The 83,392-nt window shown below is 65.3% G+C and carries 71 protein-coding genes (1 of these 71 running past the window's edge); 42 read left to right on the plus strand and 29 right to left on the minus strand.

The annotated features are described in order from the left end of the window. The 5 genes from ATF69_RS15550 to ATF69_RS15575 form a co-directional block, all read right to left on the minus strand. Positions 1-973, minus strand: the 5' portion of a protein-coding gene (locus ATF69_RS15550; protein ID WP_146871519.1) for an ABC transporter permease. The gene continues 233 nt to the left of window position 1, outside the view; 973 of the gene's 1,206 nt are visible here — the first part of the coding sequence; it begins with the start codon at positions 971-973; the stop codon falls past the left edge of the window. Further along, a complete protein-coding gene (locus tag ATF69_RS15555) occupies positions 973-1,749 on the minus strand; it encodes an ABC transporter ATP-binding protein (protein ID WP_056744015.1) in 777 nt (258 codons plus the stop codon). The genes ATF69_RS15550 and ATF69_RS15555 overlap by 1 nt, the downstream gene beginning before the upstream one ends. Beyond that, positions 1,746-3,110 (minus strand): efflux RND transporter periplasmic adaptor subunit, encoded by a 1,365-nt coding sequence (locus ATF69_RS15560; protein WP_146871520.1) that lies wholly within the window; start codon positions 3,108-3,110, stop codon positions 1,746-1,748. Before ATF69_RS15560 ends, ATF69_RS15555 begins: the two co-directional genes overlap by 4 nt. 156 nt (positions 3,111-3,266) lie before the next feature. Continuing rightward, positions 3,267-4,718 carry an efflux transporter outer membrane subunit gene (locus tag ATF69_RS15570; RefSeq protein ID WP_244303738.1) on the minus strand — a complete coding sequence of 484 codons (1,452 nt, stop codon included), beginning with the start codon at positions 4,716-4,718 and terminating at the stop codon, positions 3,267-3,269. 197 nt (positions 4,719-4,915) lie between these two features. Then, on the minus strand, positions 4,916-5,911 hold the full coding sequence (locus tag ATF69_RS15575; protein ID WP_146871521.1) for an AraC-like ligand-binding domain-containing protein: 996 nt from the start codon (positions 5,909-5,911) through the stop codon (positions 4,916-4,918). A 219-nt stretch (positions 5,912-6,130) separates the two neighbouring features. Between ATF69_RS15575 and ATF69_RS15580 the strand changes: the two genes are divergently transcribed. From ATF69_RS15580 to ATF69_RS15605, 6 genes are all read left to right on the plus strand, one after another. Then, on the plus strand, positions 6,131-7,339 hold the full coding sequence (locus ATF69_RS15580; protein ID WP_056744007.1) for an amino acid ABC transporter substrate-binding protein: 1,209 nt from the start codon (positions 6,131-6,133) through the stop codon (positions 7,337-7,339). Positions 7,340-7,343: 4 nt separating this feature from the next. Continuing rightward, positions 7,344-8,222 (plus strand): branched-chain amino acid ABC transporter permease, encoded by an 879-nt coding sequence (locus ATF69_RS15585; RefSeq protein WP_099730813.1) that lies wholly within the window; start codon positions 7,344-7,346, stop codon positions 8,220-8,222. After that, positions 8,219-9,151, plus strand: coding sequence for a branched-chain amino acid ABC transporter permease (locus ATF69_RS15590; protein WP_146871522.1), 933 nt, complete (start codon positions 8,219-8,221; stop codon positions 9,149-9,151). The genes ATF69_RS15585 and ATF69_RS15590 overlap by 4 nt, the downstream gene beginning before the upstream one ends. Beyond that, entirely contained in the window at positions 9,144-9,905 is a 762-nt protein-coding gene (locus ATF69_RS15595) for an ABC transporter ATP-binding protein (protein WP_146871523.1), read from the plus strand. The genes ATF69_RS15590 and ATF69_RS15595 overlap by 8 nt, the downstream gene beginning before the upstream one ends. Then, on the plus strand, positions 9,902-10,612 hold the full coding sequence (locus ATF69_RS15600; protein ID WP_146871524.1) for an ABC transporter ATP-binding protein: 711 nt from the start codon (positions 9,902-9,904) through the stop codon (positions 10,610-10,612). The genes ATF69_RS15595 and ATF69_RS15600 overlap by 4 nt, the downstream gene beginning before the upstream one ends. A 217-nt stretch (positions 10,613-10,829) precedes the next feature. After that, complete coding sequence (locus ATF69_RS15605) at positions 10,830-12,281, plus strand: aldehyde dehydrogenase (protein ID WP_146871525.1); 1,452 nt, start codon at positions 10,830-10,832, stop codon at positions 12,279-12,281. Positions 12,282-12,344: 63 nt separating this feature from the next. On the opposite strand, the gene tsaD is transcribed toward ATF69_RS15605, so the two are convergent. Together tsaD and ATF69_RS15615 are read right to left on the minus strand one after the other, a co-directional pair. Beyond that, a complete protein-coding gene (gene tsaD, locus ATF69_RS15610) occupies positions 12,345-13,385 on the minus strand; it encodes a tRNA (adenosine(37)-N6)-threonylcarbamoyltransferase complex transferase subunit TsaD (protein ID WP_146871526.1) in 1,041 nt (346 codons plus the stop codon). Positions 13,386-13,429: 44 nt separating this feature from the next. Further along, positions 13,430-14,590, minus strand: coding sequence for a branched-chain amino acid ABC transporter substrate-binding protein (locus ATF69_RS15615; RefSeq protein WP_146871527.1), 1,161 nt, complete (start codon positions 14,588-14,590; stop codon positions 13,430-13,432). Between the two features lie 257 nt (positions 14,591-14,847). On the opposite strand from ATF69_RS15615, the gene ATF69_RS15620 reads away from it, so the two are divergent. The 5 genes from ATF69_RS15620 to ATF69_RS15640 all read left to right on the plus strand — a co-directional run bounded on the left by ATF69_RS15620 (position 14,848) and on the right by ATF69_RS15640 (position 21,649). Continuing rightward, positions 14,848-15,474, plus strand: coding sequence for an ANTAR domain-containing response regulator (locus ATF69_RS15620; RefSeq protein ID WP_056058325.1), 627 nt, complete (start codon positions 14,848-14,850; stop codon positions 15,472-15,474). A gap of 520 nt (positions 15,475-15,994) precedes the next feature. Then, a complete protein-coding gene (locus tag ATF69_RS15625) occupies positions 15,995-17,239 on the plus strand; it encodes a CmpA/NrtA family ABC transporter substrate-binding protein (protein ID WP_056743994.1) in 1,245 nt (414 codons plus the stop codon). Positions 17,240-17,302: 63 nt separating this feature from the next. Beyond that, positions 17,303-18,265, plus strand: coding sequence for a nitrate ABC transporter permease (gene ntrB, locus ATF69_RS15630; protein ID WP_146871528.1), 963 nt, complete (start codon positions 17,303-17,305; stop codon positions 18,263-18,265). Next, a complete protein-coding gene (locus tag ATF69_RS15635; RefSeq protein ID WP_146871529.1) occupies positions 18,262-19,095 on the plus strand; it encodes an ABC transporter ATP-binding protein in 834 nt (277 codons plus the stop codon). The genes ntrB and ATF69_RS15635 overlap by 4 nt, the downstream gene beginning before the upstream one ends. Before the next feature lie 127 nt (positions 19,096-19,222). Next, the gene (locus ATF69_RS15640) at positions 19,223-21,649 is read left to right on the plus strand and encodes a tetratricopeptide repeat protein (RefSeq protein ID WP_146871530.1); all 2,427 of its coding nucleotides are present in this window, start codon (positions 19,223-19,225) and stop codon (positions 21,647-21,649) included. Positions 21,650-21,704: 55 nt separating this feature from the next. Here ATF69_RS15640 and ATF69_RS15645 read toward each other — a convergent pair whose 3' ends face one another. Both ATF69_RS15645 and ATF69_RS15650 read right to left on the minus strand, forming a co-directional pair. Continuing rightward, positions 21,705-22,142, minus strand: coding sequence for a CBS domain-containing protein (locus tag ATF69_RS15645; protein WP_146871531.1), 438 nt, complete (start codon positions 22,140-22,142; stop codon positions 21,705-21,707). A 42-nt stretch (positions 22,143-22,184) separates the two neighbouring features. Beyond that, positions 22,185-22,565, minus strand: a complete 381-nt coding sequence (locus ATF69_RS15650) for a hypothetical protein (RefSeq protein WP_146871532.1) — start codon at positions 22,563-22,565, stop codon at positions 22,185-22,187. Positions 22,566-22,678: 113 nt separating this feature from the next. On the opposite strand from ATF69_RS15650, the gene ATF69_RS15655 reads away from it, so the two are divergent. Beyond that, complete coding sequence (locus ATF69_RS15655) at positions 22,679-22,969, plus strand: DUF4148 domain-containing protein (protein WP_056058312.1); 291 nt, start codon at positions 22,679-22,681, stop codon at positions 22,967-22,969. A gap of 84 nt (positions 22,970-23,053) precedes the next feature. Then, positions 23,054-23,347 (plus strand): hypothetical protein, encoded by a 294-nt coding sequence (locus ATF69_RS15660; protein ID WP_056743987.1) that lies wholly within the window; start codon positions 23,054-23,056, stop codon positions 23,345-23,347. A gap of 159 nt (positions 23,348-23,506) precedes the next feature. Here the strand turns inward: ATF69_RS15660 and ATF69_RS15665 are convergent, their stop codons facing one another. The 4 genes from ATF69_RS15665 to ATF69_RS15680 are packed head-to-tail and all read right to left on the minus strand — an operon-like array spanning position 23,507 to position 26,900. Next, positions 23,507-24,526 (minus strand): TRAP transporter substrate-binding protein, encoded by a 1,020-nt coding sequence (locus ATF69_RS15665; protein ID WP_015015151.1) that lies wholly within the window; start codon positions 24,524-24,526, stop codon positions 23,507-23,509. 48 nt (positions 24,527-24,574) lie between these two features. After that, positions 24,575-25,867: a TRAP transporter large permease gene (locus ATF69_RS15670; RefSeq protein ID WP_146871533.1), complete on the minus strand. Its 1,293-nt coding sequence runs from the start codon at positions 25,865-25,867 to the stop codon at positions 24,575-24,577. Positions 25,868-25,869: 2 nt separating this feature from the next. Then, positions 25,870-26,382: a TRAP transporter small permease gene (locus ATF69_RS15675; protein WP_056743984.1), complete on the minus strand. Its 513-nt coding sequence runs from the start codon at positions 26,380-26,382 to the stop codon at positions 25,870-25,872. Beyond that, the gene (locus tag ATF69_RS15680) at positions 26,379-26,900 is read right to left on the minus strand and encodes a gluconokinase (protein ID WP_235511549.1); all 522 of its coding nucleotides are present in this window, start codon (positions 26,898-26,900) and stop codon (positions 26,379-26,381) included. The genes ATF69_RS15675 and ATF69_RS15680 overlap by 4 nt, the downstream gene beginning before the upstream one ends. A 168-nt stretch (positions 26,901-27,068) precedes the next feature. Here ATF69_RS15680 and gntR point away from each other — a divergent pair, with 168 nt between their 5' ends. The 7 genes from gntR (at position 27,069) to ATF69_RS15715 (ending at position 34,978) form a co-directional block, all read left to right on the plus strand. Then, entirely contained in the window at positions 27,069-28,106 is a 1,038-nt protein-coding gene (gntR, locus tag ATF69_RS15685; RefSeq protein ID WP_056743981.1) for an HTH-type transcriptional regulator GntR, read from the plus strand. A 539-nt stretch (positions 28,107-28,645) separates the two neighbouring features. After that, complete coding sequence (gene badH / locus ATF69_RS15690) at positions 28,646-29,413, plus strand: 2-hydroxycyclohexanecarboxyl-CoA dehydrogenase (protein ID WP_056743979.1); 768 nt, start codon at positions 28,646-28,648, stop codon at positions 29,411-29,413. A 37-nt stretch (positions 29,414-29,450) separates the two neighbouring features. Beyond that, a complete protein-coding gene (gene badI / locus ATF69_RS15695; RefSeq protein WP_056058289.1) occupies positions 29,451-30,233 on the plus strand; it encodes a 2-ketocyclohexanecarboxyl-CoA hydrolase in 783 nt (260 codons plus the stop codon). 20 nt (positions 30,234-30,253) lie between these two features. Continuing rightward, positions 30,254-31,411, plus strand: coding sequence for a cyclohexanecarboxyl-CoA dehydrogenase (aliB, locus tag ATF69_RS15700; RefSeq protein WP_056058286.1), 1,158 nt, complete (start codon positions 30,254-30,256; stop codon positions 31,409-31,411). A 70-nt stretch (positions 31,412-31,481) separates the two neighbouring features. Continuing rightward, entirely contained in the window at positions 31,482-33,125 is a 1,644-nt protein-coding gene (gene aliA / locus ATF69_RS15705) for a cyclohexanecarboxylate-CoA ligase (RefSeq protein WP_146871534.1), read from the plus strand. Between the two features lie 60 nt (positions 33,126-33,185). Beyond that, the gene (locus ATF69_RS15710) at positions 33,186-34,178 is read left to right on the plus strand and encodes a Bug family tripartite tricarboxylate transporter substrate binding protein (protein WP_146871535.1); all 993 of its coding nucleotides are present in this window, start codon (positions 33,186-33,188) and stop codon (positions 34,176-34,178) included. Between the two features lie 23 nt (positions 34,179-34,201). Then, a complete protein-coding gene (locus tag ATF69_RS15715; protein ID WP_146871536.1) occupies positions 34,202-34,978 on the plus strand; it encodes an enoyl-CoA hydratase-related protein in 777 nt (258 codons plus the stop codon). Between the two features lie 50 nt (positions 34,979-35,028). Here ATF69_RS15715 and ATF69_RS15720 read toward each other — a convergent pair whose 3' ends face one another. Next, positions 35,029-35,526, minus strand: coding sequence for a MarR family winged helix-turn-helix transcriptional regulator (locus ATF69_RS15720; RefSeq protein WP_056743974.1), 498 nt, complete (start codon positions 35,524-35,526; stop codon positions 35,029-35,031). Positions 35,527-35,842: 316 nt separating this feature from the next. After that, positions 35,843-37,492, minus strand: a complete 1,650-nt coding sequence (locus ATF69_RS15725; RefSeq protein ID WP_146871537.1) for a methyl-accepting chemotaxis protein — start codon at positions 37,490-37,492, stop codon at positions 35,843-35,845. Between the two features lie 488 nt (positions 37,493-37,980). Here ATF69_RS15725 and ATF69_RS15730 point away from each other — a divergent pair, with 488 nt between their 5' ends. Further along, positions 37,981-39,195 (plus strand): MFS transporter, encoded by a 1,215-nt coding sequence (locus ATF69_RS15730; RefSeq protein ID WP_056058267.1) that lies wholly within the window; start codon positions 37,981-37,983, stop codon positions 39,193-39,195. Between the two features lie 185 nt (positions 39,196-39,380). Here the strand turns inward: ATF69_RS15730 and ATF69_RS15735 are convergent, their stop codons facing one another. Continuing rightward, a complete protein-coding gene (locus tag ATF69_RS15735) occupies positions 39,381-41,162 on the minus strand; it encodes a bifunctional protein-serine/threonine kinase/phosphatase (protein WP_146871538.1) in 1,782 nt (593 codons plus the stop codon). Positions 41,163-41,494: 332 nt separating this feature from the next. On the opposite strand from ATF69_RS15735, the gene nirB reads away from it, so the two are divergent. From nirB to ATF69_RS15770, 7 genes are all read left to right on the plus strand, one after another. Continuing rightward, positions 41,495-43,942 carry a nitrite reductase large subunit NirB gene (nirB, locus tag ATF69_RS15740; protein WP_099730836.1) on the plus strand — a complete coding sequence of 816 codons (2,448 nt, stop codon included), beginning with the start codon at positions 41,495-41,497 and terminating at the stop codon, positions 43,940-43,942. Positions 43,943-43,962: 20 nt separating this feature from the next. Beyond that, a complete protein-coding gene (locus ATF69_RS15745) occupies positions 43,963-44,775 on the plus strand; it encodes a type IV pili methyl-accepting chemotaxis transducer N-terminal domain-containing protein (RefSeq protein ID WP_056743962.1) in 813 nt (270 codons plus the stop codon). 67 nt (positions 44,776-44,842) lie between these two features. Then, positions 44,843-45,244 (plus strand): nitrite reductase small subunit NirD, encoded by a 402-nt coding sequence (gene nirD, locus ATF69_RS15750; protein ID WP_146871539.1) that lies wholly within the window; start codon positions 44,843-44,845, stop codon positions 45,242-45,244. Positions 45,245-45,371: 127 nt separating this feature from the next. Next, complete coding sequence (locus ATF69_RS15755; RefSeq protein ID WP_146871540.1) at positions 45,372-48,218, plus strand: nitrate reductase; 2,847 nt, start codon at positions 45,372-45,374, stop codon at positions 48,216-48,218. A gap of 168 nt (positions 48,219-48,386) precedes the next feature. Continuing rightward, a complete protein-coding gene (ybiB, locus tag ATF69_RS15760; RefSeq protein ID WP_121942341.1) occupies positions 48,387-49,310 on the plus strand; it encodes a DNA-binding protein YbiB in 924 nt (307 codons plus the stop codon). Next, a complete protein-coding gene (gene cobA / locus ATF69_RS15765) occupies positions 49,307-50,140 on the plus strand; it encodes a uroporphyrinogen-III C-methyltransferase (protein WP_146871541.1) in 834 nt (277 codons plus the stop codon). The genes ybiB and cobA overlap by 4 nt, the downstream gene beginning before the upstream one ends. Before the next feature lie 241 nt (positions 50,141-50,381). Beyond that, entirely contained in the window at positions 50,382-51,086 is a 705-nt protein-coding gene (locus ATF69_RS15770; protein WP_146871542.1) for a methyl-accepting chemotaxis domain-containing protein, read from the plus strand. 88 nt (positions 51,087-51,174) lie between these two features. On the opposite strand, the gene ATF69_RS15775 is transcribed toward ATF69_RS15770, so the two are convergent. Continuing rightward, positions 51,175-51,663, minus strand: coding sequence for an acyl-CoA thioesterase (locus ATF69_RS15775; RefSeq protein WP_056058237.1), 489 nt, complete (start codon positions 51,661-51,663; stop codon positions 51,175-51,177). A 118-nt stretch (positions 51,664-51,781) separates the two neighbouring features. On the opposite strand from ATF69_RS15775, the gene ATF69_RS15780 reads away from it, so the two are divergent. Then, complete coding sequence (locus tag ATF69_RS15780) at positions 51,782-52,915, plus strand: sterol desaturase family protein (RefSeq protein WP_146871543.1); 1,134 nt, start codon at positions 51,782-51,784, stop codon at positions 52,913-52,915. Between the two features lie 19 nt (positions 52,916-52,934). On the opposite strand, the gene ATF69_RS15785 is transcribed toward ATF69_RS15780, so the two are convergent. Next, on the minus strand, positions 52,935-53,417 hold the full coding sequence (locus ATF69_RS15785; protein WP_146871544.1) for a DUF4124 domain-containing protein: 483 nt from the start codon (positions 53,415-53,417) through the stop codon (positions 52,935-52,937). 233 nt (positions 53,418-53,650) lie between these two features. Between ATF69_RS15785 and ATF69_RS15790 the strand changes: the two genes are divergently transcribed. From ATF69_RS15790 to ATF69_RS15800, 3 genes are all read left to right on the plus strand, one after another. Further along, on the plus strand, positions 53,651-54,835 hold the full coding sequence (locus tag ATF69_RS15790; protein WP_146871545.1) for an ABC transporter substrate-binding protein: 1,185 nt from the start codon (positions 53,651-53,653) through the stop codon (positions 54,833-54,835). A 319-nt stretch (positions 54,836-55,154) separates the two neighbouring features. Next, positions 55,155-57,377: a TonB-dependent siderophore receptor gene (locus ATF69_RS15795; RefSeq protein WP_146871546.1), complete on the plus strand. Its 2,223-nt coding sequence runs from the start codon at positions 55,155-55,157 to the stop codon at positions 57,375-57,377. A 132-nt stretch (positions 57,378-57,509) separates the two neighbouring features. Beyond that, positions 57,510-58,757, plus strand: a complete 1,248-nt coding sequence (locus ATF69_RS15800) for a BaiN/RdsA family NAD(P)/FAD-dependent oxidoreductase (protein WP_146871547.1) — start codon at positions 57,510-57,512, stop codon at positions 58,755-58,757. Between the two features lie 120 nt (positions 58,758-58,877). Here the strand turns inward: ATF69_RS15800 and ATF69_RS15810 are convergent, their stop codons facing one another. Beyond that, complete coding sequence (locus ATF69_RS15810; RefSeq protein ID WP_121942335.1) at positions 58,878-62,129, minus strand: EAL domain-containing protein; 3,252 nt, start codon at positions 62,127-62,129, stop codon at positions 58,878-58,880. A gap of 309 nt (positions 62,130-62,438) precedes the next feature. Here ATF69_RS15810 and rpsU point away from each other — a divergent pair, with 309 nt between their 5' ends. Both rpsU and ATF69_RS15820 read left to right on the plus strand, forming a co-directional pair. Beyond that, the gene (gene rpsU / locus ATF69_RS15815; RefSeq protein WP_007833691.1) at positions 62,439-62,651 is read left to right on the plus strand and encodes a 30S ribosomal protein S21; all 213 of its coding nucleotides are present in this window, start codon (positions 62,439-62,441) and stop codon (positions 62,649-62,651) included. 213 nt (positions 62,652-62,864) lie between these two features. After that, positions 62,865-63,311, plus strand: coding sequence for a GatB/YqeY domain-containing protein (locus ATF69_RS15820; RefSeq protein WP_055400197.1), 447 nt, complete (start codon positions 62,865-62,867; stop codon positions 63,309-63,311). A gap of 89 nt (positions 63,312-63,400) precedes the next feature. Here the strand turns inward: ATF69_RS15820 and ATF69_RS15825 are convergent, their stop codons facing one another. Next, on the minus strand, positions 63,401-64,345 hold the full coding sequence (locus ATF69_RS15825; RefSeq protein WP_146871548.1) for a LysR substrate-binding domain-containing protein: 945 nt from the start codon (positions 64,343-64,345) through the stop codon (positions 63,401-63,403). A 124-nt stretch (positions 64,346-64,469) separates the two neighbouring features. Between ATF69_RS15825 and ATF69_RS15830 the strand changes: the two genes are divergently transcribed. The 3 genes from ATF69_RS15830 to ATF69_RS15840 all read left to right on the plus strand — a co-directional run bounded on the left by ATF69_RS15830 (position 64,470) and on the right by ATF69_RS15840 (position 67,494). Beyond that, entirely contained in the window at positions 64,470-65,573 is a 1,104-nt protein-coding gene (locus ATF69_RS15830) for a tartrate dehydrogenase (RefSeq protein WP_146871549.1), read from the plus strand. A 137-nt stretch (positions 65,574-65,710) separates the two neighbouring features. Then, complete coding sequence (locus ATF69_RS15835) at positions 65,711-66,127, plus strand: hypothetical protein (RefSeq protein ID WP_146871550.1); 417 nt, start codon at positions 65,711-65,713, stop codon at positions 66,125-66,127. A 470-nt stretch (positions 66,128-66,597) separates the two neighbouring features. Then, complete coding sequence (locus ATF69_RS15840; protein ID WP_099730850.1) at positions 66,598-67,494, plus strand: LysR family transcriptional regulator; 897 nt, start codon at positions 66,598-66,600, stop codon at positions 67,492-67,494. Positions 67,495-67,516: 22 nt separating this feature from the next. Here ATF69_RS15840 and ATF69_RS15845 read toward each other — a convergent pair whose 3' ends face one another. Genes ATF69_RS15845 through ATF69_RS15855 form a run of 3 tightly spaced genes read right to left on the minus strand, consistent with a single transcriptional unit; the run spans position 67,517 to position 68,726 of the window. Further along, on the minus strand, positions 67,517-67,774 hold the full coding sequence (locus ATF69_RS15845) for a hypothetical protein (RefSeq protein WP_146871551.1): 258 nt from the start codon (positions 67,772-67,774) through the stop codon (positions 67,517-67,519). Then, positions 67,771-68,196: a VOC family protein gene (locus ATF69_RS15850; protein ID WP_146871552.1), complete on the minus strand. Its 426-nt coding sequence runs from the start codon at positions 68,194-68,196 to the stop codon at positions 67,771-67,773. Before ATF69_RS15850 ends, ATF69_RS15845 begins: the two co-directional genes overlap by 4 nt. Continuing rightward, the gene (locus tag ATF69_RS15855; protein WP_146871553.1) at positions 68,196-68,726 is read right to left on the minus strand and encodes a helix-turn-helix domain-containing protein; all 531 of its coding nucleotides are present in this window, start codon (positions 68,724-68,726) and stop codon (positions 68,196-68,198) included. The genes ATF69_RS15850 and ATF69_RS15855 overlap by 1 nt, the downstream gene beginning before the upstream one ends. Positions 68,727-68,963: 237 nt before the next feature. On the opposite strand from ATF69_RS15855, the gene ATF69_RS15860 reads away from it, so the two are divergent. Then, a complete protein-coding gene (locus ATF69_RS15860; protein WP_056058204.1) occupies positions 68,964-69,725 on the plus strand; it encodes an NAD(P)-dependent oxidoreductase in 762 nt (253 codons plus the stop codon). Positions 69,726-69,840: 115 nt separating this feature from the next. On the opposite strand, the gene pmbA is transcribed toward ATF69_RS15860, so the two are convergent. Further along, positions 69,841-71,283: a metalloprotease PmbA gene (pmbA, locus tag ATF69_RS15865; protein ID WP_146871554.1), complete on the minus strand. Its 1,443-nt coding sequence runs from the start codon at positions 71,281-71,283 to the stop codon at positions 69,841-69,843. A gap of 64 nt (positions 71,284-71,347) precedes the next feature. Here pmbA and yjgA point away from each other — a divergent pair, with 64 nt between their 5' ends. From yjgA to ATF69_RS15880, 3 genes are all read left to right on the plus strand, one after another. Then, on the plus strand, positions 71,348-72,019 hold the full coding sequence (gene yjgA / locus ATF69_RS15870) for a ribosome biogenesis factor YjgA (protein ID WP_146871555.1): 672 nt from the start codon (positions 71,348-71,350) through the stop codon (positions 72,017-72,019). After that, positions 72,012-72,611, plus strand: a complete 600-nt coding sequence (gene mog / locus ATF69_RS15875; protein ID WP_146871556.1) for a molybdopterin adenylyltransferase — start codon at positions 72,012-72,014, stop codon at positions 72,609-72,611. The genes yjgA and mog overlap by 8 nt, the downstream gene beginning before the upstream one ends. Positions 72,612-72,674: 63 nt before the next feature. Further along, positions 72,675-73,730: a hypothetical protein gene (locus ATF69_RS15880; protein ID WP_146871557.1), complete on the plus strand. Its 1,056-nt coding sequence runs from the start codon at positions 72,675-72,677 to the stop codon at positions 73,728-73,730. Positions 73,731-73,762: 32 nt separating this feature from the next. On the opposite strand, the gene cysE is transcribed toward ATF69_RS15880, so the two are convergent. Then, complete coding sequence (gene cysE / locus ATF69_RS15885; RefSeq protein ID WP_146871558.1) at positions 73,763-74,545, minus strand: serine O-acetyltransferase; 783 nt, start codon at positions 74,543-74,545, stop codon at positions 73,763-73,765. Positions 74,546-74,581: 36 nt separating this feature from the next. Further along, on the minus strand, positions 74,582-75,394 hold the full coding sequence (locus ATF69_RS15890) for an RNA methyltransferase (RefSeq protein WP_108499436.1): 813 nt from the start codon (positions 75,392-75,394) through the stop codon (positions 74,582-74,584). Between the two features lie 175 nt (positions 75,395-75,569). On the opposite strand from ATF69_RS15890, the gene ATF69_RS15895 reads away from it, so the two are divergent. Beyond that, positions 75,570-76,523: an inositol monophosphatase family protein gene (locus tag ATF69_RS15895; protein WP_146871559.1), complete on the plus strand. Its 954-nt coding sequence runs from the start codon at positions 75,570-75,572 to the stop codon at positions 76,521-76,523. 200 nt (positions 76,524-76,723) lie between these two features. On the opposite strand, the gene ATF69_RS15905 is transcribed toward ATF69_RS15895, so the two are convergent. The 3 genes from ATF69_RS15905 to ATF69_RS15915 form a co-directional block, all read right to left on the minus strand. After that, the gene (locus ATF69_RS15905) at positions 76,724-77,854 is read right to left on the minus strand and encodes a response regulator (RefSeq protein WP_146871561.1); all 1,131 of its coding nucleotides are present in this window, start codon (positions 77,852-77,854) and stop codon (positions 76,724-76,726) included. A 24-nt stretch (positions 77,855-77,878) separates the two neighbouring features. Next, positions 77,879-82,747, minus strand: a complete 4,869-nt coding sequence (locus ATF69_RS15910) for a PAS domain S-box protein (RefSeq protein ID WP_146871562.1) — start codon at positions 82,745-82,747, stop codon at positions 77,879-77,881. 45 nt (positions 82,748-82,792) lie between these two features. Next, positions 82,793-83,392 (minus strand): EAL domain-containing protein (locus tag ATF69_RS15915; protein ID WP_146871563.1); only part of this gene is annotated, 600 nt, incomplete at its 5' end.

Raw genomic sequence — 83,392 nt, forward strand, 5'->3', positions numbered from 1 at the left:
GCAGCAGCACCTCGCGCTCCAACGCGCCGATGGCCAGACGCAGACCGATCTCACGCGTGCGCTCGGTCACGCTCACTAGCATGATGTTCATGATGCCGATGCCGCCCACCAGCAGGCTCACGGCCGCCACCGCGCCCAGCAGCGTGGTCAGCACCTTGGTGGTGCCCGAGAGCGTATCGGCCAGCTGCTTGGTGTCCAGCACGTTGAAGTTGTCTTCGTCCGAATCCGACAGCTTGCGCAGTTCGCGCAGCAATTGCGTGAGGCTGGCCTTCACCCGCTCGGGGTCGCTGCCGTCTTTCATCGACACCAGCAGCGTGTTCACCCGCGTATTGCCGGTGACGCGGCGCTGCAGCGTGCGCAGCGGCACCAGCACGGTGTCGTCCTGGTCGTTGCCAAACGCGCCCTGCCCTTTGGACGCGAGAACGCCCACCACCTCGCACGAAAACGCCTTCACGCGCAGCTGGCCGCCCACGGCATCGGCGGTGCCAAAGAGCTCGCGCCGCACGGTCTCGCCGATCAGGCAGACGGCGGCACCCGCGCGCAATTCAGCGTCGGTAAAGACGCGGCCCGTGCGCACCGTCCAATTGCCGGTCTCCAGCCAGGCGTTGGTGCTGCCGATCACGCTGGTCGTCCAGTTGCGCCCGCCCACCACCGCCGTGGCGGCGGCACGCGCCTCGGGCGCCACGGCCAGGATGCCGCCGATCTGCTGCGCGATCACGTCGGCATCGGTGTCCTTGAAGGCCGGGGCGCCCGTGCCGCCGCCGGGCCCCATGCGTTGGCCGGGGCGCACCTGCAGCAGGTTGGTGCCCAGGCCCGAGATCTGGTTCTGAATGGCCAGCGTGGCGCCGTTGCCCAGCGTGACCATGGTGATCACCGCGCTCACGCCGATCACGATGCCCAGGATGGTGAGGAAGGAGCGCATGAGATTGCGCCGGATGGAGCGCAGCGCCAGCAGCAGGGTGTTGAGCAACATCAGTGGCCTCCCGCATCCGAACCGGCCACCGCCGGCTGGGCCGATGCCGCATCAGCGTCCAGACCCTTGGGGTGTGGATTGGCTGCATCGCTGTCCACCACGCCATCGACAAACCGCACGATGCGCCGCGCGTACTGCGCCATGTCGGGCTCGTGCGTGACCATCAGCACGGTGATGCCGTGGTCGGCGTTCAGGCGCCAGAGCAGTTCCATGATCTCGACACTGCGCTGGGTGTCGAGGTTGCCGGTGGGCTCGTCGGCCAGCAGCACATCGGGCTCGGTGACGATCGCGCGCGCAATGGCCACGCGCTGCTGCTGCCCGCCCGACAGCTCGGCGGGCGTGTGGTGTTCCCAGCCTTTGAGGCCCACCGCTTCCAGCGCACGCGCGGCCGCCGCATGGCGCGCGGTGGCCGACTCACCCCGGTACAGCAGAGGCAGCTCCACATTCTCTTGCGCCGAGGTGCGCGCCAGCAGGTTGAAGCCCTGGAACACAAAGCCAAAGTAGCGCCGCCGCAGCCGTGCCCGCTCGTCGCGCGAGAGCGACTCCACATGCACGCCCTTAAACAGGTATTCACCCGTGGTGGGCCGGTCCAGGCAGCCCAGCGTGTTCATGGCCGTGGACTTGCCCGAGCCGCTGGGGCCCATGATGGCCACAAAGTCGCCCTGTGCAATGTCCAGGTCCACGCCCTTGAGCGCCTGAAAGGCCAGCGCCCCTTCGCCATAGACCTTGGTCACGCCACGCAGGCGGATGATGGGGGTGTCGCCCGCCACGCTCATGGCTTGGCCCCTGCCGCGCGCTGGTCGGTGATCACGGCCATGCCGGGCGTGAGGCCCTCGCCCGTGACCTCGGTATGGCGGCCATCGCTGATGCCCACCTGCACATCGATGGGCTTGGCGGCACCGTCCTGCAGCACCCACACCTGCCGCGTCTTGCCCGCGCCATCGCCCGCCTCGCCCCCCGCACCCGGCTTGCGTGGGCCCGAGCCAGACCGTGGCATGCGCGGCATGAGCTGCGACATGATGCCGCCACCACTGCCGCTGCCAGACGCGCCGGGCTTGGCGCCACCCGCCCCGGGTTTCGCATCGGCCCCTGCGGCCTGCGCAGGCGTGAAGCGCAGCGCCGTGTTGGGTACCAGCAGCACGTCCTTGCGTTCAGTGGAAGTGATGGTGGCAGCGGCCGTCATGCCGGGGCGCAGGCTCATGTCGCTGTTGTTCACCTCCAGCCAGGTGATGTAGGTGACCACGTTGTCCGTCTTGGTGGAGCCAAACGACACCCGCGTGACCTGGGCCGGGTAGCGGCGCGAGGGATAGGCACTGACCGTGAAGCTCGCGTCCTGTCCCACCTTGACCGATCCCACGTCGGCCTCGTCCACGCTCACATCCAGCCGCAGCCGCGTGAGGTCTTCGGCCACGGTGAACAGCGTCACAGCCTGCAGCGATGCGGCCACCGCGTTGCCGGGCTCCACCGTGCGGGTCAGCACCACGCCGTCGATGGGCGAGCGGATGGAGGCCTTGGACAGGTTGGTCTCGTCGGTGGACAGCGCGGCGCGTGCGTCTTCCACCGTGGCGCGGGCGCTGGTTTCGTCGGCGCGGGCGCGGTCCAGCGTGGCGCGACCTGCGTCCAGCTCGGAGGCCGAGGGCACCTTGCCGCCGGACAGGCGGGCCACTTCTTCGAGCCGGCCAAAGTTGGCAATGGCCTCCTTGGTGGTGGCCACGGCCTGGGCCAGGCGGGCCTGCGCCGACGCCAGCGAGGCGCGCGAGCGCAGCACTTGCGATTCAAGCTTGGCAGTGTCCAGCTCCACCAGCAGCTGCCCCTTCTTGACCTTGTCGTTCACATCCACCAGCACCTTGCGCACGGTGCCCGACAGCTCGCTGCCAATGGTGACCGAGCGCGTGGGCTGCAGCGTGCCGTTGGCCGACACGGTGAGTGTGAGATTGCCCCGGCGCAGCTCTTCGGTGACATAGGTGGGTGCAGTGCTGGCGCTCTGGCGCGATTGCCAGGCATACAAGCCACCGCCCACCACCGCGAGCGCGGCCACCCCTAGCCACACGGTAGTGCGCTGCCACCAGCGGCGGGGACGGTCGGCACCCAGGAGTGCTTCGAGGCTGGAGGGGGGAGAGGAAGGTTTATCAGTCATAAGATCAAATCAGTTACTCATAGCGCATGAAACTGGCGCGGCCAAAGTGCAGGCAGCAAGCCAAGGTCCGCCCCGCAGTGAGGGCTGCGTCCCCCAGCCCGCATTGCGCAGCAATGCGAGAGCGGGGGGAAGGCGCGCAGCGACTCAGGGGGTGCTTCATGTCTTCCAGCCGCCGCCCAGCGCCTTGTAGAGGCGCACATGGTCTGCCGCGACCGCAGCGGTGGTGGTGGCCACGCTCTCTTGCGTGGACAGCAGCGTGCGCTGCGTCTCCAGCACCGCCTGAAAGTCGATGAGACCACTGCTATAGCGCTGCTGCGCCAGCAGCGCGGCATTGCGGGCGGCGTCTGCAGCGGCCGTCAGTCGCTCCAGTTTTTCCCGGTCGCCACGCAAGGCCACCAGCGCGTTCTCCACATCCTGCAGCGCCGTGAGCACGGTGGCTTCGTAGGCCACACGGGCCTGCTCCAGCGCGGCAGACTGCACGCGCACCTGGGCGCGGGCGGCGCCACCATCCAGCAGCGGGATAGACACGCTGCCCAGCAAGGCACTGGTTACCGCACTGCCCCCCGACAACGCGCCCAGCGTGAGGGCACGCAGGCCCAACGAGCCACCGAGGGAGAAGCTGGGGTAGCGCGCCGCATCGGCCTGCGACACGCGCGCCAGGGCGGCTGCAATGCGCTGCTCGGCCGCACGCACATCGGGGCGTTGGCGCAGCGTCTCGGCCGGGATTGCCAGGGCAAGCTCCGCAGTCGGCTGCGGCACGGGCGCACTAGCGGCCAGGGTAGCGTCGAGCGCGCCGGGCACCTGGCCTGTCAGCACGGCCAAGCTGTAGCGCGACTGAGCCAGGCTGGCTTCCAGGCTGGGAATCTGCGCGGCGGTCTGCTCGGCCGCTGCACGGGCCTGCTCGGTGACGAGCGAGGTGGTGAGACCGGCCTGCAGGCGCCACTGGGTGATCTGCAAGGTCTCCTGCTGGCTGGCCAGGTTGCTGCGCGCAATGGCCAAGCGCTGCTGCAGCCCGCGCAGCTCGATGTAGTTGACGGCCACCTCGGCGGCCAGCGATACCTGCACGTCGGCCAGGCTGGCCTCTGCCGCGCGGGCATCGGCCTCGCTGGCGCTCACGCCGCTGCGCAGGCGGCCAAACACATCGGGCTCCCAGCTCGCATCAAAACCGGCCTGGAAGGTGTTGCCCGTGCTGTTGCTGGCCCGGCTGCGCTGCGCCGAAGCCGATGCGCCCACGCTGGGCAGCAGGCCGGCCGATTGCACATCCACCTGCGCACGCGCCTGCTGCAGCGCGGCCTGGGCGGTGCGCACGCTGGTGTTGGCGCGCAAGGCTTGCTCGACCAGCGAGGTGAGCACAGCATCGTCAAACCGCTGCCACCACTGGGCCAGGGACGTAGCCGTAGCCACTTGCGCTGTGCCGTTGCCCCCCGCAGACCATGCCGGGGGAACGGCCACTGCGGGCAATGCGCGATCCGTGGGTGCCAGGCTGGCACACCCGGCGGTGGCTAGCGCGCACAACAACAAGGCCGTTTGCCTCCACGGCACAGCACGCAAAGGTTGCGCTGCGCGGGCAGCGGGTGTGCCGGGAGAGGCCAGTGGGAGAAAACGCATGGGCAATGGCTACGCAGGGGAAAACCCCATTGTGAGCAGCGATTGCGCCAACAACGTACCCACTGGGTCAAGCCCGCGTAAAGAATTGATGCAAGGCAAAGGTCACGCCGCTGCATGCCGATGCATACGCATGCGTAGAACGGGTGAGCGTGCTTTACCGCGCAGACGGCCCCACACGCAAGGGGCAGGGGTGCCGCTCAGTGCGCGAGCCGCGATTGGTCCCGCAACAGCCCCACCGGCGCCAACGGCCGGGCCCGGTATTCGCTGGGGCTGCAGCCCATATGCGAGCGGAACGCGCGGCTGAAATGCGCGCTGTTGCTGAAGCCCCAGGACAGCGCAATGTCAGTGACCGAGCGCTGCGCATGCGCCGGGTGGCGCAGGTCGCGCAGACAGGCCTCCAGGCGGCGGCGCTGGATCATGGCGGCCAGGGTTTCCTCGTCATCAGCCACCGCGTTGTACAGGTGCCGCTTGCTGCAGTTGAGCGCCTGGGCCATGCGGTCGATGGTGAGGTCGGGGTCGCCCAGGTGCCGGTCGATGTATTGGCTGATGCGGTCACGCAGGGCCTCGCGCTGCGACAGCAGGCTTTGCTGCCCGTTTCGCTCCAGCAGCGACAGCTGCACCAGGTGCGTGATCACGTCGGCCACGCCATCGGCGGCGGCGTCGGACATGGTGGGCAGCTCGGCAAACGCGGCGCGCATGGTGTCCCATGCCAGCCGCGACACGCCGCTGGTGCCCGAGAACCGCTGCACCATCAGATCATCGAGCTTGAGCTTGCGCTCGGGCAGTTGTTCCTTCGGGATCATCAGCACCATCTGGCGCACGGCCTCGGGGTTGCTAACGGCATAGGCGCGCGTGGTGTCGTACACGCTCCACTCACCCGGCGACAACCATACCTGGCGACCGTTCTGCTCGAAGCACGCGCGCCCTTCGAGCTGGGCCACCACCTTGATGTAGGCCCGGTCGCTGCCCCGGATGAGGCTGGGGGTGCGCACCACGCGGTGGCGGCTCACGTCCAGCTGGCACAGGTTCACATAGCCCGCCTGGCCCGAGGTGATGTGGCCTGCAAAGGCATCGTCACCAAACGCGTCGGACTCCAGCCCGCCAATCAGGCGCCACACCGCATCGCCCCACAGGTGCAGGCGGTCGCGCGCAGGCACGGCGTCGGTGGATACCTCGGTCAGGGGATGGGCCATGGTGTCTCCAGTGCGGGTTGCGCAAGCCTGATGGTTATGCGGCTGAATTATCGGACGCCCCGTTACCCCGTGCCACCGAGGGAAATCCGGGTAAACCCGCTGCCGCCTGCACGCTGAGGCAAGCGTTTTGTGCACGCTGAGCGCAGCGCGCATGAACGCGTCTGCCTACGATTCCCGGCACGGCGTGCACCACGCAGGCCCCATCCGAGGAGACACACAATGACAGCACACCAACCCTCCAAGCGCCAGTGGATCAAGGGCGCCGCCGCAACGGTCGGCACCCTGGCCGTGGCACCCCAGCTGTGGGCCCAGGGCAGCAGCGCGGCACCCGTGCGCATCGGCTACGCCATCGCCCGCACCGGCCCCTGGGCGGCCGGTGCCCAGGTGAGCCAGGAGCCCAACTACCTGCTGTGGGCCGAGCAGGTGAACGCAGCGGGTGGCCTGAGCGTGAAGGGCACCAAGCGCCCCATCGAACTCATTGGCTACGACGACCGCAGCGAGACCGAAACCTGCGTGCGCACCTACGAAAAGCTCATGGGCAGCGACAAGGTGGACCTGATCCTGCCGCCCTGGGGCTCGGGCGCCAACTTCGCCATCGCGCCGCTGGCCAACCGCTTCGGCTACCCGCTGCTGGCGCCCACGGCGCTGTCGCGCAAGCTGATCGACATGAACCTGCCCTACTTCTTCTCGCTGCTGCAGCAGCCCGACAAGATGATGGGTGCGCTGGTGGACATGCTGGTGGCCAACAACGTCAAGACCATTGCCATCGTCTACATGGACGACCTGTTTGGCCTGGAGAACTTCGCCGCACTGAACAACGCGCTCAAGAAGACCAGCATCCAGGTGCTGGAGCGCAAGAGCTACCCGCTGGGTGTGAAGGACCTGGCGCCCGTGCTGCGCGGCATCAAGGACCAGAACCCCGACGCCTTCATCGGCATCACCTACCCGCCCGACACCATTCTGGCCAGCCGCCAGGCGCGCGAGGTGGGCCTGAACCCCAAGTTCTTCTACGCCTCGGTGGGCACGGCCTTCCAGCTTTACAAGAACGTGATGCAGGCCAACACCGAAGGCGTGATCGGTATGGGCTCGTGGAGCGTGAAGACCAGCCCCGAGGCCAAGGCGTACTTCGACGCGCACGTGAAGAAGTTCAACAAGGAGCCCGACCGCTGGGCCAGCGGCCATGCCTGGGCAGGCCTGCAGATCCTGCAGCAGGCCGTGGAGAAGGCGGGCCTGGACCGCAAGGCCCTGCGCGAGCACATCGCCAAGAACGAGTTCCAGACCATCCTGGGCGGCATCCGCTTCCAGGGCAGCGAGAACGCCTCCATCCCCGGCACCGTGAGCCAGTGGCAGGGAAACGACTTCGAAGTCGTGTGGCCCAAGGACCGAGCCACCGCGCAGTTGAACACCGCGAAACCAGCCTGGAAATAACAAAGTGTCTCTGACTTCCTGGGCCGAACTGGTCGCCAGTGGCCTCATTACCGGCGGCATCTATGCGCTGGTGGCCATGGGCCTGAACCTGCAGTACGGGCTGATGCGCATCATGAACATCTCGCATGGCGAGTTCCTGATGCTGGGCGCCTTCCTCACCTGGTCCGCGCACACCCTGTGGGGCATCTCGCCGCTGCTGCTGATGCCGCTGGCTTTTATCGCATTGTTTGTGTTGGGCGTGGTGGTGCATGCGCTGTGCTTCAAGCGCCTGGCCGCCCGCGCACCCAATGTGGACGTGTTCGAGGCGCGCAGCCTGATGGTGGGATTTGGCCTCATGTTCCTGGTGCAGAACACCGCGCTCCTGATCTGGGGTGGTGACCTGCGAGGGTACGAATACCTGGCCGACCCGGTGCAGATTGCGGGCATGCGTTTCACTGAAAACAAGCTGGTGCTGTTTGGCGTGGCACTGGCGCTGTCGGCCGCGCTGATCGCGCTGCTCAAGCTCACGCTGCTGGGCAAGGCGGTGAGGGCGCTGATGCAGTCGCCCACGGGCGCGCAGCTAGTAGGTATCAACACGCGGCGCCTGCACCCGATGATGTTTGGCATTGGCCTGGGCCTGTCGGGCGTGGCGGGTGCGCTGCTGTCCATGACGTATGAGATTTCTCCGTCGATGGGTGAGCCCTATACCGTGACGGCGCTGATCGTGATCACGCTGGGCGGCTTTGGCAGCCTGGCGGGCAGTCTGGCCGGTGGCTTGCTGCTCGGCGTGGTCGAGGCGCTGGGCATGCACTTCAGCAGCCCGTCTCTCAAGATGCTGCTGAGCTATGCAGTGTTCATCGGCGTGCTGATCTGGCGCCCCAACGGACTGTTCTCCAAAAAATGACTTCCCTTCATTCCAACAAGCCTTGGCTGGCCTTGGCAGCGGGGGTGGCGGTGGTCGCCACCCTGCCCTGGCTGGTGTCCGAGTTCGCCACCTCGGTGCTGCTCAGCTGCCTGATGTACATCGCGCTGGCCACCAGCTGGTCGCTGTTCTGCGGCGCCACCCGCTACCTGTCGCTGGCCACATCGGCCTTCTTCGGCATTGGTGCGTACACCAGTGCCACGCTGCTGACAGTACTGCCCTGGCCGCTGGTGATCGTGTCCGGTGCGTTGATTGCCTCCATCGTGGCGGTCGTGATGGGCGCTGCCGTGCTGCACCTGCGCGGCACCTACTTTGCAGTGCTCACCTTCGGTATGACAGAGCTGATCCGCCACGCGGTGACCTTTGTCGAAAAACAGGTGTCGGGCACCGTGGGCCGCGTGCTCACGGTGGTGCCCAGTAACGAGACGGTGTACCTCACGGTACTGCTGATCGCGGCGGCGGCCATTGCCACCGCCATTGCCATCCAGCGCAGCCAGTTTGGCCTCGCACTGGCAGGCATCGGCGCCGACGAGCAGCGCGCCCAGACGCTGGGCGTGGACACGCGCCTGGCCAAGATCGCGGGCTTTGGCATCACCGCCGCCTTTGCAGGCGCCGTGGGCGCGGCCATGGCCGTGCGCTGGACCTACATCGAGCCCGCAGCCGTGTTCAGCCCCTTCATCGGCTTCCAGACGGTGCTGATCGCGCTGATTGGCGGTGCCACCAGCATCGGCGGCCCCATCCTGGCGGCCATCGTGTTCAGCCTGCTGGCCGAGACGCTGCGCCTGCAGCTGCCTTACGGCTACATGATGGTGCTGGGCCTGCTGCTGATTCTGTGCGTGATGTACTTGCCCAATGGCCTGGCCACGCTGTGGCAACGGCGCAAGCCTGCTGCGGAGGCGCACCATGGCTGAAGCACTTTTGACCATTGACAGCGTGACCGTGCGCTTTGGCGGCCTGACTGCCGTGGATGGCGTGAGCGCCACACTGCACACGGGCGAGCTGATCGGCATCATCGGCCCCAACGGTGCGGGCAAGACCACATTCTTCAACGCCATCTCGGGCGTGCAACCGCCTACCTCAGGCACGCTGCACTGCGGTGCCGACAACCTGACCGGCAAGGGCCCGCACCACTATGCCGCCCAAGGCATTGCTCGCACCTTCCAGACGCCGCGCGTGTTCCCCGACATGACGGTACGCGACAACGTGCGCTTTGGCATGCAGTTCGCAGGCCGCCACCGCCAGGGGCCCGAGGGCCTGCGCAGCGAGGGCGAGATCCTGACCATGCTGGGCCTGGCGCACCTGGCCGACCGCCCCGCTGCCGACGTGACGCCGTCGCAGCAGCGTCTGCTGGAGATCGGCATGGCGCTGGGCACACGCCCGCGCCTGTTGTTGCTCGACGAGGTGGCCGCGGGCCTGACAGAAGCGGAGGTCGATGCCATGGCCCAGCGCATCCGCCGCCTGCGCGACGACTGGGGCCTGACCGTGGTGTGGATCGAGCATGCGGTGACCACGCTGCTCCAATACGTGGAGCGCGTGCTGGTGCTACACCAGGGCCGCAAGATTGCCGACGGCACACCCGCCGAGGTGGTGCGCGACCCACAGGTGATTGAAGCCTATCTGGGTGACGAGATGACCCACAACGCAGAGCAAGGAGCCACGGCATGAGCGGCGCACACCTCACCGTGCAGAACCTGACCACGGGCTACCACGGCTTTCAGGTGCTGCAAGACCTGGCACTGGAAGCGGCGCCCGGCATCACCGTCATCGTGGGCCCCAACGGCGCGGGCAAGACCACGCTGCTCAAGGCCCTGGCGGGCCTGCTGCCGCGCCAAGGCTCGGTGACGCTCGACGGCCAGGCCGTGCCTGCGATGAACGCCACGGCCTGCGTGCAACGCGGCCTGGCGCTGGTCGCCGAAGGTCGCCAGCTGTTCCCGCAGATGACGGTGACAGAAAACCTGGAGCTGGGCGGCTGGCTGGTGCCGTCACGCGTGCGCGCCGAGCGGTTGCACCAGGCGTTTGAAGACTTTCCCCGTCTCAAGGAACGCGCTACACAGCTCGCCGGCACCATGAGCGGCGGCGAGCAGCAGATGGTGGCCGTGGCCCGCGCCATGATGAGCGGCCCGCACCTCTTGATGCTGGACGAGCCCTCGCTGGGCCTGGCGCCGCGCATGGTCGATGAGCTGCTGGCCATCGTGCAGCGCATCGCCGCGCAAGGCGTCACCGTGCTCATGGTGGAGCAGAACGTGCGCAAGGCGCTGCAGATCGCGCAGCGCGGCTATGTGCTGGAGCGCGGACGCATTGTGGCGTCTGGCGAAGCCTCTGACTTGCTGAAGTCCGACGTGGTGCGCCAAGCCTACCTGGGCGTGGCCTGAAATCTATGAAGCACCCCCTGAGTCGCTTCGCGCCTTCCCCCTCTCCTTCGGGAGGGGAACGCCCCCAGCGCGGCGGGGCTGCCCTTGCGCGGGGGCACTGGCCTCGGCACCGCCGGTTTCGGGAGCCGTAGGTCATCGCGAAAACCGTGCGGCGTTATCGCCTCCCATCATTTCGATTGCTTCTATTTTCTTTTTTGCCATCCAGGAGATTTATTCCATGACTGCCATTGCCATGTTGATCAACGGCGAGCGCGTGCAAGCCACCGGCGGCGCCACGTTTGAGCGTCGCAACCCGCTCGATGGTTCGGTCGCCACCACGGCACCCGCTGCCAGCGTGGCCGACGCCAAGGCCGCTGCCGACGCGGCTGCCAAGGCCTTCCCGGCCTGGTCGGCCCTGGGCCCCAACGCGCGCCGCGCGCTGCTGCTCAAGGCGGCACATGCGCTGGAGGCCCGCACGGCCGACTTCGCCGTGGCCATGGCGGCCGAGACCGGCGCCTCGGGCATGTGGGCGGGCTTTAACGTGCACCTGGCTGCAGGACTGCTGCAAGAAGCCGCCGCGCTGACCACGCAGATTGCGGGCGAGGTGATCCCTTCCGACGTGCCCGGCAGCCTGGCCATGGGCGTGCGCCAGGCAGCGGGTGTGGTGCTGGGCATTGCACCGTGGAACGCACCCGTCATCCTGGGCGTGCGCGCCATTGCCACGCCGCTGGCGTGCGGCAACACGGTGATCCTGAAGGGGTCGGAGTTGTGCCCCGCCACACACGGCCTCATCATCGAGGCGCTGCAGGAGGCCGGCTTGCCCCCCGGCGTGGTGAACTTTGTGACCAACGCACCCGCCGACGCAGGCGCCGTCGTCGAGGCCATCGTGGCCCACCCGGCAGTGCGCCGCATCAACTTCACCGGCTCCACCAAGGTGGGCCGCATCATTGCGCAGACCTGCGCCAAGTACCTCAAGCCCGTGGTGCTGGAACTGGGTGGCAAGGCCCCCCTGCTGGTGCTGGATGACGCGGACATCGACGCCGCTGTCGCAGGCACCGTGTTCGGCGCATTCGCCAACTCGGGCCAGATCTGCATGTCCACCGAACGCATCATCGTGGACAACGCCGTGGCCGACGAGTTCGTGGCCAAGCTGGGCGCGCGTGCCAAGGCCCTGCCCCTGGGCGACCCGCGCAAGGGCCCGGTGGTGCTGGGATCGGTGGTGGACATGGCCACGGTGCAGCGCTGCAACGCCCTCATCGACGACGCGCTGGCCAAGGGCGCCAAGCTGGTCTGCGGCGGCAAGAGCGACAGCACGCTGATGCAGGCCACGGTGCTCGACCATGTGACGGCCGCGATGGACATCTACCGCGAAGAATCCTTCGGCCCCGTCAAACCCGTGGTGCGCGTGAATGGTGTGGAGGAAGCCATTGCCTGCGCCAACGACAACGAGTTCGGCCTGTCATCCGCCGTGTTCAGCCGCGATGTAGCCAAGGCCTGGAACGTGGCGGCACGCATCGAGTCGGGCATCTGCCACGTCAACGGCCCCACGGTGCATGACGAAGGCCAGATGCCTTTTGGCGGCGTGAAAAGTTCGGGCTATGGCCGCTTTGGCGGCATGGCCGGCGTACGTGAATTCACCGAACTGCGCTGGATCACGGTGCAGACCACGCCGCGCCACTATCCGTTCTGAATATCAAAAAAGATAGCACCTAGCGCATGATTTACCTGCGCCAGGTGCCACTTTTCTTCAAAATCACACGGTGATGGCATCCAGCGGCCAGCGCGGCTTCACGTCAAAGGCGTAGTCGGTGTTGGCCTGCTGCTGCCCTGCCTGCAGCCGCATGGCCGCTGCCATGGCAATCATGGCGCCGTTGTCGGTGCACAGGTGCAGCTCAGGGTAGTGCACGCGCACCTTGGCCGCAGCGCAGGCCGCATTGAGTTGCGCACGCAGGTGCCGGTTGGCCCCTACGCCACCGGCGACCACCACACGTTTCAGGCCGGTCTGCTTGAGCGCGGCCAGCGTCTTCTTCACCAGCACTTCGACAATCGCAGCCTCGGTGCTCGCCGCCAGGTCGGCCTTGCGTGCCTCCAGCTCATCGCCCAGCTTCTTGGCCTGCGTGAGCACCGCTGTCTTGAGCCCGGCAAAAGAGAAGTCGAGATTGCCGCTGTGCAGCAGCGGGCGTGGCAGCTTGAAGGCCGTGGCATCGCCCTGCTCAGCCAGGCGCGACAGCGCAGGGCCCCCGGGGTAGCCCAGGCCCATGAGTTTGGCGGACTTGTCGAACGCCTCGCCAGCCGCATCGTCAATGGTCTCGCCCAGAATCTCGTAACGGCCCACGCCATCCACCCGCATCAGCTGCGTGTGGCCGCCCGAGACGAGCAGGGCCACAAAAGGGAACTCTGGCGGGTCGGCGCTGAGGAAGGGCGACAGCAGGTGCCCCTCCAGGTGGTGCACGCCCAGCACCGGCTTGTTCAGCGCCGCACCCAGCGCGCAGGCCACGCCAGCGCCTACCAGCAGCGCACCCGCCAGGCCCGGGCCGCGCGTGTAGGCCACCACGTCCACATCGGCCAGCGACTGGCCAGACTCGGTAAGCACCTGCGTTGCCAGCGGCAGCACGCGGCGGATGTGATCACGGCTGGCCAGTTCGGGGACCACGCCGCCATAGGCCTGGTGCATCTCGATCTGGCTGTGCAGCGCGTGCGCCAGCAGCGTAGGCACGGCATTGCCCGTGGAACGGACCAATGCCACGCCCGTCTCGTCGCACGAAGATTCAATACCCAGGATCAGCAAGCTCATGCCCCGAGTGTAAAACCCGGGGCCGATCCGTCCCGGAGGGCTGTTTACCAGCGGTCCGACCGCATGCGCAGTTCCCAGTTGCCGCTGCGCAGCTCGTACACACCCACGGCACCGTAGCGTTGCTCGCCCTTCTCATCCCAGGTCATGGTGCCAATCACCGGGGCATAGCCGTTGATGCTGTGCAGGGCCTTGGTGATTTCCTTGGGGTCGGCGGACTTGGCTTTCTGGATGGCTGCTGAGAGCACATACGTGCTGTCGTAGCTGTAGTGGCCGCCATAGGCAGGAGGCTTCTTGAAGGCGGCGATGTACTTTTCCAGGAAGGGCTTGCCGGTGGTGAACTCCTTGGCTTCCAGCACTGGCGAGGTGGCGTACAGCCCCTGCACGATGCCTGCGCCCTTGGTCATGTCGGTGGTCTTGATGGTGTCGCCACCCAGCAGGCTGACCTTGGTGTGGTCTACCTTCTTGAGCGCTTCGAGCAGCGCCAGGGCCTGGAAGTCGTTGAGGGTAGAAACAATCACCTCCACGTTGGCGGCCTTGAGTTCACCGGCCAGCTCGTCGAAGGCCACGGTCTTGTCGTCGAACGACTTGCGCACCACCACTTCCTTTTTCTCGGTCTTGAGCTGTTCGGCAGCGCCATCGGCCAGGCCCTTGCCGTAAGGGGTGCCGTCGTCCAGCGCGGCGTAGCGGTTGGCGCCCAGCTGCGTGGCCGCAAAGGAGCCGATGGCGCGCGCCTGCAAGGTGTCGTTGGCCACCATGCGGAACGTGGTGGGAAACCCGAGCTGCGTGAACTTGGGATTGGTGGAGATGGCGATCTGTGGAATGTCCTTGGCGGCGTAGATGGGGGCGGTCTCAATGCTCACGCCCGAGTTGAGGTGGCCCACCACGGCTACCACGCCCGCATCCACCAGCTGCTGGGCGACCGCCTTGCCGGTGGTGGCGTCGGCCTTGTCATCCACGGACACGACCTCCAAGGTCACGCGCTTGCCGTCCACGGTGTAGCCGGACTTGTTGAGTTCCTCCACCGCCAGCTTCACGCCATTGAGCAGATCCTGCCCCAGGGCGCCCAGCGGGCCGCTCAAAGGCTGTGCAACACCAATTTTGATGGTGTCCGGCACCTTGCCGCATCCGGTCAGGAGTGCAGCAGTCGCCACTGCGGTCAAGGCCAGGCTGGCCGAGAAGCGGCGCCGGTTCATGTGCTTGTTCATGCAAAAAACTCCATTTCAGTGTGTCTGTGTGACCAGATGTATATGCGACGCCCTGCTGGGTGAGCTACCGGGTATGCCCTCCCACGGTGTCAGTATTAGCAACTTTCAGGCCCCACAACGGGGGCCAGGGCACCCAGGCGTGGCGGGCCTGGGGCGGGTATGGGCCCTGCGTGAAAGCCCATCGCAGCGGCGCTCTGGGGCCGTGCACCACCCCGGCGCACCAATTTGTGGCGTAAAAATTGCTTATGCTTACGGGTATGAATGAGGCTTTGCGCATCGTGGTGGTTGCCCCGGATCTGGCAGTCGCCGACCCTGACGACGAACACGCCGTGGAGCAGGCGGAACGGTCGCGGGCGCTGCGCATCGGGCTGCTGGAGAACAACTTCAACCTGGTGGCCACGCTGCCCGCCGACGTGTTTCTGAGCGAGCGCATTGCCCAGCTGCAGCCTGACCTGATCATCGTGGACGCCGAGAGCGAGGCCCGCGACGCGCTGGAGCATGTGGTGATGGCCACACGCGACGAACGCCGCCCCATCGTGATGTTCACCAACGATGAAGACACCTCGCACGTGAAGGACGCGGTGGCGGCCGGTGTGTCTGCCTATATCGTGGCAGGCTTGGCACCGCAGCGCATCCGCCCCATTCTGGACGTGGCCATGGCCCGCTTCCAGCACGAACAGGCCTTGCGCGCCGAGCTGGCCGACGCCAAGACCGAGCTCAAAGACCGCAAGACCATCGACCGCGCCAAGGGCCTGTTGATGCAGCGCCAGGGCCTGACCGAACAGGCCGCCTACGAGAAACTGCGCAAGACCGCCATGGACAAGGGCCTGAAGCTCGTGGACGTGGCTCAGCGCATGCTGGACGTGATGGATCTGCTGGGGTAAAACCAGAGAACAACCCCCTGAGCGGCTGCGCCGCTTCCCCCTTCTCTCGAATGACTGCGTCATTCGAGAGAAGGGGGACGATGCCCTCGCTGCGGGGCGGCCCTTGCTTGGCATCCCTCGCCTGGGCCGCGCCCAATTCCAAGGCCCCTCCCAAATGGTGCGCCGCACAAAGGCAGTGCGACCACACTGATCACAACAAGAACATCCCTGCTACAAGCCCCGCAGGCGTTTAGCGCTTATCAATCAACCGCAGACAGCTATCTATTCCACAGCAACCAACGCTCCAACATGGCGCAGCGCACGCTGGCACGCGCTTTGCATTGCACAGTGCAAGACCAATGCAGGTCTGACCACTGACAGCACTGACCCAACGGCGGGCCGGTGCTGGCAAGGAGCCCCGGACCCGTTCCAGGCTCCAACCAGGACAAAGGCGTCCCCACCCGCTCCCGGCGTTGCTTTGATGCAGCCGGGCGCGGTGTGAGGACGCCTTTTTTGTTTTTCACGCCACCAGGGATGCCCCATGACCGATCTGTTGAAAACCAGCCTCAACCGCCGCACCGTGCTGCAGGCCGCCACCGTGGGCGCTGTGGGTGTAAGCCCCGCGCTGCGCGCGCTCGTCCACGCAGCGGGCTCCGACGCCCCCGAGAAGAAGGAAGTCAAGATCGGCTTCATCCCGCTGACCGACTGCGCCAGCGTGGTCATGGCTTCGGTGCTGGGCTTCGACAAGAAATACGGCGTGACCATCGTCCCCAACAAGGAAGCCAGCTGGGCCGGCGTGCGTGACAAGCTGGTGAACGGCGAACTGGACTTTGCCCATGTGCTCTACGGCCTGGTCTATGGCGTGCATCTTGGCACCGCCGGTCCCAAGAAGGACATGGCCGTGCTGATGAACCTGAACAACAACGGTCAGGCCATCACCCTCTCCAAGGCCCTGGCCGACAAGGGTGCGGTGGATGGCCCGTCCCTGGCCAAGCTCATGGCCAGCGAGAAGCGTGAATACACATTTGCGGGCACCTTCCCCACCGGCACCCATGCAATGTGGATGCACTACTGGCTGGCAGCGGCGGGCATCAACCCGCTGTCGGGTGCCAAGCTCATCACCGTGCCCCCGCCGCAGATGGTGGCCAACATGCGCGTGGGCAACATGGACGGCTTTTGTGTGGGCGAGCCCTGGAACCACCGCGCCATCATGGATGGCATCGGCATCACGGCCAACACCACGCAGGACATCTGGAAGGACCATCCCGAGAAGGTACTGGGCACCACGGCCGAGTTCGTCAAGAAGTACCCCAACACTACGCGTGCCGTGATGATGGCCGTGCTCGAAGCCAGCCAGTGGATCGACGCCAGCCTGTCCAACAAGATGAAGATGGCCGAGACCGTGGCCGGCAAGGCGTATGTGAACACGGGCGTGGATGCCATCAACCAGCGCATCCTGGGCCGCTACCAGAACGGTCTGGGCAAGACCTGGGACGACCCCAACCACATGAAGTTCTTCAACGACGGCGCGGTGAACTTCCCCTACCTGTCGGACGGCATGTGGTTCCTGACCCAGCACAAGCGCTGGGGCTTGCTGAAGAGCCACCCCGACTACCTGGCCGTGGCCAAGGAAGTGAACCAGGTGGACCTGTACAAGTCGGTCGCCAGCGCCATGAAGATCAGCGTGCCCAAGGATGTGCTGCGCACCAGCAAATTCATCGACGGCGTGGTGTGGGACGGCAAGGACCCCGCCAAGTACGCCGACGGCTTCAAGATCAAGGCCTGACGGCAACCCTGCCCCAGCGCCCGCCCGGCCACCCCGCAAGCAAGCCCTGCACAGGAGAAAACCATGGTCAGTGCCGTCTTTCACTCCCCGTTGGATGCAGCCCCCGTGGCCGCACAGAATGCTATGAATACTGTAGCTGCAAGCGCATCATCCACTAGCGCAAGAAGCCAAAAGGCTGCGATATCTGCCCCCAAGGCACCTGCAACGCCCTCCAGCGTGGCCACTGGCCGCGACTGGTCCGCCCTCTCGCGCAGCTTCTGGCTGGCCGTGCTGCCGCCGCTGTGTGGCCTGGGCCTGCTCATCGGCCTGTGGGCGGTGGTCTCCACCACCACGGGCGGCAGCATCCCCAGCCCCAAGGACACCTGGCTACAGGCGCTGGAAGTGTTCAGCAACCCCTTCTACCGCAACGGCCCCAACGACCAAGGCGTGGGCTGGAATGTGCTGATGAGCCTGCAGCGCGTGGCCATCGGCTTCGGCATGGCGGCGCTGGTGGGCATTCCGGCGGGGTTTGTGATCGGACGCTTCAACTTCCTGTCGCGCATGTTCAATCCGCTCATCAGCCTGCTGCGCCCAGTGTCGCCGCTGGCGTGGCTGCCGATCGGTCTGCTGGTCTTCAAGGGCGCCAACCCGGCGGCCATCTGGACCATCTTCATCTGCTCCATCTGGCCCATGATCATCAACACCGCCGTGGGTGTGCAGCGCGTACCGCAGGACTACATGAACGTAGCGCGCGTGCTCAACCTGAGCGAATGGAAGATCGCCACCAAGATCCTGTTCCCCTCCGTGCTGCCCTACATGCTGACCGGTGTGCGCCTGGCCGTGGGCACCGCGTGGCTGGTGATCGTGGCGGCCGAGATGCTGACCGGCGGCGTGGGCATCGGCTTCTGGGTGTGGGACGAGTGGAACAACCTCAACGTCAAGAACATCATCATCGCAATCTTCGTGATCGGCATCGTCGGGCTGCTGCTGGAGTTTGCACTCATCAAGCTGGCCACCGCATTTACGTTTGAAGAGGTGAAAGCATGAACACGACAGCTCCATCCACCCACCCTTCCATGAGCACCAAGTTCATCGAGATCCACAGGGTCGAGCAGACCTTCAAGACGGCCAAGGGCCTGTTCCCGGCGCTGCGCGACATTCACCTGACGATTGCCAAGGGCGAGTTCGTGGCGCTCATCGGCCACTCGGGCTGCGGCAAGTCCACCTTGCTCAACCTGATTGCCGGCCTGACCACGCCCACCAACGGCGCGCTGCTGTGCGCCAACAAGGAGATCAAGGGCCCGGGGCCGGAGCGCGCGGTGGTGTTCCAGAACCACTCGCTGCTGCCCTGGCTCACCTGCTTTGACAACATCTACCTGGCCGTGGAGCGCGTGTTTGGCGCCAAGGAAACCAAAGCCCAACTCAAGGCCCGCACCGACGCCGCACTGGCGCTGGTGGGCCTGACCCACGCGGGGCAAAAACGCCCCGGTGAAATCTCGGGCGGCATGAAGCAGCGCGTGGGCATCGCCCGGGCCCTGAGCATGGAGCCCCAGGTGCTGCTGATGGACGAGCCCTTCGGCGCGCTCGACGCCCTGACCCGCGCCAAGCTGCAGGACGAGTTGCTGGAGATCGTGGCGCGCACCCAAAGCACCGTGGTGATGGTGACCCACGACGTGGACGAAGCCGTGCTGCTGTCCGACAAGATCGTGATGATGACCAACGGCCCGGCCGCCACGATTGGCGAGGTGCTGACCGTGGACTTGCCCCGCCCCCGCAAGCGCGTGGAGCTGGCCGAGGACCCGCAGTATGTGCACTACCGCAAGGCGGTGATCGACTTTTTGTACACCCGGCAGGGGCATGTCGAGAAGGCGGCCTGACCCCGACCCAAGGCTTGGCTCACTCGCGAATCGGCGTGACCGCCGGTGGTACTGCACAATTCAGCCTCCCGCGCCGCCTGCTTGCGGCGTCCGGTAGCAACTTTTTTGTGAACCACCGCGTCACACCATGGCATCGCAGTTCCCATTTTTCCCGCGCTCGCCCGCATCAGGCAACAGTTTCAATATCGATCAGGCGTACCAACAGGCGCTGGCCTTGCATCGGGGAGGGCAAATTCAGAATGCCGCGAACCTGTATCAGCAGATCCTGCGAAAAAAACCTGAGCATGCGGGCAGCCTGCACATGCTGGGAGTGGTCGCACTCTCCAGCAGTGCTTTTGGGAAAGCCAAAGAGCTGCTGACCGAAGCCCGAAGGCTGCTACCCCAGGATGCTGGCGTCCACGTGAATCTGGCGCTGGCTCTGGCGGAATGTGGCCTCACCGAAGAAGCACTTCAGTGCATCGACCAGGCTTTGGCCTTGAACCCGGCCATGCCGGCAGCACGCGTCAACCGGTTGGCGTTGCTGGTCATGGCGAGCCGCTATGACATGGCGCTGCAGGATGCGGAGGCCCTGGCTTCGGCAGGCATTGATCATCCGGAAATTCAGATCAACCGGGGCATAGCCCTGCTGGAGCTCCAGCGCCCTGAAGAGGCGGCCCGTTGCTTCGAAAAAGTATTGCAGGGCACCCCTCAGCATGCCAAGGCCCACAACAATCTCGCCAAAACCCTGATCGCCCTGGACCAGTTCGACGCGGCCATTGGCCACGCCAATCAGGCGCTGTCGATTCAGCCCCACTACCCCGATGCGGTGAGTACCAAAGCCCGCGCATTGGTCAAGCAACGCCTGCTCCCCGAAGCAGAGCTGCTACTGAAAAACGCCTCGGAGACCTTCCCGCCAACGCCGGCATTGCTTCTGGACCATGCCAACTGCCTGATCGACCTTCGACGGTTCAAGGACGCCATCGCTCAGGTGGAACGCGCACTGGCCGGCGCCCCGGAAAACGCTGTGGCCTACACGGTGGGCGGCCGCGCTCTCGCCGCCCTGGGCAGGCACGAGGATGCCATTGGAAATTTCGACAAAGCCTTGTCCATCGACCCCGGGCTGCATGCTGCGCGTTTTGCAAAAGCAGCATCGGAAATTGATTTGAAGCGGTTTCCCCAGGCCATCGCCAATTTGAAGGCCTGCGACACCGATCCATCCACACTGCTTCCCATCCAGATGCAGATTTGTGACTGGCAAGATTTTCAGAAGCGCAGGGAGGAACTGGGTGGGATCGCCATCGAAAACCAACGCAATCCTTTCCCGTTTCTGGCCATGCTGGACAGTCCAGAGACGCATCTGCGGATTGCGCAGGCACACCTCGAACATCTGAATGCACGGCAAGCGCAACTGGTCGATTTTCTCCGGCGCGCGCCGGGGAAAATCCGTGTCGGCTACTTTTCCGCCGACTATTTTCATCATGCCACCACGCACCTGATGATGGAACTGCTGGACAGCCACGATCGAGAACGATTCGAGATACATGCTTTCTCCCTGGGACCTCAACGTTATGACGCTGCCAGAGAAAAAGTGGTCCAAAGTGTGGATGGATTTCACGACATCAGCGGCTTGACGGACAAGGAAGCCGCAGCGCTGAGCAGGTCGCTGAACATTGACATCGCCGTAGATCTCAAGGGATTCACCATGGACGGGCGATTGGGCCTTTTTGCCGAACGCTGCGCTCCCATCCAGGTCAGCTACCTCGGCTATCCGGGCACCACCGGCGCGGATTACATGGACTACGTCATCGCGGATGAAATCGTCATTCCATCAGACAAGCAGCGATTCTTCACGGAAAAGCCGGTCTACATGCCGCACAGCTACCAAGTGAACAACAGCCAGCGGGTGATCTCCTCACGCCAGTTCACGCGCACCGAATTGGGCCTGCCAGAGGACGCATTCGTGTTCTGTTGCTTCAACAACAACTACAAGATCCTGCCAGATACCTTCGACAGCTGGATGCGCATCCTGCAAGCAGTACCGGGAAGTGTTTTGTGGCTTTTCAAGGACAACGATGCGGCAGCTGAAAATCTGCGTAAGGAAGCAGAGCGCCGAGGCATCAGATCAGACCGCCTGGTGTTCGCGTCACGCCTACCGGCAGACGAGCATCTGGCCCGCCACGGAGCTGCGGACCTCTTCCTGGACACCCTGCCCTATAACGCTCACACCACTGCCAGCGATGCGTTGTGGGCTGGTTTACCTGTACTGACGCTGGCGGGCCAATCGTTCGCTGCCCGCGTGGCCGCCAGCCTGCTCACCGCCGTGAACCTGGACAGCTTGATTACGCAGACGCAGCAAGAATATGAAGCCACAGCCATTCATCTTGCAAACCACCGAGAAGCACTCACGGCGTACCGCACGGTGCTCCACGCGCAGCGCTCACTGTCACCCCTCTTCGACGGACGGCGATTCACCCATGACCTGGAGACCGCGTATCGCATGATGGTGGAACGCCACGAGTCAGGTTTACCGGGGGAAACCATTGTGGTACCACCTTGGTCACACACGGGTGGTTGAGTGCCGTGACGGAAGTGGCGTTCTTGGCCCTTTGCGGGAGCTGAGCTGAATTCAGTCAGTGCCCCCCGGTGATGTAGTTCTCCAACTGCTCAATGATGAATTTCTGCTCGGAGATGATGTCCTTGACCAGGTCGCCAATGGAAATCATGCCCACCAGCTTGCCGTTGTCCACCACGGGCAGGTGGCGCAGGCGGTTGTTGCTCATGAGCTGCATGCACTGCTCGCTGGTCTGGTCCGGGCGCACAAACATCACGGCCGAGGTCATCACATCCTTGACCTGGGTGACGGCTGAAGTGCGCCCCATGAGGGCGATTTTTCGGGCGTAGTCCCGCTCGGTGAAGATGCCGACGATGGACGCGCCCTCGGTCACGATGAGCGCGCCAATGCCCTTGTCAGCCATGAGTTGGAGGGCGTCCAGCACGGAAGCAGCAGGGCTGATGGTATGGACGGTGGCATCGGGTTTGGACTGAAGAATCTTGGCGACTGCGGTCATGGAAACCTCCCTCGTGAAAACGGAAACGGGCACAGGGAGATTTCAGCCCATAAGCCCCGTGGGCGCAACCCGCGCAAGCCCCATGTGCGGCGCTTTTTGATCATCTGTTGCACGGCGAATGCAACGGATGTTTCTGCGCAGTTGCATACCGCCTCGCGCGAAACAAACTGAAAAGAAGCGAAACCGCGGCGAGACGACGCCCCCGGCCTGCCCCGGCACGATGGAGCCCATGTTCAACGCACCGACCACGTTCACCTCTGCGGCATCTGTTGCCTGCCAGCGCCCGGCGGATTCCATGGCAAACCGCCAGGGTTCCGAGGGCAGGCAGACACGGCAGACGGCCCGGAAGATTGTTTCCAATACTGGAACAGTTAGTTCGCGACTCAGTGGTTTTTCTCTGAACAGCACCGGCGTACAGTTCATCCCATCGATGAGCCGAACCCGCAAGGCGACTCACCGAACCCGGTGCGAAGCGAGTCGTTTCTGATCTTCACCCGGTTTTTTGAGACGCTTTTTTAACTTCAAGGATTTCCATCATGAACAACACCGCACGTTTCCTGTCTATCGCCGCTGTTGCTGCTTTCGCTTCTTTCGGTGCCCAGGCCGACGAAGCCGACGCTTCGCAGTTCGCCACCCAATTCGAAACCAGCCGCACCCGCGCCGAAGTGATCGCCGAAGCCGCTACGGCTGTGCAAATGCGCAGCCAAGAGCCCGCAGGCTCCCGCGTGGTGACCTACAAGTCCACGGCTGACCGCGCTGCCGTGCGTGCCGAAGCTGCCGCACAAGCCATGCGCACTGGCCGCGTGGGCCCTGCTGAAGGCGGTTGATTCAATTTTTTGAATCCACAGCTTCACCCACCGCGTATTCCAGACACCTCGTTCCCATTTTTCGAATTTCATAGGAGTTTCATCATGAACAAGACTGCCCGTTTCCTCTCCATCGCTGCTGTTGCTGCTTTCGCCTCTTTTGGTGCCCAGGCTGACGAAGCCGATGCTTCGCAATTCGCCACCAAGTTCGAAACCAACCGCACCCGCGCTGAAGTGCAAGCCGAAGCCGCTACCGTGGCTCAAACACGCAGCATTGAACCCGCTGGTTCGCGTGTGGTGACCTACAAGTCCACCGCTGACCGTGCTGCTGTGCGTGCCCAGGCTGCTGAAGCTGTGCGCACTGGCCAGATCTCTTCCGGCGAAATCGGCTCCCTGTAATTGGACCGGCCTGCACTTCGGTGCAGATGAAAGATTGCAAATGCCAAAAGGCCGAGGCCCCAACAGGGGCCTCGGCCTTTTTCATGGCGCTTCGCGACACGGAGAGGTTCGAAGCCTGCCATCGACAGCTCAAAGGCTGCCAATGGCGTCCACCCCGATTTACTTGCCAGCGCGCGCCTGGGCCACGGCCCCTTGCACTTCCTTCCACAAGCCCTCGCCCACGTTGGCGGCAATGCTGGCGTTCACGGCGCTGAGCTTTTCGCGCATGCGGTTGGCTTCGGCGGCGGGCAGTTCGTTGACCTGCATGCCCTTGCCCTTGAGGTCGGCCAGCGCCTTGTCGGCCTCGGCACGCGTGTCCTGGCGCTCGAAGTCGCGGCTCTTCTTGGCGGCGTCGAGCAGCACCTTCTGCTCAGCCTTCGACAGGCCATCCCAGTACTTCTTGCTGACCAGCACGATCCAGGGGCTGTAGACGTGGTTGGTCACCGTGAGGTACTTCTGCACCTCATAGAACTTGCTCGACAGGATGGTGTTGTAGGGGTTCTCCTGGCCGTCCACCGTCTTGGTTTCCAGCGCGGTAAAGAGTTCGGAGAACGGCAGCGGCACAGCGTTGGCACCCAGGGTCTTGAAGCTGTCGAGGAACACGTTGTTCTGCATCACGCGCAGCTTGATGCCGTCCATGTCTTCGAGCTTGTTGACCGGGCGCTTGCTGTTGGTGAGGTTGCGGAAACCGTTCTCCCAGTACACCAGGCCCACCAGGCCCTTTTCCTGCAGCTTGTCCATCACCTTCTGGCCCACGGGGCCATCGAGCACCACGTCGGCTTCCTTGGCGTTGTTGAACAGGAACGGCGTGTCCCAGATCGCCATTTCCTTGGTGATGCCCACCAGCGTGGCCGTGGAGCCCACCATCATCTCCTGCGCGCCGCCGATCAGGGCCTGCTGCATCTGCACGTCAGAGCCCAGCGCAGCAGCACCTATGGCGCGAATCTTCATCTTGCCGCCCGAGGCCTTTTCCACTTCCTGGGCAAACAGTTTGGTGGCCCGGCCCTGGTTGGAGTCCTCGTTGAGGCCGTAGCCAAAACGGATGATGCGCGGCTTGAAGTCTTGGGCTGCGGCCTGGAACGAGCAGGTGATGGCAGCGACCGACAGGGCGGCCAGCAGGGTGCGACGGAAAGTTTTCATGGTTGTCTCCATTGGCAAGAAAAACGGGGAAGAGGAGCAGGCAAACGGCTAGCGCAGCCAGACGACGGGCGCAGTCACGATCTGCGGGAAGACCACCAGCAGCGCCAGGATCAGCACGTAGGTGATAAGAAACGGGTTCACGCCCTTGATGACGCTGTGCATCGAGATGCGCCCCACCCCGGCCACCACGTTGAGCACCGTGCCCACCGGCGGGGTGATGAGGCCGATGGCGCCGTTGAGCACGAACATCAGGCCGAAATACACCGGGTCAATCCCCGCCTTGACGGCGATGGGCAGCATCACGGGCGCAAAGATCAGGATGGTGGGCGTGAGGTCCAGCGCCGTGCCGATGAGCACCAGCACGATCATCATCACAGCCATCAAGAGGCGCGGGTTCTCCACCAGCGGGCCCAGCCAGTTCGTCAGCACATTGGGCAGGTCGGCCAGCGTGATCATGTAGCTGGCCACTTGGGCACCAGCACACAAAAACATCACGATGGAGGTCGTCTTGGCCGCCCGCACCAGCACGCCGTAGATGTCGGCAAGCTTCATCTCGCGGTGGATGAACAAGGCCACCACCAGCGCATAGAACGCAGCCACCACGGCGGCCTCGGTGGGCGTGAACACGCCGGTCTTCATACCGCCGATGATGATGAGCGGCATCAGCATCGCCCAGAAGGCGCGCACGGTGGCCCGCAAGCGGTCCTGGATGGGCAGGGGCTCGCCCTTTGGCAGGTCCATGTCGCGCAACACCCAGCGCCAGGCAAAGATGAGACCCACGCCCATCATCAGCCCCGGCACGATGCCCGACACGAACAGCGCCGAGATCGAGGTGTTGGTCGTCACACCGTAGATCACAAAGGGCATGGACGGCGGAATGATCGGCGCGATGATGCCGCCCGAGGCAATCAGCCCGGCAGACGTGTTCATGGGGTAGCCCTGCTGGCGCATCATGGGCAGCAGGATGGTGGCCAGCGCGGCGGTGTCGGCCAGGGCCGACCCGCTCATGCTCGCCATCAGCACCGCAGCACCAATGGCCACATAGCCCAGCCCGCCCCGGATGTGCCCCACCCAGGCCTGCGCCATGTCGATGATGCGGCGGCTGATGCCGCCTGAGTTCATCAACTCACCCGCCAGGATGAAGAAGGGCACGGCCAGGAGCGGAAAGCTGTCCACCCCGGCCACCAGGTTCTGTGCGAGCAACTGCGCATCCCAGAAGTCGAGCACCCAGGCCATGCCTGCGCCCGTGAGCACCAGGGCGAGGCCCATGTTCATGCCGGTGCCCATCAGCACCAGCATGCCCAGCGAAAAAACAAGAAAAGCCTGCGCTTCGGGTCCCATGGTCACTCCACCTCAGCGCCATGACCGAGGTCCAGCGGCTTGCGTTGAATCAATTCGACGGTTGCCATCACACCAATGGCCACCGCGCACAAAAAGGCCGGCAGCGGCAGCAGCGCAGCGGGGTAGGCCATGACGACCGAGCGGCTGCCCATGCCCACCACCACCTGCTGCCAGGCACCCCAGGCCAGCATCGCGCTGGCGGTGATCACCAGCAGCCGGATCACGGCGGTCAGCAGGCCAAAGGCCACCGGGCGCTTAGCCAGCAGGCCTGCCAGGCTGGTGAAGGCCATGTGTTCGCCTGCCGGATAGGCCGCTGCGGCACCGATGAACACCATCCAGACGAACAACAGGCGCGACAGTTCTTCACTGGCTGCCACGCCGCTGCCAAAGCCGTAGCGCAGCACCACGTTGATGAACACGGCCACGGCCATCACACCCAGGCAGCTGGCCATGAGCACCTGGGAGATCCGCGCAAAGCGGCTCTGCGGCACGGCTTGTTGTGCGGGGGAACTCATGCGGTCTCCTTCGTGGCCAGCCAGGCCGAGGCTTGCTGTTGCAGCGTGGGCAGGTCCAGCAATGCATCCAGGCGCAGCACGCCCGCCTCGCCCACGGGGGATTCCAGCGTGGCGAACTGGCTGTCCACCAAGGCGCTGGAGAAAAAGTGGGTGCCCGCACGGGCGGCCACGCGTTGGCCTGCGCTCGCGCGGTCGATCTCCAGAAAGACGAAACGCAGCCCGGGGCACGCGTTGCGCAAGCGGTCCCGGTAGACCTTCTTGAGCGCCGAGCAGGTCAACACCGCGCCCTGGGGCTGGGCTTGCAGCAGTTGCCCCAAGGTGGTCAGCCAGCCTTCCCGGTCTGCATCGGTCAGTGCAATGCCTTGGCGCATCTTTTCGCGGCTCGTGGGGCTGTGGTGGTCGTCCCCTTCGATCAGGGGCAGGCTCTCGGCCTGTGCCAGGGCAGAACCCAGGCTCGACTTGCCGCAGCCCGCCACGCCCATGACGACCACAAAAGCGGGTGACGCTTGAAAACTCATATTGGTAGCGCTATCCAAACAATCCATAAAAAAGGCACCCGGTCTGGATGCCGCACAAACTGTGGCAAGCTGAGCAACTTGATCCCAAATGGCTGGCGTTGCCTTGCCCAAGAGTTTGGACAGCGCTATCCTAACCAGATCCATCCCCAGCCCCGTGAGGGTTAACCCTTGAACAAACCCGAGACAAAACCCGACGCCAAACGCCGCTCCAGCGGCCGCATCACGCTGAGCGACGTGGCCAAGGCCGCCGAGGTCAGCCCCATCACTGCCTCCCGCGCCCTGCGGGGAGAACGCGGCGTGGCGCAAGAACTGGTGCAGCGCGTAAAAGTCGCCGCTGAGCAATTGGGCTATGTGCCCGACCCCGCAGCGCGCGCACTCGCTTCACAGCGCAGCGTGCAGGTGCCTGTGCTGGTGCCGCTGCTGTCCAACGCGCTGTTTGTGGACGTGCTGGAGGCCGTGCATCGCACGCTGTTCCCGCAGGGCTACCAGGCGCTGATCGGCGTCACGCACTACGACCCGCAAGAGGAGGAGCAGCTGCTGCGCACCTACCTCGCGCACCGTCCGGCCGGGCTGCTGGTCACCGGCTTTGACCGCACCGAGGCCGCGCGCCACCTGATTGCCGCCAGCGGCGTGCCCTGCGTGCACCTGATGGAGATGACCTCGGCCCCCGGCGTGTTCTGCGTGGGGTTTTCGCAGCAGGATGCAGGCCACAGCATGACGGACCACCTGCTGGCGCGTGGCTACCAAAAGATCGCTTTTGTAGCCGCCCAGCTGGACCCCCGCACCATGCAGCGCGCAGAGGGCTACCGCCGCTGTCTGCGCGAAGCCGGCCTGTACGACCCCAAGCTGGAGCTGCTGAGCCCGCAGCCCTCATCGATGCGGCTGGGTGGCGAACTGCTGGAAGAGCTGCTGCGCACCCGCCCCGGTGTCGATGCCGTGTTCTTCTGCAATGACGACTTGGCCCAGGGCGGCCTGCTGGCCGCGCAGCGCCTGGGTCTGTCGGTGCCCGGCCAAGTGGCCATTGCGGGCTTCAACGACCTGGCAGGCAGCGACCAGATGCTGCCGCCGCTGACCACGGTCCACACGCCACGCTCCGCCGTGGGCGAGGCCAGCGCACGCATGCTGCTGACGCTGATGCGCGGCGAGGTGCCAGAGTACAACTCGGTGAATCTGGGGTTTGAGCTGACGGTGCGCGAGAGCACCTGACCCCTCTCTCCGCGGCGCCCACCGGAAGCCACAGCGCCGCCCAGACCTACGCCAAGACCCGGCGGCAACACGGTCGCTCGTCTCGCGCAGACAACCCACTCCCTCACTATCGCTCAGGCCAGGGTGAGCGCCGTCGCACGCCACAACCGTCGCGTGCGCACCCCCCACTTTGCCCACCTTTGAGCTCACGCCTCCTACCGGCCCTGCAGACGGGACGAGACCCTGACAGTCACGCAGCGCACGCCGTCGCGGCGGTACCTCCTACCCAGCATGCGACTCGGAGTCAGCGCACAGAGCTCTCACTCCAATTTAAGACAATATATTTTCACAAAGGCAACAAAAATTTTTTATCAAAGGTGCTCTTATCTACCGATAAATCTATCGATTTCTGGGAAAAATTCGGGTTAACACTTACCTCGCCACAAACGACAACTGTTTGACACATTCAATTTGCATCATTACGATAAGCAAATATGTTGTCTTAATTGCCTTCTGCTGTTGTAGCAGGGGGTGTGCCCCGAACTACTCAGGAGAGAACCATGCGCAATCTGAATGGAAAGACCGTGATCGTGACCGGCGGCGGCGGCGGCATTGGTGGGGCCACCAGCCGCCGCTTTGCCGAAGAAGGTGCCAAGGTGGCTGTGTTCGACATGAACCTGGAGGCTGCGCAGAAAGTGGCCGAAGGCATCCAGGCTGCAGGGGGCGTGGCCCAGGCCTTCCAGTGCAATATCACCCAGCGCACCCAGGTAGATACCGCCGTGGCAGCGGCCGAAGCTGCCCTGGGACCCATCGATGTACTGGTCAACAACGCCGGCTGGGATGTGTTCAAGCCTTTCACCAAGACCGTGCCTGCCGAGTGGGACAAGCTCATTGCCATCAACCTGACGGGCGCCCTGCACATGCTGCACGCCGTGCTGCCCGGCATGGCAGAGCGCAAGAAGGGCCGCATCGTCAACATCGCGTCCGATGCGGCGCGCGGTGGTTCGTCCGGCGAGGCGGTGTACTCCGCGTGCAAGGGAGGGCTGGTGGCCTTGTCCAAGACGCTGGCCCGGGAGCACGCCCGCCAGAACATCACCGTCAACGTGGTCTGCCCCGGCCCCACCGACACCGCACTGCTGGCCGGTGTGGCTGAAGGCGCCCGCGACCCCGCCAAGCTGCTGGAAGCGTTTCGCAGCGCCATCCCCCTGGGCCGCCTGGGCCAGCCCGATGACCTGGCCAGCGCCATTGCCTTCTTTGGCAGCGATGACGCGGGCTTCATCACCGGCCAGGTCATCAGCGTGTCGGGCGGCCTGACCATGCACGGTTGATCCCCGGATACCTCCTTACCTTTACCGAGAGAACACCATGAATTTCGAAGACATCCTGTACGAAGTGCGCAACGGCGTGGCCTGGATCACCATCAACCGGCCCGACAAGATGAACGCCTTTCGCGGTCAGACCTGCGACGAAATCATCAAGGCGCTGAACAAGGCCGGCTATGACCGTGATGTGGGTGCCATCGTGCTGGCCGGCGCTGGCGATCGCGCCTTCTGCACTGGCGGCGACCAATCGGCCCACAGCGGCAACTACGACGGCCGCGGCACCATTGGGCTGCCTATGGAAGAGCTGCACACCGCCATCCGCGACGTGCCCAAGCCCGTGATCGCCCGCGTGCAAGGTTTTGCGATCGGCGGCGGCAACGTGCTGGCCACCATCTGTGACCTGACCATCTGCTCCGACAAGGCGCAGTTCGGTCAAGTCGGTCCCAAGATGGGCTCAGTGGACCCCGGCTACGGCACGGCTTTCCTGGCCCGGGTCGTCGGAGAAAAGAAAGCGCGCGAGATCTGGTACCTCAACCGCCGCTACAGCGGCGCCGAGGCCGTGGCCATGGGCCTTGCCAACTTCTGCTTCCCGCACGAAGAGCTGGATGCAGAAGTGCAAAAAATTGGTGAAGAGCTGTGCGAGCGCAGCCCCACCGCGCTGGCCATTGCAAAGCGCAGCTTCAACGCAGACACCGCCCACCAGGCCGGCATTGCGGGCCTGGGCATGTATGCGCTCAAGCTGTACTACGACACCGAAGAGTCGCGAGAAGGCGTGAACGCTTTGAAAGAGAAGCGCAAGCCCGAATTCCGCAAGTACGTGAAGTAAGCAACCGCCGGAGAAGAACGATGAACCCGAACCCGTACATCAACGAAGACCTGCAGGCCCTGGCTGAAACGGTGCGCCGCTTTGCGCAGGAGAAGGTCGCACCTGGCTTTTTGGAGCGCGACAAGACCCGGGTGCTGGACCGCGCCCTGCTGCGTGAAATGGGCTCGCTCGGGTTCATCGTGCCGGAGTTGCCCGAGCAGTTCGGCGGACTGGGCATGGGGTGTCTGGCTGCGGGCGTGATCCACGAAGAGATTGCCCGCGCCGACCTGAGCTTCTCGTACCTGAATCTGCTGGCATCGCTCAACGCGCAGATCCTGTCCAAGTATGGCAACCCTGACGTGGTCGGCCCCTGGCTGCAGAAACTTATTCAAGGCGAAGCGATCTGCGCCATCGCCCTGACCGAGCCGCGTGGCGGCTCCGACGCCGCCAACCTGCGCCTGAAGATCGACCGCGATGGCGACCATTACGTCATCAACGGTGAAAAGACCTCCATCTCCGCCGCCGACCAGGCTGACATCACCGTGGTGTTTGGTCGCACCGGCACACCCGAGCAGGCCGCGCATGGGGTGACCGCCGTGCTGGTGCCCATGGATACACCTGGCATCACCACCAACCGCTTTGACTGCCATGGCCAACGCGCCATTGGCCGCGGCTCGATCTTTTTCGAGAACGTGCGCGTGCCCATCAGCCACCGCCTGGGCGACGAGAACAAGGGCTTCGTGCAGGTAATGCACGGCTTTGACTTCTCGCGCTCGCTCATCGGTCTGCAATGCCTGGCCGTGGCGCGCGTGGCACTGGAGGAAACCTGGGAATACATCACCCAGCGCCAGGCCTTCGGCCAGCCGCTGTCGGCGTTCCAGGGCGTGACGCATCCTCTGGCGCAGTACGACACCGAGGTCGAAGGCGCTCGCCTGCTGTGCCTGCAGGGCCTGTGGCTCAAGGACAAGGGCCTGCCGCACACCGCAGAAGCCGGCATGGCCAAGTGGTGGGGCCCCAAGCTGGCCTACGACGTGATCCACCAATGCCTGCTGTGCTTTGGCCACGGCGGCTACGACCGCGGACTGATGGAGCAGCGCCTGCGCGACGTGCTGGGCTTCCAGATCGGAGACGGCACGGCGCAGATCATGAAAACCATCATCGCCCGCGCCCGAGCCGGCCGCAAGTTTGTGCCTGCCTGAGCGCCCCCCCAAGTCACCACAGCTCACCGCAGGCCACGGATCACCCACAACAACACCAGGAGACAAGACCATGGAATTTGACGCTGTACTGCTCCCCCCGCGCCGCACGCAGCGGGTGGCCGAAGGCCACTGGCGTGACCGCACCATCAACGATGCGCTGGACGCCTGCGTGGCCACCTGCCCCGACAAGCTGGCGCTGACCGCGCTGCAAGTGGAAACGGGAGCCACCACCCGCTTTACCTACCGCGAGTTGGCACGCATGGCTGATCGCATTGCCGTGGGCCTATCGCGCCTGGGCGTGGGCCGGGGCGACGTCGTGGCGTGCCAGTTGCCCAATTGGTGGCAGTTCACGCTGACCTACCTGGCCTGCTCGCGCATCGGTGCCGTAATGAACCCGCTGATGCACATCTTTCGCGAGCGCGAACTCTCGTTCATGCTGCAACATGGCGAGGCCAAGGTGGTGATTGCGCCCCAAACCTTTCGGGGCTTTGATTTTGAGCAAATGATCACCGCCCTTCAGCCCGCCATGCCGCACCTCAAGCATGTGGTGGTGGTCGGTGGCAGTGGTGCCAACAGCTTTGACGCCCTGCTCAGCGCTCCCGAATGGGAACAGCAGCCCGATGCGCAAGCCATCCTGACCGCCCACCGCCCCGGCCCCGACGAAGTCACCCAGCTCATCTACACGTCGGGCACCACGGGCGAGCCCAAGGGCGTTATGCACTCGGCCAACACCGTGATGGCCAACATCATCCCGTACGCCGAGCGCTTGCACCTGGGTGCCGACGACGTGGTGTTGATGGCCTCGCCCATGGCACACCAGACGGGCTTCATGTACGGCCTGATCATGCCCATCCTCCTACAGGCCAGTGCAGTGCTACAGGACGTGTGGGAGCCCACCAAGGCCATTGCACTGATCAATGCAGAGAAGGCCAGCTTCACCATGGCCTCCACGCCGTTCCTCACCGATCTGGCGCGTACGGTGGCCGACAGCGGCGTAGCCGTACCCAGCCTGCGCACCTTTTTGTGCGCTGGCGCGCCCATCCCTGGTCCGCTGGTGGAACAGGCGCGCAAGGCGCTGGGCGCCAAGATCGTCTCGGCTTGGGGCATGACCGAGAACGGCGCTGTCACGCTCACCCGTCTGGAGGACGACGATGAACGCTCTTTCAACACCGATGGCTGCCCACTGCCTGGCGTGGAGATCAAGGTGGTGGATGTGGACGGCAACGCCCTGCCGCCGGGCGAGCCCGGCAAGCTGCTGCTGCGCTCATGCTCCAACTTTGGCGGCTACCTGCACCGCGCGCATCTGAACGCCACCGACGCCGACGACTGGTTCGACACCGGCGACCTAGCCCGCATCGACGAGCGCGGCTACCTGCGCATCACGGGCCGCAGCAAGGACGTGATCATCCGCGGCGGCGAGAACATTCCAGTGGTTGAAGTCGAGTCGCTGCTCTACCGCCACCCCGCCATCGCCATGGCGGCCATCGTGGCCTACCCCGACGAGCGCCTGGGCGAGCGGGCCTGCGCCGTGGTGGTGCCCAAGCCCGGGCAGACCATCGACCTGCCAAGCCTGGTGCAGTTCCTCAAGGACCAGAAGATTGCCGTGCAGTACATCCCCGAGCGCCTGATCGTGCGAGACGTGATGCCAGCCACACCGTCCGGAAAGATCCAGAAGTTCAAGCTGCGCGAAATGCTGCGCGAACAGGTTGCCTGAAGGTTGCCACCGTTTTCCCGTCAATCACTATTACACAACAAACCAGCAGGAGACAACGACATGCTTACACGCCAACCTTCCCCCATCCGCAGACGCCTCATCCAGTCTGCCGCCCTGGCACTCTGTGTCCTGGGCGCCATCGGCACGGCGCATGCGCAGGCCTGGCCCACCAAGCCAGTCAAGATCGTGGTCGGCTTTGCCCCAGGCGGCACCACCGATGTGATGGCACGCGTCATGGCCCAGTCGCTCACCGAAGCACTGGGCCAGCCCGTTGTGGTGGACAACAAACCTGGCGCCAGCGGCAACGTGGCAGCGGCCGAAGTGATTCGCGCACCTGCAGACGGCCACACCTTCCTGATTGCGCCTACTTCGTTCGAAACGGCCAACCCTTTCCTCTTCAAGCAGAGCATTGCCCCGGCCAAGGACCTCACGCCCATCGCGGGCGTGGGCCGCAGCCAGATGTACTTGGTGGTCAAGCCCCAGTCCACCTTCAAGGACGCCAGGGAGTTTGTGGCCTATGCCCGCGCCAACCCGGGCAAACTGTCGTACTCCTCCGCAGGCCCCGGCACGCCACCGCACCTGGCGGGCGAGTTGTTCAAGAAGGTCACCGGCGTGTTTGCAACGCACATCCCTTACCGGGGCGCAGCGCCTGCATTGCAGGATGTGATGGCCAACCAGGCGGACTATGTCTTTGACCCAGGCATTGCGTTCCCGCACGTGCGCGCAGGCAAGGTACGCATGCTGGCAGTGGCGGGGGCCAAGCGGTCGTCGTTCTTCCCGGATGTACCCACGCTGGCAGAGCTCGGCTTCAAGGGTGCGGAGCTGGACATCTGGTTTGGCATGTGGGCCCCCAATGGCACGCCTGCAGACGTCACGGCCCGCATGGCCCGGGAGATCGCCAAGGTGCTGGCCCTGCCCAGCACCAAGAACCGCTATGAATCGCTGGGCGCCGAGCCCGTGGGCCTGGACAACGCCGAGTTCCGCACCCTTCTGACCGAAGAGACCAAGCTGCTGTCTGGCCTGATCCAGGAAGCCAAGATCAACATCGACTGACCCGGCCACCCGCCACACCCACCATGAATGATGCTTTGGTACTGACGGAAACCCGGGGCCGGGTGGGCGTGATCACGCTCCACAGGCCCCAGCAGCTCAACGCACTCAACGACACCCTGATGGACCAGCTGGGCGCCGCCCTGCTGGCCTTCGATGCGGAAGACGATGTCGGCGCCATCGTCCTCACCGGCAGCACCAAGGCATTTGCGGCCGGTGCCGACATTGCAGCCATGGCCGACTGGTCGTTCATGGATGTGTACCGGGGCGCCTTCATCACCCGCAACTGGGAGACCATTCGCCAAGTACGCAAACCGGTGCTGGCGGCCGTGGCAGGCTTTGCCATGGGCGGCGGCTGTGAGCTGGCCCTGGCCTGCGACATCATCGTTGCCGCTGAATCAGCCCGGTTCGCGCTGCCTGAAATCAAGCTCGCCATGCTGCCGGGCGCGGGGGGCACGCAGCGCCTGCCGCGCGCCATCGGCAAGGCCAAAGCGATGGACATGTGTCTGTCGGGCCGCATGCTCGATGCGCAAGAGGCCGACCGCTATGGTCTGGTCTCGCGCGTCGTACCCGACGCCGAGTTACTGGACCGCACGCTCACCCTCGCGGCGCAGATTGCCGGCTTCTCGCTGCCCGCACTCATGGCCATCAAGGCATCGATCAACCGCGCCTGGGAAAGCCCGCTGACCGAAGGCATTCTGTTTGAGCGCCATGCGCTGTACGAGCGCTTTGCCAGTGCCGACGCCCACGAAGGCATGCACGCGTTCCTCGACAAACGCGCCCCCGCATTCGAACATCGCTGAGCTGAAGGCCCCGGTTGCCCCCAACCGGCAGCGGGAAGTCCTTGGCAGGCTCAGCCCTCGGACTCAGCGCCAGTATCCAGGCGCTGCATGTTGTCCAGCAGCTTGAGCAGGTAGTGCAGCGTGTGGGTGATGTCTCCCACCGAGAATTCGTCCAGCGCCTGCTCGTAATAGGCATCGATCTTGGGCCGGGCCTTGACCAGCCACGTCATGCGTCCGGACTCGGTCATCTTGATCAGGCGGGAGCGGCGGTCCTTCTCATCGGTCTCCATACAGATGTGGCCATCGCGCTCCAGGCGTCCAATCACCCCCGCGAGGTTCTGGCGGCTGACCAACAGGTAACGCGCCAGCTCGTTCACCCCCATACCCTGCTGCGCTTCTTCGCGCGAAAGGGCACCCAGCACCGCCCATTGCTGCGTGGTCAGCCCCTCGCTCTCCACCGCTCGCGAACCGGTTTTATGCAACAAGTTCGCACATTGATACAGCCGAAAAAACAACCGGTTAGCCAGCTCCATGCGGGCGATCTGTGCTTTGGAATCAGGGTGGTGCATGCGTGAGTTTTTAGTGGGTTATGCAGACTGCAACCGCGCGGCAATCAAGTCAACATATTGTCTCACTTCAACATCCACCCCGCACCACTCCATCACGATCAACCCAACCACCGGTTTTGTCTCTTGCCCTTTGAACTGAATGAGTCCATGCACGCGGTGCGCAACACAGTCATTGGCGATCTGCCGCTGATCGAAATCCACAACCCACCGAAAGCGGTCGCGCAACGGGCCAACGCCCTCGGCACTGGGAGCGGGCGGACCATAGGGGAGACAACACCGTCATCGCGCGCTGTAGCGCGTGTGGTTGATTGGGCCCTCAGGCCGCCGCCAGGGCCCTGCTGCTGGATGAGGCCTTCATCTCCTTGCGCAGCGCCACAGCATCGCGCGACTGGGTGGGTGCCGACGCGTCGATGCGGAACACCTGCACCGTCTCGGTCATGGTCTGCGCCTGGCCATTGAGCTGCATGGCCGAGGCGGCGTTCTCTTCCACCAGCGCGGCGTTCTGCTGCGTGATGGTATCGAGCTGCGCCACGGCCGAGTTGACCTGCGAGATGCCGCTGAGCTGCTCGTTGGAGGCGCTGTGGATCTCGCCAATCAGTGTGTTGACCCGGCGCACCAGCTCCAGCGACTCGGTCATGGTTTTCTGCGCAGCGTCGGTTTTTTCATGGCCCTCGGTCACCTTGGTGGCCGAGTCGTCGATGAGCTGCCGGATCTCCTTGGCGGCCGAGAGCGTGCGGTGCGACAGGCTGCGCACCTCGGAGGCCACCACCGCAAAGCCCCGCCCCTGGTCCCCGGCGCGCGCAGCCTCCACTGCGGCGTTGAGGGCAAGGATGTTGGTCTGGAAGGCAATGGAGTCGATCAGCTGCGTGATCTCGCTGATGCGGCCGGACGCGGCCTGGATCTGCTTCATGGTGCTGGCCACACCGTCCACAGCGGCACTGCTGCGCTCGGTGACCTGGGTGGCCTGGGTCGCCAGCACCGTGGCCTGGCGCGCGGATTCGGCGGTTTGCTTGACGGTGCCGGTGATTTCCTCCATCGACGCTGCTGTCTGCTGCAGGTTGCTGGCCTGCGCCTCGGTGCGCGACGACAGGTCCTGGTTGCCCTGGGCAATCTCGCGGGTGGAGACCTGCATGTGCTCGCTCTCCTGCCGCGCGTCGCGCACGATGGACAGCAGGTTCACGTTGAGCTGCGCCAGCGCCTTTTGCAGCTGGCCCACCGTGTCGCTGCGCGACGCCGATATCTTCTGGGTAAGGTCGCCCGCGGCCATGCGGTTGGCCCACAGCAGCATCTGCGACAACGGCGCCACCGTGACCTGGTGCAGGTAGACCGCCATGCCCAGCGCCAGCACCACCACTCCCAGCCACGCGGCCCCTGACGCCAGCGACAGCGTGTGCCCGCCCAGCAAGGCAGCGCACCACGAGGCCACCACCAGCAGCAAGGTACACACCATCATCTTGCCCATGGGCCCCAGCGCCAAAGCCCGGGCTACACGGCCCCACAGGGTGTCTTTGACCAGTTGCCCGGCCGACAGCCGGTGCACCAGCGTGCCCGCCTGCTTTTCGGCCTGCATCTGCTTGTACAGCGACTCGGCCGCCTGGATCTGTTCGCGCGTGGCTTCGGTGCGCACCGACATGTAACCCGTGGGCTGGTCGCCCTGCATGAGCGGGGTGACGTTGGCCATCACCCAGTAAAACGTACCGTCCTTGCGCCGGTTCTTGACCGGGGCCGACCAGGGGATGCCTTTGGCGATGGTCTCCCACATGTCGCGGTAGGCCTCCTCGGGCATGTCGGGGTGTCGCACGATGTTGTGGGGCTGGCCCAGCAACTCTTCCTTTTCGTAGCCGCTGACCTCGATGAACATCGGGTTGCAGTACAGGATGCGGCCCTTGAGGTCCGTGGTGGACACCAGAGTCTGGCCCTTGGGAAACGCATATTCGTGCTGGCTGACCGGCAGATTGACGCGCATGGGAACCCCATTTCGTAGACGCCTTGTCGCTCCCTGACCGGGCAACACGGCAGTGGAAAAGCCGAATACATCCTATGACGAAGGCCATGGATTTGAAACAGAAAAATGGCATCTCCATCGCGAACTCACCAACTCAGTGCGCAACACCAACACTGTGCGTCGCACTCCGCTGCAATGCACCAAAGTGAGCATCCGGCAGAAAATACACTTCATTTTTGATAGCTGGCAGTGCTTAACTCACAAGCGCTTTCTGGCAATTTCCTCACAATCCCTCTCCCATATCGGCACTGGCATAGCCATTGCTTGCCATAAGGCGCGGCCAACGCTGGCCGCGTGTCAGCCCGGTGCAATGGCGGATTGGGCGAACAGGACGTTGGCGTCTTCATGGAGTGCGTTGGGGCTGGTCAGCCCGCGCGGTCCGTGTGGACGCCTTTTTGTTTTCTGGCCGGGCGAAGGGGTCACCCCCTCAGCCCTTTGCACTCACACCCATGCATTACTTCAGAGAGTTCCTCAAATCCGGCCACGCGCCCACGCTGTGGGCGTCGTTTCTGTACTTCGGCTTTTCCTGCGCGGTGTGGGTCATCAACGGTGCGATGGCGCCGTTCATCCGCGAGAGCTTCCAGCTCTCACCCACCCAGATGGGCATGATGCTGTCCATCCCCATTTTTGCGGGAGCGCTGATGCGGTTTCCGCTGGGCATCCTGGCGCAGTACATCGGCCGCAAGCGCGCCACGCTGGTCGAGATGGCCGGCATCTTTTTGGCCATGGGCTATGGCTACTTGTTCGTGCACACCTTCAACGACCTGCTGGCGCTCGGCATCCTGCTGGGCGTGGCGGGGGCGAGCTTTGGCGTGGCGCTGTCGCTGGGCTCGGGCTCGTTTCCACCGCGCTACAAGGGCCTGGCCATGGGCATCGTGGGCGCAGGCAATGTGGGCACTGCCGTGGCAGCGCTGCTGGCGCCTGCCCTGGCGCAGAAGTTTGGCTGGCAGGCGGTGTATGGCTTTGCCGCCGTGAGCGTGGCCGTGCCCGCCGTGGTGATGGCGGTGTATGCGAAGGAACCGCCAGACCTCGCGCCCCACGCCACGTTTCGCGAACACATTGCCTGTCTCTTTGAAAAAGATGGCTGGGCGTTCAGCCTGATCTACGCCGTGACCTTTGGCGGCTTCATCGGTCTGACGGCCTTCCTGCCCAGCTACTTCTACGACCAGTTTGGCGTGAGCAAGGTGCAGGCAGGGCAACTGACCATGCTGGCCGCCTTTCTGGGTGCGGCACTGCGGGTGATGGGCGGCTGGCTGTCCGACCATTGGGGCGGCGTCAACACGCTCACGGGTGTGCTGGCCATCACCGCCGTGAGCATGGTGCTGTGCGGCCTGGCCGAGAACTCGCTGCCGGTGACGATGCTGCTGTTCCTGGTGTGTTTTGCGGCACTGGGCGCGGGCAACGGCGCGCTGTTCCAGCTGGTGCCGCTGCGCTGGCCGCTGTCCACGGCCGTCGCCGGCTCGATGATTGGCGAGATCGGCGCGCTGGGTGGCGGCCTCATCCCCAACGGCATGGGCTTTTCGCGCCAGTACACCGGCACCTACCTGTGGGGCTTTGTGGGCATTGCGGTATGCGCCGCTGCCATGCTGGTGCTGTTGCGGGTCATGCAGATCCGCTGGACCCGTACGTGGGCAGAAAAGGGCGGTCGGGCACGCAGTGCCTGAGCTGGCGTAGCCAGCCAAGGCGTAGCATTGCCCGCCCTTTCGCCAGAAGGGTGGCCGCGCCCGGGGCGCGTGAACGTCCGTAGTCAGTCAACGCGCCGACCACCCCACATTTCAAGCCCAATCCCCTCCAAGCGCATTTCTCATATGCATCGATAGCTATATTTTCAATAGCAAATCAATCGCTCTCATCGCGGCAAAAACAGCAGCCAATACACCAGCAACAGGTTCACCAGCACACTCACCGCCAGCGCGATCTTCCACAGTGCCGTGGCATCGCGCTGCATCAGCGGCTGCGGGCCAGGGGCGGACAAGGGGCGCGAAGCACCCCGCTCCAGGGCCAGCAGCAGTTCCTCAGCGGTTTCAAAGCGTTGTGTGCGCTGGCGGGCCACAGCCTTCAACGCGATCTGGTCGAGCCAGATGGGCACGCTGGGGTTGTGGCGGCTGGGGGCCAGCGGGTCGCGGTGGTAGCGGCCCAGCTGGTACTGCACCACCTCGCCATAGGGCAGGCGCCCATGGCTCAGCAGCTGGTACAGCGTGACGCCCAGGGCGAACAAGTCGCTGCCCGCATCGGGCAACTGGCCGGCGGGGTCCCCGTTCTTTTCATAGCCCGGCCACTGCTCGGGGTTCATGTAGCTGGGGGTGCCTGCGTGCAGGCGGCGCGTGGCCTCGGGCTCGCGGCCCGACAGGGCCACGCCCAGGTCCAGCACCCGCAGCACACCGTCGTCGCCCAGGTGCAGGTTGTCGGGCTTGATGTCGCGGTGCACCACCCCTTGCCGATGCAGCCAGCCCAGCACCTGCGCCGCCTGCATCACCACCGACACGGCCTGCGGCACGCCCAGGTGCTGGCGGCCGCGCAGGCGCTGGCCCAGGGTCTGGCCCGCATGCCAGTCATAGAGCAGATAAAACGCACTGGCGCCAGGGCTTGCACCGCCCTGCTCTGGCGGCCAGGTGTTCAGGCGCGCAAGGTGCACCGCCGCATGGCCGGACTGCATGCGCCGGGCCACCCAGGCCTCATGCGCCAAAGTGGCGCGCTCCTGCGCATCGTGCGCGCGGGCGGGCACCAGCGTCTTGAGCGCGTACAGCCGCTGTGTGGCCGGGTCGCGCATCTGGTAGATGCGGTGCACGCCGCTGTCGGCCACCAGCGCGGTCACCACCAGGCCATCCACCGGCTCGCCCACCTTGAGCAGCGGCAACACTGGCAAGTGCTGCGCCCGGCGGGACTCATCCTGCAAGGTGGCTTCCAGCGCCCCCTGCACCCGCACCACCAGCGCGGTCACGTTGTCGGTGCTGCCCCGGCGCAGGGCTGCGCGCGTGATCTCCTCGCTCAGCGCCTGGGCGCTGGCGGCACTGGCGGTGTTGGCATCCTGCGGCTGCAGCAGCAACTGGCGCAGTTCACGCTCGGGCAAGCTGCCGTGCACGCCATCGGACAGCAGCACCAGCAGGTCGCCGCTGTGCAGTTCGCCCTGGCTGTAATCCACCACCACATGGTCGTCCAGGCCCATGGCGCGGGTGAGCTGGTGCGCCAGGTCACGCGGCGCCATCACATGGTCGGTCGTCAGCAGTTGCAGCCGGCCGCCCCGCAGCAGATAGGCGCGCGTATCGCCCACATGGGCCAGCGTGTACGACTGGCCGCGCAGCACCACGGCGGTGAGCGTGGTCAGGCCCACGGCGGGCTGGCGGCGCCGGTTCATCGACGCCAGCCAGCCGTTGTGCGCGCTCAGGATGCGGTCCAGCGCCACGGTGGTGTCCCAGGTGTCGGGCGTGGCGAAGTAGTCGTTCACCAGGGTGTTCACCGTGGTCTGTGCGGCTTCTCGGCCCTTGCCTCCGGTGCTTACACCATCGGCAATGGCAGCGATGGCGCCGCGTTCGCGGTCGCGCCCCTGCCCCTGCACCAGGGCGGCAAAGTCTTCATTGACTTCGTTGCGCCCGGCCTGCGAGGTATGGCCGATGTCCAGTTCAAAACTCATGCACCACCTCCATGCAGGTTCCATGCCCAAGGTGGTGCATGCACGCACCGCGCCGCGCAGCCGAGCCACCCGTCAACACCCAAAACTCCGCCCTCTGCAGGGCGGACAACACCGGATCACCCCACATCAGTGCACAAACTCTGGCACGGGCATTGCTTACCCGAAGCAACGGCCCAGCTGGGCCACGCAATTCAGCGGTGCAACGGCGCACCAAGGGGTTGTATGGACGAAGGCGTCCCCACATGCGGTTTCGATGGAATGTCGGAGCTGCATCGTGTGGACGCCTTTTTTGTTTTTTGCATCGCCCAGGCGATGGAACCGACGGAGTCACGATGAAAAAGCTCAAACTGGTGATGGTGGGGAACGGCATGGCCGGTGTGCGCACGCTGGAAGAGCTGCTCAAGATTGCCCCCGATCTGTATGACATCACGGTCTTCGGGGCCGAGCCGCACCCCAACTACAACCGCATTCTGCTGTCGCCGGTGCTGGCTGGCGAGCAGACCATCGACGAGATCATCCTCAACGACTGGCAGTGGTACGCCGACAACCACATCACGCTGCACACCGGTTTCACCGTGACCGATGTGGACCGCGTGCGCCGCGTGGTGAGCGCAAGCAGCAAGGACGGCGATGTGATCACCGCCGAGTACGACCGCCTCATCATGGCCACGGGCTCCAACCCCTTCATCCTGCCCGTGCCCGGCAAGGACCTGAAAGGCGTGCTGGCCTACCGCGACATCGCCGACACACAGGCCATGATCGACGCAGCCGCCACGTACAAGCACGCGGTGGTCATCGGCGGCGGCCTGCTGGGCCTGGAAGCCGCCAATGGCCTCATGAAGCGCGGCATGACCGTGAGCGTGGTGCACGTGATGCCCTCGCTGATGGAGCGCCAGCTCGATGACGTGGCGGGCAAGATGCTGCAGAAGTCACTGGAAGACCGTGGCATGCGCTTTTTGATGGGTGCGCAGACCCAGGAGCTGGTGGGCAATGCCGAAGGCCGGGTGGCCAGCGTCAAGTTCAAGGACGGCACCGAGGTGCCAGCCGACCTGGTGGTGATGGCCGTGGGCATCCGCCCCAACACGCAGCTCGCCGAAAAGATGCGCCTGCACGTGAACCGCGGCATTGTCGTGAGCGACACGCTGCAGACCACCACCGACGCCCGTATCTATGCCGTGGGCGAATGCGCGGCACACCGGGGCATTGCCTATGGCCTGGTGGCCCCACTGTTCGAGCAGGGCAAAGTGCTGGCCAACCACCTGGCAGAGTTCGGCATCGGCCGCTACCAGGGCTCGCTCACCTCCACCAAGCTCAAGGTCACGGGCATCGACCTGTTCAGCGCGGGCGACTTCCAGGGTGGCGACAACACCGAAGAGATCGTGATGAGCGACCCCTTTGGCGGCGTGTACAAGAAGCTGGTCATCAAGGACGACAAGCTGGTGGGCGCCTGCCTCTATGGCGATACGGTGGACGGCAGCTGGTACTTCAAGCTGCTGCGTGATGGCCGCAGCGTGACCGATATTCGCGACAAGCTGATGTTTGGCGAATCGCACCTGGGCGACACCGGCCACCAGGGCCAGAGCAAGGCCGCCGCCATGCAGGACAGTGACGAGGTCTGCGGCTGCAACGGCGTGACCAAGGGCGCCATCTGCAAGGCCATCAAGGACAAGGGCCTGTTCACGCTGGATGAAGTGCGCAAGCACACCAAGGCCAGCGCATCGTGCGGATCGTGCACGGGCCTGGTCGAGCAGATCATCATGTTCACTGCCGGTGGCGACTACAGCGCCACGCCCAAGACCAAGGCCATGTGCGGCTGCACCGACCACGGCCACCAGGCGGTGCGCGACGCGATCCGCGCCAACAAGCTGCTGAGCATTGGCGATGTGTTCAAGTTCATGGAGTGGAAGACGCCCAACGGCTGCGCATCCTGCCGCCCCGCCGTCAACTACTACCTCATCAGCACCTGGCCCAAGGACGCGAAGGACGACCCGCAAAGCCGCGCCATCAACGAGCGCAGCCACGCCAACATCCAGAAAGACGGCACCTACAGCGTCATCCCCCGCATGTGGGGGGGAGAGACCACGGCCGACGAGCTGCGCCGCATTGCCGACGCGGCCGACAAGTACAACATCCCCACCATCAAGGTCACGGGGGGCCAGCGCATCGATTTGCTGGGCGTGAAGAAGGAAGACCTGGTCAACGTGTGGAAGGACATCGGCATGCCCAGCGGCCATGCCTATGCCAAGGCACTGCGCACCGTGAAGACCTGCGTGGGCAGCGAGTGGTGCCGCATGGGCACCCAGGACAGCACCCAGATGGGCAAGGACCTGGAGCGCGCCATGTGGCGCATGTACGCACCGCACAAGGTCAAGTTTGCGGTGAGTGGCTGCCCGCGCAACTGCGCAGAAGCCGGCATCAAGGACGTGGGCATCATCGGCGTGGACAGCGGCTGGGAGATGTACGTGGCCGGCAACGGCGGCATCAAGACCGAGGTGGCGCACTTCTTCACCAAGCTGAAAACCGCCGAGGAAGTGCTGGAGTACACCGGCGCGTTCTGCGAGCTGTACCGCCAGGAAGGCTGGTACCTGGAGCGCACCGTGCACTACGTGAGCCGCGTGGGCCTGGACTATGTGAAAAAGCGCATTCTGGAAGACCACGAAGGCCGCAAGGCGCTGTGGGAGCAGCTGCAGTTCGCGCTGGACGGCGAGCCCGACCCCTGGTTCGAGTTTGACAAGGCAGCCGTGGACACGCGCCAGTTTGCCCCGCTGACCGCTGCCTGAAGCGCCCGGAGCCCCACACCATGCAACGCCGCACCTTGCTGACCGCCGCCGGCTACACCACGGCCTGGAGCACCCTGGGCATCATGTCGCTGGGCACCGCCCAGGCCCAGGTCACCGACCTGAACGACGCCATCAACAAGGCAGGTCGCCAGCGCATGCTGAGCCAGCGCATGGGCAAGGCCTGGCTGGCGTTGGCGCACAAATCCGACACGCCTGCTGCACGCGCCGTGCTGGACCAGTCGCTGGCGCTGTTCGAGCGCCAGCTGGGCGAACTCAAGGCCTACGCGCCCTCGCCCACCATCCGCGACACCTACACCAAGCTGGAATCGGCCTGGACCGACCACAAGGCCACGCTGCTGGGCACCAGCCCGTCGCGCGACGGCGCTGCCGCCTTGCTGCAGGCCGACGCCAAGGTGCTGGCCCTGGCCCACCAGGGCACCGTGCAGTACGAAGCCGCCTCGGGCAAGCCCGTGGGCAAGCTGGTCAACGTGGCAGGCCGCCAGCGCATGCTGAGCCAGCGCATGGCCAAGTTCTGCCTGTCGGCCATGCTGGGGGTGGACACCTCCACCGCCACCACCGAGATCGCCAAGGCGCGTGACGAGTTCATCAGCGCCACCGAGCTGCTGCGCAATGCCCCACAGGCCACCGATCGCATCCGGCAAGAGCTGCTGCTGGCCGATGGCCAGTGGGTGTTTTTTGACGCTGCGTTGCAGCGCCTGGGAACCAGCAACAACACCTTCCGCCAGGTGTCGGAAGTGTTTGTGAGCAGCGAGAACCTGCTGGCCAGCATGGACCGTGTGACCGGCCTGTATGCCGCACTGGGCAGCAGCTGAAGGCCCGCCCTGCAACGGCCCCGCGCACGCCCCGACACCCAACCGAACAACACCAAGGACCATTCTCATGACCACCAACAACCCAACCCCTGAATGGAAGCTGATCTGCCAGGTGGACGACATCCCCGTGCTGGGCTCGCGCCGCGTGGCGCGCCCCCAGGGCCTGGACGTGGCCGTCTTCCGCAACGATGCCGGTGGTGTGTTTGCGCTGCTGGACCGCTGCCCCCACAAGGGCGGTCCGCTGAGCCAGGGCATTGTGTTTGGCACCCATGTGGCGTGCCCCCTGCACAACTGGACGATCGGCCTGTGCGACGGCCAGGCCTCGGCGCCCGATGAGGGCTGCACGCCGAAGTTTGCCGTGAAGGTGGAAGACGGCGCGGTGTACCTGGACGCGAGCGAGATGGCGACGGTGGCCACGGATTTGACGCGCCCCATCGCAGGGCCTGCGCGCAGGACGGTGGGCGTGTGAGCGGCGGAGAGTGTTGCGCCCCAGGCGCCGCATGCGTACCCGGCGAGGACACGACAACACTATCAAAACAATAGCTGACAGCGCAACATGCACTAGCGCCTGAGGCCAAAACAACCCCAACCACGCCATGCAAGAAACCAAATCCACCTGCCCCTACTGCGGCGTAGGCTGCGGCGTGATCATCGAAAGCACGGGCACCCAGATCACCGGTGTGCGCGGCGACCCCACACACCCCGCCAACTTTGGCCGCCTGTGCACCAAGGGCTCGACCCTGCACCTCACAGCCACCAGCCCGGTCACCCTGCAAACCCGCCTGCTGCACCCCCTGCAACGCGCACAGCGCAGCGAAGCCGCCCTGCCCGTGACCTGGGATGCCGCACTGACGCTGGCGGCCGGCCGGTTCGCCCACATCATCGCCCAGCACGGCCCTGACGCCGTGGGCTTCTACGTCAGCGGCCAGTTGCTCACCGAGGACTACTACGTCTTCAACAAGCTCGCCAAGGGCCTGATCGGCACCAACAACATCGACACCAACTCGCGCCTGTGCATGAGCAGCGCTGTGGCCGGCTACAAGCAAACGCTGGGCGCCGACGCGCCGCCCGCCTGCTACGACGACGTGAATCACGCGCAGTGCCTGTTCATCGTGGGCAGCAATGCGGCCTGGGCCCACCCCATCTTGTTCCGCCGCATCGAAGACGCACGCGCCGCCAACCCGGGCATGAAGGTCATCGTGGCCGACCCCCGCCGCACCGACACGGCGGGCATGGCCGATCTGTTCCTGCCCATCCAACCCGGCAGCGACGTGATGCTGTTCAACGGCATGCTGCACATCATGCTGTGGGAGGGCTGGGTCGACACCGCCTACATCGCCGCCCACACAACGGGCTTTGACGAACTCAAGGCCCTGGTGCGCGACGCCACGCCCGAGCGCGTGGCGCAGACCTGCGGCATCAGCGTGGCCGACCTGACCACCGCCGCCAAATGGTTCGCCACCTCCAGAGCGACCCTGAGCCTCTACTGCCAGGGCCTGAACCAGAGCAGCAGCGGCACCGCCAAGAACGCCACACTCATCAACCTGCACCTGGCCACCGCGCAGATCGGCAAACCCGGCGCGGGCCCCTTCAGCCTGACGGGCCAGCCCAACGCCATGGGCGGGCGCGAAGTGGGCGGCCTTGCCAACTTGCTCAGCGCCCACCGCGACCTGGCCAACCCGCAGCACCGCGCCGAAGTCGCCGCGCTGTGGGGCGTGGCCGATGTGCCATCCAAGCCCGGCAAGACGGCGGTGGAGATGTTCCAGGCCGCTGCCGACGGCGAGATCAAGGCCCTGTGGATTGCCTGCACCAACCCCGCGCAAAGCATGCCCGACCAGGCCACCGTGCGCCGCGCCCTGCAGCGCGCCGAGTTTGTGGTGGTGCAAGAAGCCTTTGCCACAGCCGCCACCTGCAACTACGCCGACCTGCTTCTGCCCGCTACCACCTGGGGTGAAAAGACCGGCACGGTGACCAACAGCGAGCGCCGCATCTCGCGCGTGCGCACTGCCGTGCCCGCACCCGGCCTGGCGCGCCACGACTGGGCCATTGCGGTGCAGTTTGCGCACCAGCTGGAGGCACGCCTGCGGCCTGGTGCACCCACGCTGTTCCCCTACGCCACAGACGCTGCCGATATGGGCGCAGAAGCCGTGTGGAAGGAGCACCGCGAGAGCACACGCGGGCGTGACCTGGACATCACGGGGCTGTCCTGGGAGATGCTCGAAGCCCAAGGCCCGCAGCAGTGGCCGCTGGAAGATGGCACCACCGCCGGCAAGGCCCGCCTGTACGAAGATGGCGTCTTCCCCACCGCCGACGGCCGTGCGCGTTTTGCTGCGCATGCATGGCAACCCACCGCCGAGCCCCGCGAATCGCGCTACCCCTTCAGCCTGACCACGGGCCGCCTGCGCGACCAGTGGCACGGCATGACCCGCACCGGCACGCTGGGCCGCCTGTTTGGCCATGTGGCCGAACCCAGCCTGCAGATGCACTCACAGGACATGGAGCGGCGCAAGCTGGCCAGCGGCGACCTGGTGCATGTGACCAGCAAGCGCGGCTCCATCGTGGTGCCCGTGCAGGCCGACATCACGCTGGGCCTGTCGCAGGTGTTCATGGCGATGCACTGGGGCAGCGAATTTTTGAGCGGCGTGTCCTCCACCGGCGAACGGCTGGCGGGCGTGAATGCGCTCACCACCTCGGCGTTCTGCCCCACCTCCAAACAGCCTGAGCTGAAACACGCGGCCGTCAAGGTGCTCAAGGCCGAACTGCCGTGGACGCTGCTGGCCATGGCCTGGCTGCCTGCCGAAGGCGCACTGGCAGCGCGCGAAGCCTTGTCTGCGCTGATGGCGCAGTTTCCCTATTTTCAGTACACGAGTTGCGTCCCCTTCAGCAACAACACCCCGCTGGATGAGCCCGGCCGCGAGCGCACTGGCGTGCTGCTGCGCGCCGCCGCCCACGAGGCACCGCCCGATGCGTTGATCGCACAGATCGAGGCCCTGCTGGGCATGGCAGGCGCCGACACGCTGCGTTATGCCGACAAAAAACGCGGCCAGCGCCGCGCCGCACGGCTGGCGCGCCAGGGCGACAACACCACGCTCGAAGGCATCGTGCTCGCTGGCGACACCAGCGCCGAAGGCTGGCTCAAGACCCTGCTGCAGGAAGAGCTTCCTGCACAGACCTACGGCCGCCTGCTGCTGGTGCCCGGCGCCAAGGCCCCCGTGGCCGTGCAGTCGCGCGGCAAACCGGTGTGCACCTGCTTCAACGTGACAGACGCCGCCATCACCGCCCAACTGGCGCACTGCCATGGCACCGACGACGACCGCCTGGCGCAACTGCAAGGCCAACTGCGCTGCGGCACCAACTGCGGCTCGTGCGTGCCCGAACTCAAGCGCATGGTGCGCAGCACGGGGCCACTGGCGTCCAAACCGCTCGCGCAGGCCGTCATATAACCAAAAGTTCTCTTGCTTGCAGGAAAATAGCCCTCGAACCAACAAACCCCACCAGGACTTGTGCAACAGGGCTCCAGCTAGGCGCTTTCGGCGCAGACAGTACGCCTGTACGGCAAGCCGAAACAACGACGCTGGCGCCCTGTTTCACAAGTCCCGCCAACAAAAGCCATGGGCATTAGCCAGTACATCAAGGAAATCGGCCGCGGCGCGCGCGGCGCCAAGCCGCTGACGCGCGAGCAGGCCACGGACCTGTTCGGCCAGGTGCTGGACGGTGCCGTGACCGATCTGGAGATTGGCGCCTTCTGCCTGGCCATGCGCATCAAGGGCGAGACGTCCGAAGAGATGTGCGGCTTTCTGGACGCCACCCACCAGCGCCTGGCGTTGCTGCCCGCCACCGACCGCCCGCTAATCGTGCTGCCCAGCTACAACGGCGCACGCAAGCTGCCGGTGCTGACGCCGCTGCTGGCGCTGCTGCTGGCCCGTGAAGGGTTGCCCGTACTGCTGCACGGCATGCGCACCGAGGCGCGGCGCGTTTTGGCATCGGATGTGCTCAATGCGCTAGAAGTACCTGCCCTGATAGCTCCTGAAAAGATAGCAAATGGCACAGTCCGCCATATCCACACCCAGCACCTGCACGCAGGGCTGGCACGCCTGCTGGCCGTGCGCGAGGTGGTGGGCCTGCGCAACCCAGGGCACAGTGTGGTCAAGCTGATGAGCCCGTGCGCGGGGCCGTCGGTGGTGGTCACGGCGTACACACACCCCGAATATTTCGAGATGCTGCAGAGCACCTTCCGCACCCTGGGGATGAACGCCTTGCTCTCGCGCGGGCTGGAGGGCGAGGTCGCCACCGACCCACGCCGCACCCCCCGCTACGACGGCTTTGTGCACGGCGTGCATACGGTGCTGGAGGCACAACAACCGGGCACGGCCAGCGAGGTGCCCGGTCTGCCCGCCGAGATCGATGTGGCCACCACAGCCGCCTACACACGCCAGGTGCTGGCGGGCGATTTGCCCATTCCACACGCCATTGAACGGCAGGTGGAACATATCTTGCGACTGGTCGATCAAACCGTTTCGGAGACATCCCCATGAGCCGCCCCACGCCTTCCACCACATCGCCCACAGCCCCACCCCACCTGGGCACCGGCGGCAGCTGCACGTTGGTGGGCGCAGGCCCGGGCGACCCGGAGTTGCTCACCCTCAAGGCGCTCAAGGCCATCCAGGCGGCCACCGTGCTGCTGGTGGATGACCTGGTGAGCGATGCCATCGTGGAGCACGCATCGCCCACGGCGCGCATCGTCTACGTGGGCAAGCGCGGCGGCTGCAAAAGCACGCCACAGGCCTTCATCGAAAAGCTGATGCTGATGGCCGTGTACGAAGGCGAGAACGTGGTGCGCCTCAAGGGCGGCGACCCCTTCATCTTCGGCCGGGGTGGCGAAGAGGTGGAGCACCTGCGTGCCGCCGGCGTGCAGGTCACCGTCATCAACGGCATCACCGCAGGCCTGGCGGGCCTGACCTCGCTGGGCGCACCGCTCACGCACCGTGAGCATGCCCACGGCGTGGTGTTTGTCACCGGCCACGCCAAGCCCGGTGACGCGGGCACCGACTGGCGCCAACTGGCCGCCACGGCGCGCGACGCCAAGCTCACGCTGGTCATCTACATGGGCGTAAGCGGCGCCGCCACCATCGAGCAAGAACTGCTCACCGGCCTGCCCGCAGACACACCGGTCGCCGTCATCCAGCACGCCAGCCTGCCCCGCCAGCGGCATGCCATCACCACCCTGGGTGCGCTGCACGCCACCATCACCCGCGAAGGGCTGGCCAGCCCCTCGGTGATTGTGGTGGGCGATGTGGTGCGTGGTGTCGCACTGGCCGTGCAGGACGCTGGCGCAGTGCCGTTGCAGGCCCGGCGCGCGGGCTGAGCACACACAACGACCCCCACAATTCCACAGGCCCGAGTGCGCGCTGCGCAGGTCGGGGATGCACCGTGCGCGAGCGCAAACCAATGTGCTTCAGGGCACGCCCACGCGCTGCGCAGCCGCGTGTTTCATCAAGCCTGGCCTCCCGCTCCACAGCACCGCATTGGGTCATGCAGCTGTACACACATTGGCCCGGGTATTGCTTGAAGACATGCATCTGAATGCAACACGCACAAGGAACACCATGGCAGCCTTCCCCCTCCCCGCACGCACTTCCAGCATGCCCACGCTGTCGTCCCCTGCACAGGCTCCATCGCGCGATGGGGGCATGTCGCTCGTCAATCTTGCAGCGCGCCAGCGCATGCTGTCGCAGCGCATGGTGCTGCAAACCGTGCTGGCCGCCCGCGGCAGCGACCTGCACCTGAAGGCCGCGCGCAGCTCGCTCACGCTGTTCACCGACAGCCAGGCCCGGCTGGTGGACACGCCCCGCCACCTCGATACCGCCAGCGGCGAAATCATCCGCAAGGCCTACCACGGCCCCCAGGGCGTGGGCGCTACCATCGAAGCGTTTGCCCAGCAGGTGGGCACGGCGCTGGACCTGGCCGAGCGCCAGAGCCCGCGCGTGGAAGACGCCCTGGCTAGGCTGGTCGAAACCACCGACGGTGTGCTCGACGCCCTCAACACGGCCACCACCGCGTTCGACCAGGTGAGCAAGGCGCAGTCCGAAACCCTGATGAAAGAGCTGGCCGGCATCGTGGCCTCGATCCAGACCGTGGCACGCGAGGCCAAGGTGGTCAGCTTCAACGCCCAGGTGATGGCAGCGCGTGCCGGGCAGCACGGGCGCGAGTTTGCGGTGGTGGCCAATGTGCTGTCAGGCATCACCAACGAAATTGACGGCCTGTCCCTGCAGGCGGTGTCATTGGCCGGACGCAGCCGCAACGCGGCCTGAGCAGCACAGCGTGAGGGACAGAGAAAAGGCCCGGGGCGATGCGCCCAGGGCCTTCGAAGGCGTCCATTCAAGGCGCCCACTCAACGGGTTACTGCCCGGCGGTTTCTCGCACTTGCTGAAACCGCTGTGCCAGTTCCTTGCGCAGCGTCTTGCGGATCACCGCAGCGTCCCAGCGGCGGCGTTCGTCGGGGGTGGAAGGCGACAGTGGCGGCACCTGCACGGGCTTGCGCGCCTCGTCCACGGCCACCATGGTGAAGAAGCAGCTGTTGACGTGCCGTACCACCTGCGAACGGATCTCTTCGGCCACCACCTTGATGCCGACTTCCATCGACGAGCTGCCTGTGTAGTTCACGCTGGCCAGAAAGGTCACCAGCTCGCCCACATGGATGGGCTGCAAAAACATCACCTGGTCCACGCTCAGAGTCACGGTGTAGCAGCCCGAATAGCGGCTAGCGCATGAGTACGCCACCTGGTCCAGCAGCTTGAGGATGGCGCCGCCGTGCACGTTGCCCGAAAAGTTGGCCATGTCGGGCGACATGAGCACGGTCATGCTGAGTTGGTGTGAAGGGATGTTCATGCAGCGATTTTAGAAAGCTGCGTGTGCTGCGTCGCGTGCAAGTTGAGCCCTGTGCACTGCGGGTGGCAGCTTCGCTACACTCGCGCAGCACCTGCTGACCGGGTGCGAGGAGGAACCGATGATCGAACTAGAAAAACTCAACGAATTCACCGAAAGCCACGGCGCATTGCGCACCGGCAAGGGGTTGGTGTCGGGCGTGATTGCACTCACGCTGGCCATCCTGTGCCTTCTGGGCGTGTTGGCCTTTCACTTCCCCGAGTACCTCACCACGCCGCAGCTGCGCAAGAGCTACGACGTGGCGGTGATACGCAACATCATGCTGGTGGCCATGGCAATTGCGGGCGGCATCTCGTTGGTCAACATCCTGTTCAACCGTGCCCGCTGGCTGGCCACCTTCGCGTTTGCCATCGTGGCGATTGCCGCGCTGCTGGGCGGACACAAGGTGGAGGTGGACCCGAACTTCCCCGACAACACACCCTACATCGGCCTCGACTGGTTCATCCTGGACCTGCTGGGCAGCTCGCTGATCTTCATCTTCATCGAGAAGCTGTTTGCGCTGCGCAAGGACCAGCCCATCTTCCGCGCCGAGTGGCAGACGGACTTTCACCACTTCATCGTCAACCACATGGTGGTGGGCTTTGTGCTGCTGGCCACCAACCTCATCGTGCACAAGTTCTTTGGCTGGGCGGCCAGCGACGGCATTCGCGGCTGGGTGCAGGGGCTGAACTTCTGGGTGGCACTGTTCCTCATCATCCTGGTGGCCGACCTGGTGCAGTACTGGACCCACCGCGCCTACCACGAGGTGCCACTGCTGTGGCGCCTTCACGCCGTGCACCACAGCGTCAAAAGCATGGACTGGATGGCGGGCTCGCGCCAGCACATCCTGGAGCTGCTGATCACCCGCACGCTGGTGCTGGCCCCCATCTATATGCTGGGCTTCAGCAAGGAAGTGATCGACGCATACATCGTGGTGGTGGGCTTCCAGGCCGTGTTCAACCACGCCAATGTGAGCGTGCGACTTGGGCCGCTGCGCTACGTGCTGGTCACGCCCAACTTCCACCACTGGCACCACAGCCAGGACCAGGAGGCGCTGGACAAGAACTACGCCGCGCACTTCGCGTTTCTGGACTACCTGTTTGGCACCGCCGTCAAAAGCACCAAGCTCTGGCCCGAGCACTATGGCGTGCTGGGCGACTACGTGCCCAACGGCTTTGTGAAGCAGTTCAAGTTTCCGTTCACCTGGAAGGGATGAGGACTCCTCAGCTGCAGGGCTAGGGCATCGCCGCCAGCTCTCGCTCCAGCACCCGCAGTTGCTCGCGCAAGGCCTCGGTCCGTTCTTCACACGCGGCTTTGGCATCAGCGGCCTTTTCCGCACCCTCCTGCACAAACTGGTTGCCCGACGGCAGGTTGCCGCGCCGCAGCGGCCCTGCCGTGGCCACGGCATTGGGCTGGGCCGTGCATTCACGCTGGTTGCGCTCGATAGCGGCGCGCGCCTGGGGGATGCCCTGGGTCTGCAGGTAATTCTTGCGCTGCCAGGTGGGGCCAAACGCGCCCTCGGCCAAAGGCGCTACGGGGGGCAGCACCGGGGTGGCGCCACGGGTGGTGGGGCGCACGTCGATCTTCTCGCCCTCGCCCGCACAAGGCGCGTCCTGGAACGACACCTTGCCATTGGCGTCCGTGCACTTGTTGATGGCCCAGGCGGGGGCCAGGCAGCCCAGCGCCAGGGCACAGAGGGCGTAGCGGATCAAAGTCATGGTGTTGTCCTCGGCAGGTCCATGCCACATGCTACCGCGCCGCATGGGGCGGGGCGAATCGCACCGTCTTGCGCGGGTGCCGTCAGAGCCGTGGGTGGATAGACACATGTCCCTAAGATGACGCGCCCCCGGTAGAAACCCGGTGCGTGCGGGGCACAGCGCCCTCCTACCATCGCCGCTCTTCGGGGCCTCGCAGCCCTTTGAATCGGTTTTTTTGCTGGAGATGCTGTGTGATGAAGACCCCGAATGCAAATGCATGGCCCGCCGACCAGGGGCTGCCCCTGGCGCGCCGCCGCAGCCTGGTCCTTGCGCTGGCCGGTAGCGCGGCCCTGGCTGGCCTGCCCGCCCGCGCACAGCCCGCCGGCGGCGGCAAGGGAGACATCCTCATCGGCCGCTCGACCGCACTGTCAGGCGGCATGGCGCCGTTTTTGTCGCCCATCCACGAGGGGCAGGAGGCCGCCGTGGAAGACGCCAACGCCAAGGGCGGCATCGGTGGCCGCAAGATCCGGCTGGTGTCGCTGGACGATGGTTTTGACGCCCGCCGTGCGCTGGACAACGCCAAGCAGCTGAGCGAAAAAGACGGCGTGCTGGCACTGTTTGGCGTGGCCGGCACCTCGCAGGTCATGACGCTGCTGCCCTACCTGGCGCAGGCCAAGCTGCCGCTGATCTCCGTGTACACCGGCAGCCCCGCCGTCCGCGCGCAGCAGCACCCCTACCTTTTCACCACCCGCGCCAGCTATGCCGACGAACTGGTGAAGATCGTGCGCAACCTGGTGGCCGTGCAGACCTCGCGCATTGCCGTGGCCTACGAAAACAATGACTTCGGCAAACTGCTGCTGCCCCTGGTCGAAAAGACGGTTGCCGCTGAAGGCGCGACGCTGGCGGGGTCGCATGCGCTGGCCTCGTCGGGTGAAGACGCGAACGAAGCCGCCAAGGCCCTGGCCACCCAAAAGCCGCAGGCCGTGCTGCTGGTGGCGGCAGGCCCGTCGGTAGTGGCCTATGTGCGGGCCAACCGCGCTCACCTGGGCGTGCCCATCTACACCCTGTCGCTGGGTGCAGGCACCGCTGTGCTCAAGGCGCTGGGCGACGATGCGCGTGGCCTGGCGGTGGCGCGTACGGGCCCCTCGCCCACCAAGCCCACCATTGCGCTCACGCGCGACTTTCAGGCCTCCATGAAGCGCTACGACAAGCCCGTGGACTACGACCGTTACACCGGCTACATGGACGCGCGCGTGCTCATTGAAGGCCTGCGCGCTGCGGGGCCTGGCGTCACACGCACCAGCCTGGTCACGGCCATGGAGGGCCTGGGCAATCTGGACCTGGGCGGCTTCAGCTACCAGTTCAGCGCACAGAACCACCACGGGTCCAACTACGTGGACATCGCCGTGGTGGGCTCGGGCGGGGTGTATCGGCAGTAGATGCCGCGCCACGATTCGCTGGCGGCTTCGGCGCCAGCGGGCCTGCAGGACATGGCACACCGCGTAGGCGTGCCGCAGTGCCCACCACAGCGCCACGCAAAGGCATCACCCTGGCTACCAGGTGCAGCGGACTGCGTCCCACCCGGTAAGTTGTGCCGCCAGAACAACAAAAACCCGCACCTTGGATACCACAGTGGATGCATTTTTGCGAATAGTTCCCATTTGTATTTAAAATTTTACAAACCCCAGCCAGCCGTGCGTCCCGTCGGAGGAGCGTTGCCAGCCAGCCTGTCATCGCATTTCCCCCAGGAGCCCTTTCATGCACGCACCCCGCAGACACCTTGTCTGTGCCCTCCACCCTCTGGCGGTGGCCGCCTTCCTCGCAGCCAACATGATGGGCACCGCCAGTGCCCAGACCGCCGCCGAGTCACCAGCGCCCGCCGCCGAACCCTCCCTCTCGGGCACAGCCAACACCGACCAGGTCGTGGAGCCCAAGGCACTGGACAGCGTCACCGTGTCGGGTGCGCGCGAGAGCGCATCCACCCGCCTCCAGCTCACGCCGCGTGAAACGCCGCAGTCCGTCAGCACGGTGACGCGCGCGCAGATCGAGCGCCAGTCGCTCACCAGCATCGACAGCGTGCTGCGCAACGTGAACGGCATCGCCGTGAGCTTCTATGACACGCAGCGCCCGCTGTACTACGCGCGCGGCTTCCAGATCACCGATTTCCAGACCGACGGCCTGCCCAGCTACAGCAGCAGCACCAACCAGGAGTTCGACACCGCGCTGTACGAGCGCATCGACATCGTGCGCGGCGCCAACGGCATCCAGACCGGTGTGGGCGTGCCGTCGGCCACCATCAACATGATCCGCAAGCGCCCGCAGCGCGAGTTCGCAGCGTCTGTCGCGCTCACCGCCGGGTCGTGGAACCTGTACCGGGGCGAGCTGGACATCAACGCACCGCTCAACAGCGACGGCAGCGTGCGCAGCCGCCTGGTCGTGGCCCCGCAGAAGAAAGAGAGCTTCCGCGACCGCTACTCCGAAGACAAGACCGCCCTGCTCGCCGCGGTGGAGGCCGACATCGGCACCGCCACCGTGGTGTCATTGGGCTACCAGCGCCAGTCCAACGACCCCAAGGCGCCGATCTGGGGCACCATCCCGCGCTTTGCCACCACGGGCGCGCCCATCGACCTGCCGATCTCCACCAGCTTCTCGCCGCCCTGGACGCGCTGGGAGCGCACCTCGGGCACGCTCTATGCCACGCTGGACCACCAGATCAACGACGACTGGAGCCTGAAGGCCGCGCTGAACCACACCGAGGGCGACACCTTCCGCCTGAGCACCTACGGCTATGGCGCCACCACCAGCCAGGCCCCCTTCATCAACCCGGCCACCGGCGCGGGCACCACGCTGTATGCCGCCGTGAGCGGCAGCAGCGAAAAGCAGGACACGGTAGACGCCTACCTGTCGGGCAAGTTCGAGCTGGGTGGCCGCAAGCACGACCTGGTGGTGGGCATGAGCTCCACCCGCACTGCCACGCGCACCGATGGCTACACGTCCGTGGCGGGCTGGAGCTATGTGATCCCCAACATCTACACCTGGGACGGCAACGCACCTGCGCCCACGTACTCCAAGACCGGCGCATGGCGCACGCAGATCACGCAGCAGACGGGCTTGTTCGCCTCGGCACGCTGGCGCCTGGCCGACCCGCTGTCGGTGCTCACCGGCCTGCGCCTGACCGACTGGCACCGCCACTCCGACACCTATGGCACCACCGGCAGCTATGCAGGCCGCTCGGCCATCCAGGACGAGAACCGCAAGGTCACGCCCTTCATCGGCGCGGTGTACGACATCACGCCCACCCTCTCGGCCTACGCCAGCTACGCGCGCATCTTCAACCCGCAGAACTACAAGGACCGCAACAACAATCCGCTGTCGCCCGTCATCGGCAGCAATGCCGAGGCCGGCCTCAAGGCCGAGCTGTTCGAGCGCCGCATCCAGGCGCACTTTGCGGTGTTCCAGACCAAGCAGGACAACTTCGGCGTGCGCGACAGCGCCATCACCACCCCGCTGCCTGACGGCAGCCTGCCCTACGTGGCCGTGAACGGCACGAAGTCCACCGGCTTCGAGCTGGAGTTCGCAGGCATGGCCACCCGGCAGTGGCGTGTGAGCGCGGGCCTGACCCGCGCCAAGGTCACGCGTGCCCCGACCGACCTGATCTACGCCAACATGCCCGACTACCTGCTGCAACTGGGCACGGACTACCAGCTCTCGGGCGCGCTGGCGCCGCTGTCGGTGGGCGGCAACCTGACCTGGCAAAGCGCCATCGAGGGCTTCAACATCCCGCACCCCAGCGGCACGGTGACGGTGAAGCAGTCGCCCCAGGCCATCCTCAACCTGCGCGCGTCCTGGCAGTTCAACCCCAAGGTCAGCGCGACGGTGGCCGTGAACAACGTGACCAACCAGAAGTACTGGGCCAACCTGGACTACGGCAACTATGCGGACCCCCGCAACCTGAGCGTGACGCTGCGCGCGGCGTTCTGACCGGCCTACCCGCAACACAAGAGGGAGCGAGGGGGCGACCGGGGCTTGCGCCGCAGCGGCATCGCGCCGTGCGAAGCAGGCCCCGGACCAGCCGGGGGACAATCACACCTTTGTCCCTTTTGATGCCTTCCCGTGTCCCTCCCATTTTTTGACGCCATCATCATCGGCGCCGGCGCTGCCGGCCTGTTCTGCGCGGGCCAGGCGGGCCAGCGGGACCTGAAGGTCTTGCTCATCGACCATGCCGACAAGGTGGCCGAAAAGATCCGCATCTCGGGCGGCGGGCGCTGCAACTTCACCAACCGCGACCTGGACCCGGCCGCACCGCACAAACACTTTGTGGGGCAGAACCCGCAGTTCTGCCGCTCGGCGCTGTCGCGCTACACGCCCGCCGACTTCATCGCGCTGGTGCAAAAGCACGGCATCCCGTTTCATGAAAAGCACAAGGGCCAGCTGTTTGCCGACCGCTCGGCCGAGGACATCATTGCCATGCTGCTGGCCGAGTGCGAGGCGGGTGGCGTGACCCGCTGGCAGCCCTGTAGCGTCAAAAAAATAGACTTTTTGGCATCAAGCGCTAGTGAATCATGCCCGGGCAGCTATCAAATTGATACCGATCGTGGGCCGGTGTCGGCGGGTGCGCTGGTCATTGCCACCGGCGGCTTGTCCATCCCCAAGATCGGCGCCACCGACTTTGGCTACCGGCTCGCGCAGCAGTTCAGCATCCCGCTCATCGAGCGCAAGCCGGGCCTGGTGCCGCTGACCTTTGACGGCGCGGGCTGGGCGCCGTATGCGCAGCTGGCGGGGCTGGCGCTGCCGGTGCAGATCAGCACAGGGGCCAAGAAAACTCGCATGGCGTTTGACGAAGACCTGCTGTTCACCCACCGGGGCCTGTCGGGCCCGGCGGTGCTGCAGATCTCCAGCTACTGGCAGGAGGGCACGCCCCTGGCCATCAACCTGGCGCCCACGGTGGACCTGCCCGCCGCGTTGTCGCAGGGCAAGGCCCGCTCGCGCAAGCTGGTTGCCAACGAGCTGGCCACCTTGGTGCCCAGCCGCCTGGCCGACGCCTGGGCCAGCCGCGAGGCCGACTGGCAGCGCCCCATCAACGAGGCCAGCGACAAGGCCCTGGCGCGCCTGGCGGAGCAGCTGGCGCGCTGGGAGCTGACGCCCACGGGCACCGAGGGCTACAAAAAAGCCGAGGTAACGCTGGGCGGCGTGGACACGCGCGTGCTGTCGCAGCAGACCATGGAGTGCAAGACGCAGCCCGGCCTGTACTTCATTGGCGAGGTGGTGGACGTGACAGGCTGGCTGGGCGGCTACAACTTTCAGTGGGCTTGGGCCAGCGCGCATGCCTGTGCGCAGGCGCTGGCAGCAACACCCCCCTGAGGCCCTACGGGCCTTCTCCCCGCTCTCGCTACGCTACGCTGCGCGGGCAGGGGGACGACGCCCTCGCTGCAGGGCGGCCCTTGCCCGGCGTCCCGCGCGTGCGCGGCGCCCGTTTGACCGCTACGCTGCCGCCGCCTCTCGCGTCAACAATCCGCAATGCTGTCGGGCCCAGGCCTCCAGCTCCGGCACCGGCAGCGGGCGGCTGAAGTGGTAGCCCTGCAGCTCCTCGCAATCCAGTGCACTCAGCACCTGGGCTGTGGCCAGGTCTTCCACGCCCTCGGCCACGATGCGCAGCCCCAGCGTGTGGCCCAGCGCGATGATGGCGCGGGTGATGGCCATGTCGGCCGGGTTGGCCAGCATGTCGCGCACAAAGGACTTGTCCACCTTGAGGCGGTCGATGTCAAAGCGCTTGAGGTAGGCCAGGCTGGAATACCCGGTGCCAAAGTCGTCGATGGACAGTTGCACACCCAGCGCCTTGAGCGCCGCCAGTTGCTGCTCGGCCGCATGGGCGTTGTCCATGAGCTGGGACTCGGTGATCTCCAGCTCCAGCCGGTGCGCCGGCATGCCGGTGCGCAGCAGCAGGGCCTCGATGTCGGTGACCAGCGCGGGGTCGGACATCTGCGCGGCCGAGAGGTTGACCGAGATCGACACCCGGGCCAGCGGGTGTGGCATCAAGGCATCGCCAGGGCCCGCCTCCAGCGCCAGCTGTTGCCAGCGCACCCACTGCTCGCAGGCTTGCTGCAACACCCAGCTGCCAATGGCGCGGATCATGCCGGTCTCTTCGGCGATGGGGATGAACTCGCTGGGAGGGATGGAGCCCAGCACCGGGCTGGTCCAGCGCAGCAGCGCCTCCACGCCCAGCAGCTGGGTGCCCTGGGCGCTCAAGCGGGGCTGGTAGTGCAGGCTCAGCTCGTGGCGCTCCAGCGCGCGGCGCAGCTGCTGCTCCATGGTCTGGCGGGCCACCGCACGCTGGTCGGTCTCCATGGAATAGAACAGCGCCATGTCACGGCCGGTGGTTTTGGCCTCGTACATGGCGGCGTCGGCGCGGCGCATGAGTTCGTCAATGTCGCTGCCATCCTCGGGGTACACGGCGATGCCCACGCTGCAGGACACATTGAGTTCATGCCCCTCCACCGGGTGGCTCTGGCGGATGAGCGGGATCAGCCGCCGCTCCACCAGCTGCTGCACATCCTCGCGCCCGGCCACGTCGCGCATCACCACCACAAACTCGTCGCCGCCCAGGCGGCTCACGGTGTCGCGGCTGCGCACGGCCTGCGTAAGGCGTGCGGCCACCGAGCGCAGCAGGCCATCGCCAATGTGGTGGCCCAGCGTGTCGTTGATGGCCTTGAAGCGGTCCAGGTCGATGAACAGCACCGCCACCTTCTCACCCGTGATCGGCGCCTGTGCCAGCGCCATCTGCAGGCGCTGCACACACAGCGATCGGTTGGGCAGCTCAGTGAGCACATCGTGGTGCGCCAGGAACTGGATGCGCTCCTCGTTGAGCTTGCGGTCGGTGATGTCGATGGCAATGCCGATGTGGTTGGCCACCGCACCGCCCTTGCCCTCACGCACGGCCGACACCATGAGCCAGGCTGGGTAGGTCTCGCCCGAGCGGCGGCGAAACCGCACCTCGCCCTGCCACGACTCCTTGTCGAGCATGGTGCGCTGGATCTGCACCGACAGCGGCTCGGCGCCCGCCTCTTCCAGCAGAAAGCCCAGGTCTTCGCCAATGACCTCGTAGAAGTCGTAGTGCGTGCTGCGGCAGAACGCCTTGTTCACGCTGATGATCTGCTGCTCGGCGTTCATGATGATGATGCCCTCGGACGAGGCCTCGAACACCTTGGCCCAGAGCTCCAGGCGCTGCTCCATCACCTTGAGCACGTTGATGGGCGTGAAAGCCGTGAGCACCGAGTCGCGCCCCTGGAACTGCAGGCGCCGCGCCGACAGCACGGCCCACGAAGGCTCGGGGCTGCCCTTCCAGCGCACTTCAAATTCATCGACCGAGCCCTGGTCGGCCAGGCGCTGAAAGAAGCGCGCGCGCACGCCGGGCTCCAGCCCCACGGCCCAGGGGTCGGTCTTGCGGCCCCCCAGCCAGTGGGCTGCGGGTGCGTTGGAGTGCAGCACCTCGTGCTCGGGAATCGACGTGACCACCATGGGGATGGGGAAGGCCTCCACCAGTTCACGCTGCGCCTCGGCCGCACGGGCGCTGGCGGCCAGCTCTTGCTGCAGCACGCGGTCGCGGTCGAGTTGGGACAGCATCTCATTGAACGCGGTAACCAGGCGGCCGATCTCGTCGCGGCTGGCCCAGTGCGCACGCAGCGTGTGGTCACCGCTCTTGCGCACCTCGTCGGCCACACGCGCCAGCTGCTGCAGCGGCTTGGCGATCTGGCGCGCGACCAGGGTGACGAGCGAAAGGATGCAGCCCAGCAGCACCAGCGCCGTGCCCAGGTGCAACCACATGCGGGCAAACAGGCTGTCGGCGCGCTGGTTCAGCAAACGCTCCAGGTCCACAATGCCCACCGACCAGGCATCGCGCAGCGCGCCCAGCACCTGTGCCTCCTGCACGCCCACTTGTGCCACCGTCAGGCGCGACTCGCCCGACGCAATGCCCTGCAGCAAGGCCTGAAAGCCCTCCTGCGCCGCCTTGAGCGCCTCGCGCTGGCGCACCAGCGCGGCCCGCATCTCGGGCGAGCCTGCAATGAAGGCCTGGTTGTAGTCCGACTCGATGCCCAGCATCACCGCATCCAGCCGCCCCACCAGCGTCAGCAGCTCGGACGACCACTGCGGCCCGCGCCGCGATGGCGCCGCGTTCAAAAAGCTGACGGTGTCATGCACCGCCTGCAGCAGCTCGGGAAACCGCAGCACCACCAGCGACATCACGTAGTAGCTGTCCAGGTCCGGGTCCAGGATCAGGTTGGACTGGTTGCCCACCGTGGTGAGCAACTCACGCCCCTCGCGCAGCAGCTGGCTGCGCAGCCGGGTGAGCGTCTGCGGATCAGCAGCTGGAGCGCCCCCTTGGGGCTGGCCCGTCAGCTGCTGCAGCGCCACGCCAAACCGCTGCCCCACATCGGCCGTGTGCAGTTGTTCGTCGTGGGCTGCCCGTACGGCGTCCAGGCGGGTCAGCACGTCGGCCACCAGCGGAGGCTGCTGCGAAGCATCCAGGAACTGCCCCATCAGCCCATCGCGCACCACGGCCGCGTAGGTAGTGCCCACCACCTCCTTGCGCGTGAAATCAATCGCCAGGTATTTTTCGTGGATCAGGATGCTGGAGACGTAGATCACCGCCGTCAGGTCCAGCAGATAGATGAGCATGAGCTTGCGGCCCACACTGAGCCGGCCCAGCCAACCCGATACGCGGTGCATGAATGCCATGGTGTCTGCGGCGGGGCCGCCCGGGCGGATGGCCAGGGCTCTCCACCGGTGAATAGGAGTGTTACAACGTGAAGCAACTTCCGCGCCATTGCGGTGCGGCCCGGCTGTGAGAAGCCCACCGGACGCCCTGTTCGGGGACAGACCGGCAATCCTTGCGCTCTGGGCGTGGATAAAGGCTATAATCTCCGGCTTTGCTGGCAATGCCCCGTCGGCCAAATACTAGTTACAGACGGGGAAACCGCTTTGTACGGACTTGAGGCCCGATCTCCCCAAGCCCCTCTGCAGGCACCATTTGGAAAACATTAGCTAATGACTACGATCCGCGTAAAAGAAAACGAACCCTTTGACGTTGCACTGCGCCGCTTCAAGCGCACCATTGAAAAGCTCGGCCTGCTGACCGACCTGCGCGCCCGTGAGTTCTACGAAAAGCCCACCGCCGAGCGCAAGCGCAAGAAGGCTGCTGCCGTGAAGCGTCACTACAAGCGCGTTCGCAGCATGCAACTGCCCAAGAAGCTGTACTAAGTACCGCTTTGGCCCCGTCCTGATACGGAGTGCCGACAAACCCGCGCTAGGGACGCCAAGCGCGGGTTTTTGTTTTTGGGGTTTGCCAAAAGGCTTTCTGGCGTCGTTGCAACGCCTTGCCGTAGCAGCACTACTGTCTGCGGCGTTGACGCCTAGCCAGAAAGCCTTTTGGCAAACCCCTGTTCTTGTCTAAAACCAACCAAGGAAGCCGCCATGAGCCTCAAGGACCAGATCACCGAAGACATGAAAACCGCCATGCGCGCCAAGGACAGCGAGCGCCTGGGCACCATCCGCCTGCTGCAGGCCGCGATGAAGCAAAAGGAAGTGGACGAGCGCATCGTGCTGGACGACGCGGCCGTGGTCGCCATCGTGGACAAGCTCATCAAGCAGCGCAAGGACTCGATCACCGCCTTTGAGGGCGCAGGCCGCCAGGACCTGGCCGACAAGGAAAAGGCCGAGATGGCTGTGCTGCAGGCCTACCTGCCCGAGCGCATGTCGGCAGAAGAAACGCTGGCTGCCGTGAAGGCCATCGTGGCCGAAATCGGCGCATCGGGCCCTGGCGACATGGGCAAGGTCATGGGCGTGGTCAAGACCCGCCTCGCGGGCAAGGCCGATATGGGCCAGGTGTCGGCTGCCGTGAAAGCGGCACTGGCGGGCTGATCGCCCCTGCGGTCGTGCCCACGGTACGACCGGTATCTTTTTGATAGCTGCGAGCGCTTGTAAGACGTGCGCTAGCAGCTATTTTTGCGTCAAACCGAGGCGTTTGCGCCCACACAGGTCTTTGCGCTGCGCGACGCCCACCCGTCGCGAAAGAGCGCCTGCAAAAACTCCACGCACACCCGCACTTTGGCCGAGCGCTCCAGCCGCGTGGGGTACACAGCCCACACATTGGCCTCCTGCTGCCATGGCGGCAGCACCTGCACCAGGCGCCCGGTCTGAAGGTGCGCGCCCACATCCCACAACGAGCGCAGCACCACGCCACGTCCGTCCACCGCCCACTGCACGGCCATCTCGCCATTGTTGGCCGACAGCGGGCCACGCACCTTCACCGACTCTTCCTGCGCACCGCTGCGCAGGCGCCACACGCCAAATGGATGGTCACGCTCCTTGATCACCAGGCAGTCGTGCGCGGCCAGATCGGCCACCGTGCGCGGCGAGCCCTTGCTCTGCAGGTAGGCAGGCGCTGCACACAACACGCGGTGGTTGTCGGCCAGGCGGCGGGCGATCAGGTGCGGCGCAATTTCGTCGCCCACGCGCACGTCCAGGTCAAACCCTTCGCCCGCCACATCCACCAGCCGGTCGAACACTTCCAGGCGCACCTGCAGCCCCGGGTGCTGCGCCACCAACCGCGACAACGCGGGCGCCACGATCTGCCGGCCAAAACCAAAGCTGCTGCTCACCCGCAACAGCCCGCGCGGTTCGCTGCGCGTCACCGCTACCTCCTGCATCAGCTGCTCCATGTCGTCCAAGATGCGCTGCGCCCAGTGGAAGACGCGCTCGCCCTCCTCCGTCACCGCCACGCGGCGGGTGGTGCGGTGCAGCAGCTTGACCTGCAGGTCCTGCTCCAGCAGGCGGATGCGTTTGCTGACGTAGGCGGGCGAAGTGCCCAGCTCGGTGGCGGCGCCGCCAAAGCTGGCCTTGCGCACCACGGCCGTGAACACGCGCAGGTCTTCCGCTGCAGGATTTTTATGCACGATGTGTGAAGGATAAGGCCACAGTTAGCGGATTGTAGTTATCGGAAGCGTTGGGAACAATGCAGGCCATGCCGCTGGCTGCACCCTGCAGCCGCACCCTCGAAGCCATTGCAAGGACCGCTTGATGACCTCCTCCACTGCCCCCAAAACCTACCGCATCGCCCTCATTGCCGGAGACGGCATTGGCAAGGAGGTGATACCCGAAGGCCTGCGCGTGGTGTTGGCCGCCGCAGAACGCTTTGGCATCGCTCTCGAAACCACCACCATCGACTGGGCCAGTTGCGACTACTACGCCGCCCACGGAAAAATGATGCCCGACGACTGGAAGGCGCAGCTGGCGGGCATGGACGCGATCTTCTTCGGTGCCGTGGGCTGGCCCGCCACCGTGCCGGACCATGTGTCGCTATGGGGTTCGCTGCTCAAGTTCCGCCGCGAGTTCGACCAGTACATCAACCTGCGCCCCGTGCGCCTGTTCGAAGGTGTACCCTGCCCCTTGGTGGGCCGCAAGCCCGGCAACATCGACTACTGCGTGGTGCGCGAGAACACCGAGGGGGAGTACACGTCACTGGGCGGCATCATGTACGAGGGCACCGACCGCGAGATCGTGATCCAGGAGTCCGTCTACTCCCGCCACGGCGCCCACCGCCTGCTGAAGTTCGCGTTCGACCTGGCGCAAAGCCGGGCCAAGAAGCATGTCACCCTGGCCACCAAAAGCAACGGCATCGCCATCAGCATGCCCTGGTGGGACCAGCGTGCCGACGATGTGGCCCAGGCCTACCCCGAGGTCACGCTGGACAAGCAGCACATCGACATCCTCACCGCCCGCTTTGTGCTGCAGCCTGGGCGCTTTGACGTGGTGGCCGCCACCAACCTGTTTGGCGACATCCTCAGCGACCTGGGCCCGGCCACCACCGGCACCATCGGCCTGGCGCCCTCCGCCAACCTGAACCCCGAGCGCACGTTCCCCAGCCTGTTCGAGCCCGTGCACGGCTCCGCGCCCGACATCTACGGCCAAAACATCGCCAACCCGATTGCGATGATCTGGTCGGGGGCGCTGATGCTGGACTTCCTCACCCACGGCCAGGGCGCGGGCAGGTTGGCACACGATGCCATCGTGGCGGCCATCGAAGAGGTGATCAAGAGCGGGCCGCGCACGCCGGACCTGGGAGGAAGCGCCAGTACAACGCAAGTGGGACAAGCCATCGCGGAGCACATTGCTGCAGCCTGATCGGTGCACGGCGTCAGGAACGCACCACTGTTTGCAACGAGCGCCCGTCACCAGCATTGAACTGCCCCAGCACGGCTGCAGCACCGGTACTGCCGAATCGATAGCTGCCCCACTCCACCCTCTGAGCAAGGCCCAATATGAAGCCCATCACTACCATCTTCTGCACCGCCGCCATCGCCTGGCTGGCCTCCAGCAACACCCATGCATGCAGCTGCAAGCTCGCCTCTGCGCAAGCAAATGCTCCACAGGCCACGGTCGTGTTCAAAGGCGTTGTGACAGAAGAGATCGTCGACCCTGCGAACAAAAACGAGTACCGAGCCCTTTTCAGGCCCACGACCATCTACAAAGGCGATCAGGCCACGGCCATCACGGTGCAAACTCGGGGCGACCAGGGAAGTTGCGGTGTGCGGTTCGCCAAGGGGTCCGAGCACATGGTGTTCGCCTTCCAATCAGGCCAACGGCTGCGCACCAGCCTGTGCAGCACCTGGCCCATCTCCAAGAGCTATGCCGGCCATACCGCCGAAGTCGAGAGCCATTTCAACCAGCGCAAGTAAGCGCCCTCAGGCCCCACACACGCCGAACGCCCCCGTTATGTCCATGACTCTGCGGGGGCACGGCGGCGAAGGCGACTGCCGGCTGACCAGCAACGAGCCATCACTCCTGAAACGATAGCTACCAGCGCATGAATTACCTGCGCTATACGCCAATTTCATTCAAATATGGCTCTCACCCCCCACCTGGGGGCACCTTGAACTGCTCGGTGACGCGCCGCTCGGCGCGCGCCGCAGCGGCAGCCCACCGATCCCTGGCGTTGCGTGCGCCCGCCACGGCCCAACGCAGCGCACGCAGAAACACGACTATGGCAATGGTTCGCACCGGTCGCTGGCGGCCCACAAGGTTTGAAGCAGAGACGGCTCTGGGGGCAGTGGCGTGGGGATGCGGGTGTTTCATGGCCCCGCAATGCTCTCGCCGGGCTTACCATCTGTAAAGTTGAATTCAATGACGATTCACTTCATAAAAGCTGATGCGTAACCTCAATCTCGATCAGTTGCAAACCCTGATCGCCATCGCCGACCTGGGCACCTTTGCGGCCGCCGCGCAGGCGTTGCACCTCGCGCCGCCCACGGTGAGCATGCACATCAAGGAACTGGAATCGCGCCTGGGCGCCGAGCTGGTGGTGCGCGGGCGGCGGCAGGCCGACCTCACCCCCGCTGGCGAGGTGCTGGTGCGCGAAGGCCGCCAGCTGCTGCTGGCCAGCGATGACCTGGTGGAACGCGTGCGGCGCCACGCATCGGGCCGCGAAGGCATGGTGCGGGTGGGAGTGTCGGCGGGTGTCAGCACCCGGCTGCTGCCACGCATGCTGGAGGCGCTGGCGGCACGCAGCCCCGGTGTAGAAATCCGCCTGGAGGCTGTGGGCTCGGCCGAGTCGATGCAGCGGCTCAAGGCCGGTACGCTGGACATTGCCATCGTCGCCAGCCCCCAGCCGCCGCTGGCAGAGGTGCGCCAGACCCCCTGGCGCAACGACCCCATGGTGGCCCTGCTGCCCGCCGCGTGGGACGCGCCAGACCGCGTCGGCCCCGACTGGCTGGCCAGCCGACGCTGGGCATCGTTTGCGCCCGCCACGCAGATGCACGGGTTGATTGCCAACTGGTTTGGTCAGGCAGGCCATCACCCACGCCCCTTTCTGGCCCTGAGCTACCCTGGCGCCCTCAAAAGCCTGGCCGTGGCCAGCCAATGCGCCGCACTGCTACCGATGGAGGAGGTGGAGGACCTGCAGGGCACGCCCGATGTCCAAATCCGCCCGCTGCAACCACCGCTCATGCGCCCCATGGCCGTGGCGCACCGCCACCAGCCACCGCCCTCGCCCGCCGTGGAGGGCGTGCTGGAGTTGCTGGCGGACTTTGCAGATTTCGCAGAGTGATGGCGGGACACACCGCGCGCCGTCACGCGGGCGGCAAGCCCTGGGCGCCCGGGGCAGGCCGAACAGAAGACCGGACAGCAAGCCGCTGCAGGTAGGGTTGCACGAACAGGTACAACCCCGTCAACAGCAGCAATGCCAGCGGCGGCAGGGGCGCGTACGTGACCCAGTCCGGCGGGTTGCCTGCACCCTGGGCGCGAGCCACAAAATTGGCGATGACGGCCAACGTGAACGCCATCGACACCCAGCGATGGAACCGCCGAATTCCCGCACCGGCGCTCATTGCACACCTCCAGCGGCGAGCTGGATCATCTTCCAGCCGTTGCCTGCCGGGTCGCGAAAGCCTGCGTCCACGTTGCCGTACCGGTCCACGGGCTCCTGTGTGAACTCCACGCCCAGGTCGCGCAGCCGGGTATACGCGCCGCGGCAGTCCGACACATGCAACACCAGCGGCGGCATGGCGCCCTTGGCCACCATGGCGCGCAGGGCTTGCGCCGTGGCCTCGTCGTGAATGGGTGGGCCGGGCCTGAACAACCCCAACTGAAAGCCCGGCTGGTCGGGGTGCTGCACCGTCAGCCAGCGGTAGGGGCCATTGCGCACATCCGTGTGCACCTGAAACCCGAGCTTGCCCACATAGAACGCGAGCGCTTCGTCCTGGTCGTCCACATACACGCCCACCACGCCAATGCCTGGGTTCTTAGTCATCAGATCTCCTTGGTTGTTGATGACGGGTTTGTACCTGCGGGCTGGCGGCGGCGCTTCTCCGAAACTGCGGTGGTGAGGTCAGGGCGTTGTGCGGCTTTCAATACGCAGGCCGGCACCTTGTCCAGTGGCTCCAAACGGGCCTGGGCCTGAAGGCGCACCGCACTGGGGCTCTGCCCCGTGATGTCGCGAAAGGTGCGGCCGAAGGTGCCCAGGCTCTCCCAGCCGGTGGCAAACGCAATCTCGGTGATGGGCAAGTCCGTGTCGCGCAGCAGCGTGGTGGCCTGTTCGATGCGGCGGGTCAGCAGGTAGCGGTGGGGCGGGATGCCAAACGCCTGCCGGAAGGATCGTGCGAAATGCGCGTCGGAGACGCCGCTGACCTCGGCCAGCCGCTGCACCGGCCAGGCTTCATGCGACGCAGCGTCCATGCGGTCCTTGGCGCGCAGCAGACGGCGCAACAGGGCCGGGTCTTGCGGCGCAATGGGGTCAGCGGTATGGCCGTTGGCTGGGGGCTTCGGGGGCACGACAGGCATTGTGGGCACAGCATATCGCCTGTCCGTCGGAATTCCTGCACCACCTGTACGGCGGCAGGCAAGACCCGCGAGAACCCGCAGGCAAAGACAAGCACTGTGAACAAAGTCACCGTCTTCGCGATGGGCCTCACCCGCCGTTAGCGCTGCAGAGACGATGGCATGGAATCATCTCGGCATCGCCCGTCGATGACCACCCGGCCATCGGCAGACCTTTCCTCAATCCTCTCGCGAATCATCATGAAGCGTCTTCTCATCCTGGGAGCCACGGGCTCCCTCGGCCGCCACGTACTGCAGCAAGCTGTTGCGGCAGGCCACCAGGTGTCAGTGCTAGTGCGCAACCCTGCCCGGCTGCCCCAGGACCTGCGATCACGCATCACGGTGCACCAGGTGGACCTGGGGTCCGTGGCAATCAGCGCCTTGGCAGACATCATCCGGGGCCACGAGGCGTTGATCAACTGTGCGGGGCTGGTCACCGAAGGTCGCGCGTTTGTCGACCTCGTGGACCGCATTGTTTCCAGCGTGGAGTCCCTGGCCCCCGCAGAGCGGCCAACCTGCTGGTTTCTAGGGGGCGCTGCGGTGCTCGACATCGGCCAGACAGGCCGCCGGGGTGTTGAACTGCCCAAGGTGCGCGACACCTATTGGCCGCACAAGAAGAACTTTGAGCGCCTGAACACCTCATCCCTCGATTGGCGCCTGCTGTGCCCGGGACCGATGGTCGACCAACCTGCGCTGGGGATCGCCCGGCTGCGCATCGCCGCGGACCAGCTGCCGGTCTCCGTGCCAGCCTTTGCGGGCAGGCTACCCAGCCCATTGATGCTGCTGCTGTTCGCATCGAAGGTGCCGCAGATGATCGTTCCCTATGCCGACGCAGCTTCTCTGATGCTGGCCCATCTCGAGCCCCGGGATGCGATGTCCCGGCACCGCGTCGGGCTCGCGCTGCCCGTGGGCATGCGCGGGAAGAAAGACACCTGGGCGGCCAAGCCCCGCAGTGCCACCTGACGAAACCCTCCATGAAAAAAGGCCCTCGCAGTCACGAGGGCCTGGGGCGGGAGAGTTGCAGAAAACCCTCATCACAACAGCAACTGGCGGTATCCGCCTGCTGCGGGCACGAAGATCAGCTGCCCGCCACCTTCATGCGGTTGACCAGGATCGAACCCACCGTCTTGGCACCATAGTTGTAGGCATCGGCACCCACGGCCTCGATGCCCTTGAGCATGTCCTTGAGGTTGCCTGCAATGGTGATCTCGTGCACTGGGTAGGCGATCTTGCCGTTCTCGACCCAGAAGCCGCTCGCGCCGCGCGAATAGTCGCCCGTGACGTAGTTCACGCCCTGGCCCATCAGCTCCACCACAAACAGGCCCGTGCCCAGCTTTTGCAGCATGGCGTCCAGGCTGTCGCTGGCTTGCGTGAGGCGCGATGTCATCACCAGGTTGTGCGAGCCTCCGGCGTTGCCCGTGGTCTTCATGCCCAGCTTGCGGGCCGAGTAGCTCGACAGGAAGTAGCCCTGCACGCGACCACCCTGCACCACCTTGCGCGGCGCCACGCGCACGCCTTCTTCGTCAAACGGCGAGCTGCCTTTGCCACCCAGGATGAAGGGGTCTTCCAGGATGTCGATGTGCTTGGGAAAAACCATCTTGCCCAGCGAGTCGAGCAAGAAGCTGCTCTTGCGGTACAGCGAGCCGCCACTGATGGCCTGCACAAAACCGCCCAGCAGGCCAGCGGCCAGGGTCGATTCAAACAGCACGGGGCATTGCGTGGTAGGGATCTTGCGGCTGCCCAGGCGGCTCAGCGCACGCTGCGCGGCGTAGCGGCCCACGGCCTCGGGCGAGGCCAGGTCGGCTGCGTTGCGCATCGAGCTGTACCAGGCGTCGCGCTGCATTTCGGCGTTCTTGCCGGGCAACGAGGCGATGGGGGCCACCGAGAAACTGTGGCGCGAGCTGGCATAGCCACCGCGAAAGCCGCGTGTGTGAGCGCTGAAGAAATGGCTTTGCTGGGCCGACACGCCAGCACCTTCGCTGTTGGTGATGCGGCGATGCGTCTTGAAAGCCGCGGCCTCACAGGCCTTGGCCATCTCTGCGGCTTCTTCGCTGGTGATGGCCCAGGGGTGGAAGAGTTGCAGGTCGCGGTGCGTCTCCTGGGGCGCGATATCGTCGGCATCGGGCAGGCCAGCCACAGGGTCTTCGGCCGTGAAGCGGGCGATGTCATAGGCCGCTTGCACGGTCTGCTCGATGGCCTGGGTAGAAAAGTCCGACGTGCTGGCGTTGCCTCGGCGGTGGCCGATGTAGACCGTCACGCCCAGCGACTTGTCACGGTTACGCTCCACGTTCTCCAGCTCACCCTTGCGCACGCTGACCGACAGGCCACAGCCCTCGGACGCCTCGGCGCCCGCGTCGGTCGCACCGAGCTTTTTGGCATGGGCCAGGGCGCGGTCCACCAGGTCTTCAAAAAACGGGCGGCTGTAGCTGAAGCCGCTGTCAGGGGTGCGGGAGGTGGCAGCTGCGGGTACAGCAGCCAGCGCGCCGGGGGTGCGCGGGGCGCGGTTGGAGGGTTTGTTCATAGCGGCAGCTATGATACTTGCCACTGCGGCGCACCCTGCGCCCGCCTCTCTTTGCCCCCACCCCATGTCACGCAAACCCAAAAAAGGCTACTTTGTGCGAGGCCAGTTCGTTGCCGAAGGCAGCGAACTGGACATTCAGCTCAAGGCCGAACTCAAAGGCACGCCCGATGCCAGCCGCACCGATCTCAAGCGCGAGAGCGACGAACTGCAGGACCTGGGCAAGGAGCTTTTGAACCTGCGCGCCGACCTGTTCGACGCCGTGGGCCTGCCCGACAAACTGGTGGAGGCGCTGGCCGAGGCCAAGCGCATCACCAACTTTGAAGGCAAGCGCCGCCAGATGCAATATGTGGGCAAGCTCATGCGCAAGCTGGAGCCCGAACTGGTGCAGGCCGCCCGCCAGGCGCTGGAAGAGCAGCACAAGGGCTCTGCCACCGAAAAGCTGCAGCTGCATCTGGCCGAGCAATGGCGCGACCGCCTGATTGCAGACGACGACACGCTGGCCGCGTGGATGGCCGAGCACCCCGACACCGACACCCAGCAGCTGCGCGCGCTGATTCGCCAGGCCCGCAAGGATGCGCAGCCTGCGGGCAAGGAGGCCAACGTCCAAATCTCGCAAGGCCTGGCGCCCCGCAAGGGCCGGGCATACCGCGAGCTGTTCCAACTGGTGCGCGAGCACCTGGGCGGCACCGGCACGGCAGATGCCAGCGACACCGACGAGGACAACGACGATGAGTGAAGCCGTCCACGACGCCGTCAAGATCGGCATCGTCTCCATCAGCGACCGCGCCAGTAGCGGCGTCTATGAAGACAAGGGCCTGCCTGCCTTGCAGGACTGGCTGACGCTTGCGCTGCACAACCACATCACCTTCGAGTCGCGCCTGATCCCCGACGAGCAGGCCGGCATCAGCGCCACGCTGATCGAGCTGGTGGACGCTGGCTGCAGCTTGGTGCTGACCACCGGCGGCACCGGCCCCGCGCTGCGCGACGTGACGCCCGAGGCCACGCTGGCCGTGGCGCACAAGGAAATGCCGGGCTTTGGCGAGCAGATGCGCCAGATCAGCCTGAAGTTTGTGCCTACCGCCATCCTCTCGCGCCAGGTCGCTGTGATCCGAGACCAGAGCCTGATCATTAATCTGCCTGGTCAGCCGAAGGCGATTGCCGAAACGCTGGAGGGGCTGAAGGACGCCAACGGCCAGCAGATCGTGCCGGGCATCTTCGCCGCCGTGCCTTACTGTGTGGACCTGATCGGCGGGCCGTACCTGGAAACGCGGGATAAGGTCTGCAAGGCGTTCCGGCCCAAAAACGCTGTCCGGCCCAAGACCGCCTGAACCGCCTGCAGGCCAGCGCTGGCCCACGGGCGAAAGCTCCCCCCATCGCCCATCACACAGACGATGAAGTACCTTGCCTTCGCCCTCCCCCATCTGCTGATAGTCGCCCTGGCTTTGTGGATGTATGTGCGCATACGCGCCATGAAACAGCGCCAGGATGCTTTGGTGAAGGACCTCAAGGGCAGGCACTACTGGCGCATCAACCTGGCCCGCCCCGCATTTTTTGGACGCTGGATGCGGCTTATGGCTTTCGAAGCCAAGGGCGTGCTGATCGACGATGGAGAAGCATTCCGCATCCGGGGGCATTGGGCCAAGACGGGCAAGGCTTTCGAGTCGTTGGTGCCCAAATCGGGGCTGAAGGTCGAGTGGCTGGGCAACCAATCCATCAAGACGGGCAACATCCACTGGGCTCGGCTGGACACCCCCAAAGGCCAGGTGCTGTTCACCGCCGATACCGGCTGGAGCGCCGGGCCGTCGCGCGAGGCCTTGTGCGACATCTTCCGCTCGGCGTTTCCCGACTATCCGCTGGACGAAGAGAACACACACGATTTCGCACTGGAGAAGAACCCTCGCAGCCTGGGCGCGACGGTGCTGTTCCTGGGCCTGATGCTGTTTGCGCTGCTCGACAGCTTTGTGTTCTCCGGCTACGAGCTGACGGATGCGCAGCTCTTCAGCATCCTGCGCTCGCCCCTGACCTGGCTGGTGGCGTCGGTGGGCATCGCAACGTTGGTGGCACTGTGCTACCGGTTCTTCGCTGCAGGGCGCATCCCCTCGCGCGAATCGATGGCGCTGGCCTTGATGCTGGGCACCGTATCGGCCGGGGCTGCCCTGCCCGTGCTCAAGCGGGTAGACCAAATGCTGGCAGGCTCAGTGTCAGAAGACCACGCATACCGCCTGTCGGGCACCTATCGGCTGGAGCCCATCGACACCACGCACGGCCTGCCGCCACTGAAGTTTCCGCGCATGCGGGACTATTGGGAGCAATGGCCCGATGGCAGCGAACACCGCATTCCGCTGATGCACGGACCGCTGGGGCTGTGGCAACTGGACCACGCAAAGTTTGATCCGCCCATCGTGGCTTTCTACGAAAAGAAGAGCAGCAAGACTGGCAAGCACTGAGCCCGCAGTGCCCCCACGCAACGGCAGGAAGCCTACTTGCCCACCAGCTCGTTGAGCTTGCCCGCCTCGAACTGCTCCTTGATCGCCGCGTCACAGGGCACGCAGTCCTTGGCCTGCAGGTTGGCGGCAGAGAGCTTTTCGATCGCCTGCCACAAGAGCGCGATCTGGTGCTCTTGTGACGAGGCGTTGTCGATCAGCCCACGCATGGCCTGCGAGAGCGGATCGTCCTCCTGCGTGATGCCGTAGGCGGTGAATTTGCGCGATGGCTGGGGTTCGGTCACGTCGGCGCTCTGGCCTTCCTTGGACCGGATGATGCGTGCCGGGATGCCCACGGCCGTGGCGCCAGCGGGCACGGGTTTGATCACCACGGCATTGCTGCCGATCTTGGCGCCGTCGCCCACTTCAAAGCCGCCCAGCACCTTGGCGCCGGCACTCACCACCACATCTTTGCCCAGCGTGGGGTGGCGCTTGGTGCCCTTGTAGAGCGAGGTACCGCCCAGGGTCACGCCCTGATAGATGGTGCAGCCATCGCCGATCTCGGCGGTTTCGCCCACCACCACGCCCATGGCGTGGTCGAAGAACACGCGCTCGCCGATCTTGGCGCCGGGATGAATCTCGATGCCGGTGAACCAGCGCGCAAAGTGCGAGATGAACCGCCCCAGCCACTTCAGGCCGTGGTGCCAGCACCAGTGCGCGGGGCGGTGCAGCCAGATCGCATGCAGGCCCGGATAACAGGTGATCACCTCCCACGTGCTGCGCGCGGCAGGATCGCGGTCGAGGATGCACTGGATATCGGAGCGCAAGCGGGCGAGCATTGGTTGTTATGGTTATTTGTAAATGGGCTGCACAGTCTATCGTTTCGCCTGCGCCGTCTCGATCATGGCTTTGGCGACACCTCTCAAGATGTGGATTTCCTCGGGGCTGAGCTGCGCGCGGTTGAAAAGCTGGTTAAGGCGGGGCATGAGCTTCTTGGGCGCGGCCGGGTCCAGGAAACCGATGGATGTGAGCGCCTGCTCCCAATGGCCCAGCATGCCCGCCACCTGGGCAGCGTCGGCCAACGCACGCGGTGGGGTGGCGTCCTGCACCGCAAAGCCGCCCAGCGCCTGGCGCCACTCGTAGGCGATCACCTGGATGGCCGCCCCCAGGTTGAGCGAGCCGAAGCCGGGGTTGGTGGGAATCGACAGCGCCACGTGGCAGCGGTACACATCCTCGTTGGTCATGCCAAACCGCTCCGAGCCAAAGAGAAAGGCCACACCGGCCTGCGGGGCCGCACTCGGGTCTGCAGCGGTGTCGTCGCCTGCGTTTTGAGGGTTTTTGGCCTCTAGCGCCAGTACTTCATGCCTGAGTAGCTCACTTTTTAATAGCGCTTCAAAGTGCGCACGCGGCGCTGCTGTAGGGGGGCCAAAATCGCGTGGCGTCATGGCCGTAGCGCACAGGTGGCTGATACCGTCGAGCGCCTCGTCCAGCGTGGCGACGATGCGTGCGTTGTTCAGCACATCGAGGGCGCCGCTGGCGCGCTGGATGGTTTCCTCGCGCCTGAGCACGTTAGCCCAGCGGGGAGCGACCAGCACCAGGTCGTCAAACCCCATGGTTTTCATGGCACGGGCGGCGGCGCCCACATTGCCGGCGTGGCTGGTGTTGATCAGGACAAAACGGGTCTTCATGGACAGGCGGAGCGAGAGGGGGAAAGCGGCCGGTTAGGCAAAAAAGGGCACTGCGGGTAAAATCCCGCCCTCTATTGTCGCCGCCCGCATCGCCGGGACGGGTCGGACCTCCCCGCTCATCCTGTACGCAGACGCCCGCGCCATCTTGGCCGCGCGCTGCCAACCACCACAATTTATGTCGTCCAATCTGCACCCCATGCTCAACGTGGCCATCAAGGCCGCACGCGCCGCCGGCGCCATCATCAACCGCGCGGCCCTGGACGTGGAATCGGTGCGGATCTCGCAAAAGCAGATCAACGACTTTGTGACCGAGGTGGATCACGCCTCCGAAAAGATCATCATCGAGACGCTGCTGACGGCCTACCCCGGCCACGGCATCCTGGCTGAAGAGTCGGGCAAGGAATACGGCGCCAAGGATTCGGAATTTGTGTGGATCATCGACCCACTGGACGGCACCACCAACTTCATCCACGGCTTCCCTGTGTACTGCGTGAGCATCGCGCTGGCCGTCAAGGGCAAGGTCGAGCAGGCTGTCGTGTACGACCCCACCCGCAACGACCTGTTCACCGCCACCAAGGGCCGCGGCGCCTACCTCAACGAGCGCCGCATCCGCGTCTCCAAGCGCACCCAGCTCAAGGACTGCCTGATCTCCACCGGCTTCCCCTTCCGCCCGGGCGACAACTTCAAGAGCTACCTGAACATGATGGCCGACGTGATGCAGCGCACCGCCGGCCTGCGCCGCCCCGGCGCCGCTGCGCTGGACCTGGCCTACGTGGCTGCGGGCTTCACCGACGGCTTCTTTGAAACGGGCCTGTCGATCTGGGACGTGGCAGCGGGCTCGCTGCTGGTGACCGAGGCCGGCGGCCTGGTGGGCAACTTCACGGGCGAGGCTGAATTTCTGGAGCAGCGGGAATGCCTGGCAGGCAACCCCCGCATCTACGGCCAGCTGGTGCCCATCCTGGGCAAGTACAGCAAGTTTGCGAGTGCTGGCGACAAGGCGGCCGTGCGCCAGGCGGCTGCGGCTGATGCGCCTGCCACCGACACCCAAGACACCAATGAAGGCGCGGAAGCAGCAGAACCAGCCGCCCCGAAGGCCGACACCGCCAAGGGCGAAGACGCGCCGTTCTAAACCCATTCCCGCACGCAGCCATGAAGCCTGGGCACGATGTGCCCTAGGCGGGTCTCGTAGCTGGACCGTTCAGCGGGCGGGGCATACACGAGGGCAGCCGCGCAAGGGCCGCCCCGCCGCGCTGGCTGCGTTCCCCTTCCCGCATTGCGCAGCAATGCGAGAGAAGGGGGAAGCGACGAAGTCGCTCAGGGGGTTGTCCGCTACGCCGGGTCGGGATATTTCTGCGCGATGCTGCGGAAGTCTTCTGCAATGTCCACAAACGCGTCCACCATGTCGGGGTCAAAGTGCGTGCCCTTGCCCCGCACGATGGTGTTACAGGCCTGGTCGTGCGAAAACGCAGGCTTGTACACGCGTTTGCTGATGAGCGCGTCGTACACGTCGGCCACCGCCATCAGGCGCGCCGACACCGGGATGGTGTCGCCCGCCAGGCCCTGCGGGTAGCCAGAGCCGTCCCACTTCTCCTGGTGGCTGTAGGCGATCTCCTTGGACACGCTCAAAAAGGCCACGCGCATGCCCAGGCGCCGCTCGGCCTCGTCAATGGCATTGCGGCCCAGCGTGGTGTGGGTCTTCATCACCTCGAACTCCTCCACCGTGAGCTTGCCGGGCTTGAGCAGAATGCTGTCGGGGATGCCGATCTTGCCGATGTCGTGCAACGGGGCCGACTTGTACAGCAGCTCAATCATGCGGTCGTTCAGCACATGCTCAAAACGCGGGTGGTGGCGCAGGCGCTCGGCCAGGGTCTTCACATACAACTGGGTGCGGCGGATGTGGTTGCCGGTCTCGTTGTCGCGCGTTTCGGCCAGGGAGGTCATGGCCATGATGGTCACGTCCTGGATGGCCTGCACCTCCAGCGTGCGCATGGCGACCTCCCGTTCCAGGTAGGCGCTTTTGTCGCGCAGAAAATCGGCCGTGGCCTTGAGCGCCAGGTGCGTGTTGACGCGCGCGAGCAGTATCGGCGGACTGATGGGTTTGGTGATGTAGTCCACAGCACCCAGGGCCAGTCCCATGCGCTCGTCGTCGGTGTCGGAACGCGCCGTCAGGAAGATCACCGGGATGTCGCGGGTGGCAGGCGCCTCCTTGAGGCGACGACAGACCTCGTAGCCATCCACCTCGGGCATCATGATGTCCAGCAGGATCAGATCGGGCGGCGTGGCCGACTGGGCAATCTTGAGGGCCTTCTCCCCATGGTTGGCCACCTTCACCACATAGTGCTCGCGCAGCAGGCTGCCCATGAGCGTGAGGTTCTCGGGCGTGTCGTCCACCACGAGCACGGTGGCAATCGGCTTGTCAACCAAGGTCGCCGGGCTGGAGGCAAAAGGCGCGTTGTCCATGCAAATGTCCTGCGTGAATGCCGTTCAGGGGGTTTCGAGGGCCGGGGATTCAGAGCCTGGCACCGCAGCCAGGGCTTCCAGCGCCTGCTCGAAATCGAAATTCAGGGTGTGCTTTTCAACGACCTGGAAGGCGCTACCCAGCGCCGCCTTGAGCACCACACCATTGTGTTGGAAAAATTCAGTGGCTGCAGGATCGTCCTGCTCCAGCAGGCGGCGCAAATGCCGCCCTGCCTCGGCGGGCGTCATGCCGGCTCCTGGCGCCCTCGCAGGGGGCGCCAAACCTGATTCAGGTGTTGTGCCCGCCTGCACGGCCTGCAGCACCCAGTCCTGCAGCCCGTGCAGCAAGGGCTGCAGCGCAGCCCGCAGCTCAGCCAGCAGCGGCACGATGGCCTCGTTGCCATGGCGAAAGCGCAGCGCATGCTCCAGCGCCTGTGCGCGGTCTGACACGGCCTGTGCGCCAATGTTGGCTGCCACCGACCGCAGCGTGTGGGCCAGGCGCTCGGCCAGTGCGACATCGTGCACCGCCAGCGCACGCTGCAGCTCCGGCAACACCGGAGCCTGCCCTTGCACAAAGCGGCGCAGCATCTCGGCGTACAACCCTGTCTTGCCCAGCGCGCGCTGCAGGCCCAGTTGGGTGTCCAGCCCCGGCAGATCAGGGACATCCACCGGCAGCCACCCTGCGGCCGCAGCACTGGTGGCCGCTACCGGCGCGGCCACTGGAGCCGCACTGCTGCGAGCGGGCACAACCGCCGCACCGAGACCCTGACGGGGGCGGATCCAGCGTGCCAGCGCGGCCCACAGGGCCGCAGGTTCGATGGGCTTGGCAACATGGTCGTTCATGCCCGCCGCAAAGCAGCGCTGGCGGTCCGCCTCCATGGCGTTGGCCGTCATGGCGATGATGGGCAACTGCGCGTAGCGCGGGTGGCCGCGCAGCAGTCGTGTGGCCGTCTCGCCATCCATGATGGGCATCTGCATGTCCATCAGCACGGCGTCGTAGTGCTTGCGCTCGATGTGGTCGATGGCGATCTGCCCGTTCTCGGCCACGTCGACGGCAAAGCCCGCTTCCAGCAGCAGCTCCATGGCCACCATCTGGTTGAGTTCGTTGTCCTCGACCAGCAGCACGCTGGCGCCCCGGATGTCCAGCGGCAGCTCGTCGGCAGCGGGGGCGGGAGTGGCCGCACGGCGCCCCTCCGTGCCCGATGCCTCCAGCGGCTGCATCAGGGTGTCGAACAGCAGCGAGGCATTCACGGGCTTGATGAGCACGGTTTCGATGCCCTGCGCACGCGCGGCCCGCATCACGTCTTCGCGCCCGTAGGCCGTGACCATCAGCATCTGCGGCACCTTGGGCATGCCCAGGCTGCGAATGTGGCCCGCCAGCTCCACGCCGTCCATGCCTGGCATGTGCCAGTCCAGCAGCAACAGGCCAAACGGCTGGTGCTGTGCCATGGACTCGCGCAGCCGGTCCAGCGCCTCCAGGCCCGAATGCGCCTGCTCCACCACAAAGCCCATCGCCTGCAGCATGTCGGACAGCACCGTGGCAGCTGTATGGTTGTCGTCCACCACCAGCACCCGGGTGCCCCGCAGGTCGGGCGGAGGTAGCAGCACACGCGCCGCTGCACCACGCTCCAGCGGCACCGACACCCAGAAGGTGGAGCCCTTGCCGAAACGGCTCTCCACGCCCACCTCTCCGCCCATCAGCTCTGCCAGGCTCTTGCAGATCGCCAGCCCCAGGCCCGTGCCACCATAACGGCGCGTGGTCGAGGTGTCGGCTTGCTGGAAGCTCTGGAACAAGCGCCCCATCTGCTCGTCCGTGAGCCCGATGCCGGTGTCGCGCACCTCGAAACGCAGCCGGACCTGGTTGCCCATCTCCTCCAGCAAGCGCACGGCAATGCTGATCTCTCCGGATTCGGTGAACTTGATGGCGTTGTTGGCGTAGTTGATGAGGATCTGGCCCAGACGCAGCGCATCGCCCACGAGGTTAGGGGGCACATCGCTGGCTACATCGCAGACCAGCTCCAGCCCCTTGGCACCGGCCTTGTAGCCCACCACATCGGACACGCTCTCCAGCATGCGGTCGAGCAGGAACGGCTGACGCTCCACCACCAGCTTGCCCGCCTCGATCTTGGAGAAGTCCAGGATGTCGTTGATGACCCCCAGCAGGTGCTGGCCTGCCTGCTGGATCTTGCTCACGTAATCGTGCTGGCGTGGACTCAGGCCCGACTTGAGTGCCAGGTGCGACATGCCGATGATCGCGTTCATGGGCGTGCGGATCTCGTGGCTCATGTTGGCCAGGAAGTTGGACTTGAGCGCGGTGGACTCCTCGGCCAACTCCTTGGCACGGCGCAGCTCCTGTTCAGCACGCTGGCGGTCGGTGATGTCCACGAACGTACCAATGGTGCCGCCGGGTGTGCCATCGGGGCGCGCAAAGCCATGCAGCCAGAACAGCGTATGGTGCAGCTCGCCGTCGGCATAAGGCAAATCGACCTCGCGGTGCACCTTGCGCTCGCCCTCCATGGCCTGTATCGCGTCCTGCTCGAAGCGCGTGCGGGTCTCCTGCGGCAGATAGTCCAGATCCATCACTGTCTTGCCGATGAGCGCCTCGCGCGAAACGCCAAAGGCGTGCTCATAAGCGCGGTTCACGCCGATGTAGCGCCCGTCCGCGCCCTTGTAGAAAAGGGGCACCGGGATGGCGTCGATCAACGCCTGCTGGAAATCGAGCTGCCCGGCCACCTGCTCCTCCAGGAGCTTCTGGTCGTGGATGTCCACATTGACGCCCACCACCCGCACCGGCTGGCCCTGGGCGTTGCGGAAAATGCGCGCGGCCTCCAGAAACCAGCGCACCTCGCCATCGGGGCGCACGATGCGCCAGGAGTCGCGCAGGTAGTCCTCGGTGCCTGCAAGGCAACTGTCGAAATAAGCGCTTGCCTGGTCGCGGTCTTCCGGGTGCAGGCAGTTGAGCCAGAAGTCGCGGCCATCGGGCTGGGTTCCAGGGGGCAGGCCCATCATCTGGGCCAGCTTGTCCGACCAGAGGATCTCGCCGGTAACCAGGTTCAGGTCGAACACCCCGATCTTGCCCGCTTCCTGCGCCAGCTCCAGGCGTTCCTGGGCCTGCTGGATCACGCGCTCGGCACGCCGCTGCTCGCTGACATCTTCAATGACCCAGATCGAGGCGGTGCCGAAGTCGTCCATCTTCACGCTGCGGCCCGCCAGGCGCGCCTCGAACTGGCTGCCATCCAGCCTGCACAGGGTAGCGGTCTCGCGCAAGGCCTGGCCCGAGGCCAGTGCCGGCGTGACGCGGGCAGTGAACAGGTCGGCATGGCCCGTCCCGCCAAACAGCACCGACACCCCCAGACCCAGCAGCTGTGATGCGGTGCCGCCCATGAGATCCACAAACGCCGGGTTGAACTGGCGGAACTGCCCGTCGCACACCATCACGATGGGCGGTGCGTTGTCGAAGATGGCAGTTTGCTGTTCCAGCAGCTCGTTGAGCAGGCGTTCTCGACGCTCCAGCTCCTTTTGCGCCTGGATGCGTTCGGACACGTCCTCGTGAAGGCCCACGATGCCGATGCGCTTGCCCCGCCCATCAAACACGGGCGATAGCGTGGCCTCGTCGTGGTAGATGCTCCCGTCCTTGCGCCGGTTGACGAACTGGCCCTGCCAGGACTTGCCCGACAGCAGCGCGGACCACATCAGCTGGTAGGTCTGCGCGGGCGTTTGTCCGCTGGCCACCAGCGATGGCTTTTTGCCACGCACCTCGTCCAGCGAATAGCCCGTGTTGCGCTCGTACTGGGGGTTGACCCAGTCGATACGGCCGTCGCCATCGGTGATGACCACGGACACCGGGCTGCTCTCCAGCGCCGTACCCAGCACCCTGAATCGCTCCAGTGCACTGGCCACCCGGGCACGGCTGCGCAGCAAGTCCAGCAGCAGCAGGCCCAGAAGGCACAGCAGCACAAAGGCCACCGCCCCAATGCGCGCGCGCTGCGTCGACGACATCAAGGCGCTGATATCGTCCAGCGCCACCAGCTGCCACTCGCCCCCCGGGTCGTGCCAGTCAATGGCCCGGCGTTCGACAGCGTAGGTCACGCCGTTGATCTGGACATCTCCGGTATCGGCCGCAAAGGGCAACGCCGAAGCCACGCCATTGTCGAAATGCCGGCCGAACTGGCGTGTGGCGCGGATGGCATCGATACGCGCCTGCGTGAGCGGCGGCGCTACCGCGAACTGCCATTCGGGGCGCGTGGCGGCAAACGCCACGCCCTGCGGCGACAGCAGCACCATGGGCAAGCCCGCGCGCTTGAGCAGCAGGTCCACCGGCTCAAAACCCACCTTGAACATCACCACGCCGATGATGCTGCTCGATGGCGTGTCGCTTTCATAGAGTGGCGCTGCGTAGTACAGCCCACGCTCCTGGGTATTGCTGCCAATGGCGGCATACACACTGTTGGCGCCCTGGATGGCCTGCTGGAAGTACGGGCGGAATGCAAGGTTCAGCCCCGTGGATCGTTCGCCAGGGGTCTCGTGCGCTACCACGGTGCCATCGGCAGACATTACGTACACGCCTTGCACCAGAAAGCGCCCGCGCGCCACGGCCAGGCGGGACAGTGCCTCGGGGTGGTCAGGGGGCAAACGGCCCAGCGCCATATCCTTGAGCAAAGGCTCGCTCAGGCCCATCAGCGATACCGCACCGAGCATGGAGCCGCCAGTGGTCTGGGCTTGCAGGGCATCTGCCGTCTGGTGCAACACGCGTGAACGCTCGGTCGCCCGCTCGCCCGCTCGCCAGTGCTGTGCACCCTGCACCACCAGCACTGCGGCGATCAATGCCAGGGCCACCACCACCAGCAGGCCACGGATGCCGGGGGCGTTACGGTCCACAAGCTTGTCAAACCACATGCCTACGCCCTTGCCACGCAGGCCAGCCACACCGCAGACGTACCGTCAACCAGCGGGATACAGCAATGCATCGATAGCCTCCGCCGGCCCCGGCCTTCCAAACAGATACCCCTGGAACCCCTCGCACCCGTGCAGCCTCAGGAACGACAGCTGCCCCGTCGTCTCCACCCCCTCCGCCACCACCTCCAAATCCAGGCTCTTGGCCAGCGCCAGGATCGTCCGAACAATCGCCGCGTCGTTCGGGTCCGTCAGCACGTCCCGCACGAAGCTCTGGTCGATCTTCACCTGGTCCAGCGGCAGGCGCTTGAGGTAACACAGGCACGAATAGCCGGTGCCGAAGTCATCGAGCGCAAACCCCACGCCTTCGCTCTTGAGCTGCACCATGCGCGCGATGGTGTCTTCGATGTCGCCCAGCAGCAGGCTTTCGGTGAGTTCGAGCTTGAGTTGCCGGGGGTCTGCGTTGTGGTTCTTCAAGGTTTGCAGCACTTCGGCCACGAAGCCGGGTTGCCGGAATTGGCGGGCGCTGACGTTGACGGAGATGGACAGGTGGGCGGTGTCTGGGTGCTGGCTCCAGCGCTGCAGTTGTTCGCAGGCGGTCTGGAGCACGTATTGGCCCAGCGGGAGGATGAGGCCGGTCTGTTCTGC

Origin of the sequence: Acidovorax delafieldii (genome assembly GCF_007993815.1) — a bacterium.
GTDB classification, from domain to species: Bacteria; Pseudomonadota; Gammaproteobacteria; order Burkholderiales; family Burkholderiaceae_C; genus Acidovorax; species Acidovorax delafieldii.

Bases quoted from the DNA above. Each gene is read 5' to 3' on its own strand.
- ATF69_RS15555 (WP_056744015.1), bottom strand. From the start codon at position 1,749: ATGAGCGTGGCGGGCGACACCCCCATCATCCGCCTGCGTGGCGTGACC.
- ATF69_RS15560 (WP_146871520.1), bottom strand. From the start codon at position 3,110: ATGACTGATAAACCTTCCTCTCCCCCCTCCAGCCTCGAAGCACTCCTG.
- ATF69_RS15570 (WP_244303738.1), bottom strand. From the start codon at position 4,718: ATGCGTTTTCTCCCACTGGCCTCTCCCGGCACACCCGCTGCCCGCGCA.
- ATF69_RS15575 (WP_146871521.1), bottom strand. From the start codon at position 5,911: ATGGCCCATCCCCTGACCGAGGTATCCACCGACGCCGTGCCTGCGCGC.
- ATF69_RS15580 (WP_056744007.1), top strand. From the start codon at position 6,131: ATGACAGCACACCAACCCTCCAAGCGCCAGTGGATCAAGGGCGCCGCC.
- ATF69_RS15590 (WP_146871522.1), top strand. From the start codon at position 8,219: ATGACTTCCCTTCATTCCAACAAGCCTTGGCTGGCCTTGGCAGCGGGG.
- ATF69_RS15595 (WP_146871523.1), top strand. From the start codon at position 9,144: ATGGCTGAAGCACTTTTGACCATTGACAGCGTGACCGTGCGCTTTGGC.
- ATF69_RS15600 (WP_146871524.1), top strand. From the start codon at position 9,902: ATGAGCGGCGCACACCTCACCGTGCAGAACCTGACCACGGGCTACCAC.
- ATF69_RS15605 (WP_146871525.1), top strand. From the start codon at position 10,830: ATGACTGCCATTGCCATGTTGATCAACGGCGAGCGCGTGCAAGCCACC.
- tsaD (WP_146871526.1), bottom strand. From the start codon at position 13,385: ATGAGCTTGCTGATCCTGGGTATTGAATCTTCGTGCGACGAGACGGGC.
- ATF69_RS15615 (WP_146871527.1), bottom strand. From the start codon at position 14,590: ATGAACAAGCACATGAACCGGCGCCGCTTCTCGGCCAGCCTGGCCTTG.
- ATF69_RS15620 (WP_056058325.1), top strand. From the start codon at position 14,848: ATGAATGAGGCTTTGCGCATCGTGGTGGTTGCCCCGGATCTGGCAGTC.
- ATF69_RS15625 (WP_056743994.1), top strand. From the start codon at position 15,995: ATGACCGATCTGTTGAAAACCAGCCTCAACCGCCGCACCGTGCTGCAG.
- ntrB (WP_146871528.1), top strand. From the start codon at position 17,303: ATGGTCAGTGCCGTCTTTCACTCCCCGTTGGATGCAGCCCCCGTGGCC.
- ATF69_RS15635 (WP_146871529.1), top strand. From the start codon at position 18,262: ATGAACACGACAGCTCCATCCACCCACCCTTCCATGAGCACCAAGTTC.
- ATF69_RS15640 (WP_146871530.1), top strand. From the start codon at position 19,223: ATGGCATCGCAGTTCCCATTTTTCCCGCGCTCGCCCGCATCAGGCAAC.
- ATF69_RS15645 (WP_146871531.1), bottom strand. From the start codon at position 22,142: ATGACCGCAGTCGCCAAGATTCTTCAGTCCAAACCCGATGCCACCGTC.
- ATF69_RS15650 (WP_146871532.1), bottom strand. From the start codon at position 22,565: ATGAACTGTACGCCGGTGCTGTTCAGAGAAAAACCACTGAGTCGCGAA.
- ATF69_RS15655 (WP_056058312.1), top strand. From the start codon at position 22,679: ATGAACAACACCGCACGTTTCCTGTCTATCGCCGCTGTTGCTGCTTTC.
- ATF69_RS15660 (WP_056743987.1), top strand. From the start codon at position 23,054: ATGAACAAGACTGCCCGTTTCCTCTCCATCGCTGCTGTTGCTGCTTTC.
- ATF69_RS15665 (WP_015015151.1), bottom strand. From the start codon at position 24,526: ATGAAAACTTTCCGTCGCACCCTGCTGGCCGCCCTGTCGGTCGCTGCC.
- ATF69_RS15670 (WP_146871533.1), bottom strand. From the start codon at position 25,867: ATGGGACCCGAAGCGCAGGCTTTTCTTGTTTTTTCGCTGGGCATGCTG.
- ATF69_RS15675 (WP_056743984.1), bottom strand. From the start codon at position 26,382: ATGAGTTCCCCCGCACAACAAGCCGTGCCGCAGAGCCGCTTTGCGCGG.
- ATF69_RS15680 (WP_235511549.1), bottom strand. From the start codon at position 26,900: ATGAGTTTTCAAGCGTCACCCGCTTTTGTGGTCGTCATGGGCGTGGCG.
- badH (WP_056743979.1), top strand. From the start codon at position 28,646: ATGCGCAATCTGAATGGAAAGACCGTGATCGTGACCGGCGGCGGCGGC.
- badI (WP_056058289.1), top strand. From the start codon at position 29,451: ATGAATTTCGAAGACATCCTGTACGAAGTGCGCAACGGCGTGGCCTGG.
- aliB (WP_056058286.1), top strand. From the start codon at position 30,254: ATGAACCCGAACCCGTACATCAACGAAGACCTGCAGGCCCTGGCTGAA.
- aliA (WP_146871534.1), top strand. From the start codon at position 31,482: ATGGAATTTGACGCTGTACTGCTCCCCCCGCGCCGCACGCAGCGGGTG.
- ATF69_RS15710 (WP_146871535.1), top strand. From the start codon at position 33,186: ATGCTTACACGCCAACCTTCCCCCATCCGCAGACGCCTCATCCAGTCT.
- ATF69_RS15715 (WP_146871536.1), top strand. From the start codon at position 34,202: ATGAATGATGCTTTGGTACTGACGGAAACCCGGGGCCGGGTGGGCGTG.
- ATF69_RS15720 (WP_056743974.1), bottom strand. From the start codon at position 35,526: ATGCACCACCCTGATTCCAAAGCACAGATCGCCCGCATGGAGCTGGCT.
- ATF69_RS15725 (WP_146871537.1), bottom strand. From the start codon at position 37,492: ATGCGCGTCAATCTGCCGGTCAGCCAGCACGAATATGCGTTTCCCAAG.
- ATF69_RS15730 (WP_056058267.1), top strand. From the start codon at position 37,981: ATGCATTACTTCAGAGAGTTCCTCAAATCCGGCCACGCGCCCACGCTG.
- ATF69_RS15735 (WP_146871538.1), bottom strand. From the start codon at position 41,162: ATGAGTTTTGAACTGGACATCGGCCATACCTCGCAGGCCGGGCGCAAC.
- nirB (WP_099730836.1), top strand. From the start codon at position 41,495: ATGAAAAAGCTCAAACTGGTGATGGTGGGGAACGGCATGGCCGGTGTG.
- ATF69_RS15745 (WP_056743962.1), top strand. From the start codon at position 43,963: ATGCAACGCCGCACCTTGCTGACCGCCGCCGGCTACACCACGGCCTGG.
- nirD (WP_146871539.1), top strand. From the start codon at position 44,843: ATGACCACCAACAACCCAACCCCTGAATGGAAGCTGATCTGCCAGGTG.
- ATF69_RS15755 (WP_146871540.1), top strand. From the start codon at position 45,372: ATGCAAGAAACCAAATCCACCTGCCCCTACTGCGGCGTAGGCTGCGGC.
- ybiB (WP_121942341.1), top strand. From the start codon at position 48,387: ATGGGCATTAGCCAGTACATCAAGGAAATCGGCCGCGGCGCGCGCGGC.
- cobA (WP_146871541.1), top strand. From the start codon at position 49,307: ATGAGCCGCCCCACGCCTTCCACCACATCGCCCACAGCCCCACCCCAC.
- ATF69_RS15770 (WP_146871542.1), top strand. From the start codon at position 50,382: ATGGCAGCCTTCCCCCTCCCCGCACGCACTTCCAGCATGCCCACGCTG.
- ATF69_RS15775 (WP_056058237.1), bottom strand. From the start codon at position 51,663: ATGAACATCCCTTCACACCAACTCAGCATGACCGTGCTCATGTCGCCC.
- ATF69_RS15780 (WP_146871543.1), top strand. From the start codon at position 51,782: ATGATCGAACTAGAAAAACTCAACGAATTCACCGAAAGCCACGGCGCA.
- ATF69_RS15785 (WP_146871544.1), bottom strand. From the start codon at position 53,417: ATGACTTTGATCCGCTACGCCCTCTGTGCCCTGGCGCTGGGCTGCCTG.
- ATF69_RS15790 (WP_146871545.1), top strand. From the start codon at position 53,651: ATGAAGACCCCGAATGCAAATGCATGGCCCGCCGACCAGGGGCTGCCC.
- ATF69_RS15795 (WP_146871546.1), top strand. From the start codon at position 55,155: ATGCACGCACCCCGCAGACACCTTGTCTGTGCCCTCCACCCTCTGGCG.
- ATF69_RS15810 (WP_121942335.1), bottom strand. From the start codon at position 62,129: ATGGCATTCATGCACCGCGTATCGGGTTGGCTGGGCCGGCTCAGTGTG.
- rpsU (WP_007833691.1), top strand. From the start codon at position 62,439: ATGACTACGATCCGCGTAAAAGAAAACGAACCCTTTGACGTTGCACTG.
- ATF69_RS15820 (WP_055400197.1), top strand. From the start codon at position 62,865: ATGAGCCTCAAGGACCAGATCACCGAAGACATGAAAACCGCCATGCGC.
- ATF69_RS15830 (WP_146871549.1), top strand. From the start codon at position 64,470: ATGACCTCCTCCACTGCCCCCAAAACCTACCGCATCGCCCTCATTGCC.
- ATF69_RS15835 (WP_146871550.1), top strand. From the start codon at position 65,711: ATGAAGCCCATCACTACCATCTTCTGCACCGCCGCCATCGCCTGGCTG.
- ATF69_RS15840 (WP_099730850.1), top strand. From the start codon at position 66,598: ATGCGTAACCTCAATCTCGATCAGTTGCAAACCCTGATCGCCATCGCC.
- ATF69_RS15845 (WP_146871551.1), bottom strand. From the start codon at position 67,774: ATGAGCGCCGGTGCGGGAATTCGGCGGTTCCATCGCTGGGTGTCGATG.
- ATF69_RS15850 (WP_146871552.1), bottom strand. From the start codon at position 68,196: ATGACTAAGAACCCAGGCATTGGCGTGGTGGGCGTGTATGTGGACGAC.
- ATF69_RS15855 (WP_146871553.1), bottom strand. From the start codon at position 68,726: ATGCCTGTCGTGCCCCCGAAGCCCCCAGCCAACGGCCATACCGCTGAC.
- ATF69_RS15860 (WP_056058204.1), top strand. From the start codon at position 68,964: ATGAAGCGTCTTCTCATCCTGGGAGCCACGGGCTCCCTCGGCCGCCAC.
- pmbA (WP_146871554.1), bottom strand. From the start codon at position 71,283: ATGAACAAACCCTCCAACCGCGCCCCGCGCACCCCCGGCGCGCTGGCT.
- yjgA (WP_146871555.1), top strand. From the start codon at position 71,348: ATGTCACGCAAACCCAAAAAAGGCTACTTTGTGCGAGGCCAGTTCGTT.
- mog (WP_146871556.1), top strand. From the start codon at position 72,012: ATGAGTGAAGCCGTCCACGACGCCGTCAAGATCGGCATCGTCTCCATC.
- ATF69_RS15880 (WP_146871557.1), top strand. From the start codon at position 72,675: ATGAAGTACCTTGCCTTCGCCCTCCCCCATCTGCTGATAGTCGCCCTG.
- cysE (WP_146871558.1), bottom strand. From the start codon at position 74,545: ATGCTCGCCCGCTTGCGCTCCGATATCCAGTGCATCCTCGACCGCGAT.
- ATF69_RS15890 (WP_108499436.1), bottom strand. From the start codon at position 75,394: ATGAAGACCCGTTTTGTCCTGATCAACACCAGCCACGCCGGCAATGTG.
- ATF69_RS15895 (WP_146871559.1), top strand. From the start codon at position 75,570: ATGTCGTCCAATCTGCACCCCATGCTCAACGTGGCCATCAAGGCCGCA.
- ATF69_RS15905 (WP_146871561.1), bottom strand. From the start codon at position 77,854: ATGGACAACGCGCCTTTTGCCTCCAGCCCGGCGACCTTGGTTGACAAG.
- ATF69_RS15910 (WP_146871562.1), bottom strand. From the start codon at position 82,747: ATGTGGTTTGACAAGCTTGTGGACCGTAACGCCCCCGGCATCCGTGGC.